This is a genomic window from Bifidobacterium amazonense (assembly GCF_018555435.2).
Taxonomy (GTDB): Bacteria; Actinomycetota; Actinomycetes; order Actinomycetales; family Bifidobacteriaceae; genus Bifidobacterium; species Bifidobacterium amazonense.
In genome coordinates, this window is sequence record NZ_JAFEJT020000008.1 from 1 (window position 1) to 82,998 (window position 82,998).

51 protein-coding genes, 1 rRNA gene and 3 pseudogenes are annotated in these 82,998 nt (G+C 67.8%); 36 read left to right on the forward strand and 19 right to left on the reverse strand.

What is annotated here, in order from left to right:
- The first annotated feature begins 2 nt into the window (after positions 1–2).
- From rrf to JS533_RS03205, 5 genes are all read left to right on the forward strand, one after another.
- Positions 3–119 (forward strand): 5S ribosomal RNA (rrf, locus tag JS533_RS03185).
- 1,042 nt (positions 120–1,161) lie between these two features.
- Entirely contained in the window at positions 1,162–1,320 is a 159-nt protein-coding gene (locus tag JS533_RS03190) for a hypothetical protein (protein ID WP_241513088.1), read from the forward strand.
- Entirely contained in the window at positions 1,313–1,513 is a 201-nt protein-coding gene (locus tag JS533_RS03195; RefSeq protein WP_241513131.1) for a hypothetical protein, read from the forward strand. The genes JS533_RS03190 and JS533_RS03195 overlap by 8 nt, the downstream gene beginning before the upstream one ends.
- 250 nt (positions 1,514–1,763) lie before the next feature.
- Positions 1,764–5,294 carry a DNA-directed RNA polymerase subunit beta gene (rpoB, locus tag JS533_RS03200; RefSeq protein ID WP_241513132.1) on the forward strand — a complete coding sequence of 1,177 codons (3,531 nt, stop codon included), beginning with the start codon at positions 1,764–1,766 and terminating at the stop codon, positions 5,292–5,294.
- A 183-nt stretch (positions 5,295–5,477) separates the two neighbouring features.
- Positions 5,478–9,488: a DNA-directed RNA polymerase subunit beta' gene (locus JS533_RS03205; protein WP_241513089.1), complete on the forward strand. Its 4,011-nt coding sequence runs from the start codon at positions 5,478–5,480 to the stop codon at positions 9,486–9,488.
- Between the two features lie 845 nt (positions 9,489–10,333).
- Here the strand turns inward: JS533_RS03205 and JS533_RS13765 are convergent.
- The 5 genes and pseudogenes from JS533_RS13765 to JS533_RS03230 all read right to left on the reverse strand — a co-directional run.
- A pseudogene (locus tag JS533_RS13765) lies at positions 10,334–12,070 on the reverse strand (transglutaminase-like domain-containing protein); the annotation flags it as partial.
- Positions 12,067–13,356: a DUF58 domain-containing protein gene (locus JS533_RS03215; protein WP_241513090.1), complete on the reverse strand. Its 1,290-nt coding sequence runs from the start codon at positions 13,354–13,356 to the stop codon at positions 12,067–12,069. The pseudogene JS533_RS13765 and the gene JS533_RS03215, both read right to left, overlap by 4 nt.
- A 103-nt stretch (positions 13,357–13,459) precedes the next feature.
- Positions 13,460–14,713, reverse strand: a complete 1,254-nt coding sequence (locus JS533_RS03220) for an AAA family ATPase (protein WP_241513091.1) — start codon at positions 14,711–14,713, stop codon at positions 13,460–13,462.
- A 2-nt stretch (positions 14,714–14,715) separates the two neighbouring features.
- A complete protein-coding gene (locus tag JS533_RS03225) occupies positions 14,716–20,904 on the reverse strand; it encodes an Ig-like domain-containing protein (RefSeq protein ID WP_241513092.1) in 6,189 nt (2,062 codons plus the stop codon).
- Positions 20,905–20,927: 23 nt separating this feature from the next.
- Positions 20,928–22,523, reverse strand: a complete 1,596-nt coding sequence (locus JS533_RS03230) for a serine/threonine-protein kinase (RefSeq protein ID WP_241513093.1) — start codon at positions 22,521–22,523, stop codon at positions 20,928–20,930.
- Between the two features lie 447 nt (positions 22,524–22,970).
- On the opposite strand from JS533_RS03230, the gene JS533_RS03235 reads away from it, so the two are divergent.
- The 15 genes from JS533_RS03235 (at position 22,971) to JS533_RS03305 (ending at position 49,882) form a co-directional block, all read left to right on the forward strand.
- On the forward strand, positions 22,971–25,124 hold the full coding sequence (locus JS533_RS03235) for a glycoside hydrolase family 127 protein (protein WP_241513094.1): 2,154 nt from the start codon (positions 22,971–22,973) through the stop codon (positions 25,122–25,124).
- Between the two features lie 178 nt (positions 25,125–25,302).
- The gene (locus tag JS533_RS03240) at positions 25,303–29,526 is read left to right on the forward strand and encodes a PD-(D/E)XK nuclease family protein (protein ID WP_241513095.1); all 4,224 of its coding nucleotides are present in this window, start codon (positions 25,303–25,305) and stop codon (positions 29,524–29,526) included.
- On the forward strand, positions 29,523–33,569 hold the full coding sequence (locus JS533_RS03245; RefSeq protein WP_241513096.1) for an ATP-dependent helicase: 4,047 nt from the start codon (positions 29,523–29,525) through the stop codon (positions 33,567–33,569). Before JS533_RS03240 ends, JS533_RS03245 begins: the two co-directional genes overlap by 4 nt.
- Before the next feature lie 237 nt (positions 33,570–33,806).
- A complete protein-coding gene (gene dapB / locus JS533_RS03250) occupies positions 33,807–34,559 on the forward strand; it encodes a 4-hydroxy-tetrahydrodipicolinate reductase (protein WP_241513097.1) in 753 nt (250 codons plus the stop codon).
- Positions 34,560–34,622: 63 nt separating this feature from the next.
- On the forward strand, positions 34,623–35,513 hold the full coding sequence (dapA, locus tag JS533_RS03255) for a 4-hydroxy-tetrahydrodipicolinate synthase (RefSeq protein ID WP_420838613.1): 891 nt from the start codon (positions 34,623–34,625) through the stop codon (positions 35,511–35,513).
- A 154-nt stretch (positions 35,514–35,667) separates the two neighbouring features.
- A complete protein-coding gene (locus JS533_RS03260; RefSeq protein WP_241513099.1) occupies positions 35,668–37,725 on the forward strand; it encodes a ribonuclease J in 2,058 nt (685 codons plus the stop codon).
- Positions 37,726–37,805: 80 nt separating this feature from the next.
- Positions 37,806–40,415: an aminopeptidase N gene (pepN, locus tag JS533_RS03265; protein ID WP_241513100.1), complete on the forward strand. Its 2,610-nt coding sequence runs from the start codon at positions 37,806–37,808 to the stop codon at positions 40,413–40,415.
- Between the two features lie 395 nt (positions 40,416–40,810).
- Positions 40,811–42,199 carry a phosphoglucosamine mutase gene (gene glmM / locus JS533_RS03270; RefSeq protein WP_241513101.1) on the forward strand — a complete coding sequence of 463 codons (1,389 nt, stop codon included), beginning with the start codon at positions 40,811–40,813 and terminating at the stop codon, positions 42,197–42,199.
- Positions 42,200–42,252: 53 nt separating this feature from the next.
- Positions 42,253–42,906: a peptide deformylase gene (locus tag JS533_RS03275; protein ID WP_241513102.1), complete on the forward strand. Its 654-nt coding sequence runs from the start codon at positions 42,253–42,255 to the stop codon at positions 42,904–42,906.
- 77 nt (positions 42,907–42,983) lie between these two features.
- On the forward strand, positions 42,984–44,360 hold the full coding sequence (locus JS533_RS03280; RefSeq protein ID WP_241513133.1) for a 3'-5' exonuclease family protein: 1,377 nt from the start codon (positions 42,984–42,986) through the stop codon (positions 44,358–44,360).
- Between the two features lie 141 nt (positions 44,361–44,501).
- The gene (locus JS533_RS03285; RefSeq protein ID WP_241513103.1) at positions 44,502–46,151 is read left to right on the forward strand and encodes an ABC transporter substrate-binding protein; all 1,650 of its coding nucleotides are present in this window, start codon (positions 44,502–44,504) and stop codon (positions 46,149–46,151) included.
- 167 nt (positions 46,152–46,318) lie between these two features.
- A complete protein-coding gene (locus JS533_RS03290) occupies positions 46,319–47,296 on the forward strand; it encodes an ABC transporter permease (RefSeq protein WP_241513104.1) in 978 nt (325 codons plus the stop codon).
- A 104-nt stretch (positions 47,297–47,400) separates the two neighbouring features.
- A complete protein-coding gene (locus JS533_RS03295; protein WP_241513134.1) occupies positions 47,401–48,363 on the forward strand; it encodes an ABC transporter permease in 963 nt (320 codons plus the stop codon).
- Entirely contained in the window at positions 48,360–49,142 is a 783-nt protein-coding gene (locus JS533_RS03300) for an ABC transporter ATP-binding protein (RefSeq protein WP_241513105.1), read from the forward strand. Before JS533_RS03295 ends, JS533_RS03300 begins: the two co-directional genes overlap by 4 nt.
- On the forward strand, positions 49,142–49,882 hold the full coding sequence (locus JS533_RS03305; protein WP_241513106.1) for an ABC transporter ATP-binding protein: 741 nt from the start codon (positions 49,142–49,144) through the stop codon (positions 49,880–49,882). Before JS533_RS03300 ends, JS533_RS03305 begins: the two co-directional genes overlap by 1 nt.
- 9 nt (positions 49,883–49,891) lie before the next feature.
- Here the strand turns inward: JS533_RS03305 and JS533_RS03310 are convergent.
- Positions 49,892–50,931 (reverse strand): annotated as a pseudogene (locus tag JS533_RS03310) (D-2-hydroxyacid dehydrogenase family protein).
- A gap of 179 nt (positions 50,932–51,110) precedes the next feature.
- Here JS533_RS03310 and rpoZ point away from each other — a divergent pair.
- The 6 genes from rpoZ (at position 51,111) to fmt (ending at position 58,844) form a co-directional block, all read left to right on the forward strand.
- The gene (gene rpoZ, locus JS533_RS03315) at positions 51,111–51,395 is read left to right on the forward strand and encodes a DNA-directed RNA polymerase subunit omega (protein ID WP_241513107.1); all 285 of its coding nucleotides are present in this window, start codon (positions 51,111–51,113) and stop codon (positions 51,393–51,395) included.
- 332 nt (positions 51,396–51,727) lie between these two features.
- Positions 51,728–52,951: a methionine adenosyltransferase gene (gene metK, locus JS533_RS03320; RefSeq protein WP_241513108.1), complete on the forward strand. Its 1,224-nt coding sequence runs from the start codon at positions 51,728–51,730 to the stop codon at positions 52,949–52,951.
- A 273-nt stretch (positions 52,952–53,224) separates the two neighbouring features.
- Positions 53,225–54,529 (forward strand): class I SAM-dependent methyltransferase, encoded by a 1,305-nt coding sequence (locus tag JS533_RS03325; protein WP_241513109.1) that lies wholly within the window; start codon positions 53,225–53,227, stop codon positions 54,527–54,529.
- Between the two features lie 55 nt (positions 54,530–54,584).
- Complete coding sequence (locus JS533_RS03330) at positions 54,585–56,852, forward strand: primosomal protein N' (protein ID WP_241513110.1); 2,268 nt, start codon at positions 54,585–54,587, stop codon at positions 56,850–56,852.
- A gap of 125 nt (positions 56,853–56,977) precedes the next feature.
- The gene (locus tag JS533_RS03335) at positions 56,978–57,682 is read left to right on the forward strand and encodes an HAD family hydrolase (RefSeq protein WP_241513135.1); all 705 of its coding nucleotides are present in this window, start codon (positions 56,978–56,980) and stop codon (positions 57,680–57,682) included.
- 190 nt (positions 57,683–57,872) lie between these two features.
- Positions 57,873–58,844: a methionyl-tRNA formyltransferase gene (gene fmt / locus JS533_RS03340; protein WP_241513111.1), complete on the forward strand. Its 972-nt coding sequence runs from the start codon at positions 57,873–57,875 to the stop codon at positions 58,842–58,844.
- A 75-nt stretch (positions 58,845–58,919) separates the two neighbouring features.
- Here the strand turns inward: fmt and serB are convergent, their stop codons facing one another.
- Positions 58,920–59,531 carry a phosphoserine phosphatase SerB gene (serB, locus tag JS533_RS03345; protein WP_241513136.1) on the reverse strand — a complete coding sequence of 204 codons (612 nt, stop codon included), beginning with the start codon at positions 59,529–59,531 and terminating at the stop codon, positions 58,920–58,922.
- Positions 59,532–59,674: 143 nt separating this feature from the next.
- Here serB and JS533_RS03350 point away from each other — a divergent pair, with 143 nt between their 5' ends.
- The 6 genes from JS533_RS03350 (at position 59,675) to JS533_RS03375 (ending at position 66,504) form a co-directional block, all read left to right on the forward strand.
- Positions 59,675–60,373, forward strand: a complete 699-nt coding sequence (locus JS533_RS03350; RefSeq protein ID WP_241513112.1) for a DedA family protein — start codon at positions 59,675–59,677, stop codon at positions 60,371–60,373.
- Positions 60,370–61,917, forward strand: coding sequence for a proteasome ATPase (gene arc, locus JS533_RS03355; protein ID WP_241513113.1), 1,548 nt, complete (start codon positions 60,370–60,372; stop codon positions 61,915–61,917). Before JS533_RS03350 ends, arc begins: the two co-directional genes overlap by 4 nt.
- Before the next feature lie 41 nt (positions 61,918–61,958).
- The gene (gene dop, locus JS533_RS03360) at positions 61,959–63,611 is read left to right on the forward strand and encodes a depupylase/deamidase Dop (RefSeq protein WP_241513114.1); all 1,653 of its coding nucleotides are present in this window, start codon (positions 61,959–61,961) and stop codon (positions 63,609–63,611) included.
- A gap of 143 nt (positions 63,612–63,754) precedes the next feature.
- Positions 63,755–64,582 carry an inositol monophosphatase family protein gene (locus JS533_RS03365; RefSeq protein WP_241513115.1) on the forward strand — a complete coding sequence of 276 codons (828 nt, stop codon included), beginning with the start codon at positions 63,755–63,757 and terminating at the stop codon, positions 64,580–64,582.
- 132 nt (positions 64,583–64,714) lie between these two features.
- Complete coding sequence (locus tag JS533_RS03370; RefSeq protein WP_241513116.1) at positions 64,715–64,918, forward strand: ubiquitin-like protein Pup; 204 nt, start codon at positions 64,715–64,717, stop codon at positions 64,916–64,918.
- Positions 64,918–66,504, forward strand: a complete 1,587-nt coding sequence (locus JS533_RS03375; protein ID WP_241513117.1) for a proteasome accessory factor PafA2 family protein — start codon at positions 64,918–64,920, stop codon at positions 66,502–66,504. The genes JS533_RS03370 and JS533_RS03375 overlap by 1 nt, the downstream gene beginning before the upstream one ends.
- An 87-nt stretch (positions 66,505–66,591) precedes the next feature.
- Here JS533_RS03375 and JS533_RS03380 read toward each other — a convergent pair whose 3' ends face one another.
- From JS533_RS03380 to purB, 3 genes are all read right to left on the reverse strand, one after another.
- Positions 66,592–66,873 carry an HU family DNA-binding protein gene (locus JS533_RS03380; protein ID WP_033492994.1) on the reverse strand — a complete coding sequence of 94 codons (282 nt, stop codon included), beginning with the start codon at positions 66,871–66,873 and terminating at the stop codon, positions 66,592–66,594.
- 287 nt (positions 66,874–67,160) lie between these two features.
- Positions 67,161–69,680, reverse strand: coding sequence for a lysylphosphatidylglycerol synthase transmembrane domain-containing protein (locus JS533_RS03385; protein ID WP_241513118.1), 2,520 nt, complete (start codon positions 69,678–69,680; stop codon positions 67,161–67,163).
- A gap of 42 nt (positions 69,681–69,722) precedes the next feature.
- Positions 69,723–71,159, reverse strand: coding sequence for an adenylosuccinate lyase (gene purB / locus JS533_RS03390; protein ID WP_241513119.1), 1,437 nt, complete (start codon positions 71,157–71,159; stop codon positions 69,723–69,725).
- 292 nt (positions 71,160–71,451) lie between these two features.
- Between purB and JS533_RS03395 the strand changes: the two genes are divergently transcribed.
- The 4 genes from JS533_RS03395 to JS533_RS03410 all read left to right on the forward strand — a co-directional run bounded on the left by JS533_RS03395 (position 71,452) and on the right by JS533_RS03410 (position 75,343).
- Complete coding sequence (locus JS533_RS03395) at positions 71,452–72,219, forward strand: response regulator transcription factor (protein WP_241513120.1); 768 nt, start codon at positions 71,452–71,454, stop codon at positions 72,217–72,219.
- Between the two features lie 322 nt (positions 72,220–72,541).
- On the forward strand, positions 72,542–73,507 hold the full coding sequence (locus JS533_RS03400) for an ATP-binding cassette domain-containing protein (RefSeq protein WP_241513121.1): 966 nt from the start codon (positions 72,542–72,544) through the stop codon (positions 73,505–73,507).
- Complete coding sequence (locus tag JS533_RS03405) at positions 73,507–74,385, forward strand: hypothetical protein (RefSeq protein ID WP_241513122.1); 879 nt, start codon at positions 73,507–73,509, stop codon at positions 74,383–74,385. The genes JS533_RS03400 and JS533_RS03405 overlap by 1 nt, the downstream gene beginning before the upstream one ends.
- 13 nt (positions 74,386–74,398) lie before the next feature.
- Complete coding sequence (locus JS533_RS03410; RefSeq protein ID WP_241513123.1) at positions 74,399–75,343, forward strand: sensor histidine kinase; 945 nt, start codon at positions 74,399–74,401, stop codon at positions 75,341–75,343.
- Between the two features lie 19 nt (positions 75,344–75,362).
- Here the strand turns inward: JS533_RS03410 and JS533_RS03415 are convergent, their stop codons facing one another.
- The 9 genes and pseudogenes from JS533_RS03415 to JS533_RS03455 all read right to left on the reverse strand — a co-directional run.
- Positions 75,363–76,949, reverse strand: coding sequence for an alpha/beta hydrolase (locus tag JS533_RS03415; protein WP_241513137.1), 1,587 nt, complete (start codon positions 76,947–76,949; stop codon positions 75,363–75,365).
- A complete protein-coding gene (locus tag JS533_RS03420) occupies positions 76,949–77,248 on the reverse strand; it encodes a hypothetical protein (protein WP_241513124.1) in 300 nt (99 codons plus the stop codon). The genes JS533_RS03415 and JS533_RS03420 overlap by 1 nt, the downstream gene beginning before the upstream one ends.
- Positions 77,249–77,384: 136 nt before the next feature.
- Positions 77,385–78,107, reverse strand: a complete 723-nt coding sequence (locus JS533_RS03425) for a DUF6466 family protein (protein ID WP_241513125.1) — start codon at positions 78,105–78,107, stop codon at positions 77,385–77,387.
- Entirely contained in the window at positions 78,104–79,168 is a 1,065-nt protein-coding gene (locus tag JS533_RS03430) for a vWA domain-containing protein (protein WP_241513126.1), read from the reverse strand. The genes JS533_RS03425 and JS533_RS03430 overlap by 4 nt, the downstream gene beginning before the upstream one ends.
- Positions 79,150–80,268, reverse strand: coding sequence for a vWA domain-containing protein (locus tag JS533_RS03435; RefSeq protein WP_241513127.1), 1,119 nt, complete (start codon positions 80,266–80,268; stop codon positions 79,150–79,152). The genes JS533_RS03430 and JS533_RS03435 overlap by 19 nt, the downstream gene beginning before the upstream one ends.
- Positions 80,265–80,792 carry a hypothetical protein gene (locus JS533_RS03440; RefSeq protein WP_241513128.1) on the reverse strand — a complete coding sequence of 176 codons (528 nt, stop codon included), beginning with the start codon at positions 80,790–80,792 and terminating at the stop codon, positions 80,265–80,267. Before JS533_RS03440 ends, JS533_RS03435 begins: the two co-directional genes overlap by 4 nt.
- Positions 80,789–81,751, reverse strand: a complete 963-nt coding sequence (locus JS533_RS03445) for a DUF58 domain-containing protein (RefSeq protein WP_241513129.1) — start codon at positions 81,749–81,751, stop codon at positions 80,789–80,791. Before JS533_RS03445 ends, JS533_RS03440 begins: the two co-directional genes overlap by 4 nt.
- On the reverse strand, positions 81,748–82,815 hold the full coding sequence (locus JS533_RS03450; RefSeq protein ID WP_241513130.1) for an AAA family ATPase: 1,068 nt from the start codon (positions 82,813–82,815) through the stop codon (positions 81,748–81,750). The genes JS533_RS03445 and JS533_RS03450 overlap by 4 nt, the downstream gene beginning before the upstream one ends.
- A 77-nt stretch (positions 82,816–82,892) precedes the next feature.
- Positions 82,893–82,998, reverse strand: a pseudogene (locus tag JS533_RS03455) (uracil-DNA glycosylase); the annotation flags it as partial.

An 82,998-nucleotide genomic window follows, 5' to 3' on the forward strand; every position in this document is an offset into this window, starting at 1 on the left:
TTTGCGGCGGTCATGGCCCAGGTGAGACGCCCGGCTCCATTCCGAACCCGGAAGCTAAGGCCTGGCACGGCAATGGTACTGCACCCGATAGAGTGTGGGAGAGTAGCACACCGCCGCATTCACACTTGATGAGGACCCCGGTCGAGCCACACGGCTCCCGGGGTCCTTTCATACCCACACACCACAACGAAACACACACGCAAGAACAAAACCGCCACGCCCCTGGGTAGGGGCGCAGTACCGCGCCGTTGCGTATGCGATGACGGTGCCGGCAACTATCCAAATGCCTCCGCTGCGGCGATGATGCGCGACAGTTCCTCATCGACGAGGTCTCGTCCGTACGTATCCAGGAACGGCTCCAGATATGCATCCGTATGCAGATTGAATCGCAGCGTCCACAACGCCCAGTACACATCCACATGCCGGTCGCTCATACCGGCGCAATCCAGATCGACGAAACCACTGAACCGCCAATCGTCCAGGATCACGTTCGGCAGGCAGTAATCCCCGTGAATCAGCACATCGGCGTGCAGCAGACTCCCACGGTCGCGGACGATCGCATGGATCTCGTCTACGGAAGCGTCGCCGTACGGATCGGTGTGGAACACAGCGCATGCAGGGATGATCCCCTGTGTAGCTTCATGCGACCGTTTTACAGACGGTGTTCCCCGCGCATGCGGGGATGATCCTTCGACGGGAGCGCCGCCCTTCCACTGCGTCCAGTGTTCCCCGCGCATGCGGGGATGATCCCTCGCCCAACGGCTGCTCGATCAGCCAATAGCGGTGTTCCCCGCGCATGTGGGGATGATCCCGGGATGAGGACCGGCACCATGAGACCGGATTGGTGTTCTCACGCCGGCAGGGATGATCCTTGGACTGCATAGGGAAGATTGGTGCTGGGCGAGACAACCTGAGATGAGGGACACCAAATCAATACCGCCTAAAGATGTAAGGTGGATACGGCCTTAAGCGACAATCAAAGAGTGTTATTACATCCGTAATACAGCTGTTTAGCGGTATGCTGAACTCCTTGGGTTCGGTATTTGACATCATCAAATGATAAGATGAGTGCAAGAACCCCAAGCGCAAGTGAAAAGCCGAAGTCCCGGATTCTCGACCTATCCGGGGCTTCGGCCCTACACCATCATCCCGCGCCACACCATGAAACACAAGCTCCAAGGACTCGGCGGACTCGCCTTCGCCCTCGTCGCCGCCGCATGCGCATTCGCCGGAACCGCTCCGTGGATCACGGCGCTGTTCGCCATCGCCATAGGCGTCGACTGTCGCACCCTCGGCCTGTTTGGAGACCATGATGACTGAACACTATCTCAGCGTTAAGCAGGTGGGAGAGCGACTCGGAGTCAAAAACGCTAGCGTCTACAAGCTTCTTGAACCTGATGCCACCATTGGAGACACCAAAAGCTGGCTCCCCGAGACCATCGACGAATGGAACCGCAACCGTCCTGGCCGAGGCGCCGGTGGCGGGCGGCCGCGTAAGAAGAAGGTTGAGTAGCTATGACGAGGTATTCGAGAAGACTCGCCGAGGGGGAAGGGGTAGTTGTCATATCCTTGCGGTAGTGCTATAGTTTGATATTTGCGTATATGCATGTCATATGGCGGGCATGCTGACAAAGACGAAGCGCCCGCGATTCTAGGCATATGGCGGCCTGCAAGGCGCTTGTCGTGGAACAACAGTATCGAACGAACAAGCGAGCGATAAGGAACGTCCATTGGCTACTGAAGCTACGACGAACACCACCACCATGATCGCACGCGCCGACCAGCACGACATTGATCTGCACAAGGCGTCGGACCGTGTGAACTTCGGCTCCATCCGCGAGCCCATCGATGTGCCCTACCTGCTGGGCGTGCAGACCGACAGCTTCGACTGGCTGATCGGCTCCGACCGCTGGAAGAAGCGCGTCGAGGAGGATGAGAAGAACGGCACCACCACCGTGCCGCACATGTCCGGCCTCGACGAGGTCTTCAACGAGATCTCCCCGATCGAGAACTTCGCCCAGACCATGTCCCTGACCTTCTCGGACCCGTACTTCGAGGAGCCGCGCCACACCGTGCAGGAGTGCAAGGAGAAGGACTACACCTACTCCGCGCCGCTGTACGTGAACGCCGAATTCGAGAACGGCGACACCGGTGAGATCAAGTCCCAGACTGTGTTCATGGGCGACTTCCCGCTGCAGACCCCGCACGGCACCTTCATCATCGGCGGCACCGAGCGAGTCATCGTCTCCCAGCTCGTGCGCTCCCCGGGCGTCTACTTCGACCGCTCCACCGACCGCACCTCCGGCAAGGACGTGTTCGGCGCGAAGATCATCCCGTCGCGCGGCGCGTGGCTCGAGTTCGAGATCGACAAGCGCGACGTGCTCGGCGTGCGCGTCGACCGCAAGCGCAAGCAGTCCGCGATCGTCTTCCTTATGGCCATCGGCATGACCAAGCCGGAGATCCGCGACGCGTTCGAAGGCTACCCGCTGGTCCTCGACGCGCTCGACAAGGAGACCGTCGACACGCAGGACGAGGCGCTCACCGACCTCTACCGCAAGATCCGCCCGTCCGACACCGCCACCCCGGAGGCCGGCCGTAACCTGCTCGACTCCTTCTACTTCAACACCAAGCGCTACGACCTGGCGCGCGTCGGCCGTTACAAGATCGACCGCAAGCTCGGCCTCGAGCACGACATCAACGACCGTTCGCTCAAGCGCGAGGACATCATCGCCACCATCAAGTATCTGGTGACGCTGCACGCCGGCGAGGCGACGTTCCCGGGCAAGCGCAAGGGCCAGGACGTCGACCTGCGCGTCGAGACCGACGATATCGACCACTTCGGCAACCGCCGCATCCGCCAGGTCGGCGAGCTGATCCAGAACCAGCTTCGCACCGGCCTGTCCCGTATGGAGCGCGTCGTGCGCGAGCGCATGACCACGCAGGACTCCGAGGCGATCACCCCGCAGTCGCTGATCAACATCCGCCCGGTGAACGCCACCATCAAGGAGTTCTTCGGCACCTCGCAGCTCTCGCAGTTCATGGACCAGAACAACCCGCTGGCCGGCGTGACCAACAAGCGTCGTCTGTCGGCCCTCGGCCCCGGCGGTCTGTCCCGCGACCGCGCCTCCATGGAGGTGCGAGACGTGCACCCGTCCCACTTCGGCCGCATGTGCCCGATCGAGTCCCCTGAAGGCCCGAACATCGGTCTGATCGGCTCGTTGGCGACCTTCGGCCGCGTCAACCCGTTCGGCTTCATCGAGACCCCGTACCGCAAGGTCGTCGACGGCCAGGTGACCAACGACGTCGAGTACATGACCGCCGACCAGGAAAACGACCATGTCATCGCGCAGGTCAACCAGAAGCTCGACAAGAGCGGCAAGTTCGTCTCCGACGTCGCCCTTGCGCGAGCCGACGAGGAAGAGGCGGTCGACGTCCCGGTCAGCTCCGTGGACTACATGGACGTCTCGCCGCGTCAGATGGTCTCGATCGGCGCCTCGCTGATCCCGTTCCTCGAGCACGACGAGGGCCACCGAGCGCTGATGGGTACCAACATGCAGCGTCAGGCCGTCCCGCTGGTCGAATCCGAGCGTCCGCTCGTCGGCACCGGCTCCGAATGGCGCGTCGCGTACGATTCCGGCGACGTGATCATCGCCGACAAGCCGGGCGTCGTGATCTACGTGTCCGCCGACCTGATCCGCGTGATGAACGACGACGGCACGCAGTCCAGCTACAAGCTGTCCAAGTTCCAGCGCTCCAACCAGACCACCTGCTACAACCAGCGTCCGATCATCAAGAGCGGCGAGCGCGTCGAGGCCGGCACCGTGCTGGCCGACGGCCCGGCCATCCAGAAGGGCGAGATCGCGCTCGGCAAGAACCTGCTGGTCGCGTTCATGCCGTGGAACGGCTACAACTACGAGGACGCCGTGATCATCTCGCAGCGTCTCGTGCAGGACGACACGCTCTCCTCCATCCACATCGAGGAGTACGAGATCGACGCCCGCGAAACCAAGCTGGGCGCCGAGGAGATCACCCGCGACCTGCCGAACGTGGGCGAGGACGCGGTGGCCAACCTCGACGAGCGCGGCATCATCCGCATCGGCGCCGAGGTCGAGGCCGGCGACATCCTCGTCGGCAAGGTCACGCCGAAGGGCGAGACCGAGCTGACCCCGGAGGAGCGCCTGCTGCGCGCCATCTTCGGCGAGAAGTCCCGCGAGGTGCGCGACACGTCGCTGCGCGTGCCCCACGGCGAGACCGGTACCGTCATCGCGGTCAAGGAGATCACCCGCGAGGACGCCGAGGAGGACGGCGACGAGCTGCCCAACGGCGTCAACCAGATGATCCGCGTGTACATCGCGCAGCACCGCAAGATCACCGTCGGCGACAAGCTGTCCGGCCGTCACGGCAACAAGGGCTGCATCTCGCGCATCCTGCCGGAAGAGGACATGCCGTTCCTCGCGGACGGCACCCCGGTCGACATCATGCTCAACCCGCTGGGCGTGCCTTCGCGAATGAACCTCGGCCAGGTGCTCGAGCTGCACCTCGGCTGGATCGCGCACTCCGGCTGGGACATCTCGCTCGACCCGGATCTCGAGGCCGAGTGGAAGAAGTACATTCCGGAAGGCGCCGAGAAGGGCGAGCCGGGCACTCCGGTGGCCACCCCGGTGTTCGACGGCGTCAAGCCCGAGGTCATCAAGGGCCTGATGAAGTCCACCCTGCCGAACCGCGACGGCGACCAGATGGTCGGCGAGGACGGCAAGGCGTGGCTGTTCGACGGCCGTACCGGCGAGCGTTTCGGCAAGCCGATCTCCGTGGGCTACATGTACATGCTCAAGCTCCACCACCTGGTCGACGACAAGATCCACGCGCGTTCCACCGGCCCGTACTCGATGATCACGCAGCAGCCGCTGGGCGGCAAGGCCCAGTTCGGCGGCCAGCGCTTCGGCGAGATGGAGGTGTGGGCCCTCGAGGCCTACGGCGCCGCCTACACGCTGCACGAGATGATGACCACCAAGTCCGATGACGTGGACGGCCGCGTGCGCGCCTACGGCGCGATCGTCAAGGGCGATAACCTGCCGCCGGCGGGCATCCCCGAGTCGTTCAAGGTGCTGCTCAAGGAAATGCAGTCCCTGTCGCTGAACGTCGAGGTGCTCAACGAGGAAGGCGTGGCCATCGACATGAAGGACGAGGACGACGATCCGGTCTCCGCCGGAGACGATCTGGGCTTCAACATCGGCGCCCGCCCCGACGCGGCCGCCAAGGAGGACCAGAAGGCTCCGGAGCCCGAGTACCAGTGATTCCGCGGCTGCCCTTCGGCCGGCCGGTCCTGCGGGTTTTCGCGAGGATCGGCCGGCCGGTGCGGCGGCCTGATACGCGACGGGCGTCGTGCGCGAACTTGCGCGACGCCCCGTGCGCCGACTCACAGACATCACAGACAACAGAGATAGTTTCACAGACAGTTTCACAGACAGGACAATAGAGTGCTGGACGTCAACGCATTTGACAAGCTTCGTATCGGCCTGGCCACCGCCGACGACATCCGCGGCTGGAGCCACGGCGAGGTCAAGAAGCCCGAAACGATCAACTACCGTACCCTCAAGCCGGAGAAGGACGGTCTGTTCGGCGAGCAGATCTTCGGCCCGACCCGCGACTGGGAGTGCGCCTGCGGCAAGTACAAGCGCGTGCGCTTCAAGGGCATCGTGTGCGAGCGATGCGGCGTGGAGGTCACCAAGTCCCGCGTGCGCCGTGAGCGCATGGGCCACATCGAGCTGGCCGCCCCGGTGACGCACATCTGGTTCTTCAAGGGTGTGCCGTCCCGTCTCGGCTACCTGCTCGACATCGCGCCGAAGGACCTCGAGAAGGTCATCTACTTCGCCGCGTACATGGTCACCAAGGTCGACGAGGAGCAGCGTCATCAGGACCTGCCCGACCTGCAGGACGAGTTCGACACCGAGATCAGCCACCTCGCCAAGCGCCGCGACAACGAGATCGAGGACCGTGCCAGGAAGGTCGAGGCCGATCTGCACGAGCTCGAGGCGGCCGGCGAGGCCACCGGAGCCAACAAGGCCAAGCTGCGCAACGGCGCCGAGCGTGAGATGGCGGCCATCCGCCAGCGCTACGACGACCAGATCCAGCGTCTGAACGCCGTGTTCGACCGCTTCAAGAACCTGAAGGCCGGCGACATGGAAGGCGACGTGGACCTGTGGCGCGAGATGGAGGACCGCTACGGCGACTACTTCGAAGGCTGCATGGGCGCCGAGGCGATCAAGAAGCGCCTGCAGGACTTCGACCTCGAGGCCGCGTCCAAGCAGCTGCGCGAGGAGATCGACACCGGCTCCGGCCAGCGCAAGGCCCGCGCGCTCAAGCGACTCAAGGTCGTCAACGCGTTCCTGACCACCGGCAACAAGCCGGAGGCCATGGTGCTCGACGTGATCCCGGTCATCCCGCCGGATCTGCGCCCGATGGTCCAGCTCGACGGCGGCCGCTTCGCGACCTCCGACCTCAACGACCTGTACCGCCGCGTGATCAACCGCAACAACCGACTCAAGCGACTGATCGAGCTCGGCGCCCCCGAGATCATGCTCAACAACGAGAAGCGCATGCTCCAGGAGGCCGTCGACTCCCTGTTCGACAACGGCCGCCGCGGCCGCCCGGTCACTGGCGCGTCCAACCGCCCGCTCAAGTCCCTCTCGGACATGCTCAAGGGCAAGCAGGGCCGCTTCCGTCAGAACCTGCTCGGCAAGCGCGTCGACTACTCGGGCCGTTCCGTGATCGTTATCGGCCCGTCGCTGCGCATGCACCAGTGCGGCCTGCCGAAGCCGATGGCCCTCGAGCTGTTCAAGCCGTTCGTCATCAAGCGTCTCGTCGACCTCAACTACGCGCAGAACATGAAGAGCGCCAAGCGCATGGTCGACCGCGGCGACACCGAGGTGTGGGGCGTGCTCGAAGAGGTCATCGCCGAGCATCCCGTGCTGCTCAACCGTGCGCCTACGCTGCACCGTCTGGGCATCCAGGCGTTCGAGCCGATCCTTGTCGAGGGTAAGGCCATCCACCTGCCGCCGCTCGCCTGCGCCGCGTTCAACGCCGACTTCGACGGCGACCAGATGGCCGTGCACCTTCCGCTGAGCGCGGAGGCGCAGGCCGAGGCCCGCTCGCTCATGCTCGCGTCCGATAACATCCTCAAGCCGGCCGACGGCCACACCGTGACCATGCCGTCTCAGGACATGATCCTGGGCCTGTACTGGCTGTCCACCGTGACCGAGGGCGCCAAGGGCCAGGGCCGCGTGTTCTCCTCGCTGGCCGAGATGCAGATGGCGCTCGACTTGCACGAGATCGACATGCAGGCCAAGGTGCTCGTGCGCTTGCCCTCCGACTTCGTGCTGCCGACCGGCTGGGAGCCGGGCGACGTGACTGTCGTGGACCCGGAGCCGGGCAGCCCCGAGGTCGTCCACGAGGAGCGTTTCTCCGACGGCACCGTCCTGTTCGCCACTTCGATGGGCCGACTGCTGTTCAACGAGACCCTGCCGACCGACTACCCGTTCGTCAACGAGCAGGCCCCGAAGAAGGTCCTCTCGCGTATCGTCGACGACATCGCGACCCGCTATTCGACCGCCCAGGTGGCCGCCACGCTGGACGCGCTCAAGGATCTCGGCTTCACCCGCGCCCCGTGGTCGGGCGTGACCTTCGCGTTCTCCGACGTCACCGAGCCGCCGGAGCGCGAGGCGCTCGTCGCCGAATCCGAGGCGCAGGTCAACAAGATCAACCAGCAGTACGACCTCGGCTTCTTCACCGAGGAGGAGCGTCGCCAGGCGATCATCGATGAGTGGACCAAGTGCACCGAAAAGGTGTCGGACGCGGTCGTCAAGCACTTCGACCCGAAGAACAACCTGGCCATCATCGTCCAGTCCGGCGCACGAGGCAACATGACCCAGATCAACCAGATCGCGGGCATCCGAGGCCTGGTGAACAACCCGAAGGGCGAAGTCATTCCGCGACCGGTCGAGTCCAACTACCGTCAGGGCCTGTCCGTCCTGGAGTACTTCATCTCCGAGCACGGCGCGCGTAAGGGCCTGGCCGATACCGCACTGCGTACCGCTGAGTCGGGCTACCTGACCCGTCGTCTGGTCGACGTCTCCCAGGACGTGATCGTGCGCGAGGAGGACTGCGGCACCAAGAAGGGCCTGCCGATGCGCGTGGCCGACCGTCAGGCCGACGGCACGCTGACGCTGGTCAAGGCCGCCGACGGCGGTCCGTACTCCCGTCTGCTCTCCGCCGACGTGATCGACCCAGCCGACGGCACGACCGTGCTGTACAAGCGCGGCGACGCGCTGAGCATGGACGTGCTCAAGGACCTCGTGGCGCACGGCGTCGAAGAGGTCAAGGCCCGCTCCGTGCTGACCTGCGAGTCCAAGCGCGGCGTGTGCGCCAAGTGCTACGGCTGGTCGCTGGCCACCAACAAGCTGGTGGACGTCGGCGAGGCCGTCGGCATCGTCGCGGCCCAGTCCATCGGCGAGCCGGGTACCCAGCTGACGCTGCGTTCCTTCCACTCCGGCGGCGTCGCGGCGGCCTCCGATATCACGCAGGGTCTTCCCCGTGTCACCGAGCTTTTCGAAGCCCGCACCCCGAAGGGCGAGGCGCCTATCGCCGAGTTCCCGGGCGTGATCAAGACCGACGCGGAAGCCGACCACGTCTACCAGATGACGCTGACCCCGGACGACCAGACCGTCGAGCCGATCGTCTACACGGTGACCCGTCGCGCCCCGCTCCTCGTCAAGGACGGCCAGCACGTCGAGGCCGGCCAGCAGCTGACCGAGGGTTCCGTCGACCCGAAGAAGATCCTGCGCATCCTCGGCCCGCGCGCCGCGCAGGTCAACATCGTGGAGGAGGTGCACACCGTGTACCGCTCCCAGGGCGTCGACATCCACGACAAGCACATCGAGGTCATCGTGCGCCAGATGCTGCGCCGCATCACCGTCATCGACTCCGGCGACACCAACCTGCTGCCGGGCGAGCTGGTCGATCAGGCGCGCTTCAAGGAAGCGAACATGGAGGCCGTGAAGAACGGCGGCAAGCCGGCCGCGGGACGCCCGGAGCTCATGGGCATCACCAAGGCCTCGCTCGCCACCGACTCGTGGCTGTCCGCCGCCTCCTTCCAGGAGACCACCCGCGTGCTCACCGAAGCCGCCCTGAGCCAGAAGGTCGACGACCTCAAGGGCCTCAAGGAGAACGTCATCATCGGTAAGCTTATCCCGGCCGGTACGGGCCTCGCCCGCTACCGCAACGCCGTGGTCGAGCCCGACAAGGCGATCCGCGACACCATCTACCCGAACTTCGGTCTGGGCGGCGGCACCGACGCGGACACCGACTTCTCCGACGCCGACCTGTCCGACGTGGACTTCGCGAACCTCGACTTCGGCGATCTGAAGCTCGGCGACGACTTCAACCCGGACGACTTCCTGGACGACCAGGGCGGCCAGGACGACGTCGAGTGACCGTTGCCCGTTCGCTGAACGTCCGTTCGGATCTGCTGCCGCGTCGGGCGGCGGGCGGTCCGGACGAATAGGCCGATAAGCGTCGGTCGAGACGCCGACATGGTGTGATCCGTGGCCCCGATCCCGTGAAGGGATCGGGGCCACGTCGTTTTCGGCGGTCGTGACCGAGGCCGGGACGATCCGGCGGTGTGGCGTGGCGTACGTGACGTGCGCGGTGTACGGGCCAGGGACAGCCGCGCATGCAGTCGCTTGGGCCACGGCAGCGAGGCGAGCATCGCGGCGCGAGCCTCGAGCAACGCCAGCCAATAGGCCTCCGCACGATCCGCGGACACCGTCTCGCCGGAATACTCGGCATGATCGGCCTCGTCGCGCAATGATCGCAGCAACATACGGTTGATGCCGAACCGATGCGCGGCCAGACCGGCCTGATCCCGCCGGGTGCCGGGCAGATCGACGCCGCCCTGCCATGCCCACGTCACCAGCGCCGACCATCCGGCGACGATGCGCCGGTTCGGCGGGCCCCGTCGTCGCAGCTGCTGCAGCATCAGCTCCTTGACCAACAGGATGACGCCGCATCCGGCCAGCAGGATCCACACCGGGCCGGAACACCATGCGGCCAGCGTCAGCGCACGCACCACGGACGGTCCGTGCGGCGCCGCCGTGTCCGTTCCCGCCTCGTCGGCATCCTGACCATCCACCGTGGACGATGCACGGTTGCGTACCTCATCCCGTAACGGGTCGGCCAGCGGCGGGGGAGGCTGCCTCACCAGCGTGAGCGGGTCGGGAGAAGCGGTGCCGGTCGAGTCATCCGGAATCCGCGTCTCCGACGGCGTCGGATACAAAGCCACCCAGCCCAGACCACGGAACCTGATCTCCACCCATGCGGCCACGTCGGCACCGGTGAACCGGGTGACGGTCGTGCCGTTCTCCTGGGAAACCGTACGCGCATCGCTGATCATGCCATGCTCGTCCTTCGGCAACAGGCCGAGCACCACGCGCGACGGCATCCCGAGCACGCGCGCGGCCAACGCCATCGCGGACGCGTACTGTTCGCTGTTGCCGACCATCGGCCCTTCGCCGAACATCATGGACAGACGGTAATGGCCATGCCCGGCGGCGGACGGGTAGTCGTCCGCCAAACCGTCCGAAAACCAGCCGTCCGTGCGCAGGGAATCACGCAACGCAAGCGCCGCGGCGCCATCCGTGCCATGCCCGGCCGCCGTCGCCTCCGCCCACGCGGCCAACGCATCGGGAACATCGGTCGCAGCCGACCGGTCCGGCTCGGCGGCGAAGGCTTGGGACACCTCCTCGTCGGAGACCTGCGGGTCGGTGACGCCCGCCAGCGCATACGAGAGCCCCTCTGCCGGCTCGACGGACAGCAGCGCCGCACGCGAGATGTCGTTGTAGTACACATTCGGAACATGCATGCTCGACTCGTCCGCACCCGGTCCGTCAGCATGCCCGGCCGCCGTGATCTCGACGGCATGCGCCGTGCCGGCGATCGGCAGCCAATGGTCCCATAGCCCGCGTCCGACGGTGACTTCGGCCGAAAACCGGACGCATCCGGCGGAACGGCTCGAGCCGCCGGATGGGGACACGCCGTCGCCGACCAGCCGGTACCGGGCGGACGAATCTCCGTCCGAGGGATCGGACAGGCGCCATATGTTGCCGTCGAAGTCATCCATCACCGCCAGACGGATCGGCGTGCCCGCCGGCAGACCGGTGACGGTGAGCAGCACGTCGTCGTGATGGTATTTCAGCAGCCCGCGCATGCCGCTGAGCGGACTGGTACGGGCATACGACTCCAGCGGAGGCTCATACCGGTCGCGCAGCGCCAGACGTCGCGCCGATGGCCAGGCGCAGACCCCCGCAGCCAGCAGGCCGGCCGCGACCAGCATGGCCACGGCCGGCATCAGCCGGTGGGAATCCCACAGCCGATTCCGGCATGCGTGCCACAACAATGGCAGCATGGCCGCGATCATGCCGCACGCCGTGCGGCGGACGCCATCCGACGTGCCCAGCAAGGCGCATAGGGCGAAGACGGCGGCGCCGCACGACCAGCCGGCCACCAGCGCGGGGACGGAGCCGTCCGCGGAAGCGGCCAGACAGACGGCGATCAGCAGGGACGACCACAGGCAGATCGTCCACACCGCGGACAGGCATCCGTGCGACGAGCCGACCGGGGGCTCCACGGCGATCAGATAGGTGAACGATGCGGCCGCATCCGTCCAGCCCGACCATGCCGCGGCCAGCCATGAGACAGGCGCGGGAGACCCGCGGGCAAGGGCGCTCGCCCCGGACCCGCCCCGGGCCAACGACAGCAGCGGTCCGGACAGCCCCTGCGCCAGGATGGGCAAGGTCATCGTCCGACAGACGCCCCATGATCTGACCCATCCGGCGGCCAACAGGCCGATCGTTACCGCGGGCAGGGCGGCGAACGCCCAGAGCGCCGCTGAGCCATACACGTCGATCAGATTCGACGCCGCCAGCAGCGTGACGATGCCCGCCACGGGCAGCGCACGCCATTCGAACGCGGATTGCGCGGAACGCCTGGATGCGCGGGACGGGGATGATGCGTTCATGGCAGGGCCTCCAAGATCATGGGCAATTCGTCGAGCGTGCCGATGCACGCCACCATGGTGCCGTACATGGGCAGGGGACGGAACCGTACGTCGCTGCCGAAGACGGAACCTGAGCCGGGACCTGAGCCGGATCCGACGGGAAGGTCTTGCCCTGTGGGATCAGACCGCCGCAGCGTCTGCAGCACCAGGCCGGCGGGACCGAGAAGACGCGCGGACCGTTCGGCGCAGACCGCGGGATCATGAGCGGAACCGATGACCGTGCACTGCAGGACGGGAGAAGCGGGGCGGAACGCACGCGGCTCTTGGCGGGACAGGACGTGGCGGCCCGTTACGGCATGCGGTCCGGCATGATCACCTGCGGGCATCGTCGTGATCGCGCTGCAGAAGTCGAGGAACTCCTCGACGCTGCCGGGGCGGATGCTCGCCCCTCCGGCCTCGGCGGTCAACGGACGACGTGACAGCAGGCATTGGACGCCGATGGACGCGAACACGCCGACCGCAAGCTCGAATTCGGCGTCATCGGCATAGCCCTCCTCGCCGGCATCCAGCATCAGATCGGTATCGACCCGGCAGGACGCCTCATACTGCCGGACCATCAGTGTGCCCATGCGCGACGTGCTCAGCCAATGCACCGCGCGCAGGTCGTCGCCGGGACGGTACTCGCGAAGCCCCTGAAAGTCGAGATCGTCGTCGACGGTACGGCCGTTCGGCCTGCCGTCCAGATCATGGCGGACCCCGGTGTCCGGCAGCGGACACCGGACGGTGCGCGGGTGCACGGACACGCGGCGGGTGCCGCCCAGCCGCCGCTCGCCGTGCATCAGCCCGAACGGATCCCCGGTACGGACCACAACCGGTCCGACGTCCATCACGCAACGGGTGCTCGTATCGGCTTGCAGCCGCACCGTGGCCGTCCGTCCGGCCCCCAGTCCGGGGACGCGGATGCGCAAGGTCCCCGTTCCCATGACCAGCAGCGCCTGACCTGCCGGCATGGCCGATGCGCCGGGGTTCCTCACGTTTACCGTCACGTCGAGACGGTCTCCCACGGCCAGACGCGTGGCGGACACGTCGACCGACATCTCCCCGCATGCGGTCACGCGCGACATGACGGCGGCCATGACGGACAGCGACGTCAGCACGATGCCGGCCGACAGCGACTCCGACCATCCGGTGAACGGGAACGCGAGCATACCCAGCACCCCGAACGACGCGCACAGCCACCCCAGCGGCGACGCCTGCGGTCGCGCGCCGTTGCCGCGATCCACGTGCGATGCGCGATGACGGCCCATCGCAGCCTCCTTTACATCAGGGAACGACCATCGGGACATGCCGTCGCGATGCGGCGATCCGGTCACGGACAGGCCGGATCGGCAAGTCGCTCGGCAAAACCGGTCACAGTCCGGCCGCCAGCCGCGACGACGGCACCGGAACGTCCTCGAGCACGCGTTCGACGACCGACTGTGCGGTCAACCCTTCGAACAGGGCCTTGGACGACATCACCAGACGATGGGCCAGCACCGGGACCGTCAGATCCCGGACATCGTCGGGCAGCACATAGGACCGACCCTCGGACGCGGCCCGGATGCGTGCGCATCGGACCAGCGCCACCGCGCCCCTCGTGGACGGGCCGGATACGACCTGCTCGCAACGGCGGGCCGACTCGACCAGCCGCATGGCGTATTCGAGCAGGCTGTCCTCCACATGCACCCGTCGGGCGGCGGACCTCATGTCGGCCACGTCGGCCGCGGTCCATACCGGCCGCACTTCGCCGGCCCGATCCTCGACATCCATCTGACGAAGAATGCCGAGGCCGGCCTCATGCCCCGGATGCCCGATCGACGTGCGGATCAGGAACCGGTCCATCTGCGCCTCCGGCAAACCGTAGGTGCCCAGCTGATCGGAGGGATTCTGCGTGGCCACCACCAGAAACGGGTCGGGCACGGCATGCGACGTCCCGTCCACGGTGACCTGGCGCTCCTCCATGACCTCCAGCAGCGCGGACTGCGTTTTCGGCGACGCCCGGTTGATCTCGTCGGCCAGCACCACCGATGCGAACACCGGCCCCGGTCTGAACGAGAACGTGCCGTTCGCTCCGTCATACAAAGTGACGCCGGTGATGTCAGACGGCAGCAGATCCGGCGTGAACTGGATGCGTTTGAACGGCACCCGGATCGCATGCGCCAGTGCGCGCGCCAGCTGCGTCTTGCCGGTGCCCGGCTCGTCCTCGATCAGCACATGACCTCCGGCCAGCAATGCGGTGACGCACAGGCGTACCGGTTCCGGCTTGCCCACCAGCGCCTCGGCGATGGCGTCGGTCAGCAGGCGGAACGATTCCTCGAACCGGGACATGCCGCCGTGCCGTGGCATGGCCGCCGTGGCACGAGCCGGATCGCGGGATGCGGCCGGACGCGGCGACGCGCCGTTGGCCCGGACGTTCCGCAACGCCGTCGGCCGTACGCCGGGACGCGTGTCCGCCTGCGTGCCGGGTCGTGCCACGGGCGAGGTGCCGACGATCGTGTCGTCGGGCGGCGCGAACGCCGCGACGGCCGGAACGCCGCCTCCCGCATGCTCCGCTGATGGCATGGCGGACAGTCGCGTCTGATCGGACAGACACGTCATGTCGTCGAATGGGGGATCGATGCCCATGGTCACTCCTTTGCTGGCTGGTCCCGTGCGTGCTGGATCACGGATTCGCTGAACGTCGGCACGGAGAATGCTGGCGTGGCCGCCGCGGCCAGTCCGGCGGACGGCATGCCGGACGTTTCGTTCCGGTCCCCGTCCCCTCCGCCCTCAACGGTTCCCTGGCCGCCTTCGGCGGTTTCCCGGTCGCCGTCGCCGTCACCCTTGCCGGCGGTGCCGCTTCCGCCTTCCGTTTCCTCCGTCTCGTTCTTCCCCTCCTTGTCCTCCGTCTCGTCCTTGTCGTCCTTGTCATCCTTATCGCCCGGGCCTTCCGGTTCCTCCTTGCCGGAGCCCACGCGGAACCCCTGCACGAATCCGCCGCGTTCCTCGTGCTCGATGCCGGTCTCCCCGACATTGGACATGACACGGACCGCCCACGCATACGATGCCGCCTGGCCGATGCGGCATCTCGACGCATCCAGCTTCTGGCTGCCGCCGTTCCAGCGCATCATGCAGGAGGGCCCGTCCTCCGGCGTGACCACCATGTATGCGGACACGTCGCGCCCCCACGCCTTGACGCCGCCTCCATTGACGTCGATGAGATCGGCGGTGTCGGCGCTCCACGACACATTGACGGGCAGCTCGATGACCGCCTTCACCCGATGAACGTACGGCTGTCCTCCGCTCTCGGCCTCCGGGCCCGACATGCCGTTGAGCATCTGACGGACACGGAATCCGGAGAACGTCTGCCAAGGCTGCAGCGTGAACGCCGCGGAAGGGCCCTCGACCACCTGCTCGGGAAAGCCCGACGCCGACACCGCGAAGGCATCGAAGGCGCCCTTCGTCGTCCATGAGGCCGTGCAGACGGCGTCCTTGCAGGAGAACGACGGCGAGGACGGTGCCTCGACGTCGTAGCCGACGACCACATCCGCGCTGGTCGCGCTCGTCGGGGAGGCTCCCGGGGCGGCGGGGGCGAGGGTGGCGACGACATGCAGACGCCGTCCCAGCTGGGATCGGTCCGCCGTGAACGAGACGGAAGGCGACGAACAGTCCAGCGAAGCCGTGGTCCCGCCGCTGATCGCGATGCCGCCGCATCCGGCGTTGCGCAGATCGCCGAGCGTCACGGCCACGCGCATGCCGCCCTTACGGTCCGTGGACGTCAGCGAGACGGCGATGGGAGCCGGATCTCCCCAAGGACGGGCCGGAGCGGAGGAGACGCCCGAAGGCCCTTCGCCCACGCGGTTCCGGGCCGAGACCGAGGCGCGGAACGCGGCGCCGTCCGTGATCGCCTCGTCGGGGACCGCGAACGTGGCGTCCAGGCCGCGCACGGTCCGTGTGACCGAGTACCCGCCGGCGGAACTCGACAGCGTCACCGTATACCCGTCCGGCTCGCTGCCCGAATAGTCCGGGGCCCGCCATCGCACGACGGCGACATGGTATCCGGCGGTCACGGTGACCTCGCCCGGCGCGGCCGGAAGCCGGTCGGGCGTGGCGTGCACAGCCGCCGACGGAGCGGACCAGCCGACCTCGTTGCGCGCGCGGATCGTGAACGTGTACGGCCGCCCGTTGGACAGTCCGGTGACACGGCATACGGTCGCCGAACCGCACGTGCGTTCGTCTCCGTCCCACGACACCGCGTATTCGACGATCGGACTGCCGTTCGCCGGGCCGGGCGTCCACGACAGGCTGACCGCACCATCCTCCGGCTGTCCGGACACGGGGGAGGGCAGCGGAGGCCCGGGCACATCGGCCACGGATACGTTGATCGCGCCGTCCACCCTGCGATCGGGATCATGCGTGGCGTCCTCGACGGTGAACCGCACGACGGCGGACATCGCGCCGGTGCCTTCGGGCACGCCGATCGACAGCGGCCCCGACCCGTCGCAGCCGTCCACCGTCAACGACGAACCCGGTTCCAAATCGCATCCGACCAGTTCCAACGGCGTGCCGGGGAACGGATTGTACGCGTCGGACAGCGGATCGATCGAGACGTCCGACCCGGACTCGATCCGCACGGCGATGCCCTTCACCCGTGCCGTCGGGCGCGTGGACGCGGTGACGCGCACCGTCATCTCGGCCCGCACGACGCCGGCCGCATGGTGCACGGACACTGGCACCGTCACCGTGTCGCCGGGCCGGGCGTCGTCCGCGGCCTCAACGGACAGCAGCCCGGTCCCGTCGACGTTCGCCGACACCGTATCCGAGATCAGACCGCCGGAATACGAGTATTCGGGCTTCCGGCCGGCCGTCGCATAGCCGGCGGGGGCGGTGGTCAGCGCCCGCAGGTCGATGGAACGGCGCCCGCCGGCCTCCAGATCGATCGAGGCGGGGGTGAACGTCGGGGCCGGCGTCTGCCGCCCGATCACCGTGATCGGCAGGGTGATCACCGCGGAGTTGACGATTCTCGCCGTGTCGCCGGGTTTCGCGTCCGTGGCCGTGAAGGTGATCGATGCCGGTCCGGCATACCCGGCTGCCGCGGTGAACCGCAGCGTCTGGTCGTCGACGACCAGGCTTCCCCCGTCTGACTTCGTCGCGCTCGTCAGTTCGGGCGAACCGACGTACGCCGTCTTGCCCGCGCCCACGCGCACATGGTCGGCGATGCTGATGACGATCGTCTCCTTCGCGTTCACCGACAATGCCGGCGCTTTCGGACGCAGAACCGGCGGAAAGACGCCGTATGCGGGAACGTGCACGAACGCGGTCGAGGATATGCCGTGCGTCGTGTTCGTCACCGTGTAGGGCACGGCCCGCGCGCTGTCGGTCAGATCGATGCTGATCGTGGAGGAGCCGTTCCCCGCCATGCGCGCGTGGTCGCCGGCGGACGGATCGACCGACACCGCCAGTTCGTCGGCGGAACCGGACGGATTGGCGATCCACTGTGCGACGTCGACCTCCACGGTGCGCCGGTCGATCGTCGCCGTTGCCGGCACACGGTAGTCGTAGGCCGCCGGCGGTTCGATCGCCGCCCGGTCGTCGACGGTCACGGCAAGCGTCGCCGTATCGCACAGTCCGGCCTGATCCCGGACCGTATACGTCACGTATGCCGTGCCGGCGACGCGTGGCGCGGTCAGTTCGATCGTCGTGCCGTTGACGTGCGCGTCGTCGAGGCCCTGCATGTCGAGATGGTCGTCGACCGACAGCTCGACGCCGTCCGCGGCGATGTCGTTGACGGTGACCGGCACCGCCGCGCGGGTGCCCGGCCGCAACGTTATCGTGTCGTCCCGCGCCACCACGCCCGATCTCGCCGAACCCGGGAAGACGCCGACTCGTACGGTGGCCTGCACGCGCTGGCCGGTCCAATCCTCCACGGCGTAGGAGAACGTGTCGGTGCCTGCCGAATCCGCATACGCCTCGTACGTCAGATGATTCGCCCCGACTTCGGTGACTCGGCCCAGCGAGGGGGCGGTGTTGCCCAGGCCGAGCAGCACGACGTCGTCGCCGTCCTCGTCGATGCCGGACAGGGGTATCGCGACCTGCGTCGTGTGCCCCGCGGCCACCTGCGCCTCCACGTTGCGCGGCGCGGGCGCGGCCTTGCCGTCCGCGTCGCCGGCATGCACGGCTATCGTGAGCGTTCCCGACGCGGTCGCGCCGGAACCGTCCCGCACCGTGTATGCCAGCCGGTACTCGCCCGCCTCGTCGCCGGCCTGATAGCGGATGCCGCCGTCGGAGACGAACGCCAGCCCGCGGAACGAGTCCCGGTCGTATTGCAGCTCGTCGAGCAGCGTCACGTCGGTGCCGTCCACGTGCAGGACGCGGTCGAGGACGTCGACCGACGCGATGCCGCCGGTGCGCACCGTCATGTCGAGGTCGGGGGCCGTCGGGGCGGCCGTGGAGGAGGACGAGGCGGGCGGGTGCAGGATGATCGTGCCCGTCGACGATCCCGCGGCGTTCGCCACCGTGTAGATGACCCGCACCGGGGCCGTCGGCGTCCGCCGGGCGGTCAGGTACACGCGCCGGTGGGCCACCAATCCCGCGGAGATGCCGGAATCCGCGTCGGCATGCACCGAGGTGACGCTCAGCACGCCGCCCATCGGATCGATGTCGTTGGACAACGGTTCGACGATGGCGGTGCCGTCGGCTCCCAGCAGCGCCACGTCGTTGGCGGCCACCGGCATCGCCGTCCGCCCGGACGCATACGCCACCTCGATACGGGCCAGCCCCGCCGTCGGCATGTCGCCCTGCATGACGGTGTAGGGCACGTAATGGGTGCCTTCCCGCATGGTCGAGAACGAGAACGACAGCCCCGCCTCCATGGTCACGCTGGTGCCGGCCGGCGCGTCGGCGGCGACGAGGGACACGGAACCGGCCGACGTGGGGTGCACATGCGGTTCGAGATCGACGAGCACGGCGGTTCCCGGCGTCGTCTGCACGCTTGCCGCGTCCACCGTGGCCGCCAGCGTGCCGGCCGGGCGCACGGAGAAGTAGACGGTGCCGAAACAGGTGTCCCGGCCGTCGGACACCATCAGCTCGACGCCGATCCTGCCCGACTCCATCGCGCCGGCGTCGAAGACCAGACGCCCGTCGGCCCGGGCGGATACGGACGCCCCCGCCTGTCCGTGGGGCGCCGCGGCGACCAGCGACAGCGGGTCCCCGTCCGCGTCGAGAAAGCCGGCGAGCGCGTTCACCGTGTAGACGGCCCCTTGTTCGACGTCGTATTCGATGGGCGCGTCGACCTGCGCCGGCGCATGGTTTCCGTCCGCTTCGACCAGGTCCAAGGTCGCCGTCGCCGTCGAGGTCTGGCCGCGTCCGTCGTCGATCGTATAGGAGATCGTCTCGGTTCCGGGCTTCGCGCCGCTTGCGTCCAACTGCAGATACCGGCCGGCGAGGATCGGCCGGACGACGAGCGCGGATCCGTCGGACACGTCGGCGGATGCGATGCGCAGCACCGAACAGTCGGTCTGCTCGTCGTTGCGCAGCACGTCGAGGATCTGCATGTGGCCGGCACGTGCGCCGAGCTCGTCGTCCACGGCCCGGATGGCGCCCGATTCGGCCGAACAGGTGGGGGAGAACTCGCGCTGGCCGTTGGTCGAGCGGTCGTTGCCGGCGCGCTCCTCGGACTCGTCTGCGCCTGCGACGTTCCATTGGACGCCGATGGCCTGCGTTGAATCGGCGGGGTTCCACACGACGCCGTTGGCCACGTCGTTGAGCAGCGCATGCCGGTGGTTGGCCCGGAACACCAGATCCGACGTGACGCCGACCGTGTCCAGCGTCTCGAAGCCGCCGTGGGGATCGGCGGTGGAGACGGTGCCGTCGCCGGCGCAGACGCGCAGGTAGTTGTCCGTTGCGCGGCTCCACGCGGCATGCACGCAACCGGATACGGACACCGGACGGGCCGGTTCGGCCGATGCCCCCGCCGATGTGGTCTCACGCGGCTCCCCGTCCCGGCCGGTCAGGTCGATCAGATGCAGCCCGTCTCGTCCGGCGGCCGCGAGCCGGCATGATCGCTCCTCGTCGACGGAGGGGGCCTGCAGCAGCAGACGATCCTCCCCGGTGGAGGCGTTCCCCGACGGCCAGTGCACGTCGCCGCCGACGGAGACGACCGGGATGCCGCAGACCACGGTGAAATCGTTCGCGGCCGGCGTGGAGCCGTCCCCGATCGAGGCGACGCGTCGTGCGCGCGCACCAGGCTTGGCGATGCGCAGCACGGCGCCGTCCCGAGGCCGGTATCCGTACAGCGCGCCGTCGTATGTGACCGCCGCGCGGCCTCCCTCGCCCAATTCGAGCTGCGGATCCGAGGATCGCGGGCCGATCGACTTGATCTCGTCCGCCCTTCCGGACCATACCCGTCCTGAAGCCGTGTCGACCAGTGCGATCGTGCCCGCGCCGAGCAGCGTCGTCATATCGGGGTCCGTCGCGGCGACGCCGTCTTCGGACAGCGACGAGGCGGCGATCCGGGTGGCCTGCGTCCCGTCCGTGAGCAGCATGTCGTCGCCGTGCTGCGCGACGTCGAACCGTGCGGCGTCCACCGGCAGCGTCGCATCCGCTTCGCCGATGCGCACGTTGAACCGTGCGATCCGTCGGTCCTGGAGCGAGGTCACCCACACTGTGCCGTCGTCCAGCGTCACCTGACGGTTGGCCGCCGCGTGCATCCAGACCGCGGCGACCGCGATGGCCAGCACGCAGGACAGCGCCAGCCGGAACGCCAGCCGGTCGCGCCCGGTGCGGGGGCGTCTGCGCGGAGCGTCGGCCCGCCGTCGGAAACGGAGGGGAACGAACATTGGATGATGCGACATGGGAACTCCTATCGTCTGACGGCGCAGGCCACCGCCGGCCGGGCGGAGGCGCGGCGGTCGGACCGCATGATGCTCACCTGGACGCACGGCGAGGCGGCGTCGCCGTGCAGGGTGAGCGTCGTGGCGTCGATCTGCGTCATGGCCGCCTCCTGCGGTCCGTCGGCGTCGTCCACCGGCGACCACAGATACGAATCGCCCTCCTGCGGGTCGGGATTGGCCCAGGTGAACGTGACCGTGCCGTCCCGTATCACGCCGGACAGGCGATCCGGCGTCGGCACGATGCGCTCTCCGGCGACGACGTCGTCCGCGGCCGCGACGGAGGAGAACGACGCGATCACGGACGGCCGGTCCAGACGCATGGCGGTCATGCCCGCGACGGCGGCGAACAGCGTTCCGGCCGTCACGGCCATGGCCAGCATGGGCAGGATCGCCGCATACGGGCCGCGTCGTCCCGAGGCGGCATGACGGCCATGCGGACGGTCTTGCGAACGGCTTCGGGAACGGCATCGATGGGGCCGCGCGAGGGACGGACGGGACGGCACGACGCGTGCGGCCTGCGCGCGTGGCGCGGACGCCGGCGATGCGGTCCGCACGATGTCCCGCGTGCCGTTTGGGGCGTCATCCTGCGCGTCATTCCACGTGTCCAGGCGCGAACGCACGTCATGCGGATACGGCGATGCGCCCTCGACGACCAGCGGCGTCATCCGGCATCCCATACCCAGCTGCGCCCGTTGCAGGTCGCGGGCGAACTCCACGGCGGAGCCGGGACGGTCGTCCGCGGCGGGGGAGAGCGCCCGGCCCAACGTACGTGCCAAGGCCGGCGGCATGTGTTCGGGCGTCGCGCATACCCGAGGGGAACGGCCCGCATACGCCGCGAACAGCGTGGCGGCCAGAGCGTATACGTCGGACGATTCGTCGCCGCCACGGCCCTCGTCCGTCACCTCCGGCGCGGCCCACAACGCCGAATGGCCCGTTCGCTCGCCGGAACGGTACACGTCGGCCGCCACCCCGAAATCGGCGAGCATCGGCATGCCGCCGCCGTCGATCAGCACGTTCGCCGGCTTGATGTCCCGATGCGCGACGCCCAATCGGTGCGCCGCGGCCAACGCCCCGGCGAGCCGGACTCCCCAATCGGCCACCTGGGCGGCGTCGAGCGTGCGGCGGGCGAGCAGATCCCCCAACGAGCCTCCCGGCGCATAGGCGAGCATCAGCCATCCGCGGCCGTCCTCCGCCACGCCGGCATCGTGAATGGCAAGCACATGCGGATGCCCGCCGAGACCCGCCAGCGCCCGGGCCTCGGCGACCATCCGCTGCCGGGCCGGGCCGTCGAGCGTCGTACGGGACACCTTGACCGCCACGGTACGCTCATCGCCGTCCACGCGGTACCGGTGCACGTCCGCCGTGCCGCCACGGCCGATCGTGCCGACGAACGTGCACCCCGGCAATATCGGAGGGCGGTCGCACGGGGCGCCGCCGGCTCGCGGGACGTCGTTTGCACGCGAAACCGTTCCGACGGGTGAGGCGCCGCCCGCGGCCGGGACGGGCGGACGCGCCGCCGGCGCCATGCTGCCGGCCATGGTGCCGGCCACATTGCCGTACTGCATGGGAACCTCCTTCGGTCTGTCTGGCCCGCCGACGTCCGGTAGACGCACGGGCCGTTCCGCACGCCGCCCGAACGGCGGGTGAAGGCGAGCATACACGATATCGTCCGTCCGTCGCCCCGATTCCGGCCCCTGTGGTCGAATGGTCCGGAATCCCAATGATTCCAACGGCCGGCCCTGTGAAAGACCCGGACGAATGTGGATAAGTAGGGGGTATAGGTGGACTGTCGAAGCGGCGAGGGGAATCGTGTCAACGCGTCTTCGATCGCGGGGAGGCCCCTATGCCGGCCGCGAAACCCCAAGAAAAATCGCATACGGAAACCATCCCCGGACAAACAGAGTCGGTTTTTCCACTCGAACAACGAAAAGTCCACCTTGCCGGCATCGTGCGCAGCCGTACAGTGAACCCGTCACCGCAAACAACCGGTTCGCAACATCAAGGGAGATACCATGACCCAGTACAGCAAGCCGCTGCCGCTGAAGAACGTCACCGTCACCGACCCGTTCTGGCATACCGAACAGGAGCTCGTGCGCACGGCCGTCATCCCGTTCCAGTGGAACGCGCTCAACGACAACGTGCCCGGCGCAGCCCCCAGCTACTGCATGCACAACTTCAAGGCCGCCGCCGCGCAGAACGCGCGCAAGGACACCGAAGGCAAGCAGTTCGTCCCGCCGGCCTACACGTACCGCGGCTTCGAATCCAAGCCGGACGATCCGGCGCATCCGGATCCGGACAAGTTCTACGGCTTCGTCTTCCAGGACACCGACTTCTCCAAGTGGATCGAGGCCGTCGGCTACAGCCTCACCCAGCACCCCGACGCCGAACTCGAGAAGACCGCCGACGCCGCGATCGACATCGTGTGCGCCGCCCAGCTCGACAACGGCTACCTCGACACGTACTACATCCTCAACGGCATGGACCGCGCGTTCCACAACCTGCGCTGGCACCACGAACTGTACTGCCTCGGCCACCTCATCGAAGGCGCGATCGCGTACTACGAGGGCACCGGCAAGGACAAGCTGCTCAAGGCAGCCGAACGCTTCGCCGACTACGTGGGCGAGTATTTCGGTCCGAACCCCGGCCAGTGCAAGGGCTATCCGGGCCATGAGATCGCCGAGATGGCGCTCGCCCGCCTCGCTAGCCTGACCGGCGAGAAGAAGTACCTCGATCTCGCCAAGTTCTTCGTCGACGAGCGCGGCACCGAGCCGAACTACTTCCGTTACGAGGGCGAGCGCGACAAGCGCGACGGCTATTCCGACACCGACTGGTCGTTCGACTACCCGTACGCGCAGGCCCACAAGCCGGTGCGCGAGCAGGACGAGGCGGTCGGCCACGCGGTGCGTGCCGGCTACCTGTACTCCGGCATGGCCGCCGTGGCCAAGCTGTCCGACGACCCGAGCCTGGCCAAGGCCTGCGAGACGCTGTGGCGCAATATTGTGGATAAGAAGCTGTACATCACCGGTGGTATTGGTGGCACGGTGCATGGCGAGGCGTTTTCGTACAACTATGATCTGCCGAATGATGCGGCGTATTCGGAGTCGTGCGCGGCGATCTCGTTGGCGTTCTTCGCGCGGCGCATGCTGGAGCTGGCGCCGAGGGCCGAGTATGCGGATGTGATGGAGCTGGCCTTGTACAACACGACGCTGGCGGGCATGGCGTTGGATGGCAAGAGCTTCTTCTATGTGAACCCGCTCGAGGTGTATCCGGAGGCCTGTCATAAGGACAATCGCGTCTGGCATGTCAAGCCGGTGCGGCAGAAGTGGTTCGGCTGCGCGTGCTGCCCGCCGAACATCGCGCGCATCGTCGAGTCGGTGCAGGAGTATGCGTACACGGTGGCGGACGATGCGTCCACGCTGTTCGTGCACCTGTATATGGGCGGTGTGGCGAAGGCCGTGTTGAACGGCGCGGAGGTGACGTTGGACGTGACGGCGAACCTGCCGTGGCGGGGCGACGGCACGATGGCGGTGCGTCTGGACGCGCCGGCCGAGTTCGCGCTGGCGTTGCGTCTGCCGGGCTGGGCGGGTCGTGTGGACGCGGCCGCCGCGGCGGTCGTCGCGACCGGTGAGAAGGACGGTCGTGTGACGCGTGAGGTGCGTGACGGCTACCTGTATCTGTCGGGCGAGTGGCGTGACGGCGATGAGGTCGCGTTCGGTTTCGCGATGCCGGTGCGCATGCTCAAGGCGAATCCGATGGTGCGCGAGGATGTGGGCAAGGTAGCGTTCGTGCGCGGCCCGGTCACGTTCTGCGCGGAAGGCGCGGATAATGGCGACAACCTGCATCTGCTGCATGCGGACGTGGACGCGATCCTCGGGGATCCGGACGCGGTCAGGGTCGTGCCGTTCGAGTTCCACGCGGGTGCCGAGGGCATCGACGAGCAGGGTCAGGGCGAGGTGGACCATGTGACCCGTGACATGGTCAGGCTCGAGGTGCCGGCGTGGCGCGAGCCGGTCCCGGCCGGCGCGTCGGCGGAGTCCCCGGCGTTCGCCCCGCTGTACGCGGAGTATCGGCCCGCGAAGCGCGAGCCGGTCACGGCGACCCTCATCCCGTACTTCGCGTGGGCCAACCGCGGCGAAAACGAAATGACCGTCTTCCTCAACGACTGACCCGTCATGCAACCCGTCCGATAAGAACCGACACGCCGAGGCCCGGTCCATACGGCCGCCGAGCGCGAGGCGAACGGCATGGTCCGTCGCCTCGCGCTCGGCGGGGGACAATCATCGGAGGTGCGGGGCCACCACGACGGGCAGGCCGGACCCTAGTGTGGAACCCATGAACGGGAACATGACGGCTCCACGCTACGAACTCATCGGCCTGCCCGCCTACGGGGACGCCGAACGCGACCGCAAGGGCGGCGATGCGGATATCGACGCCATCGCACCGGACTCCGCGCTGGACGACGCCCTGCACGGCGACCGGCCGCTGCTGGTCGCCGGCCCGCCGTGCAGCGGCAAAACCACGTTCGCGCTCGACGCGTTGCGCCGCGGCATCGACGCCTTCGGCGGGGAGACGGTCCGGATGGCCGTATCCGGCCGGCAGAACGCGGACCTGCTCGCCGATCGGATCATCCGGGACACCGGTCCCATGGCGCAGGCCCGGCCGGTCACCACGCTGTCCGCCATCGCCTTCCGACTGATCGCCGCGATCCGCTCCCGGCTCGAACTGCCGCAGCCGAAGCTGCTCAACGGCGCGGAACAGGACGCCCTGCTGCGCACCGTCGTCGACAAACACGTCGGCCATGTGCGCGCCGGCGAGCCATGCCCGACCTGCGCGCTGCTGCGCGAATACTTCGCCGTCGACGACTGGTCCGGCGTCATGACCGGGGACGACGGCGACGCCGCACGCGGCACGGCCGACGATCCGGACGCCATCGGCGGCGGATTCGCCCGCGGCGTCAACACCGAATTCGTCAAGCAGCTGCGCGACATGCTCTCCCGCATGAACGAGCTCGGCGTATCGCAGACCGGCGAGACCGCGGCGCTCGGCGCACTGTCCGCATGGTCGCCGCGCACGGAGCGCCTGCACGTCCAATGGCGGCTCGCCTTCGCGCTGCGCCGCGAATACGCGGCTGCGATCGGCGCGGCATATCCGGGAGAATACCGTCTCGACTCCTCGCGGCTGCTGGCCGAAGGCGTCAACGCGGTGCGTGACGCCGAGCCGTCCGAACTGCCGAAACTGGTCGTCGTCGACGACTGCCAGGACCTCACCCTCGCCGGATTCGCGTTCCTCGAAGCCCTGCACGCAAGGGACGTGCGGCTGGTCCTGACCGGCAACCCGGACGAATCGGTGCAGACGTTCCGCGGCTCCTACCCGGAATACCTGTTCGCCCAGCTGCATGAACGCATGCACGCGACCGTGCTGCGCATCCGACGGATCCTTCCGACGGGCGCGGATCCGAAACCCGCCCACTGCGAGACCGGAGCCGGAACGGACGGGAGCCGCCGGGGACCGGTCGGCCGTTCGTTCCGCGATCTCGTCGCCTCGCGCGTCTCGCTGTCCATCGCCTCCCCGCAGGACGAGCCGCTGCCGTTGCCGCAACGTCCCGGCAAACTGCCGCAACTGCCCGGCAGCCTGCCGATCACGGCCGTCGACGACAGGGGACTGGTCTCGGACGGCAGCCTCGCCACCGCGCTGTACCGCAGCGCCGGCGACGAGGTCGAGGACGTGGTCTGGCAGATCAAAACCGCACGCCTGGCCGAACACCGCGACTGGAACGACATGGCCGTCATCGCGCATGACAACGCCACCGTGCGCCGGCTCGGCGAACGGCTGCGCCGCGACGGCGTGCCCGTGCGCTACTCATCCGTCACCCGTCCGCTGAAGGACGAGCCGTTCGTGCAGGGCCTCTTCGCGCTGCTCGAACTGGCACGGCTGCGCGAGACGACGCCCGACCGGCTGAACATGAGCCTTGCGGCCGCCGCCGTATACGTGCGCTCCCGCGTCGTCACGCTGATGAACTGTCCGCTGATCAGCGTGGGCGGCGGCAACGACCATGAGGGGCATCCGGCGAAACTATCCGTCGCCGAAGCCGCGATGGGCGCATTCGCCGCACTGGCCGACGTGCTGCCGGACCGGACGGAGGATTCGCCGGAGCCGGATCATACGGCCGATACGACGGACGCCGGAGACGCGGAACGCTCGCTGAACGGGCTGATCCGCGCATGGCGGGCCATGCGGGACACGGTCCTGCAAGCCCGCGCCTCGGACCGCGTCAGCACCGACGACGCGCTGGTGGACGCCGAAGCCGCGGCCGGCGACGATCTGCAGTTCGGCATCGAGGCGCTCTACCTGCTGCTCGAATTCGGCGACACGGACGCCGTGACCGCGGCCGTGCGCGCCGCATGCGGCAAGGACCCCCACGCCGCCGCGTTCGAGCGCCTGTGGTCGCTGGTCGGAACCGTGGCCGCGGGGCTGCGCGACCTGACATCGAAGGAACCGCAATACGCGCTGGCCCTGGCATGGGACTCCTGCGGCGTGGCCCGACGCTGGCAGCGCGAGGCGCTCAACAACACCGATGCCGGCCGCGCCGCCAACGACCGGCTCGACACGGCGATGCGACTGTTCGACTACGCCTCGGGATCGGCCTCGGCCAAGGACCTGACCGGATTCATCGCCCAGGTGCGCGGCATGCGCATCGAAGCCGACTCGCTGGCGAAAACCGCACCCGTCGACCAGGCCGTCACGCTGACCACGCCGGCAGGATCCGCCGGCGCGCACTGGCCGCTGGTCTGGATCCCCGCCATGCAGCAGGGGGTATGGCCCAACCTCGCGGCACGCAACACCATGTTCGGCGGAGAGGACCTCGCCGACGTCATGCTCACCGGCACACTCGCCGACACCGAACACGCCCACGGCGGCGACCCCCGGCTGGCGTCCGTGCTGGCCGGCGAGCAGAAAAGCCTGCTCGTCGCGCTCACCCGGGCCGACGAACGCGTCACGATCAGCGCCGTCGCCAACGACGATCTGAGCCCTTCCGACTTCCTGTACGTCTATCTGCCGGAACGGTTCGACCGTACGACGCCGCAATCGCGGCTGCCATACATGAACGTCGGCCAGGGCGACCTGTATTCCGGACTCGACATGACCACGCGCGGGCTCGTCGCCGCGGCGCGCGTGGCGCTCGCCGTCGAACCGGACGGCTCCCCGGCCGGCGACGACGCGATCGCCGCGCTGCGGCTGCTCGCAGGCAGCGGCGTTCCCGAAGCCGACCCCGCCAACTGGCCATTCGTCGCGGATAGGATCAGCAGTGCGGCCGCGGCAGGCGACGGGTCCCCCGCAACGCACGCGCACGATGACGGCGCCATGACGGTCACGCTCTCGCCGTCCGCCGTGGACGGCATCTGGGCCTGCCCGGTGTGCTGGCTGATGGAGAACCGCTTCGCCGGGCCGCGTGCCGGCAGCACATCCACCTCGTTCGGCTCGCTCATCCACGAGGTCGCCCGACAGGCCAGCGCCGCGGGACTCGACCTGCCGGACGCCTACGCGTCCCAGCCGGCCGAATCCCGTATGGAGCGGGTGCGCGACGACATGATGGATCTCTACCGGTCGCTCAGAACGGACCCGGCCGTCATCGCCCGTCCGGAGGACCGGTACGACGCCGCCCGCAAGGACGCCACCGCCGAAGCCGTGTTCGGGCGGATCGCCAGCTATTTCGTCTCGTCGAACGACGCCGGATACCCGGTCGGCAACACGGCGAACTTCACCGTCGGCACGCTCGAATCGGCCGAATGCGAACGCTCATTCGCGGCGCTGTTCGACCTTGCCGACATCGCGGCCGCCTACAACGCGATGGAAGACGTCGATCCGGTCGATCCGGTCGAGCTGGCCGCCATCATGGGGACACTGGTCGGCGGATGGCCGGAGGCGATGAGCGAGGGGCTCACGGTGCGCCTGACCGGGCGCATGGACCGGATGGAGCACCGCATCATGCCGGACGGCTCTCGCCGTGTGCGGCTCATCGACTACAAGACCGGCGCCGTGCCCTCCACGCAGGCCGTGTTCAACGACCTGCAGCTCGTGTGCTACCAGCTGGGCCTCGCCTTCCCCGAAGGCGGGCAACGCGGGGGAGAGGCGTTGCGGGCCATGCCGCGCATCGCGCAAAGCTGCCTGTTCCACGTCTCCGCCAATGCCGCGCCCGCGCAAAGCTACGGTCAGGAAAGCCTGTACCAGCCGGCGCTGTTCCACGACGGCCGGCTCAACGACACGCCATTCACGCCGCGATACTTCTACAAGGATCCGGCGAAGCTGGCCGACGTGCCCGAGCTGCCCGCGGATCCGCCGCAGGGCGTGGACGCCCGCACCTGGGAGCGTTTCCTCGCCCTGCGCGGCACGCAGGCGGTATGGGCGCTGACCATGATCGCCCGCGTCTTCTACGCGGCGGCCGCCAGCCGCAGCGAGCATCTGACCGTCCATCCGCAGGCCGCGCATATGAGGTTCTGCCGCATGAAGGCGGCATGCCCGGCATGCGCGGGCCGTATCGACACCATCTTCGAAACGAGGCAGGCATGAGCGAGACCACGTTCACCGACAGTCCCGAACAGGCCGAGGTCATCTCGGCCCCCACCGACGCCGACGTGCTCGTCGTCGCGGGCGCGGGCAGCGGCAAGACCTACACCATGACCCGTCGCATCATCGGCCTGATCGAACGGGGCGTGAGACCGGAACGCATCCTCGGACTCACCTTCACACGCAAGGCCGCCAGCGAACTGCTCAACCGCGTCTCGGCCGCCGTGGCCGGCACGGACGCGGATGGCCGCGGCGCGTTCCTCAAACCGGAGGTGTCCACCTACGATGCGTTCTTCCAATCGATCGTGTGCCAATACGGCCTGCTGGTCGGCTTCGACCAGAACACGCAGCCATTGAGCGAGGCCGGCGCGATCCAGCTCGCCTCCACCGTGGCGGGGCGCCACACCGACCTGCTGCTCGCCGACGACTGGGGGTCGTTCAACGCCGTGGTCGGCAAGATGCTCGACCTGTCGCATGCGATCGGCAACGCGATGATCGGCGGGGGGACCGCAAGCGTCGACGAGGCGATCGGGCGCATCCGCGCATGGGACGCCGGATTCGTCCGCCGGCTCGACGAGGCGATCGGGAACGCGCCGGTGCCGGACGAGGAGCCGAAACCCAAGGCGCCGCGCCGGGCCAAAAAGGACACCGACGCGCAGTATGCGGCCAAGCGGGACGACTACCGCGCCCGGCTGCACGAGCTGTGCGTGTGGCGCTGCGCCGCATTGCGGGACACGGCTCGCCGCCGCGACACGCTGCTCACGCTGGTCGAGGAGTACGAGCGCGAGAAACGACGCCAGAACATGGCGGAATTCAGCGACTTCACCGTGGCCGCCTACCAGCTCGTCTCCCGGTTCCCCTCGATCGGCGAACGGTACCGCCGGCGGTACACGCATGTGCTCCTCGACGAGTACCAGGACACGTCCACCACGCAGGCCATGCTGCTCGCCGCGCTGTTCCATGCCCAAGACGGCGGACGTTCCTCGGTGAACGCGGTCGGCGACCCCTTCCAGTCGATCTACGCATGGCGAGGCGCCAGCCCCGGCGCGTTCCGCATGTTCCAGCATGATTTCGCCATGGGAGAAGCCGCCCGGCCGTATCCGCTGAGCGTGACCCGCCGCAATTCGCGCATCGTGCTCGAGGCGGCCAACAACCTGACCGCGCCGCTGCGCATCCCGCCGCGCCGCGCCGGCAGCTCGCTCATGCGCGAAGTGGACGTCGCGCCGCTCTCCGCCATGGACGACGCGCCCGCGGGCACGGTCGGCGTGCTCGGCCTGACCACGTTCGGACAGGAGATCGACGCGGTGGCACGGTTCGCCAAGCGGGCGATCGCCCGGTACGGGCACGATGCCGGCAAGCCGGCGCCAGCGGACGGCAAACCGCATGTGGCGGTGCTCTTCCGGGCCAAAACCCACATGGCCGAATTCGCGCAGGGACTCGAACGCGCCGGGCTGACCACGCTGGTCGTCGGCTATTCGGCGTTGCTGGAACGCCCCGACGTGCGCGACCTGCTCGCCCTGCTCCACGCGGCGGCCGACCATACCGACACGAACGCGCTGATGCGGCTGCTCGCCACGCCCCGCTACGGGCTGGAGGCCGACGACCTGGCCGTGCTGGCACGGCTGGCCGAACGATTGGACACGCAGGCGCGCTACCGGTCTCTGGTCGAGGCCGGACTTGCCGAGGACGGGTTGGACGACGGCGACGACGCATTCCCCACGACGGACGCCTCCGTATCCGCCCGCGTCGCCGAGGCGGTCCGCGCATACCGCGACCGCGTGCCGCACGCCGTCTTCCTCGCCGACCTGCTCGGACGCGGCGATCTGGCCCGACTGGCCGACGGCGAGCCGCGGCTCGGCGAACGGGCGAAGGCCGCGATCGTGCGCGCCGGCACCGCGCTGCGCACCGTACAGGCCGCGGCGAACCATCCGCTGACGGAGGTGATCGAAACCGCCGTGCGTGCGCTGGAACTCGACATCGACATGATCGTGGCACAGGCCGTCGCGCACCCGGACCGTCCCGTGGACCCGGCCGCGGCCCGCACCGGCGTGGACGCGATCGTCGCGCTCGTGGACACGTACACGCGCGAAATCGTGGAAGGAGGCACGCCGAACCTGCGCGGCTTCATGGCATGGACGGACTCGCTGGCCTCCATCGAGGAGGAGACCGCGGCCACGCCGGACACCCCGGCCGACGTGGTGCTCATGACCATCCACCAGTCCAAGGGGCTCGAATGGGATGCCGTCGCCGTGGCCGGCATGGCCGCCGGCACGTTCCCCAGCGTCAAGGGACGGCTGCGCATCACCCCCGACGAGGATCATGCCGGCGGCATGGACTCCGGTTCATGGACCCCGCCCGAATACCGGACCACGGTGGCGACATGGCTCGACGATCCGGCCGCGGTGCCCGTGCCCGTGCGCGTCGACGCCGGCATCCTGCCGCGCTTCCCCCATGACGCCGAACCCGGGGCCGATCCACAGGACTCGCTCGCCATGCTCGACGACGTCGAAGTGGTCGACGACGAGATCTACGGCGACCTGCGCGGCAAGGACATCGGCGACGACATGGACGCGGTCGACTCTGACGGCTGGTATCTGACCCAGGCCGAGGAATACGGCCGCCGGCTGCTCGCCGACGAACGCCGCCTCGCCTATGTGGCGCTCACCCGGGCCCGCCACGACGCACTGCTGACATACAGCCGCTACCCGAGCGCCGACCGCGACCCGCGACCGACGCTGGAACGTCCCGGCCGCAGGCCGAACGAGTCCAAGCCGTCCGTGTTCTGGACCGAAGTGCGCGACTCGCTGTGCCATCACGCCGACCTGACGGCGGTCGGGGAGGGGAAAGGGAGCGAGCCGGCATCGGCCGTCGCGGCATCGTCCACGCCGTCGCTCGACGACATCGGCGCGGAACGTCCGGACGGGTTCTTCGTCGGCGAGCAGGCCGCCGACTACGAGCGCGCCGTGGTCGAGGAGGCATGGTCCGCACCGCTTGAACGGCGCGACGACCACGCGAGTCTGCCATGGCCGGCCGAACTGTCCGACCATGTGGTCGAACGGCTGGTCCACGCCGTCGAAGCCCACGGCGGCGTCCTCGGTGCGGGAGAGGACGGTCGTGCGGACGGCGGCATCCCGGATCGGGATTCGCTGGCGGGCCGTGCGGCGATGCTGGTCGCGGACCCTGACCTGATGCCGCAAGAATTCGACGACGCGAGCCAGCTCGACGAATCCGTACACGAACGGGCCATGCGCGTCCTGGGAGGCGGCAGACAGTCCGTCACCGCGCTGCAGGCCCGCAGCGGCCGGCTCGGCGCGAGCGAACGCCGCCAGACGTGGCGCGGCATCGTCCGGCCCATCCCGCGGGTCGCCTCGCCGCTGGCCGAGACGGGCACCCTCTTCCACGCATGGGCCGAACGGTTCGTCAACGCCTGGGCGGACGAGGCGGCCGACGTCGTGGACGCCGGACCGTCCGACGGCTCCGACGACGGACCCGCCTTCGGCACGGCGCCGGCCCCGGTCACGCGCGAGGCGATGATCGACGACCTCGCCGCACGCGAACGGGCGATCCGCGAGCGCGAAGCCGACGGGGAGACGGTGCCCGCCAAGGAGCGCGACCTTGCCGTATGGCAGCGCCGGCTCGTCGAATCACGCTGGGCCGCACGGCGCCCGGCATGGGCCGAACGGCAGATCGTCGCCGCCATACCGGGCATCGGCGACGTGATCGTCAACGGCAAGCTCGACGCGGTCTTCCGCGGCGGTCTCGCCGGGGAGACGGACGGCAAACGGTATACGATCGTCGACTGGAAGACCGGTCGCCGGCCGGTCAAACCGGGCGACGTCGAACGCAGGCTCGTGCAGCTCGACTGGTACCGTCTGCTGCTGTCCTACATCGAACGGATCTCGCTCGAAAGCATCGACGCGACCCTGTACTACCTGCGCGAGCCGGACGAGACGCGGCGCGAACTGCATGCACGGGACAAGACCGAGGCTCAGATCCTCGCCGAACTGCGCGATGCCGGCGTGCCCGAGGGGTCCGACGACGACTGACGGACACGGGACCATGTCCGGCCGCGGGCCGGGGCGCCCGCCCCGATTTGACGGCGACGTGCCGATGCTCCGTCCTGTATTCGGACATGGCGCCGCGATTCCGGCCGGCGCCGGCCGCACGGACGATACGATGGGTCTGGACGAGAACGGCCGTCGCCTACGCCCCATCCGCCCCGGCAGGGACGTGGGCGCGGACGCACAGGCACGCACACAGGCGCATACACAAGGAGGACACACATGATCAGGGTTTCGGTGGTGGGAGCCAAGGGACGCATGGGATCGCACGTCGTCGAAGCGGTGAACGGCGCGGCGGACGCACAGCTCGCGCTCGCGCTCGACGCGGGCGACGATCTGACCGCGATCACGCCGGACAACACCGACGTGGTCGTCGAATTCACCGTGCCGAGCGTGTCGCTCGGCAACGTGCTCGCGCTGGTGAAGCAGGGCGTCGACGTGGTCGTCGGCACCACCGGCTGGACCGACGACAAGCTCGACCAGGTGCGTGCGGCGCTCGCCGAAGCCCCGCGCGAAGGCCAGAGCGTGTTCATCGCGCCGAACTTCGCGATCTCCGCCGTGCTCGCCGACCACTTCGCCAAGGTCGCGGCCCCCTACTTCGAATCCGCCGAAGTGATCGAACTGCATCATCCGACCAAGGTGGACGCGCCCTCCGGCACGGCCATCCACACCGCCCAGGCCATCGGCGAGGCCCGCCGTGCGGCAGGCCTGGGCGACATGCCCGACGCCACCGAAACCGACGGCGGCTCGCGCGGGCAGGTCGTCGACGGCGTGCACGTGCACGCGGTGCGCCTGCGCGGCCTCAACGCGCACGAGGAGGTGCTCTTCGGCAACGCCGGCGAGCAGCTGACCATCCGCGCCGACAGCTTCGACCGCATCAGCTTCATGCCGGGCGTGCTCCTCGCCGTGCGCAAGGTCGCCTCCGGCGCGTTCCCCGGCCTCACGGTCGGCCTCGATCATTTCCTCGACCTGTAGGAGCCTTCCGGCCGGGATCCAGCGTCCCGGCCGAGAAGTACCGTAAGCCGTATGACTGAGACGATGCATCTTCTTGATCCGGCCCCGTTCGGCCGCATCCTGCCTGCCATGATCACCCCGATGCGAGCCGACGGCTCCGTCGATTTCGAGGCGGCCCAGACCGTCGCCAGGCAACTGGTCGAAGATGGTGCGGACGGCATCGTCGTCAACGGCACCACCGGCGAGTCGCCGACCACGCACATGGACGAGAAGGTCGACCTCGTGCGCGCCGTGCGCGAGGTCGTCGACGTGCCGATCATCTCCGGCGCGGGCTCCAACGACACCGCGCACACCGTGCGCATGGTCGAACAGACCCAGGAGGCCGGCGCCGACGCGGTGCTCGTCGTCGCCCCCTATTATTCGCGTCCCTCGCAGGAGGGCGTCTACCGCCACTACAAGGCGGTTAACGACTCGGCCGACAAGCCGATCATCATCTACGACGTGCCCGGCCGCACCGGCCTGCACATCCAGCTCGAAACATACTGCCGCATGGCCGAACTCGACCACGTCGCGGCCGTCAAGGACGCCACCGGCGACATCGCCGGCGCCGTGCGCAAGCGCATGGAGACCGGTCTGACTTGGTATTCCGGCGACGACGGCCTCTTCCTGCCGTTCCTGTCGGTCGGCGCGGTCGGCATCATCTCCGTGATCGCCCACGCGGCCGCCGGCCCCATGCGCGACCTCGCCGCCGCCTTCGACCGCGGCGACATCCACGAGGCGCAGCGCATCGCCGTGCAGCTCGCCCCGCTCGTCGAGGCGATGAACGGCAACGGCTTCCAGGCCGTCATGGCCAAGGCCGCGCTCAAGGTGCGCGGCGTGCTCGACGACACCACCATGCGACTGCCGAACGTGGGCCCGGGCCCCAGCGAGTTCTCGCGCGCCGAAAACGGCATGCGCGCCTCCGGGCTGCTGTAGGCCCCGGCCGCCCGTCCGATCCGGCGCAGGCCCGGCCCGTTGCGCGGGGGCGCCACGGGCCCGGTCCGCATGCGGTCCCGGCGCCGCCACGCCGCCACCATACGTCGTTCCCAGCACAGGCGGGAACACCAAACAATGGAAATCCAACTAGGAAATGGTTACAGAACAAGAAACATCACAGAACACCACACGCAGGCGCTCCACCAAGCGCGCCGCAGCCCAGAACCAGACCGAAAGCGAGCAGATCGCGGCCGCGCAGGCCGCCGTCGACCTGCTTGACGGCCTGGACGCACGCGGGACCGGCGACGGCGCGGCCGAGCCGGCCGACAAGAAGGCCGGCAAGTCCGGCCGCACCCGCCGCTCCGGCAAGTCCGGGGACAAGGCCGAAGGCAAGGCCCCGCGCAAGTCGTCCCGCTCCCGTTCCGAGCGCGGCGAACGCTCCGATTCCAGCCGCCGCTCGTCCGGCCCGCGCCGCATCTCCCGCGGCGGACAGCCCGCCACCGCGCCCCAGCAGGACGCCGTGCTCATCGCGCCCCCGAAGTACCGCAAGGGCTCGCTGCGCATCGTGCCGCTCGGCGGCCTCGGCGAAATCGGCCGCAACATGAACGTCATCGAATACAACGGCCACCTGCTGCTCATCGACTGCGGCGTACTCTTCCCCGAAGAGGAGCAGCCGGGCGTCGACCTGATCCTGCCGGACTTCGACTACATCAAGGACCGTCTCGACAAGGTCGAGGCGCTCGTGCTCACCCACGGCCACGAGGACCACATCGGCGGCGTGCCGTACCTGTTGAAGCTCCGCCCGGACATCCCGCTCATCGGCTCCAAGCTCACCCTCGCGTTCGTGGAGGCCAAGTGCAAGGAGCACAACCAGCATCCGACCATGGTGCCGGTCACCGGCCGCGACAAGATGAAGGTCGGCCCCTACCAGCTCGAGTTCATCAACGTGACGCACTCGATCCCGGACGCGCTCGCCGTGTACGTCAAGACCCCGGCCGGCACGCTCATCGACACCGGCGACATCAAGCTCGACCAGCTGCCGCTCGACCACCGCATCACCGACCTCGTCGAGTTCGGCAAGATCGGCGAGCAGGGCGTCGACCTGCTCATGATGGATTCCACCAACGCCGAGGTGCCCGGCTTCGTCAAGCCGGAGACGTCGATCGGCCCGGCGCTCGACCAGGCGTTCGCGCAGGCCAGCCGCAAGATCATCGTCGCGAGCTTCTCGTCGCACGTCCACCGCGTCCAGCAGGTCGTCGACACCGCCCACAAGTACGGCCGCAAGGTCGTCTTCGTCGGCCGTTCGATGGTGCGCAACATGTCCATCGCCGCCGACCTCGGCTACCTGCACCTGCCGGAGGACACCGTCATCGACCTCAAGCAGGCGCACGACGTGCAGGACGACAAGATCGTCTACATGTGCACCGGCTCCCAGGGCGAGCCGATGGCCGCGCTCGGCCGCATCGCCGACGGCAACCACCGCGACATCACCATCAACGAGTTCGACACGGTCATCCTCGCCAGCTCCCTGATCCCGGGCAACGAGCACGAGGTGTACAAGGTCATCAACAAGCTCGTCCAGCTCGGCGCGCGCGTCGTCAACCGCGACAACGCCGCCGTGCACGTCTCCGGCCACTGCAACGAGGGCGAGCTGCTGTACATGTACAACATCGTCAAGCCCAAGTGCGCGATGCCGATCCACGGCGAGAACCGCCACCTGGTCGCCAACGGCCTGATCGCCGTCAAGACCGGCGTGAACCCGGACAACGTCGTGCTCGCCGAGGACGGCGACGTGGTCGACCTGTACCACGGCAAGGCCGCGGTCGTCGGCTCCGTGCCGTGCGGCTACGTGTACGTCGACGGCGATTCGATCGGCGAACTGACCGACGAGGAGCTCGAGAAGCGCCGCATCCTCGGCACCGAGGGCTTCGTGTCCAGCTTCGTCGTGGTCGACACCGACGCGCGCGAGGTCGTCTCCGGTCCGAAGATCTACCTGAACGCCGTGGCCGAGGACGAAAGCGAGTTCGACAAGGTCCGTCACCAGATCGTCGAACAGCTCAACGACGCGATGATGAGCGGCACGAAGGACACGTACAAGCTGCAGCAGATCATGCGCCGCACGCTCGGCGGCTGGGTCGCTCGCCAGCTGCACCGCAAGCCGATGATCGTGCCGGTCGTGGCGGACATCGCCACCGACCTGATCGAACAGTAGTTTTCCGCATTTTGCACAAATCGAGGCGGCGTGACCGGCACAACCGATCACGCCGCCTCACGATTGAAACAAGGAGTGACATGCCAGGAGCAAACCTCACCCGCATCGAAGCCGAAGAGCGCAAGGCCGTCGTCGCGGCGCCCATCCACTACGCCGTCTCGCTCGACCTGACCGTCGGCGCGAAGAACTTCGGATCCACCGCCGTCATCACGTTCGACGCCAAGCCGGGCGCCTCCACCTTCCTCGACCTGATCGCCGACGAAGTGTCCGAAATCACGCTCAACGGCGTCGCCCTCGACCCGGCCATGGCCTACGCCGACAGTCGTATCGAACTGACCGACCTCAAGGAGCACAACGAGGTCGTCGTCAAGGCGCTGTGCCGCTACTCCAACACCGGCGAGGGCCTGCACCGCTCCGTCGACCCGTCCGACGGCAACGTCTATCTGTACTCCCAGTTCGAAGTACCGGACGCGCGCCGCGTCTACGCCGTGTTCGACCAGCCCGACCTCAAGGCCACGTTCGACTTCGACGTGCTCGCCGCCTCCAGCTGGATCGTCACCTCGAACATGCCGGTCAAGTCCGTCGACGCGACCGACCGCACCACCGAGGACGGCACGCTCGGCGACCATGAGGCCGAAGCCGTCAAGCACTGGACGTTCGAGACCACGCCGGTCATGAGCTCCTACCTGACCGCGATCTGCGCCGGCCCGTACGCCGAATGGCACACCGCCTACCGCAACGAGGACGGCCGCGTCGTGCCGATGGCCCAGTACTGCCGCCGCTCGCTCGCCGACGCGTTCGCCAAGGACGTCGACTACCTGTTCGACATCACCAAGAAGGGCTTCGCGTTCTACGACAAGACGTGGGGCGTGCCCTACCCGTACGCCAAGTTCGACCAGATCTACGTGCCCGAGTACAACGCGGGCGCGATGGAGAACATCGGCATGGTCACCATCCGCGACTCCTACGTGTTCGATTCGAAGGTCACCGACGCGCTCGCCGAACGCCGCGTCGTCACCGTGCTGCACGAGCTCGCCCACATGTGGTTCGGCGACTACGTGACGATGAAGTGGTGGAACGACCTGTGGCTCAACGAGTCGTTCGCCGAGTTCACGTCCACGCTCGCCACCGCCGAGGCGACCGAATGGCACGACGCGTGGGCCACGTTCTGCTCCGGCGAGAAGAGCTGGGCGCTGCGCCAGGACCAGCTGTCCACCACGCACCCGATCGTCGCCCCGATCAACGACCTCAACGACACGTACGTCAACTTCGACGGCATCACCTACGCCAAGGGCGCCTCCGTCTTGAAGCAGCTCGCGTTCTACGTGGGCCGCGAGAAGTTCTTCAAGGGCATCAACGCGTATCTCAACAAGCACGCGTACTCCAACGCGACCCTCGCCGACCTGCTGGGCGAGCTGGAGCTCACCTCCGGCCGCGACCTGAAGGCGTGGAGCGCCCAGTGGCTCGAACAGTCCGGCATCAACACGATCGCCACCGAGGTCGAGACCGCGGCCGACGGCACGATCGAATCGCTCACGCTCAAGCAGAGCGCGCCGATCGAGCACCCGGTGCTGCGTTCGCACCGTCTCGCCGTCGGCTTCTACGACGAGGATCCGGCCACCGGCAGGATCGTGCGCACCGACCGTTTCGAACTCGACGTCGACGGCGAGGAGACGTCCGTCGCCGCGGCCGCGGGCCGCAGGCGTCCGGCGCTCATCCTCGTGAACGACGATGACCTGACGTACACCAAGCTGCGCTTCGACGACGCGTCGCTCGCGTTCGCGATCGAGAACCTGCACCGTTTCGACGACGCGCTCGCCCGCGCCGTGATCTGGCTCGCGCTGTGGGACATGACCCGCGACGGCGAACTGGCCGCCGCCGAGTTCGTCGACACCACGCTGCGACTGCTCGCCACCGAAACAGAGTCGACCACGTTCCGCTACGCGCTCGGCTGCATGAGCACCGCCGCATGGCACTACACCGCGCCGGCCTCCCGCGCCGAGGTCATCGAGCATGTGGCCGCCGAACTGTGGAAGCTCGCCTCCGCCGCGCCGGCCGGCTCCGACCAGCAGTTCCAGCTCGCCACCGCCTACCTCGGCTACGGCGAGGAGGGCGACGAGGCGTTCGCCGCCAACGCGAAGGGCCTGCTCGACGGCACGGTCAAGCTCGACGGCCTTGAGATCGACAACAACTTCAGCTGGACGCTCGTCAACGCGCTCGCCTCGGTGAACGTGTTCGACGAGGCCGACATCGACGCGCAGCTCGCCAAGCGCGACACCACCGAGAACCGCGAGTTCGCCTACGGCGCCCGCGCGGTGCGCGGCACGGCCGACGCGAAGGCGTGGGCGTGGGACCAGGCGCTCAACAACGACGAGCTGACCAACTCGCAGCTCGAGGCCGTGGCCCGTGGATTCGCCGCCACCCCGCGCGCCGATCTGGCCCAGCCGTACGCGGAGCAGTACTTCGCGACCGTCGACTGGATCTGGGAGCACAAGACGTTCCACATGGCCGAGGCGCTGCTCGAGGGTCTGTACCCGATCTACGCCGACCCGGCCACGCTCGTCGAGCTCGGCAACGCGTGGCTGTCCAGCCACGAGACCGCCGACAACGCGCTGCAGCGCATCATCCGCGGCAACGTGGAATCCTCGCAGCGCACCCTCAAGGTCCGCGACTTCAACGCGGCGCTGTAAGGCGCACGACGGTCGGGGCCGCTTCGGCGGCCCATGACGCGAGAGCGGCCTGTGACATGAAGCGGCCTGCGCCGCGCGACAAATCCGGGATACGAGGCCACTCGTCCCGGATTTGTTGCATTGAGGGCCGGTCAATGCAAGGAATCCGGGAAACCGGGGCTGATCTCCCGGATTCCTTGCGCTTAGGCCCAGTCAGCGCAACGAATCCGGGAACCGGGCGTTTTTCGATTCCGCGTCGATGCCGGCATCGGCCGCCCGGACCGGTGAAAGGCCGGCCGTTCGAACGAAATGCGAGGAAAACGGGCAGTGTTGCGCGTGGGGGAGTGACGGGGACGGGCCGGTTGGGTACGATGGGTTGCGGTAAACGACCACTCATGGGTAGAGGAAGTATCGACATGCCGAAGATGTTTGGAACCGATGGTGTACGAGGATTGGCGAACCGCGACCTGACCGCAAGGCTCGCGCTCGATCTGGGAGACGCGGCCGTGCGCGTGCTCGGCAAGGCCGGCGCCCGCGACGAGAACCAGCCGGAGGGACGCCGCCGCGCGCTCGTGGGCCGCGACACGCGTGTGTCCGGCGACTTCCTCGCCTCCGCGCTGTCCGCGGGCATGTCCGCCGGCGGCTTCGACGTGATCGACGCGGGCATCATCCCCACGCCGGGCGTCGCCTACCTGACCAGCGTGCTCAACGTCGAGATGGGCGCCGTCATCTCCGCCTCCCACAACCCGATGCCCGACAACGGCATCAAGTTCTTCGCCCGCGGCGGCTTCAAGCTGCCCGACGCCAAGGAGGACGAGATCGAGGCCGTGCTCGGCCAGGACTGGGAGCGTCCGACCGGCGCCGGCGTCGGCCGCGTCAGCCACGACACGGTGACCGCCACCAACCTGTACATCGACCATCTGGTCTCCACCATCGCCCCGCTCAACCCGGACAAGACCCAGCCCAAGCCGCTCAAGGGCCTCAAGATCGTGGCCGACTGCGCCAACGGCGCCACCTCCGTGGTCGCCCCCGAGGCGCTGCGTCGCGCCGGCGCCGAGGTCATGGTCATCAACGCCTCGCCGGACGGATACAACATCAACAAGCACGCCGGCTCCACGCACCCCGAGCAGCTGCAGGCCATGGTCAAGGCCACCGACGCGGTGATGGGCGTCGCGTTCGACGGCGACGCCGACCGCTGCCTCGCGGTCGACGAGGACGGCAACATGGTCAACGGCGATCAGATCATGGGCATCCTCGCCCGTGCCAAGAAGGAAGCCGGCAAGCTCGCCGACAACACGCTCGTCGTCACCGTCATGAGCAACCTCGGTTTGAAGCTCGCCCTGCGCGACATGGGCATCAAGACCGTGCAGACCGCCGTCGGCGACCGCTACGTGCTCGAGGAGATGCTGCGCGGCGGCTACACGCTCGGCGGCGAACAGTCCGGCCACGTCATCAACCGCGAATTCGCCACCACCGGCGACGGCACGCTCACCGCGCTCACCCTGTGCAACGAGGTCGTCCGCTCCGGCAAGAGCCTCAAGGAGCTCGCCGCCGACTTCCCGCAGCTGCCGCAGACGCTCGTCAACGTGCCGAACGTCGACAAGATGGCCGCCACCACCAACGCGAAGGTGCAGGCCGCCGTCGAACGCGAGGAGAAGCTGCTCGGCGACACCGGCCGTGTGCTGCTGCGCCCCTCCGGCACCGAGCCGCTCGTGCGCGTCATGGCCGAGGCCGCCACGCAGGAGCAGGCCGACGAGGTGTGCGCCCGCCTCGCCAAGGTCGTCGCCGACGAGCTTGCCCTGTAACCCGACCGGTCGTCATCGAAATCATCAGCTCCCGTACAAGGAACACCACGAATATGTTTGGAAAGAACTCCAAAGTCGACATCGAACTCAACCGCGCCGTCGAACAGCTCATCAAAACCGGCGGCAAGGAGCACATCCTGCCGATTGTGCAGGCCGGCGAGCCCGTCCTGCGCCAGGAAACCGCGCCGTATGCCGGCCAGCTGAGCCGCAAGACGCTCGACAAGCTCATCGACACCATGCACACCACCATGCTCGAAGCGCCCGGCGTCGGTCTCGCCGCCACGCAGATCGGCCTCGGCCTCGCGCTCGCCGTCGTCGAGGACCATGTGCGCGACGACGAGGACGATCCGCGTGAAATCGCCGAATTCCCGTTCCACGTCATCATCAACCCCAGCTACGAGCCGGCCGGCGAGGAGACCCGCAGCTTCTACGAAGGCTGCCTGAGCTTCGACGGCTATCAGGCCGTGCGCAGGCGCTGGCTTGACATCACCGCCCGCTGGCAGGACGAGGACGGCAAACAGCACGAGGAGCATCTGCACGGCTGGCCGGCCCGCATCTTCCAGCACGAGACCGACCATCTGAGCGGCGAACTGTACATCGACAAGGCCGAGATCCGCTCGCTCGCCACCACCGAGAACCTCGAGGACCTGTGGGCCGAGGATCCGGTGCCCACCGAGGCCGCCGAAGAGCTCGGATTCGACCTGTGAACGCTGCCGGTCCGCGATCCGTGGGCACGACGCGCCCCGGACTGGAATGGCTCGAATCAGCCAAGGACGACATCGGCATGTGGTCCGCCACCATGCCGAAGGACGCCGACGGGCGTGCGATCGACTGGAACTGGATCCGCTCGCTCGACCTCGCCGTCGGCGTAGGCCGCGCGTCCGACGACGATCTTGAACCGGGAGCCGCATCCGACCTGCACGATCTGATCGCACGCGACTACGCCGTACGCGACCGGCTCGAGCCGGTCATCGCGCAGTGCAGCACCGCGTTCATGACCGACTTCGACCGCATCATCTCGTCCTACCGTCTGCCGCGCGCGCTCGCCTACGCCAACCGGCGTCTCAACGACGAAATCGCGCTGCTCATCGAACGCGGCGTCGCCGAAGGCCGCTGGACCGTGACCGAAGAACGCCGCCGACGCACCACCGTGCCCGTCCTGCACGCCACGGACGGCAACGATGCGGCGCTCGCCGACATCCAGGACCGCAGCGCCGACGTCGCGAACGCGCGCGCCGACCGTCGCGGCAGACAGCGCGAGCAGGAACGGGCCGGACGACGCGACATGCTGCGCGCCAACCTCGGCGGCGCCACGTCGCAGGCCGGTTCGGCCACGCTGTTCGGCGGCGGCGATCCGACGCGCAACGATCGATCTCCGCGTGCCGACTCCGAGGCGAGACTGCGTGACTATCGTCGGCCCGACTGGCGCGACGCCTACCTGCCCGGCCGCGACGTCGACGCCGTCATGGGCATCGACATCGAGACCACCGGCATCGATCCGGCCCGCGTGTACATCATCGACGTCGGCTTCGAATTCATGAACATGGCGTCGGACGCCCCCGCGCAGGGAAACGCCTACCGGTACGAGCAGGACTACTACGAGGCCGGCGACGCCTACGGGCAGTCGCGGCTCGCATTCGGCGTGCCCGCACGCGCCGCGCGGCTCGACAACAAGGTCATCCGCGACCTGACCGGCATCGACGTGCGCGAACGCGGCCCCGCAAGCGGCCTGCGACTGTTCGAAGAATGGCCCGCCGCCCAGCAGGGGCTCCTGCGCCGCCTCGAGGCGCAGCCGTACGTGGCGCACAACGCGACGTTCGAACACGGGTTCTTCATGCTCAACGTCGCCGGATATGCGGAAAGCTACCGTGCCGGCAACATCACCATCATCGACACCATGCCGATGAGCAAACGCTGGGATCCCGGCTCCGAACCCGACGACGAGCACCCGTACGGCGACAACAAGCTCGACTCATACGCCAAACGGCAGGGCGCGCTGTCCGCGGAGCACAACGAACGGCATCTCGGCCTCGAAGACGCGCACATCATGCTCGTGGCGATGAAGCATCATCTCCGAGAACTGCGCGCCGAAGGACGCGGACCATGGGGATCGGGCGGCGTCGGCGGCGTCGGCGGCAAACGCTGCGGACGCCGGCGCTGACGAGCTGACGGCCCGGCGCGCGGCAATCGGCGGCAACGCCGCCACGCTCCTCGCACAGGCATGCCTATAATGACTCGCGGCGGTCGACCCGAAGCCGGGCGGCCAGCCGCAAGTCATTACAGACAACCCAAGAGGAAGAACATGTCCGAACCCAACGGTGCGCACGGCAACGCCGGCGCAACCACAGACAACGCAACCGCAGCAACCACCGACGCCAGCCTTGAAAACCGCGCCAAAACCCCGAACCACGGCCCCACATGGTGGCTGTGGACCGTCATCGCCGTCATCGTCGTCGCGGCCATCGCCATCGGCGTCAACCTCGTCAAACCCAAGACGGACGCGCAAGGCAACCCATCCACCGTCGAAACCGGCGGCAAGACGGCCGACACCGTCACCATCGGCCTCAAACTCGCCCCCACCAACCTCGACATCCGCAACACGTCCGGCTCCGCGCTCGACCAGATCCTCATCGGCAACGTGTACGAAGGACTCGTCGCCCGCGACGAAAACAACCAGGTCACGCCCGCCATCGCCAAAAGCTGGGACGAAAGCAAGGACGGCCTGACCTACACGTTCCACCTCAACGAGAACATGACGTTCTCCAACGGCGACGCGCTCACCGCCGAAGACGTGAGCTGGTCCATCAACCAGCTCATCAAGAACCAGTACCACGACGCCGACAGCCTCAGCATGGTCAAGTCCGTCGCCGCCGACGACAACGCGAACACCGTGACGATCACGCTCAGCACCGCCAACTCGAACCTGCTGTGGACGCTCACCGGCCGCCCCGGCCTCGTCTTCGACAAGGACGCGACCTACGACGCGAAGACCGAGGCGATCGGCTCCGGCCCGTACACCGTCTCCAAGTTCGTCGCCAACGATTCGATCACGCTCAAGGCCAACCCGAAGTACTGGGGCACGCACAAGGCCAAGACGCAGACCGTCATCGTCAAATACCTCGCCGACGACAACGCGGCCGTCAACGCGCTCAAATCCGGCGACGTGCAGGTACTCGCGCCCATCACCGAAAACCTCGCATCGCCGTTCACCTCCGATAGCGAGCATTACACCGTCAAGGCCGGCGACGACACCGACAAGTACGTGATGGCGTTCAACTCCAAGGGCAAGAACACGTCCGACAAGCGCGTGCGCCAGGCCATCCGCTACGCCATCGACCACGACGAGCTCATCGCCTCGCGCGGCGGCGCCGACAAGGCACTCGGCGGACCCATCCCGTCCCTCGACCCCGGCTACGAGGACCTGACCGGCCTCTACCCGCACGATGAAGCCAAGGCCAAGGCGCTCATGCAGGAGGCCGGCTACAGCACCGACAAGCCGCTCACGCTCACCCTCACCTACGCGAACATCTACGGCACCGAACTCGGCGACCAGCTGCGCTCGCAGCTCGCCAGGATCGGCATCGACCTCAAGGTCAACGTCGTCGAATTCTCCACCTGGCTGCAGGACGTGTACACGAACAAGGACTACGACATCTCGCTCGTCGACCACAACGAAAGCCACGACTTCTACCAGTGGGCCGACCCGACCTACTACTACAACTACGACAACGCCGAAGTGCAGAAGCTGTACGCGCAGGCGATCGCCGCCACCAGCGACGACCAGCGCGACGAACTGCTCGCCAAGGCCGCCAAGCTCGTCTCCGAGGACGCGCCCGCCGACTGGCTGTTCAACTACCGCGTCACCACCGCATGGGCGAACGGCGTGTCCGGCTTCCCGGTCAACCTCAACCAGACCCTCCTGCCGCTCTACGACGTCACCTACACGAAGTAGTTCGTCGTTGTAACGGGGATATCCTGTTCCAGCGTTGGCCGCGTGAGGCTGGGATGTCCTATTCCCGACACGCTCCGGGCCGCTCGGCCAAGTCATACGGTCGGAAACAGGACATCCCAGCCTCACGCTCGTTACGTTGTTATGTCGCGTTGATGTAAGGAAGTGATATGCGATTCGTTGTTCGCAGGTTGCTGCTGTTTGCGGCGGCGCTGTTCGGCGTGTCCGTCGTCGTGTTCGCGGCGCTGCGCGTGCTGCCGGGCGACGTCGCGTCGGTGATGGCGGGACTCAACTCGCCGGCCTCGCGCGTCGAGGCGCTGCGCGAACAGTTCGGATTGAACCGGCCGCTGCCCGTGCAGTACATCGACTGGGCGGGTGGATTGCTGCGCGGCGACTTCGGCACGTCGATCCTGACCGGCCGGTCCGTCACGTCGCTGATCGCCGCACGCGCGTCGATCACGTTCCCGCTCATCGTGCTCGGCCTGCTCATCGCGATCGCGATCGGCGTGCCGCTCGGCGTCGCGGCGACGCTCGCACGCTCGTCCGCGGCCCGTACCGCGTTCCACGTCGCCGGACTGATCGGCGGTGCGATTCCCGCATTGTGGGGCGGACTGCTGCTCATCCTGCTGTTCTCGCGCGGCACCGGACTCATCGGACTGTTCCCCTCGCAGGGCTTCCCGCTCGACGGATGGGCCGCGCCCGGACAGGCCATCTGGTCGCTGATCCTGCCGGCGCTCACCGTCGGCATCATCGTCGGCGCGTCGCTGATGCGCTACACGCGTTCGGCGCTCGGCGACATCGCCGGATCCGGGCGCATCGACATGGCCATGGCCTGCGGCATGACGCGCGCGCAGGCCGTGATCGGCGTCGGACTGCGACTCGCCATGCCGCAGCTCGTCTCGGTCATCGGCCTCACGTTCGCGGAAATGATCACCGGCGTCATGGTCATTGAGAACCTGTTCGCCCTGCCCGGCATCGGCTCGGGACTGGTCACCGACGTGGGCAACCGCGACCTGATCGCCGTACAGAGCGAACTGTTCATGCTCGCCGCGTTCTTCCTGCTGGTCGGCCTGATCGTCGACCTGCTGCACCGCGCGCTCGACCCGCGGCTGGCAACGGCAGCGGACGCTTCGGAGGTGACCGCATGACATCCGACAAGACATCGCGCACGTCGCACACGGCCGCACAGGCGACCGTTCGCGTGAACGCCAACGTACCGGCCGGTCCGACGGCTGCGATCGTGCTGCACGGCATGTGGCGGCGCGGCGAAGGCAAATTCTCGATCATCGTGCTCGGACTATGGCTCATCGTCGCGTTCGTCTCGCTGTTCTGGACGCCGCAGCCGCTGCTCGCCACCGACGGGTACCACGTGTGGGCCACGCCGTCCGCCGCGCACTGGCTCGGCACCGACGGTACCGGCGCGGACGTGCTCAGCTGGCTCATGGCCGGCTCGCGCACCAACCTGCTCATCGTCGTGCTCACCGTCCTGTTCGCCGCGGCGTTCGGCCTGCTGCTCGTCGCCGCGATGGTCGCGCGCAACGGCACGCTCGCCGGCGCGAGCGTGGTCGTCGTCGACGCGCTCATCTCGATCCCGACCGTGCTGCTCGCGCTGATCCTCGCCGTGCCGCTCGGTGCGTCCGTCACCGTGATCGTCGTCGCCTGCGGCTTCGGCTACGGGCTGAACCTGGCACGCGTCGCACGGCCCGCCGCGCTGCTCGCTGCACGGTCGTCGTACGTCGAAGCGGCGCTCGCCTCCGGCGCGTCCGGCTGGTGGACGTTCGTGCGGCATATCGTGCCTAACACGCTGCCGGTGTTGCTCGTGCAGCTGTCGCTGTCCGCGGGAACGGCGGTATTGGCCGAAAGCGGGCTCACGTATCTGGGCATCGGCGTGCCGAGCGGCGTGCCGAGCTGGGGGCATTCGCTGGCCACGTCGGTCAAGTTCATCAACGTGTACCCGCTGACCGTGCTGTGGCCGGGACTGATCGTCACGGTGGTAGTCGTCGCGCTCAACGTGTTCGGCGATGTGCTGCGCGACGCGGTTGATCCGATGGTCAATGCGGAGTTGCGTGATGGTGCTGCGGGTGCGGACTGCGACGGCGGTACGTTGTCCGACCCGCTCCGGGCCGCTCGGCCGAGTCATACGGTCGGACAACGTACCGCCGTCTCCGTCCGAGGGACGGCGGATACGGACGTTGCGGGGAGGCGATCGGCGTGAGCGTTGAGATTCGTGGACTGAACGTGGCGATCGGCGGGAAGACGATTGTGCGCGACGTCGATCTGAACGTCGGCGACGGGGAACGCGTCGGGCTGGTCGGCTCGTCCGGGTCGGGCAAGTCGATGATCTCGCGCTCGATCATGGGACTGCTGCCGGCGAACGCACATGTGTCCGGATCGATCAGGGTCGGCGACAGGCAGGTCGTCGGCATGCGTGACGCGGAACTGGCCGATCTGCGCGGACGGTACATGGGCATGGTGTTCCAGAATCCGGCCGCGTCGCTCAATCCGGTGACGACGGTCGCGCGGCAGATCGCATTGCCGTTGCGTCTGCACTATGACCTGACGAAAACCGAACGGCTCGACCGCGTGCGCGCGATGATCGCCAAGGTCGGTCTGCCGGACGACGTGCTCGGCAAATACCCGCATCAGCTCTCCGGCGGTCAACAGCAGCGCGTCGGCATCGCGACCGCGCTGATCACGTCGCCGCGGTTCATCATCGCCGACGAGCCGACCACGGCGCTCGACTCGATCGTCCAACGGCAGATCGTCGACCTGCTCGTCTCGCTCGTCGACGACGCGGGCGCGTCCATGCTGTTCATCACGCACGACTTCGCCGTGCTCGCCCACGCGACCACCCGCTGCTATGTGCTCGACGGCGGCCGCATCGCCGATTCGGGCGACACCGCGGCGCTGCTCGACCATCCGTCCACGACGCAGACCGACCGACTCGTCTCCGCCGCCCGTACCCTGTCCCTTGTCGAAAGCGGGGAGGCGTGATGACCGTTCCCATTCTTTCCGTCCGTAATGTCAGCAAGTATTTCGGGCGGCGCGCCGATCGCCGTCAGGTGCTGTTCGACGTGTCCGCCGACGTGTACCCGGGCGAATGCCTTGCCGTGATCGGCGGCTCCGGTTCGGGCAAATCCACGCTGACCCGCATCATGCTTGGTCTTGAGACCGCCGACTCCGGTACGGTCACCTATGCCGGCGGCGACATTCGCCGGGAATCCGGGCTCGTGTTCCAGGATCCGTTCTCATCGCTCGATCCGCGCTGGCGCGTGGCCCGGTCGGTCGCGGAACCGTTGCGCATCCAGCGTCGAGACCTGTCCCGCGACGAGATCGATGCCCGGGCCGCCGAGGCGTTGCGCACGGTCGGCCTCGATCCGGCCGTGTTCCTCGGCCGGTATCCGATCGACCTGTCGGGCGGGCAGGCGCAGCGTGTCGCCATCGCGCGCGCGATCGTGAACGAGCCGCGCGTCATCCTCGCCGACGAACCGATGAGCGCCATCGACGTGGCCGCGCGCATCCAGATCCTCGACGCCTTCGCCGCCATTCGTGAAACACGTCGTGAAACGGCGTTGGTCATGGTGTCGCACGATCTCGGCGTCGTGCAGCACATCGCCGACCGCATCCTCGTGCTGCACGACGGCCGCGTCGAGGAATGCGGCCCGACCGCCTCCGTGCTCGGCGACTCGCAGTCCGCCTACGCGCGCGAGCTCATCGCCGCCGCCTCGCTGTGACGGGCCCGGTCAGTTGGCGACGTTGAACTCGCCGCCGGCGAAGAACGAGCGGACCGATTCGACGACCTGACGGGTCAGACCCACGTACGCCTCGTCGTTGCGCCATGCGACGTGCGGGGTGAGGACGATGCCCGGCACACGACGCAGCGGATCGTCGGCCGGCAGCGGCTCGCGCTCGTACACGTCGAGCGCCGCACGGACGTCGCCGCGCAGCAGACGCGCGGTCAGCGCGCCCGGTTCGATGATCTCGGCGCGGGCCGTGTTGACGAACAGCGTGCCGGGGCGCATCCGGTCGAGCTCGCGGATCGTGACGATGCCGGCCGTCTGATCGAGCAGCGGCAGATGCAGGCTGACGATGTCCGCGCGTTCCATCAGGTCGCCCATGTCGTCGACCAGATCCACGCCGAGCCCGGCCGCGGCCATCGGATCGACATGCGAGTTCCAAACGGCCACATGCATGCCGAAGCCGTTCGCGATGCGCGCCACGGCCTGTCCGATGCCGCCGAAGCCGACCAGGCCGATCGTTTTGCCATGCAGCGCGTAGCCGTCCGCGCCCGTCCAGTCGCCGGCCTTCACCTCCCGGTCCAGCCGGCCGACCTCGCGGGCCAACTCCAGCAGCAGCGCGAACGTGTGCTCCGCGACCGCGTGATCGCCGTAGTGGACGATGTTGCATACGCGCACGCCGCGTTCATGGGTCCGGTTCAGGTCGATGTAGCTGGCCACGCCGGTGCCCCGAATGCGAAGCAGCGCACGTGGCCAGCGCCGCCGTCGAATCCGCAGAACCGGTCGAGCATCGGGTCGGGGATGTGGAATCCGATCACCATCACCGCGTCCGCGTCGGCCGTGCGGCTCAGGATCGTCTCCTCGTCCATCGTGCAGTCCGTGTACATGCGCACGCGCGCCACGTCGCGCAACAGCGGCAGGTTCTTCCGGAACGGCTCGACCATCGAGGAGATGACCGTTGGCATCACCGCCAACGGCAGGTCGGTGCGTTCGGGTTGCGTTTCGATGGTGGCTTGGCTGGTGGATGCTGGCTCGATTTCGCTCATGCCCTTCACAGTAGACCCGTTCCATGTCCGACGGCGCCGACGAAACGGTCCGCCGGAATGCGGGCGGGATGGAGCGATGCCGGCGCAGTGCCGGAACGATGCGGAAGACAAGGGGTCGGGGTATACTTGCACGGTTGGAATAGCTGTAATGCTAATTTGATGATTCGGAGAACAATACTATGGCTTTTGGCACCGATCCCCGCCCGCAGGGACTTGCGAATCCGCCGATCGACGATCTGATGGAGCATGCCGATTCGAAGTACGCCCTGGCGATCTTCGCCGCCAAGCGCGCCCGCCAGATCAACTCCTACTTCACCCAGCTCAACGAGGGCCTGCTGCAGAACGTCGGCCCGCTGGTCGAATACCAGAACCAGGAGAAGCCGCTGTCCATCGCGTTCCGCGAGATCAACGACGGTCTGCTCGAGGAGACCCTCGGCGAGGACGATCTGAGCGAAGGCAACTGATCGTCCGGTCATCCGGTCGCCGAACGGTCGTTCGCCGGCCCGATCGCACGGAAAGACGTGGCGCGTCCGCGGAACCGTTCGCATTGCGGACGGTGTCTGTTCGGATGCCGATCTTGGCGGACCGGCGGCGGAGCGCGTTTTGTAAACGATTCAAACCGAACCGCGACGAATTATAACGTATACGCCCCATCGAAAACGGTGCCGGAGACGAAATCCTCCCGGCGCCTCTTCGATGGGGCGTATTATTTTCTGCGTATGACATGTTCTCCCGCCGTCCCGTCGGTGCGGGACGAACGGGGGACACAGGCGGGCAGCAACAAGAGGTGCGATACATGGAACGACGATTGATCTCCGCCGAATCAGTGACCGAGGGGCATCCCGACAAGATCTGCGACCAGATCTCGGATGCCATTCTGGACGATCTGCTCAGGCAGGACATCCACTCGCACGTCGCCGTGGAGACCGTGGCCGGCGTCGGGCAGTTCCTGATCTTCGGCGAGGTCAACAGCGAAGGCTACTGCGAGGTCCAGCACGTCGTGCGCGACGTGGTGCGCCGCATCGGCTACACGAGCAGCGAGGTCGGCCTCGACGCCGACTCGTGTGGCGTGCTCGTCTCGATCACCGGGCAGAGCGCGGAGATCAACCAGGGCGTCTCCCGCCTGAGCCACGAGCAGGAATCCGAGGCCTCCCGCGAGGAGCGCTACGAGGCGCAGGGCGCCGGCGACCAGGGCGTCATGTTCGGCTATGCGACCGACGAGACCGACGTGATGATGCCGCTGCCGATCCATCTGGCCCACCGCCTTGCCTACCGCCTTGCGCAGGTGCGCAAGAGCGGCGAGGTCGCGCATCTGCGCCCGGACGGCAAGACGCAGGTCACCATCGAATACGACGAGAACGACCGCGCCGTGCGTCTCGACACGGTGCTCATCTCCACGCAGCACGACCCCGAAGCCACGCACGACTGGCTCGAGGCTCAGCTGGTCGAGCACGTCATCAAGCCGGTGCTCGATGAGGTGCTCGGCGACAAGGTCGAGCACGACGACTATCGCGTGCTCGTCAACCCGACCGGTTCGTTCGTGCTCGGCGGTCCGGCCGCCGACTCGGGCCTGACCGGCCGCAAGATCATCGTCGACACATACGGCGGCGCCGCCCACCACGGCGGCGGCGCGTTCTCCGGCAAGGACCCGAGCAAGGTCGACCGTTCCGCCGCGTACGCCGCGCGCTGGGTCGCCAAGAACATCGTCGCCGCGGGACTTGCGCACAAGGTCGAGGTGCAGGTCGCGTACGCGATCGGCGTGGCCGACCCGGTGAGCGTGAACGTCGAGACGTACGGCACCGAGATCGGCGGCGTGACCCGCGAACAGATCCAGAAGGCCGTGCGCGAGGTGTTCGACCTGCGTCCGGCCGCGATCATCGACGAGCTCGACCTGCTGCGCCCGATCTACTCGAAGACCGCCTCCTACGGTCACTTCGGCCGCGAGGACAAGGACTTCACCTGGGAGCGCACCGACAAGGCCGACGCGCTCAAGGATGCGATCGAGGCCGAAGCCGAGTGACCCGCCACCGGTCGGGGCGGCTGCATCGGTGCCCATGCCGACGGCCCCGACCGAGTCGACGTGTGCACGTCCGACGTGTGCACGTCCGACGTGTGCACGTCGGGATATAACCAAAATGACAGACTATGGCGCCTGCCGTGAATGTGTTTCGCGGCAGGCGTTTTCGCTACGAGGGAACGCGCGGACGCGGACATGAGCGGCACGTGTGCGGCATGTGTGCGGCACCACGCAGCACGAACGGACATATCCGAAGCAAGAAGAAAGAGGCGAGCCATGAGCTATGGCAAAAGCATGACCGTCGCCGAAATGGTCGGCGAATTCATCGAACCCAATCAGCTGCTGCGCGTCGAGGCGTTCGACGGCTCCACGTTCGGACCGGGCACCGCCGAGCTGACCGTACGGGTCAAGACCCCGAACGCCGTCTACCAGCTGCTCGAGCATCCGAACGAGATCGGCGCGGTGCGCGCCTACGTGCTCGGCGACTTCGACATCGACGGCATCGACTACGCGGACCCATACCCGCAACTGCGTCAGCTGCTGTCGCTGGCCCCGTATGTCAGGCCGCTCTCTCCGTTGTCGGTCGCCAAGGTCGCCGGCTCGGTCCTCAGCCACGGCATCCGCAAGGCGCCCGTGCCGGCCACCGAAGGCCCGTCCAAGTTCGCGCGCATCAAGTCCGGCCTGCTGCCGCACACCGAAAAGGCCGACAGCGAGACCGTGAGCTTCCACTACGACCTGTCCAACGACTTCTACCGCAACTTCCTCGGCCCCACGATGACCTACACCTGCGCCGTGTTCCCCGAAGAGGGCGCCAGCCTCGAGGAGGCGCAGCTCAACAAGATCCGGCTCGTGCTCGACAAGCTGGGATTGAAGCCCGGCGACCGTCTGCTCGACATCGGCTGCGGCTGGGGTTCGCTGGTGATCGAAGCCGCCAAGCGCGGCATCAAGGCGCTCGGCGTGTCGCTGTCGAAGGAGCAGATCGAATACGGCCAGGAGTGGATTCGCCGCGAGGGACTGGAGGATCTGGCCGAACTGCGCGTGATGGACTACCGCGACGTGCCCGAACGCGACTTCGACGGCATCTGCTCGATCGGCATGATGGAACACGTGGGCGTCAAGAACTACCAGAGCTACTTCGAGGAGATGTTCAAGCTCCTGAAGCCCTGCGGCCGTCTGCTCAACCACCAGATCACCATCAGCCACGACAAGCCGAACGGCAAGCCCGGCACCGACGAGTTCCTCGACCGGTACATCTTCCCCGACGGCGATCTCGGCGCGCCCGGATTCATCGAAAGCTGCATCCACGACGCCGGCTTCAACGTGGTGCATCAGGAGAACCTGCGCCAGCATTACGCGCTCACCCTGCATCACTGGAACCATAACCTGTCCGAGCACTGGGACGAGGCCGTCAAGGAGGTCGGATTCGAGCGTGCGAAGGTGTGGGGCCTGTACATGGCCGCCTGCGCGCTCAACTTCGAGATCGACGGCATCCAGGTGCACCAGTTCCTCGCCGTCAAGCCCGACCGCGTCGGCCATCCGGACGGCAAGTGGTATCCGCTGCGTCCGTGGTGGAAGGCCTGAGCCGGACGCACGATGGCCGTGTGCCTGCGGCCGCCATATGGTAGAACGGTGACCTATGACCACGCCGCACGCCGAACAGCTGGCGCTTGACGGGCTCGCCCCGCGCAAGCGCCGCCGTCGCGCGCCGACCGAACGGGAATCCGCCGCCGACAGGCCGATCGCGCAGGTCGTGCTCGACGTGCAGGCCACCCATCTGGGCCGCACGTTCGACTATCTCGTCGACGAGAAGCAATCCGAAGATGCCCGTCCCGGCGCGATGGTGCGCGTGCGCTTCGGGGGGCAGCGGGTGAGCGGCATCATCTGGAACCGCGTCGACTCCAGCGACACGCCGTCCTCCTCCCTGCGCTACATCGAACGCGTGCTCACCCCCGAGCCGCTCGTCTCCGCGGCGATGCGCCGCGACGTCGAGCTCATCGCCGACGCATACGGCGGCACGCGCGCCAACATCCTGCGCTTCGCCGTGCCGGCGCGCGTGGCCCGCGTCGACCAGGAGCAGCGGCTCGCCGAATCCGGCGCGTGGCAGGGACGCCGGCGGTTCACGCAGACGCAGGAGGAGGCCCGTGATGCCGGTTTCGCCCGGTTCGCCCGGTCATATGACAATGCGCGGCGGTTGCGCGACGCGCTCGACGGCACCGGTTTCGCCTCGTTCGTCGTCGACGCGCTGCCCGGAGCCGCACGATGGGCGCGCGATCTGGCATGGATGATCATGACCGCGTTGCTCGCCGGCAAGCCGGCCGTCGCCGTGCTGCCGACGAACCGCGAGGTCGACGACCTCGCCGCGGTGCTCGCGCACGACTACGGACTGCGGCCGTTTGCGCCGAACCATGCGGCCAACGGCGGCTACAGCGGCGATTTCGCGATCCTTGAAGGCAGTGCCATGCCGCCGGCCGAACGCTACCGCGCCTACAGGGCCGTCGCCACCGGACAGGTGCGCTGCGCGATCGGCGCGCGGTCCGCGATGTACGCGCCGGTCGAAGGGCCGGCGCTGTTCGCCATCGTCGACGACCTCGCCTACCAGAACATGGACGGCTTCATGCCGTATCCGAACGCGCGCGGCGTGCTCAGGCTGCGTGCCAAAGCCCACGGCGGCGTGTTCGTCAGCCTTGCCAACGTACGCAGCCCGATCAGCCAGTGGGAGACGAACGGCGACGGCGACCCGTCCTCGGTGAAGGAGACCCCCACCAGCGGCTTCAGCACGGCGGTGCACCCGCTGCCCGCCGTCGTCAAAGAGCAAAGCCCGTGGATCCGCTGGCTCAACCGCGACGAACTCGCCCGGCTCGCCGACCCGAGCATCGGCGCGCGCGTGCCCCACACCGCCGTGCGCATCCTTACCAAGGCGCTCGAACGCGGGCCCGTACTGCTGTCCATCCCCGCCGACGGCATCACCGAAGCGCTGAGCTGCGCCCGCTGCCACCGCCAGGCGCGCTGTCCGCGCTGCACCGGACCGCTCGAACACGATCCTCGCACGAACGGCGTGCGCTGCCGCTGGTGCGGCGCGGCCGTCGTCGACTGGACATGCCCCGGCTGCGGCGGCGACCGGCTGCGCGTCGTGCGCGTCGGCGCGGCCGGCACCGCGCAGGAGCTCGCCGGACTGTTCCGCGGCGTGCCGATCATCGTCTCGTCGCGCAGCCAGCCGCGCGGACTCATCGAAACGATTCCCTGCCGTCCGCAGATCGTCATCGCGACTCCCGGCTGCGAGCCGCGCGTGCTGCCGGTCGACGGCAACGACGGAGCCGCAGGACACGAATACCGGGCCGTGGCGATCCTCGACGCATGGACCAGCCTGTACGCGCCCGGTGTGGACGCGCGGCCGGACGCGCTGGCCAACTGGATGCGCCCGATGGCCCTGTGCGCGCCGCGTTCGCGAGGCGGTCAGGGACTGCTCATCGGCGAGACCGATCCGGCGATCGCCCAGTCGCTGATGCTCTGGGATTCGCGGCTGCTGGCCGCCAAGGAGATCGAGGAGCGCGTGCAGACCGGTCTGCCGCCGGCGCTCGCCGCCGCCTGCGTATGGGGGCGACGCGACGCGGTGATGCAGGCCGTGGGGCGTCTCGGCGCGCTGCCCGGCGGCGAATGGGGCACGGTGAGCGTCGGCGGCGAGGACATGCCCGCCATGCTCGGCCCCGTGCCGATTCCGCAGCCGGTCACCGTCAACGCCCGCGAATTCGACGACACGGCGGACCGGGTCAAGGCCGTGGTGCGCGTCGCCCAGTCGCGCAGGACGGAACTGGCGACACGGCTGCGCACGATCGTCTCGCGGCACGTCGCCGCGCGCGAGCCGGGGGAACTGAGGTTCCGCCTCGATCCGAAGGACCTGATCTGACCGGTCCCCGACGGGGCCGTCCGCCGCGTGCGTCCGCTACGGCCGGAACGTGCGCGTCCGGTCGGCGCGGCGTGGGACGATAGCGATGGAACATACCGACGTTCATGGTTGGAATGGAGGACCATATGAAGGGTTGGCCGGGAGAGCCGGATATGGAACATGACGTGCTCATGGCGGACGGCAATGCCGCGTCCGCCGCGGGCAAACCGATCACCGACGTGATCTTCGACTTCGGCAACGTGCTCATCTACTGGGATCCGACCGCCGCGCTCATCGCGCGATACAGCCAGGAGACCATCGACCAGTTCCTCGACAACGACATATCCGGCTTCTACGACGGCAACGACCTCATGGACGCCGGCGCGACCCCGGCCGAGGGCGTCGCGTGGATGCGCGAGACGCACGGCGACAAATGGGCCGACATCCTGCAGTACTACGTCGACAACTTCGAGGACTCCCTGACCGGCATCGTGCCCGGCATGCGCGTGCTCGTCAACGACCTCAAGGCCGCCGGCATCGGCGTGTGGGGCCTGTCGAACTGGGAGAAGGAGCTGTTCCACTGCGCCGAGGAGAACTGCAGGATCCTCCAGCAGCTCGACGGCAAGCTCGTCTCCGGCTTCGTCAAACTGCGCAAGCCGCACAAGGAGATCTACGAGGCGGCGCTCAAGGACTTCGGCATCAAGGCCGAAACCAGCGTGTTCATCGACGACAAGGCCATGAACATCGTCGGCGCGAACGAGGCCGGCATCCGCGGCATCCGCTTCTCCGACTCGCGCAAGCTGCGCGAGATCCTCATCGCGCAGGGCGTGGACATCCCCGCCGTGCAGTAGCCGTCGTGCGCCGTGCCGCGTGGTCGAGGCCATGCGCTGTCTCAGCGGGGAGTAGTATGTCGTCATCGCGCTCTTCGCCGACAGGAGGGCGCGGAATGTCGTTTGCGGATCGCGGACCGCATCCGGTAGCGTTTCCGATGTCGTTGAGCCGCATCGTGTGATGACGTGACATGTTTCGAGGGAGGACACCATGCTGAAAATCCTGTTCGCCGGCAGCCCCGACGTGGCAGTGCCGTCGCTGCGCGCGCTGGCCGCCGACACCGAGCACTTCGAGATCGTGGCCGTGCTCACCCGCCCGGACGCGCCCGTCGGCCGCGGTCGCAGACTTACTCCGAACCCGGTCAAGCAGGCCGCGCTCGAACTCGACCTGCCCGTCATCGAATCCGACCCGTCCGAGGAATGCTTCGTGCACGAGCTGGCCGCCACCGGCGCCCAGGCCGCCGCCGTGGTCGCCTATGGCAAGATCCTCAGCCAGGAGGTGCTCGACGCGCTGCCGCTCGGCTGGTACAACCTGCACTTCTCCATGCTGCCCCAGTGGCGCGGAGCCGCCCCCGTGCAGCGCGCCATCTGGGCGGGCGACAAGTCCACGGGCGTCACGGTGTTCCGCATCACGCGCGCGATGGACGCCGGTCCGATCGTCTCCCAGTGCGGCACCGACATCGGCCGCCACGAAACCGCCGGCGAACTGCTCTCACGGCTCGCCGACAGCGGTTCGAGCGTGCTCGTGCGCGCCATGCAGGCCGTCGAGGCCGGGCGTGCGGCCGCCGTCGCCCAGCAGGAGGGCGACTATCCGAAGGCCGACAAGATCACCGTCGAGAACGCGCATATCGTCTTCGACGCCCCCGTCGACGACGTGGACTGCCAGATCCGCGCGTGCACGCCGAACCCGGGCGCCTGGTGCGAACTGCACGCCGACGATGCGGACGGCGCGGAGGCGGCCGTGCTGCACGTGCTGCGCGCCCAGCCGGCCGACATGGAGAACCCGAACGTGCCGAAGGATCTTGCCGCGGGCGTGCTGCACGCCGGCAAGAAGAACGTGTGGGTCGGCACCCTGTCCGATCCGCTCGAACTGCTCGAGGTCAAGGCTCAGGGCAAAAAGGCCATGAAGGCCGCCGACTGGGCGCGTGGCGCCCGGCTCGGCGCCACGGCGCACTGCGCGTGAACCGTTCATGAACGTCGATGGTCCCGTCCGCTCGCCGGCGGACGGGACCATCGTGCATCCGCTACGCTGCCATGGTCACGGGCGCAACAGATCGAGGACGAGCCGCAGGTCGCGCTCATCGACCGCATGCGGCGCGGCTGCCCGGGTCTTCGGCTTCGCGCAGAAGGCGACGCCGAGCCCGGCGGCCTGGATCATCGGAATGTCGTTCGCGCCGTCGCCCACGGCCACGGTCTGCGCCATCGGCACGCCGAGCTCGCCGGCCCACGTCTTCAACGAGCGCAGCTTGACGTCCTTGGTGACGATCTCGCCGAGCACGCGGCCCGTCAGCCGGCCGTCCACAACCTCCAACCGGTTCGCGATCCAATGGTCGAGCTTCGCGTCCTCGGCGAGCATATCCACCACTTCGTGGAAGCCGCCGGAGACCACGCCCACCTTCCAACCGTGCGCATGCAGCGCGTCGATCAGATCAAGCGCGCCGGTCGTGAAATGCAGCGAGTCATGCACCCGACGGAAGATCGACTCCGGAAGCCCCTCCAATAAAGCCACACGGGCGCGCAGCGCCTCGGCGAAATCCAATTCGCCCCGCATCGCCTGCTCCGTCACCGCGGCGATCCGCTCGCCGCAGCCGGCCGCCGCGCCCAGCTGGTCGATCACCTCCTCGTCGATGAGCGTGGAGTCCACGTCCATCACCAGCAGTCCGGGGCGTGACAGGGAGGGGATGCTCCGCCCGCCGGAACAGGCGCCGTCGGCGTCGTTGCGGGTGTCAAGGTCTTGCAAGGTTTCGCTGCACATGCCACCGATTGTCGAAAAACGTTGGGACAATGGCCCCTATGACTTTTTCCGGCACTCTGCTCGCAGTCTCCGAAATCCCCGTCTGCTCCACCGGCGAAACCGGTCTGATCGGCGCGATCACCGACTGGCTCGTCGCGCTGATGGAAACAGTGGGCGGCCTTGGCGTGGCGCTCGCCATCGCCCTCGAATCGATCTTCCCGCCCATTCCCAGCGAGGTCATCCTGCCGTTGGCCGGCTTCACCGCCGCGCGCGGCACGCTGAACCTCGTCGAGGCGATCATCTGGGCCACCGTCGGCTCGCTGCTCGGAGCATGGGCGCTCTACGGCATCTCCCGTTGGGTGGGCCTGCATCGCATCCACCGTGCGGCCGACGTGATCCCCGGCGTGAGCCGCAAGGACGTGAACAAGGCCAACGACTGGTTCACCAGGTACGGCACCTGGTCGGTGCTGCTCGGCCGCGTGATCCCCGTCGTCCGTTCGCTCATCTCCATCCCCGCCGGATTCAACCGCATGAACTTCCTGCAGTTCTCCGGCTGGACGCTGCTCGGCTCCGCCGTATGGAACACGATCCTCGTGACGGCCGGCTACCTGCTCGGCGACCAATGGTGTTCGATCCTCGGCGCGCTCGGCGTGTTCGAGGACGTGGTCATCGCCGTCTTCATCGTGGTCATCGTCGTGCTCGCCGCACGCAAGATCCGTAGCATGATGATGCAACGCAATCGGAAGGGAAGATCATGAGCGAAGAGCGCAGCGCCGAGGAACTGGCGGAACTCAACGACCGTCTGATGGAGAAGAACCACGCGCTCGCCCAGGCGCTCACCCGTGCCGGCAGGGAGCTCACCAAGGCGAAGTCGCAGCTGGCGCAGCTCGCCCAGCCGCCGCTCACGTTCGCCACGATGGTCAAGGTGGACTCGTCGCATACCGACGAGGACGGCGTCCAGCACGCCAGCGCCGAGATCCTCAACGGCACGCGCAGGCTCGTCGTGCCCGTCGCCGCCAACGTGAACGCGGCGAGGCTGACCGCCGGCGCGACCGTCATGCTCAACGAGAACATGGTGCTCGTCGAACAGCGCGGCACCGACACGCTCGGCATGATCCGCACGGTCAAGGAGACGCTCGCCGACGGACGTCTCGTCGTCGCCGACGCAAGCGGCAACCCGCAGCTCGTCCGCAGGGCCGGCTCGCTCGCGTCCGCATCCGCCGCGATCAACGCGGGGGACCGCGTCATCGTCGACCCGTCCGTACGGTTCGCGCTCGAAGCGCTGCCCGAGGCCGACGACGCCGACCTCGTGCTCGAGGAGACCCCGGACGTCACGTTCGACGACATCGGCGGCCTCGACGAGCAGATCGAACGCATCCGCGACGCCGTGCAGCTGCCGTTCCTGCACCGCGCGCTCTTCGAACGCTACGACCTCAACCCGCCCAAGGGCGTGCTGCTGTACGGCCCGCCCGGCAACGGCAAGACGCTCATCGCCAAGGCCGTCGCTCATGCGCTCGCCGCCGGCTCCGGTGCGGGATCCGGCGTGTTCCTGTCCGTCAAGGGCCCGGAGCTGCTCAACAAGTTCGTCGGCGAATCCGAGCGTCTCATCAGGCTCATCTTCAAACGCGCCCGCGAACGCGCCGCCGACGGACGGCCCGTCATCGTGTTCATCGACGAGATGGACTCGCTGCTGCGTACGCGCGGCTCCGGCGTCTCCTCGGACGTGGAGACGACGATCGTGCCGCAGTTCCTGGCCGAGCTCGACGGCGTGGAACGGCTTGACAACGTGATGGTGATCGGCGCGTCCAACCGCATCGACATGATCGACCCGGCGGTGCTGCGGCCGGGCCGGCTCGACGTGAAGATACGCATCGACCGTCCCGGGGCCGCACAGGCGCGCGCGATCGTACGGCACTATCTGACCGACGACCTGCCGCTGGAGGACGGGGCGGACTCCGACGCGCTCACCCGGGTGCTCGTCGGCGACGTATACGCACGCGACGAACGACGGCACCTGTGCGACGTGATGAACGACCGCGGCGCCTGGTCGGCCGTGTTCCTCGCCGACGTGGCGTCCGGCGCGATGCTCAAGAACATCGTCGACCGGGCCAAGACGAAGGCCGTCAAGGCGTCGATCGTCTCCGGAACGCCGGTCGCGCTCAACGCCGCGATGCTCGGCGAGGCCGTCGAGGACGAGTTCGAGGAAACCCGCGGCTCGGTGCTCGACGCCGATCCGGAGCAGTGGAGCCGCATCAACGGCATGGACGCGGGGCGCATCGTGCGCATCCGACCGGTCGTCTGACAGCCGGATGCGCACGGGAACGTAACGAAAGGACGGACAGCATGAGCGTGAAACGAGTCATGGGCACGGAAACCGAATACGCGGTCTCCCGCGCCGACGGGCAACGAGCCAACCCGGTACGGCTGTCGTTCGACGTGGTCGGCGCGGCGGCCGGCGGCGCACGGTCGCGCATCCGCTGGGACTACCGGCAGGAGGATCCGGTCAACGACGCGCGCGGTACACGCCTCGAACGCGCCGCCGCGCGCCCCGACATGCTCACCGACGCGCCCCAGCTCAACATCGTCAACGTGATCGCCCACAACGGCGGCCGCGTCTACGTCGACCACGCGCACCCCGAATACTCCGCGCCCGAAACATGCGATCCGTTCGAGGCCGTGCGCTACGACCACGCCGGCGACCGGATCATGCTCGCCGCCGCGCGCCGCGCATCCGAGGCGACCGGCACGCCGATCGTGCTGCACCGCAACAACGTGGACGGCAAGGGCGCCAGCTGGGGCACGCACGAAAACTATACGACCGACCGCGACGTGCCGTTCGACGTGATCGCACGGCTCATGACCGCCCATTTCGTCTCCCGGCAGATCTATACGGGATCCGGCCGCGTCGGCATCGGCGAGCAGAGCGAAACGGCCGGCTACCAGCTGTCCCAGCGCGCCGACTACATCCACATGAAAGTCGGCCTGCAGACCACGTTCGACCGGCCGATCATCAACACCCGCGACGAATCGCACAGCACGTCGCGCTACCGCCGCCTGCACGTCATCGTCGGCGACGCGAACCGCATGGACGTGCCGCAGACGCTCAAGCTCGGCGTCACCTCCATGCTGCTGTGGCTCGCCGAACACGCCGACGACGCCGGATTCGACCTGAACGAACTGCTTGACCGGCTCGAACTGGCCGATCCGGTCGCCGCGATGCACGACGTGTCGCACGACCTGACGCTCGCCCGTCCTCTGCCGCTCGCGAACGGCGGCGAGACGACCGCATGGCTGATGCAGGTCACGCTGCGTTCCGCCGTGTACGCCGCAGCCGCGATGATCCACGGCACCGACACGACCGGCGAACCCGCATGGCCGGACCGTTCGACCCGTTCGATCATGGCGATGTGGGGGCAGGCGCTCGCCGACACGGCCGCCGTCCGCCACGCCGACGACGACGCGCGACTGACGATGGCCGCCGAAGCGGGACGTCTCGAATGGCTGTTCAAATGGCAGCTGCTCGAGAAGATGCGCCGCAAGGGCGCGCTCGACTGGTCCGATCCCAGGCTCGCCGCCATCGATCTGAGCTGGGCCGCGCTCGATCCGGCGCATTGCGTGTTCGCCAAACTCGCCGCGCACACGGAACGGGTCTGCTCCGACGACGATGTGCGCGCCGCGTGCGACCATGCGCCCGAGGAGACGCGCGCGTGGCTGCGCGCCGCGGTGATCGAACGGTATCCCGATCAGGTGGTCGCCGCCTCGTGGTCGCATCTGACCGTGCGTCGGCACGCCGACGCCTCGCCGCTCGGCGACGCCGGATTCGACGCGTACGGCAATGCGAGCAGGCCGGCCGAACGGGCCTCCGACCTGCTCACGCTGGACATGTCCGACCCGATGCGTTTCGGCCGTTCGGCGTGTGAACGCTTTGTGGACGATTCCGACTCGGCTGCCGGAATCATCACGGCAGCAAACGAAAACATCACATTTCCTCGGTAAGATTCTGCTCAGCACACGACGCCATGACGCGTACCGCGCGGCGGTCGCACCGGGACGGCATCCCGGCGAGCGGGCCGGCGCGCGGGGCAGGCCGAAGACACCATAACGTCAGCACACCGCTGAGGAAACCGAGGAATATGACCATGGAATTACGACAACTCGCGCTCGAAGTGTCCCGCATCGCGCAGGACGCCGGCCGCCACGCGCTGACCGACCAGCTCAACCCGCGCGATCTGAAGGGGCTTGACCTGTCGGAGACCAAGCGGTCCACACTTGACGTGGACGACCGCCTTTCGCGGTTCATCATGAACCGTCTGTCCTATCTGGACGACTTCAACGGCCGCTGGGAGGACCGCCCCGAACAGTGCCGGCCGGGGGAGCGCTACTGGTGCGTCGGCAACATCGACGGCGTCATCAACTACACGCGCAACATGCCCGAATGGGCCATCACCGTCTCCCTGTTCGAATTCAACGAGGAGGGCTCCGCGCAGCCCATCGTCGGCGTCGTGCACGCGCCCGGACTCGGCGTCACGTATCTGGCCGCGCGCGGCCAGGGCGCGATCCGCATCCGCAAGACGCAGATCGGCGACAAGCGCGAGAAGATCATGCCCTCCACCACCGAGCACCTTAAGGGCTCCGTCGTCAGCTACGGCATGTCGTACGTGTCGGAGGAATCGAAGCGCGCACTGAACGTGGTGAGCGCGATCGCCGGCCAGCCGGCCGACATCAAGCGCGTCGGTCCGGCCTCGCTCGACCTGTGCAAGGTCGCCGACGGCACCTACGACGCGTACTTCGAGCCGAACCTGCACCGGTGGGACGTTCCCGCCGTCTCCGCCGGCGCCGTCGTATGCTGGGAGGCGCAGGCCAAGCTGCGCACGTGGAACGGCGGCATGGTGCACTGGCGTCGTGAAAACGACATCGTCGCCTCGAACGGCCTGATCATCGACGAACTGCGACCGTACCTGCAGTGACGGCGACGCGGAGGACGCGGCGGCCCCGCCCTTTGTGGCCGGCCGACGCCTCCTCCGCGGTCTCCGCCGGGCATCATTGCGTGGATCACGGCGTACACGGACGCGCGAAACGCGCGGAAAGGGGAGAGGACCATGCCTCAGGAATTCGTACAGACGCATGCGCAGGAGGATGCCGCCGCCCAGGCCGAGCAGGATGCCGCCGCCGTGCAGTCGACGGCCGCGCAGGCCGAAACGGCCGGCGACGCACTCGACTCGGTGCTCGACGACATCGAATCCGTACTGGAGACCAACGCCGAGGAGTATGTGTCGAGCTTCGTGCAGAAGGGCGGCGAGTGATGCCGCAGCTGCGTGACAGCGGCAACAACGGCCCCGGCGCCACGGTCGAACGGTCCCCGGAATTCGAAGGGTTCGCGCGCATCTTCGGCGTGGAGACCGAATACGGCGTGTCCGTGACCGGCGCAGGCCGGCCCGTGGACGCCGGGCAGGTCGCCATGACCATGTTCCGGCCGATCGTCTCCCGGTCCCGGTCCACGAACACGTATCTGGCCAACGGATCACGGCTCTATCTTGACGTCGGCTCCCACCCCGAATACGCGACGGCCGAGGCCCGCGGTCCGCTGGACGCGCTCGCACAGGACATGGCCGGCGAACTGGTCATGCGCCGGCTCGCGGCCCAGGCGCAGGAACAGCTGCGCGGTGCCGGCTACGGCGAGCATCTGCGTGTGCACGTGTTCAAAAACAATGCCGATTCGGCGGGTCATTCATTCGGCTGCCACGAGAACTATCTGGTGCGCCGCTACGTCTCCCTCGAACAGGTCGAGCACGAGCTGCTGCCGTTCCTCATTACACGGCAGCTGTACACGGGAGCCGGCCGGGTCACCGACGAGGGCTTCGAGATCACGCAGCGCGCCGACTACCTCGACGAGGCCGTCTCATCGGCCACGACGCGCTCGCGTCCCATGGTCAACACGCGCGACGAACCGCACGCCGATCCAGAGGAGTTCCGCCGTCTGCACGTCATCATCGGAGACTCCAACCGCTCCCAGTGGGCCACGTGGATGAAGCTCGCCGTCACGCATCTGGTGCTGTGCGTCATCGAAGAGTCGGCCCGGCTGGGCAGACCGTCCGGATTCGAGTCGTTCGCACTGGCCGACCCCGGCGAGGCGAACCGTGCGGTCAGCCGCGACCTGACCTGCCGCGCCTCCCGGCTGCGCCTTGCCGATCCCTCAGCCGCGCAGGCGGTGCTGGCCGCTGATCCGAACTTCGACGATGCGGGCGGCCTCGACCCGTCCGCCGGATTGACCGCGTTGGAGATCCAGCGCGCGTATCTGCATATCGCGGAACGGTTCTTCGCCGACCATCGCGACGTGATGGCCGCGGCCATGCCGTCGTCGGACGACGATGCGCCGGAACGGCCGGAGCATCCGGAAGATCCGGGACGCGATGGCTGGAACAGTCTCGATCGCGTGTTCGGCGAATGGCGTCGCACGCTCGACGCGCTGGAGGCCGGGGATCGCGACGCAGTCGCCGACCGCGTCGACTGGGCGGCCAAACTGCGTCTGTTCGAGGCGCTGCACGCGCGTCGCAGCGGCGCGATCGCACAGTCCAAGCTCGCGCAGCTTGACATGGACTACCATGACATCGCATCCGGCACGGTGTACGAGTCGCTGCTGCGGCGCGGCATGATGATCCGGCTGCTGGACGACGCCGACGCCCGGCGCGCGCTGGGCGAGCCCCCGGCCGATACCCGCGCCGTGCTGCGCGGCCGGTTCGTGGCCGCCGCGCTGGATGCGGGCGCCCAGTTCTCCTGCGATTGGACGAGGCTGACGCTGACCTCGCCCGAACACCGCGAGGCCGTGATCCTCGATCCGTTCGGGGCGGCTCCCACCGACGACTACGAACGGCTGATGGCCGCGCTGTGATTGCCCGGCCGTGACGCGGCGCGCATCAACGACGAAGCCCCCGACCGTCCATGGTCGGGGGCTTCGTTACGCCGTAAAGGGCAAGCGTCACTCGGTGACGGCCTTCTTCAGCAGGGAGCCGGCGGAGATGCGCACGCCGTAGGTCGCCGGGATCTCGATGGTCTCGCCCGTGCGCGGGTTGCGGCCGGTGCGGGCGGCGCGCTTGACGCGCTCGGCGGAGAACAGGCCGGTCAGCTTCAGGCCCTCGCCGGAACGCATGGCGTCAACGAACACTTCCTGGAAAGCGTTGACGGCAGCCTCGGCCTGAGCCTTGGTCAGGTTGGACTTCTGCGCGATCTGCGAGACGAGGTCAGACTTGTTGTATGCCATAAAGCATCCTTCTTGGGTCAGGGGTGGGGTCTACTTAGGTCGGCCTCACCACAGGTTCATACTGAATAATAGCGCACGATAACGCCAAAAACCGCATTTTCCAACGGTTTTCGCATGATTTTATCCCAAATCCGGGGCATTGGCGACGGTCGGGGGCGTTCGATCATGTTCGATCGTGTCCGGTATTGTGTGCTGCCCGGTCCCGAATCGGAACCGGGCCGATGACGGGCTGGTTTTTGGCCGATTGCGGGCCGGTTCCGCGCCGGAATCGCCGGATTCGGCCGGAATCAGATCAGGTTCCGCCGGTCGAGCCACTTCATGGCGGCCGCACCCAACGGGATGCGCAGCCAGTAGAACACCACGCGATACAGCAGCGTGGCCGACAATGCCACGCCCGCCGGTACGCCCACCGCGCCGAACGCGAACGCCAGCGCCGCCTCCACGCCGCCGAGGCCGCCCGGCGTCGGCATGGCCGAGCCGATCGCATTGGCCAGCAGGAACATGAACAACGTCTCGATCGGATTGGTCATGTGCCCGAACGCGAGCAACGCCACCCAGAAGCCCAGTCCGGTGGCCACGTTGAGCACCAGCATGCCGACGATGCTCAACGTCAGCCGTTTCGGATCGGACAGGACGTCGATCAGCTGCCTCGCGTACGTCTTCACCAGCGGCAGCAGCTTTTCGGCCGCAAGCCGGCGCACGGGCGGTATCATCAGCGCGATCGCGATCGCCATCAGCGCCACGCCGAGCAGAATGACCAGCGTGTTCGTCGGGATCATGCCGCTGATCGAATCGTTGCCGGTGAACAGGCCGAGCAGCAGCATGAGCAGGACCGTGCCCGCATAGTAGACGACCAGATTGGCGCCCATGATCGCGGTCGCCGGCGTGGTGCGGTACCCGCTTTTGCGCAGGAACTGCAGGTTCACGAACGCCGGTCCCACGCCGGCCGGCATCGAGATCATCGCGAAGCTCTGCGCCACCTGCGACATGACGATGCCGGTCACGTTCCGCTTGTCGCGGTCGATGAACGCGCCGAGCTCCAGCGCCGAGCCGAGCCACGCCACGAAGCCGAGCAGCAGGCAGACGAGAGCCATCTCCGGATTCGCGTTCCGCACCGCGGCGATGACCTCGTCCGGCTTGAGCTGCGTGAACACCACGGCCATGGCCACCACGAGCAGCGCGATGCCGAGGAACGAGCGCAGGCTGAACCGGGAGAGCTTCACCGGCTCCATCGACTCGGCCGCCTCATCGGGGGCAAGGGCGCGCAGCCGGGCGCGCAGATCGTCCAGCGTGTGCTTGTCCCAATCCTCAAGGGCGCGCGTGCCGGCCGGAATCGCGGCCTTCTGCACGAACGGCGTGAGCGCCACGAGCGTATCGTCTCCCCAGACATGACTGCCGGCCGCCACCGCACGGTCCGGTCCGATCAGCGTGCTGAGCAGCGTCAGCAGCTGCACCTGATCGAGCGCCACGTTCGCGGGCGTGCTCGCATCGTCGCCGTTCTGCCATCCGGCGATGATCGGCGTGCCCGACTCCAGCCGCGCCAGCGTGTCCGGCGTGATGCGCCGGTGCGTGTAGCCGCGCCGGTTCGCCACGGACAGGAACCGCATGAGCGCGATCGCGTCGTCGTCGGACAACGTGTGCAGATTGCATTCGCTCATCGCGTCCGCGCCCTGGAACACCAGGATCGACGACTCGCCGGTATCGGCCACGCCGTACACGCGAGGCGTCGGCAACCCGCTGTTCTTGAGCCCGAGGATCATCGCCATGTGATGCTGCGTCGCCTCGCGCGGAGAACGGTCGCGTCGCATGGACACGCCGGTGAAACGTATCCACTGCCACAGCTGCTTGACGTAGCCGGCCGTGCGCACCTGGCTGTCGAGCACGGACACGGCGAAATGCCGCCCGCGGTCGTCGGTCGCATCGTACAGACGGGACCCTTCGACCAGATCGTCGTCCAGCGTCGCCTTCAGCGTGCTGTGCGAGGGGACGCCGCCGTCCAGCCGCCGTTCCAGCGACGTGACGCGCAGGTCGATGCCGGACAGCGCCTGCACCAGCCCTTCGCCCCACACACCCTGGTTCTTGGTGCCGACGGCGAAGCGCAGCAGCATGCCCACCAGCCGGCCCGCGGCGAACGAGACGAGCATGCCTGCCACCGAATTCACGGACAGCAGCACCAGCAGCGCGGCCACCGTGTACAGGATGTTCCAGCCCCATTTGACCGTCGAACGCGTGCGCCGGGGGCCCGCGGCCGTCAGCAGCGCCGCGGAGCCCGCGTAGAATCCCGGCAGCAGGCCGGCGCCGAACCATGCGTTCGCGGATCCGAGCGCGGCGAGCAGACGTTCGTTGCCGATCGCCGTGACGCCCAGCGAAATGCCCCAGGCGGCCGCGTATCCGCCGAACATGGCGAGGATCGCGACCACCGACTGCACCCATTCGCGGCTGATCAGCATCTGCGTGAACACCATCACCACGATCACGACGATCGCCAGCTGCTGCAGCATCGACGTGGGCAGGTCGACCATCCAGTTCAGCGCCCGGCCGGCCGTGTGCGCGTCCGATTCGACGCCGGCGGTGATGCCGTTGAGATACACGGACGAGAGCATCGCGACGGCCGCGATCAGCACCGCGAGGATCGCGCGCAGCAGGTCGCCGACGTCGTGGATGCGTTTCGGCGGCACGTCGTTGATATGCGGATGATTCGGATCGTCATGCCCGTCATCCGGCGGAAGTTGGTGCGTAAAACGCGATTCCGCCGGCGAGACGGTGCGCTCGCCGGCGGAATCGGTCGCATGTTCCTGACTGTTCATCGGAACCCTTTGCGATAGGTGTATATGGTTATGCGGAACGGATCAGCGGTCGAAGTCGACCAGCTTGCTCGCCACGCCCGTGTACGTGGCCGGGGTGAGCGCCTTGAGGCGGGCCGCGGTCTCGGGATCGAACGACTGCTGGTCGATGAACGCCTCGACCTGCTCACGGTCGATCGTGTGGCCGCGCATGAGCTCCTTGACCTTCTCGTACGGCTTGTCCATGCCCGGCAGGCCACGCAGCTCGCAGGCGCGCATCGCGGTCTGGATCGGCTCGCCGAGCACCTCCCAGTTCTCGTCCAGCTCGCGGGAGATCACATGGTCGTTCGGATGGATCGACTTGAGCCCGCCCATCAGGTTGTACAGGGCCAGCTGCGAGTAGCCGAGCGCCGAACCGATGTTGCGCTGCGTGGTCGAATCGGTCAGGTCGCGCTGCCAGCGGGACTCGACGAGCGTGGCCGAGAGCGTGTCGAGCAGCGAGCAGGAGATCTCGAAGTTCGCCTCCGCGTTCTCGAAGCGGATCGGGTTGACCTTGTGCGGCATCGTGGACGAGCCGGTCGCGCCCTTGACCGGCACCTGCGCGAACACGCCGCGCGAGATGTACATCCACACGTCCACGCACAGGTTGTGCATGATGCGGTTCGCGTGGGAGACGGTCGAATACAGTTCGGCCTGCCAGTCGTGGCTTTCGATCTGCGTGGTCAACGGGTTCCAGGTCAGGCCCATGCGGTTCGTGACGAACTCGCGGGAGACGGCGATCCAGTCGACGTCCGGGCAGGCGGCCAGGTGGGCGCCAAACGTGCCGGTCGCGCCGTTGATCTTGCCCAGGTACTCCTGGTGCTCGATGTGCTTGAGCTGACGGTTCAGGCGGTACACGTAGACCGCGAGCTCCTTGCCGAGCGTGGTCGGCGTGGCCGGCTGGCCGTGGGTGAGGCTCAGCAGCGCCTTGTCGCGGTACTCGTCGGCCTTTTCCGCCAGATGGTCGATGATCTCCTTGAACGCCGGGGTCCAGACGTTCTCCATCGCGTTCTTCACGCAGCGGGCGATCGACAGGTTGTTGATGTCCTCGGACGTGCAGGCGAAGTGCACGAGCGTCTTGAGCGCGTCGTTGATGTTCGCCAGCTCCGCCGGGGCCTTGTCGATCTGGTCGTCGATGTAGTATTCCACGGCCTTCACGTCATGGTGGGTGACGGCCTCGTGCGCGGCGTGCTGCTTGATGCCCTCGGCGCCGAAATCCTCGGGGATCGCGCGCAGGAACGCCTTCTCGGCCTCGGTGAACGGCTTGACGCCGTCGACGATCGGCTGGTTGCCGTTGCCTTCGAAGCCGTTGGCCAAGAGGATCATCCACTCGACCTCGACGCGCATGCGCTCGCGGTTGAGGGCCGGCTCGCTCAGGTATTCGACGAGCGGGGCGGTGGCGTTGTGGTAACGGCCGTCGAGCGGGGTCAGTGCGATTGCGGGGGAAATGTCAGTAAGCTTCATGGCCTCTAGGGTACTTCCAGCCGTGAACCGGGCGACGGTGTGGTGTCGATGCGTCTCCGTCGCGTACGTTTGTGCGGAATCATCGACAGAAACGTACTCCAGCGGCCACTCAGCGTACGTTTCTGCCGACGATTCCGCACAAACGTACGTATGGATGCCGTCAGCGTACGTTGTTGCGGAGCTGGTAGTGGCAACGTACATGACGGAGCTGCCGGTGTACGGTTGTGCAGACGGCTTCAGCGATAACGTACGCCGGGATGCGGTACCGTGGAACGGCGCGGAAGGAGGGGGCATGAATGTGCGGATACTGGTGATCGAGGACGATGCGGACATCAACGAGGTGGTGCGCGCCCGGCTGGAACGCGCCGGATATGATTGCACGGGCGCGTATTCGGGATCGGAGGCGCGGTTGCTGCTCGGGCGCACGGCGCCGGCGGACGGCGCCGGCGATGGCTGCGGATACGACTGCATCGTCACCGATCTTATGCTGCCCGGCATGAGCGGCGAACGGTTGGTGACCATGCTGCGAGAGCGCGGCGCCGGCGTACCGATCATCGTGATCTCCGCGCGCGATACCGTCGCCGACCGCGTGGCATTGCTCAGACTCGGGGCCGACGATTATCTGGTCAAACCGTTCGATCTGGACGAGCTCGTCGTGAGGGTCCAGGCGCAGCTGCGCGGCCGCGGTTACGGCAGCTCGGCCGGTTCGGCATCGTCCGGCGGACATGCCGCGGCAGATGACGACACGACGCCGGACGACCATCCCGTACTGTCCGCCGGCCGCTGGACGCTCGATTCCGCCGCCCGCACGTTCCTGATCGACGGTCGTCCGGCCAATCTCACCAACACCGAATTCAACATCGTCGAACTGCTCATGGCGCATCCCAACACGGTGTTCACCAAACAGCAGGTGTACGAACTGTGCTGGAACGAGCCGTACATGGTCGACGACAACACCGTCACCGCGCACGTGAGCAAGATCCGTGCCAAATTGAAGCCCTCCGGCACCGACACGTACATCCGCACCGTGTGGGGACTTGGCTTCAAGCTCGACGTGTGAGCGTTGTCGCGCCGTTGGGTGGCGAATGTTCGCCGTATCCTCGCAAAGTTCGCATGATTTCGACGCGTCTGCGAACATTGCGAGGATACAGGCCCCTGAAACTTCGCAAAGTTCGCGCAGACGCGTCGAAATCATGCGAACTTTGCGAGGAAACGGGTGTGGCATGGTGAGACGTCGATTGGGTATGCGTAGGGGGAGCAGGGCGGGCGTCACACTTTCGCAAGACTTTTGTGAGACTTTCGCACGATTCGCGCGACGATTGCGCAAGAACGCCCCGATAGCGTGGAACCCGTCAACGGGATACGGAGGAAAGGAGCATCCGATGGACGCGATACGCATACGGGCGCTGTCCAAAACCTACGGAGGCAAACGCGCGGTCAACGATTTCGCCATGAACGTGCCGCAAGGCTCGATCTACGGGTTCGTCGGCAAAAACGGCGCCGGCAAATCCACGGTGATGAAGATGATCGCCGGACTCGCCGCACCGAACGGAGGCGAGATCGAACTGTTCGGCAATCTGGCAGGGGAGAGGACCGCCGGCGTACGGCGCATCGGCGCGCTGGTCGAAAACCCCGGCCTGCTGCCGCACATGAGCGCGTTCGACAACCTCATGACGCAGTCGCTCGCGCTCGGCGTCGCCGGTCCGACAGCCGTCTGCCATGACCTCCTCGCGCAGGTCGGTCTCGACACGGCCGGCCGCAAGAGAGTCGGCGGATTCTCGCTCGGCATGAAGCAGCGGCTCGGCATCGCGCTCGCACTCGTCGGAGGCCCCGACCTGCTGCTGCTCGACGAACCGTTGAACGGCCTCGACCCGCAGGCCGCCCGTGCCATGCGGAACTACCTCGTGCAGCTCAACCAGCGGCGCGGCATCACCATCGTCGTCAGCTCGCATGTCCTCGACCAGCTCGAGCGCATGTGCACGCATTACGGCGTGATCGCGAACGGCCGCATGGTGCGCGAGATGACCGCCGAACAGGTGCGGTCCGAATGCGGCGACAGCCTCACCGTACGTACCGCCGACACGGCCACCGCGCTCGCGATCCTCGAGGAGCGGCTGCATGCCGACCCTGCCGATCCGGTGCGGTTCTCCGCCGAACCGGACGGGTCGATCACCATTTCAGGCGGATTCGATCCTGCCGACGTCTCGCGCATCCTGCACGAGACGAATCAGGAGGTGCTGGAACTGTCCGCGCAATCGCGCGACATGGAGGACTATTTCGTCGCATTGATGGACGGCGTCCGCGCACGCGACGGCCGTGCGCATGACATCGCGGAAGGGAGCCGATGATGTTCAACCTGTTGCGTTCCGACCTGTACCGTCTGGTCCACGGCCGTAAGTTCTGGGTCGTCACCGCGATCATCGTCCTGCTGACCGCGGGCCTGCTCACGATACTCATATCGCTCGGTGCCGTCACCGGTTCCACGCAGCTTGGAGCCGACGGCACGACCGTCACCACCAACACGGCCGCCGGATTGTCGGCGTCCGCCCGCGAAGTGGATTCTCACTCCGCCCTCCTGGCCGCCTCGGGACTGGGATCGCCCAACAGCTCCGTACTGCCGATGCTCGTCTCAATCCTCGCCGTGCTGGCCATCATGGACGACTGGGATGCCGGATTCATCAAAAACCTGGCCGTCGGCCGGCGCGACCGGACGCCGTATCTCGCCGAGCGGCTGCTGCTTGCGGCCCTGTTGGCCGTGTGGAACGCGGCCGTGACGATCTCCTCGCTCGAACTGACATGCCTTGCCATGGGAGTCCGGTTCCGCCATGCGGAAAGCCTCGGCGTGTATCTGGGATACTGCGGTCTCAACGTGCTCGGTACGATCGCGTTCGTGCTCATCGTCGTCGCGCTGACGATGACCGCGCGCAGCAAGGCGCTCGGCATCGCCGCCAGCGTGGTGGTCGGCACGGGCATGCTGGGCTCGCTGCTGACGGTCGCCCTGTCGATAATGGCCATGCACATCCCATGGCTGATGCACGTGGTGTTCTGGCTGCCCTCGTACAACACGAAGCTGTACACCGACAGCATCGGCCTGTTCGCCACGACGGCCAACGGCGTCGCGCTCGGCATGCCGGCATGGGCGCATGCGCTCATCTGCTACGTCGGCTGGATCGTGCTCGCCTCCGGCGCGACCCTGCTCGTCAACAGCCGTCGCGACGTGTGCTGATACCGTGGCTGGCATGATGATTGCGGGATTGCTGATCGGGCTGATGGTCGGGGTTGCGTTCGGCGCGACGGCATATGGGCGCGAGATGCGGCGGATGGCTCGGTTCCTGCATGAACGGCCGGCGGGGAGCAACGCGCGGCTGGATGTGCGGCTGCCGGGCGGGGCGAGCCGGGAGCTGGCGCAGGCGGTCAACGAACAGCTGGATGCGATCCAGTCCGAGCGGATCGCCGCGATGTCCAAGGCCGAGGAGTTCCAGCGTGACCTCTCGTCGCTCGCGCACGACGTGCGCACGCCGCTCATGGGCGCGCAGGGGCATATCCAGCTGGCATTGTCCGGCATGGGGGCCGATGACGGCGCGGATGCGCACGCAGTCGCCTCCGACGGGGGAGCGGCGGAACGCGAACGGCATCTGACGGCCGCGCTGCAGCGCCTGGACGATATGCGCGGCCTGCTCGACCAGCTGTTCGCCTATGCGCGGGCGAACGATCCCGACCGGACGCTCGATCTCGAGCCGGTCGCCGTCGAACCGCTGATCGCCGAAGTGCTCGTCGGCCACTACCCCGAGTTCGAGGAACGCGGTTGGGAGCCGACTCTCGCCTTCGACGACGAACGGTTCACCCTGGAGGCCGACCGCACCGCGTTGCGGCGCATCGTCGACAATCTGGTCGTCAACGCGCTGCGCCACGGCGACGGCGCGCCGACGATCACGCAGCACGGCGGCATGATCGCCTTCTCCAATCCGCTCAGCCGGCAGTCGGCCGCCGCGATCGACACGGACCGGCTGTTCGACCGGTTCTATCAGGCCGACGACGCGCGCGGCACGCAGGGTTCCGGCCTGGGACTCGCCGTCGTCCGATCCCTCGCCGTCGCCATGCGCCTGCGGCTGACCGCCTCGATCGACCACGATGCCGCGGGATCCGCCGCGCTCGTCATCGCCATACGCGGCGAGGACGGCTAGGCCGGACGGACCGGACAGGTCAGTCGCCGAAGGAATCCGTGTCGACCAGAATGCCGGACGGGGCGGAGGCGGTGCCGTAGAGGCCCATGCGGCCCCGGTAGTAATGGGTCTCCTCCAGTTCGCCGTCGATGACCTGTTGGAAATGCCGCTCGTGGGTGAGCACGGCGGGGGATCCGAGATCGGTGGCGTTCTTGTAGGCTGCCTGATGGTATTTGAGCCAGTGCGTGATCTCCTTCGACTCGGATGCGCCCGTGACCTCCTCGGAGGCATACCGTTTGCTCCACGACGAGACGCCATCGCCTGGAGCACAGGAGCCGTCCGCGCCGACACCGGCCGGGGAGGTCTGGACGGAACGCGTCGCGTGCCCCTGGATGGTCAGCCAGTTGTCGGTGCGCGGGTTCTGCGCGCCGTCGAGCGCGGCGACCAGTTCGTCGTCCATTTCGATGCTCGTCACCCACGTCTTCGACGGGATCGGATGGTTCGCGACCGGAGAGCCGGCCGTAACCACATGCTGGATGTCGTATTCGTCGGCCAGATCGGAGGCGATCGTCGCCGCGACGATGCCGCCCTGCGAGTGGCCGATCAACGCCACCGGCTCGTCCTCGCCGATGCCGGCCTGGCGCATCGCCTCGGCGACCATGCGCGCGCTGTCGGCCTGCATGCGCTGCTGCGGATCGTCGCTCATGAGCTCGATGTTCTGCATCCAGCCGAACGGCGAGTCCCATTCCCCGTCCGTGCCCGGGATCGTCACCAGCCATGCCGACGTGCCGTCGTCGCGACGGTAGCGTTGCACGGCGATCGTCGCATAGGACAGTCCGCTGCCCAGATCGATCTTGCCCAGTCGCTCCTCGGCCAGCCGGCGCAGGTTCTCCAACGATTCGGCGACCGACGTCGACGTGCCGACCACGGTGGCGTCCGTCTCGACCTCGACCACGGTCAGGCAGTCTCCCTGCAGCGTGTCCTTCAGCGGTTTGGTGACGTTGGTGAGCACGCCGGCGGAGACGTTCACCTCGTCGGTGCGCAACGGGGCCTGCCATGGCTGGATTCCGCTGACATACATCGCCAGACCGCCCAGCAGCCCCTCCTGCGCCCATGCCGTTCCGGTCAGACCGTATACCGGGTTGAACTCGCCTTCGGACAACGATCCGACCGCCATGCCGGTGGCCACCGCGCCGACCGTGCCGATCAGCGCCTGCTTCGGCATGGCCGCGCTCGTCATCTGCAGCGTTTCCGTGATCAGACGCCTGGTCCTCGATTCGCACTCCTCGTACAGTGAATGCGCGCGTATCAGCAGCGACGCCATCTCGTCCAGTTCGCCGCCGATCGTCTCGCACGCGGCCGCATGGTCGGAACATCGTTGGATGAGCGTGTCGTAAGGCAGCGAGGAGTGGCCGACCGCCGCTCCTGTGCCGGACGCGGCCGAGGGGCACCAGGTCAGGCTCGTCTGATGACGGGCCAGTTCCAGCGCGGCCTGTCCCCAGGCGGTCGAGGCGGCCCGCCAGTCGGCCGCCGCATCGTCCAGCAAACGCGCCAATGCGGCGTATTCCTCCCGGTCGGCCGTCGAATACCGGCCTCCGGATACGTATGACGTGACCTGCCAGCCCATCATGCACCTGCCTGGGCGATGCGCAGCGTCGATTCGGCGTCGTCGACCACGCGCCGCGCGTCGATGGCGCAGTCGTTGAGCCGCTGACGGAACAGCGACGCCGCGTTGCCCTCCCACGGCATCGAAGCGGCGCGCGAGGGCGATGAGGCCGTCGTGTCGGCCACGAGCTGCGTCTGGGAGACGCGCGTGCAGAGAAGATCCCGGCTGGCGGCGGCGGTGCCGCGGCAGGAACACGCGTGATCCGCGCCGAAGGCCGACGGTGTGCCGCCGAATGCGGAGGTCTGGTTGAAGATGCTCATGCGCCCATTGAACCGGGTGCTCCACATGCGTGTCCAGTCGGAACGGGGGCTGTGGTCGAATGGTCCGGGTTATCCACACCCCGGCGTGTCGTCCACAGCATCGACGCCGCGATTGTGGACGACACGCCGGAACCGCTCACCACGGCTTGTTCGTATTGCCCGTGTTGTTGGTGACCGTGGATTCCTTGGAGGTGCCGTTGCCCTTGTCGGAGGGCGTGGACTGCTCGTTGGCCTTGAGCAGGTCCTCCACCTGCTTGCGCTGCTCGTCGGTCAGTCCGCCGTCCGACGAGTCGGACGACTGATCCCGGCCGTTCGACTCGGACGAATCGCCGGCGGAGTCATTACCGGCGTCGCCGCCCTGCTGTGCGGCGAGGTTCCGCTTCACCAGCTCGGTCAGCTGATCCGAGACCGCGGCATTGGCCGCGATCGCCTCGCGGATGTTCGGCAGCAGCACGGCTTCGGCCGACGCCGCCTCGTCGAATTGCGCGTCGGTCTGCTCCTGCAGCGTGCTGAGCTTGGACCAGTCCGGCGTATCCGCCTTGGCTGCGGCGATGTGCTCGGTCAGGCTCTGCGTGGCCTGGTCGAACGTCGTCGCGGCGTGCAGGTTCACCGCCGCGAGTATGGCCACGGCCAGCGCGAGCGCGGCCAGTATGCCGAGCGCGACGCGCACCGGCAGTCCCGCCCTCGCCCGGCCGGCCGGTGGGGTCGGCGACGGGTCGGACCGTGATGCGACGGTTGGCGCGGCATCGCCGTACGTCGTGCTCGCGGCCGTCGCGTCGTCGGTCGTCGCGCCCTTTGTCCGCACGCCGCCGGCGTTGCGGCGCGTCCGTTCGGCGCGCCGACCATGCGTGGCACTCATAGCAGCCTCCTTGACATGACGATCCATGCGCCCGTCTCCCACGTGAGCAGGACGAGCGCGAGCGCGGCCAGCGGCCAGACCACGGGAGTGGCGCGCGTGCGCCGTTTGACCGTGCTCGTCACCTGCCAGCGCGTCGATGCCTGTTTCGATGCGCCCTGCGTCATCGTGGTCGTCTGGTCCACGTGCAGATAGGTGCCGCTGATCTCATCGGCGATATCGGTCAGGTTCCTCTCGTCGAGCTTGGAAATGCCCGGTTTGCCGGTGTCCGGGTCGGTCACCCACGCCTCGTCCTGCGACTGCGACGATGACGACGAGGATGACGACGTCCCGTCGCGCACGACCGGTATCTTGCCGCCCGCCGTCGAACCGACGCCGACAGAGAACCCGTCGTCGAGGTATTTGCGCAGCGTCGAGAACGAGCGCCTCGGCTTGGTGCCGGTCTGCTCGCCGTCGCTGATCAGATAGAGGATGATCGCGTCGTCGGGATGCGCCTCGCGCACCGACTTGAGATCGAGCAGCAGCGTGTCGAGCGGCGCGTCGAGACTCGAGCCGGACGAGACCGACGTGGCCTCGACGGCCAGCGTGTCCGCCCAGTTGCCGATCGCCCGTTCGTCCGGAGTGAGCGGCACGTCGAGCGAACCGCTGGCGCCGAACCGCACACCCATGAAGCTCGCGTCCGGATACAGCGACGTGATGTCCTTGACGGCCTGCTTGGCCGCGTCGAGTCGGGTGACGGTTTGCGCGGAACCGTATTGCGCGTCCTGCACGGCCATCGATCCGGTCACGTCGACGGCGATCACCACGTCGGTGGCGTTCACCGCGCGGCTGCTCGTGGTCGACACGACGCTCGGCGTCAGCGCCATCGCGGCGACCGTCAGGCACAGCAGCGCGCGGCGTACACACGCCGCCGCCGTCTCGTCGCTCGCACCGCGCCTGCGCGCATGCAGCACGATCACGGCCACGGCCAGCGCCGTCATCAGTACGGCGAGACACGCCCCGGCGGGCCAGCCGAGCGCGGGGGAAAGGGTGAAGCCATGCCATGTCATCGGCGCAACCTCCATGCGACGGCCAGCCAGGCGGCCACGGCCACGGCCAGCGCGAGCGTCCACCATCCCGGCGCGTCCGTCACCGACGCCTTGGAGCTGCGCTCGCTGTGCGCCGTGCGCCGCTGGTCGATGCTGCGCACCAGCTCGTTGACGCTCGCGCCGTTCGACTGGGTGAGGAAGATGCCGTCGTGCGATTCGATCAGCTTTTTCATATCCGTGGTGGTCGACTCCGATTCGCTGGCCTTGGGACCGGAGAACAGGCCGTCGACGGTGATGCCCGCGCCGTGGACGAGGTCCAGCGCGGCGGACAGCGAATACGTGGGCTTGCCGGACACGACGTTGTCGGTGGCGAGCACGATCGACGCGGCGCGACGGCGTTCGCCCGAGGCCGAGTCGTCCGAACCGTTCGAACCGCCCGACCCGTACGCGAAGCCGGGCAGCATCGCCGCGCAGCTGACCACGCCGTCGCCGATCAGCGACGTCGCGTTCGTACGGTTCTGCGTGCCGTCCAGCCAGTCGGAGATCCGCTGGTACTGCCGGTCGCTCATCTTGTCGATGTCGGCCTGCGATTCGACGCCCTTGAGCGTCTCGGCCGCGCTTTTCAGCTCGCGCGCGACCAGGTCGTAGTCGTCGGTGAGCGGGAAGACGGTGCGCGACGTGGAGTTGAAGATGCTCAGGCCGATGCGCTCCCCCTGGAAATTGGACACGAGGCTCAGATACGTTTCGAGCACCTCGCGGTCATAGGGCAGCGTGGAACCGGACACGTCAAGGCACAGCACGATGTCGCGGCTGCTCGACAGCTCCTCGCCGCGGTCGATCAGCGACGGGCGCGCCAGCAGCGCCACGCACAGCGCCAGTGCGGCGGCCAGCAGCGCCGCCGTCAGACGTCCCAGCACACGCCACTGGTGGAACAGCCGGGATGCGTGTTCGGTGTTCAGATCGTCGTCCAGCGAGAACACCGGCAAAGCATCGCCGGAACCGCCTTGGCCCCGCATGCCTTTTCCGCCGCGTCCGCCGCGCCGGGGATCGCCCAGAACCGCGACGAGCAGGATGACGGCCATGACGCACAATGCGCCCGCCGCCGCGGCCCACGGCCACTGCCAGGAAAGCATCAACGCCACCTTTCCACGAGATTCGACACCCAGCCGGCCGCCTCGCGCACGCTGATCGAGGCGGCATGCCCGTTCAGCGCGGCGTCGGCGAACTCCGGCGGATACAGTGCGGCGACGGTCTGCCGCAACAGGTCCAGTCCCTGACGTTCGGCCGTGCCGCGGGGCAGCGAGGACAGATCCCGCAGGGTGCTCGCACTCATGTCGCGGCCCGTGGCGGCGCCGGCGAAGTCGCGGGCCGTTTCGGCCAGCTCGACGAACGCCCGTTCGCGGGACAGTTCGCCGGACTCATGCCGGGAGACGATGCCCTCGATGCGTGCGCGCCAGGCGGCCAGATCGCCGCCGGTCGCATGATTGCCGCGTCTGGCCGTGTTCGCCGGTCTGCGTCGCGGGCGTGACAGGACGACCGCCAGCACGATCAGCACGATCGCCAGCGACAGGCATCCGGCGATCGCCGCCAGCAGGGGCGCGGCCAGGCCGAGCTGCGGCACCGGGGTCAGATCGGCCACGCCGTCAGCCATCCCGATCATCGGGCACCTCCCATATCCGGCCGCGTCATCGTCTGATGCGCGCGCAGCTGGTTGAACGCGGCGGACGTCGTAGCGAGGGAGACCAGCCGTACGAACTCGTCGAACATCCGCTCGCTCGACGCGGCGCGGATCATGCGCGAACCGTACCGGGACAGTTCGCGCCGCAGCGCCTCCGCGTTGAACTCGCGGTGCACGCGCACCTGTTCGGCCGAGGTCTCGGAGCGCAGGAACGCGGGGACCCGACGCCGGTCCGCGCCGTCGATCACCGACGCTCCGACGGGGGCGGCGAACGGGTTGATCGTCGCCACGTCGATGAACACCACCGGATGCGTGCGCGCGATCATGCCGACCGTGCCGACGTGATCGCGCTGCAGCGCATGCTCGTCGGTGGCGATCACGATCAGCGCGTCGCGGTCGCGGATGCGCCGTGCATAGGCGAGCAGCGCATCGATGTTGCGGTCATGGTTCCACTCACGTTCCATCGCGCGGTCGAGCGTGTGCTCGAACTGGCTGAACCCGCCGTTGAACGGCACGCGGGTGATGCTCGCGGCATCGCCGAACACCAGCGAAATATCGTCGGAACGGCGCAGGGACAGCGCGGCGAACATGCGCAGCGCATTCGCGGCCACCTCGGCCGCGCTTTCGCCGCTTTCGCACGTGCCGGTCATCTGCCGGCCGGCGTCCATGAGCATCCATACGCGGCTGGTGACGCGTCGCTCGCGCTGCACGACCATCGGACGACCCTGGCGGGCGCTCGACTTCCAGTCGATCAGCCGCGCCTCGTCGCCGGGCTCGTACAGACGTACGTCCATCACGTCGTCCCCGCCGCCTCGGCGGCCGGACGCATGCTCGCCCTCCAGCAGACCCAACGCGCGACGGACCGTGGGCAGGCTCAACGACGTGCCGAGGGACTCGATCCTTCTGCGGATCGGGTCATCGGAACGGCTGCGTTCGATCATGGGACGGGAACCGCCCTGACGATCGAATCGATCACCTGATCGGCGCCCACGCCGTCGGCCATCGCCTCGAACGTGAGCATGATGCGATGGCGCAGCACCTCGAACGCGAACGCCTTGACGTCCTCGGGAATCACGTAGTCGCGTCCCGACAGCAGCGCGTTCGCCTGCCCGATGCGCACCAGCGCGATCGAGGCGCGCGGGCTGGCGCCCAGCCGCACCAGCTGCGCAAGCCCCTTGACCGGATGCGTGCCGGCCCCGCGCGACGTGGCCGCGATATCCACCGCGTAGCGCATGATCGCCTCCGAAACGTGCACGCGACGCGCCGAGGCGCGCAGGAACTCCACGTCGCGGATCGAGATCACGTCGTCGGTGAGCGCCGTCGGATCGAGCGTGTCCGAACCGCGCGTGGTCAGCAACGCCAGCATGCGCGTCTCCTCGTCCGCGCTCGGATACGTCATCACCGCCTTCATCGTGAAGCGGTCCATCTGCGCCTCGGGCAGGTTGAACGTGCCCTCCTCCTCGATGGGGTTCTGCGTGGCGATCACCATGAACGGCTTGGGCAGCGCGATGCGCTCGCCGCCGATCGTGGTCGCGCCCTCGGCCATCGCCTCGAGCATGGCCGACTGCGTCTTCGCGTTCGAACGGTTGATCTCGTCGAGCAGCACGAAGTTCGCGTGGATCGGACCGATCTGCGTGGTGAACTTCTGCGTGGCGAAGTTGAAGACCTGGGTGCCCACCAGGTCGGACGGCATGAGGTCCGGCGTGCACTGGACGCGCTTGAACGTGCCCGACACGGAGGTGGCGAGCGTCTGCGCGGCCGTGGTCTTGGCCAGACCCGGCACCGATTCGATGAGGATGTGGCCGCCCGCCACCAGGGTGACGATCAGCGACTCGCGCAGGTTGTCCTGACCGACCAGCGTCTTGGCGAAGCGCGCGCGGATGCGGTCGGCCAGCTGCCGGGCTAGCGTCGCGTCGTCCGGGGCGAGGCCCTGCGCCGGGGACGGGGACGGCGCCTCGGGCGCCGGCTGCGGGGGAAGATTCGGTTGCATGGGGAACAAAGGCATGCGCCCCACTCTAACCGCACTTGCTGAGATTCCCGCTCGGCGAACGCCGTCGGTGGCCCCGTCCCCGGCCCGAACGCCTAGTCCAGCCGCCAGTCCACGGGCTCGGCCCCCATGGCGGTCAGGGCCGCGTTCGCCCGCGAGAACGGCTTCGAGCCGAAGAAGCCTCGCGAGGCGGACAGGGGG

Bases quoted from the DNA above. Each gene is read 5' to 3' on its own strand.
- JS533_RS03190 (WP_241513088.1), top strand. From the start codon at position 1,162: ATGAAACACAAGCTCCAAGGACTCGGCGGACTCGCCTTCGCCCTCGTC.
- JS533_RS03220 (WP_241513091.1), bottom strand. From the start codon at position 14,713: ATGGGCATCGATCCCCCATTCGACGACATGACGTGTCTGTCCGATCAG.
- JS533_RS03330 (WP_241513110.1), top strand. From the start codon at position 54,585: ATGACCACGCCGCACGCCGAACAGCTGGCGCTTGACGGGCTCGCCCCG.
- JS533_RS03400 (WP_241513121.1), top strand. From the start codon at position 72,542: ATGGACGCGATACGCATACGGGCGCTGTCCAAAACCTACGGAGGCAAA.
- serB (WP_241513136.1), bottom strand. From the start codon at position 59,531: ATGGACGTGGACTCCACGCTCATCGACGAGGAGGTGATCGACCAGCTG.
- JS533_RS03290 (WP_241513104.1), top strand. From the start codon at position 46,319: ATGCGATTCGTTGTTCGCAGGTTGCTGCTGTTTGCGGCGGCGCTGTTC.
- JS533_RS03375 (WP_241513117.1), top strand. From the start codon at position 64,918: ATGCCGCAGCTGCGTGACAGCGGCAACAACGGCCCCGGCGCCACGGTC.
- dapA (WP_420838613.1), top strand. From the start codon at position 34,623: ATGCATCTTCTTGATCCGGCCCCGTTCGGCCGCATCCTGCCTGCCATG.
- JS533_RS03445 (WP_241513129.1), bottom strand. From the start codon at position 81,751: ATGATCGAACGCAGCCGTTCCGATGACCCGATCCGCAGAAGGATCGAG.
- JS533_RS03420 (WP_241513124.1), bottom strand. From the start codon at position 77,248: ATGAGCATCTTCAACCAGACCTCCGCATTCGGCGGCACACCGTCGGCC.
- JS533_RS03430 (WP_241513126.1), bottom strand. From the start codon at position 79,168: ATGGAGGTTGCGCCGATGACATGGCATGGCTTCACCCTTTCCCCCGCG.
- metK (WP_241513108.1), top strand. From the start codon at position 51,728: ATGGAACGACGATTGATCTCCGCCGAATCAGTGACCGAGGGGCATCCC.
- JS533_RS03215 (WP_241513090.1), bottom strand. From the start codon at position 13,356: ATGGGCCGTCATCGCGCATCGCACGTGGATCGCGGCAACGGCGCGCGA.
- fmt (WP_241513111.1), top strand. From the start codon at position 57,873: ATGCTGAAAATCCTGTTCGCCGGCAGCCCCGACGTGGCAGTGCCGTCG.
- JS533_RS03295 (WP_241513134.1), top strand. From the start codon at position 47,401: ATGTGGCGGCGCGGCGAAGGCAAATTCTCGATCATCGTGCTCGGACTA.
- JS533_RS03350 (WP_241513112.1), top strand. From the start codon at position 59,675: ATGACTTTTTCCGGCACTCTGCTCGCAGTCTCCGAAATCCCCGTCTGC.
- dapB (WP_241513097.1), top strand. From the start codon at position 33,807: ATGATCAGGGTTTCGGTGGTGGGAGCCAAGGGACGCATGGGATCGCAC.
- rpoB (WP_241513132.1), top strand. From the start codon at position 1,764: ATGATCGCACGCGCCGACCAGCACGACATTGATCTGCACAAGGCGTCG.
- JS533_RS03405 (WP_241513122.1), top strand. From the start codon at position 73,507: ATGTTCAACCTGTTGCGTTCCGACCTGTACCGTCTGGTCCACGGCCGT.
- dop (WP_241513114.1), top strand. From the start codon at position 61,959: ATGAGCGTGAAACGAGTCATGGGCACGGAAACCGAATACGCGGTCTCC.
- JS533_RS03410 (WP_241513123.1), top strand. From the start codon at position 74,399: ATGATGATTGCGGGATTGCTGATCGGGCTGATGGTCGGGGTTGCGTTC.
- JS533_RS03285 (WP_241513103.1), top strand. From the start codon at position 44,502: ATGTCCGAACCCAACGGTGCGCACGGCAACGCCGGCGCAACCACAGAC.
- JS533_RS03195 (WP_241513131.1), top strand. From the start codon at position 1,313: ATGACTGAACACTATCTCAGCGTTAAGCAGGTGGGAGAGCGACTCGGA.
- JS533_RS03225 (WP_241513092.1), bottom strand. From the start codon at position 20,904: ATGTTCGTTCCCCTCCGTTTCCGACGGCGGGCCGACGCTCCGCGCAGA.
- JS533_RS03235 (WP_241513094.1), top strand. From the start codon at position 22,971: ATGACCCAGTACAGCAAGCCGCTGCCGCTGAAGAACGTCACCGTCACC.
- JS533_RS03425 (WP_241513125.1), bottom strand. From the start codon at position 78,107: ATGAGTGCCACGCATGGTCGGCGCGCCGAACGGACGCGCCGCAACGCC.
- JS533_RS03385 (WP_241513118.1), bottom strand. From the start codon at position 69,680: ATGAACAGTCAGGAACATGCGACCGATTCCGCCGGCGAGCGCACCGTC.
- JS533_RS03380 (WP_033492994.1), bottom strand. From the start codon at position 66,873: ATGGCATACAACAAGTCTGACCTCGTCTCGCAGATCGCGCAGAAGTCC.
- JS533_RS03370 (WP_241513116.1), top strand. From the start codon at position 64,715: ATGCCTCAGGAATTCGTACAGACGCATGCGCAGGAGGATGCCGCCGCC.
- glmM (WP_241513101.1), top strand. From the start codon at position 40,811: ATGCCGAAGATGTTTGGAACCGATGGTGTACGAGGATTGGCGAACCGC.
- JS533_RS03230 (WP_241513093.1), bottom strand. From the start codon at position 22,523: ATGCAGTACGGCAATGTGGCCGGCACCATGGCCGGCAGCATGGCGCCG.
- purB (WP_241513119.1), bottom strand. From the start codon at position 71,159: ATGAAGCTTACTGACATTTCCCCCGCAATCGCACTGACCCCGCTCGAC.
- pepN (WP_241513100.1), top strand. From the start codon at position 37,806: ATGCCAGGAGCAAACCTCACCCGCATCGAAGCCGAAGAGCGCAAGGCC.
- JS533_RS03365 (WP_241513115.1), top strand. From the start codon at position 63,755: ATGGAATTACGACAACTCGCGCTCGAAGTGTCCCGCATCGCGCAGGAC.
- JS533_RS03335 (WP_241513135.1), top strand. From the start codon at position 56,978: ATGAAGGGTTGGCCGGGAGAGCCGGATATGGAACATGACGTGCTCATG.
- JS533_RS03450 (WP_241513130.1), bottom strand. From the start codon at position 82,815: ATGCCTTTGTTCCCCATGCAACCGAATCTTCCCCCGCAGCCGGCGCCC.
- JS533_RS03260 (WP_241513099.1), top strand. From the start codon at position 35,668: ATGGTTACAGAACAAGAAACATCACAGAACACCACACGCAGGCGCTCC.
- JS533_RS03440 (WP_241513128.1), bottom strand. From the start codon at position 80,792: ATGATCGGGATGGCTGACGGCGTGGCCGATCTGACCCCGGTGCCGCAG.
- JS533_RS03245 (WP_241513096.1), top strand. From the start codon at position 29,523: ATGAGCGAGACCACGTTCACCGACAGTCCCGAACAGGCCGAGGTCATC.
- JS533_RS03415 (WP_241513137.1), bottom strand. From the start codon at position 76,949: ATGGGCTGGCAGGTCACGTCATACGTATCCGGAGGCCGGTATTCGACG.
- JS533_RS03280 (WP_241513133.1), top strand. From the start codon at position 42,984: ATGTGGTCCGCCACCATGCCGAAGGACGCCGACGGGCGTGCGATCGAC.
- JS533_RS03305 (WP_241513106.1), top strand. From the start codon at position 49,142: ATGACCGTTCCCATTCTTTCCGTCCGTAATGTCAGCAAGTATTTCGGG.
- JS533_RS03240 (WP_241513095.1), top strand. From the start codon at position 25,303: ATGACGGCTCCACGCTACGAACTCATCGGCCTGCCCGCCTACGGGGAC.
- rpoZ (WP_241513107.1), top strand. From the start codon at position 51,111: ATGGCTTTTGGCACCGATCCCCGCCCGCAGGGACTTGCGAATCCGCCG.
- JS533_RS03275 (WP_241513102.1), top strand. From the start codon at position 42,253: ATGTTTGGAAAGAACTCCAAAGTCGACATCGAACTCAACCGCGCCGTC.
- arc (WP_241513113.1), top strand. From the start codon at position 60,370: ATGAGCGAAGAGCGCAGCGCCGAGGAACTGGCGGAACTCAACGACCGT.
- JS533_RS03325 (WP_241513109.1), top strand. From the start codon at position 53,225: ATGAGCTATGGCAAAAGCATGACCGTCGCCGAAATGGTCGGCGAATTC.
- JS533_RS03395 (WP_241513120.1), top strand. From the start codon at position 71,452: ATGAATGTGCGGATACTGGTGATCGAGGACGATGCGGACATCAACGAG.